Raw genomic sequence first — 113,213 nt, forward strand, 5'->3', positions numbered from 1 at the left:
GGTCGCTCGCGACCCTCCGGGTCAGGTCGGCGACCGCGATCGGCAGGTCCGAGGCGACCAGGATCGCGTTGCCGAAGCGGCGGCCGCGCCAGACGGTCGGATCGGCGGCCAGGGCCAGCTCGGGGAAGAGCGAGGCGGCCGTGGCGATCTGGCCGCGCAGGTGGGCGAGCGGAGGGCCGTCGGCGAGGTTGGCCGCGTACTGGCCGCCGGGCTTCAGCACCCGGCGCACCTCGGTGAGGAATTCTGCGGAGGTGAGATGCGCGGGGGTACGGGCTCCGCCGAAGACGTCGGCGATCACGAGGTCCGCCCAGCCGTCCTGGATCTTCCCGAGTCCCTCACGGGCGTCCACCGAGCGGACGCGTATCCGGGCCTGCGGGTCCAGGGGCAGCTCCCGGCGCACCAGTTGGACGAGGGGAGCGTCGATCTCCACTACCTGCTGGGTGGAGCGGGGGCGGCTCGCGGCGACGTACCGGGCGAGCGTGAAGGCTCCGCCGCCGAGGTGCACCACCTGGAGGGGTCTGCCGGGCGGCGCGGCGAGATCGATGACATGACCGAGTCGGCGCTGGTATTCGAACGAGAGGTATGAGGGGTCGTCCAGGTCCACGTGGGACTGCGGGGCTCCGTCCAGCAGCAGTGTCCAGGCGCGCGGGCGCTCACGGTCGGGCACGAGCTCGGCCAGGCCGCCGTCCACCGTCGCGGAGACGGGCTCCTGCCGTCGCTCGGACCGCTTCCGGTCGCTCGCGCCCCGGTCCGCTCCTCGACGTGCCACGCGCGCTCGTCCCCCCACTCACCGGTTCGGCCGGCGCCTGGGAAGGACCGGGCGGGCACTCCGCCCACCTGGCCATTATGGCCTCAGCGGCAGTTGTCGGCCGCCTCGATGAGCCGGGCCGCCTGGTCGAGGGCGGCGCGGAGAACGGCCGGGTCGGTGACCGGGGTCTCGTCGGCGGGCGGCAGGAGCCAGCCCCCTCCGGTGACGGGCGGCTCGGCGGGGACGCGCAGCCCCCTGCCGTCCGTCCGCGTACAGGCACTGCCGGGTACGTCCCACGCCTCCGCCGTACCGGACGGCACCAGGAAGCCGAGGACGGCGCAGGCTCCGTCGTGCAGCACCGGGCCGACCGGCTCGTCGTCCGATCCCCTGCGCAGGATGTCCACGGCCTCCAGTCCCTGACGCGCCGGGACGGTCACCAGATCGCACGGTGTGGTCTCCGGGCCCCTGTCCATATGAGGCAAGGGAACCCCTCCTCTCGTCTCGACGGGACGGCGCCGCGCCCCGTCTCCTCATGGACCAACGCGCCGACGGCGTCAAGGGCTACGGCGGCACGCCGCCGCAAAGGATGGCAGTTCATGGCGGATCACGGGCGAGATGTCCGCTTTATAGGTAAACGCTGCGTGTGCGGACCGTCACAGCAGGTACGTTCTTGCTCCGCCGGGGCACCGGAAGCAGGAGCCCGGCTGCACCAGAGAGGGCCCCGCCATGGTGTCGACACGGGCAGTTCCCAACCTCGCCTTCCGACGGCTGCGCGGACAGCGCTCCGCCGGGGAGTTCGCGGCGGCGGTCCGCAGGGCCGCGCGCGAGATCGGTGAACAGGTCGCGTGCGACGCCCGGTACATCGGGCGCGTGGAGTCCGGCGAGATCCGCTGTCCCAACTACGCGTACGAACGGGTGTTCCTGCACATGTTCCCCGGGGCGAGCCTCGCGGACCTGGGCTTCTCGGACCGCGAGAGCGTGCGCGGCCGGGGGGCCCGCACGACGCCTCCGCCCCCGCCCACCACACCCCCCACGCTCGACAGCGACATCCACGAGGAGAGCGACGTGCTGCGTCGCGTGTTCATGACCAGCGGTACCGCCACGGTGGCGGCCGCATCCCTGGGTCTGGGCGGCCGTTCCGCCGCCGGCCCCCTCACCCTCCCCGCGCAGCGCCGGATCGGCGAGGCCGAGGTGAGCGCCGTGGAGAAGGCGGTGCGCCAGATCCGGCTGCTCGACGACCGGCACGGCGCGGACGGCCTCTACCGGCGGGCCTCCCAGCCCCTCCGCGCCGCGTACGCCCTGCTCGACGCCGGGACCACGGCGCGGCGCAGCACGGCGGACCGGCTGCACGCCGGCGCCGGTGAGCTGGCGATCTCGGTGGGCTGGCTGGCCCACGACTCCGGGCGCTTCGACGACGCGCGCTCCCATTACGCGGAGGCGCTCGCGACGGCGCGGCTGGCCGGGGACGCGGCGCTGGAGGCGCACGCGTTCTGCAACGCGTCCTTCCTGGCCCGTGACACGGGGCGGGCCCGCGAGGCCGTGCGTGCCGCGGAGGCCGGGCAGCGGGCGGCCCGGCCGCTGGGCTCGCCTCGGCTGCTGGCCCTGCTGGCGCTGCGGGAGGCGGGGGCCAGGGCGTGGCTCGGGGACCGCACGGGGTGCGAGCAGGCGATCGGGCGGGCGCAGACCGCGTTCGAGCGCGGGCCGGCCGACGCGGACCCGGAGTGGATGACCTTCTTCCGGGAGGCGGAGCTGGAACTGCTGGAGGCGCAGTGCTGGTCGGCGCTGGGTGACTGGCCCCGGGCGGCGCGGCATGCCCGGCGGGCGACCCGGCTGCAGGATCCGCACTTCACCCGGAACCTCGCGCTGTACCGTGCGCAGCTCGCCGGTGACCTGGCGCGGGCGGGCACGGCCGACGAGGCCGCGGCCGCCGGCCACCAGGTGCTGGACCTGCTGGACCGGGTCCAGTCCTCGCGGATCCGCGGGATGCTGTCGAGCGCGGTGCGGGTGCTCCGGCCGCGGGGTGGCCCGGAGGTGACGGCCCTCCTGGCCCGCTACGAGGAGCTGCCCCCGGACGCGTGACGCCGCGGCGCCCCCCAGCTCGGGCCGGGCGCGTCCAGCCCGTCCGGTACCTTCCGGCCCTGGCCGGCCATATCGAGTCTGGGCCAGGCAATCCAGCCCGTCCGGCGTTCGAGGACGGAACCCTGATGTCGCGCAGGTGCCGGCTGCCCATGTGAGCCTGCGAGGGAGAGCGCCTCCAGGACCACGCGCACCGGTTCCGTCCTCAATCGCCGGACGGGCTTGAACCGGCCAGGCTGGACATGCCTGCCCGGAGCGCGGCAGCGGAACAACCGGACGGGCTTGGACTGGCCGGCCAGAACTGGGTTTGCCCACCGGGGCAGGGCAGCGGCCGCCCGGGCCGAGATTCGCCGGCCCGGGCGGCAAAGGCGAGCTCGGGCACCCCGGGTCAGCGGTCCAGGTGGCCCGTGTCGTTCCAGCGTTCCAGCGCCGGAAGCCCGTACGCCCAGCCCAGCACCGACAGCGACGTGGGCTCCAGACGGATCCGCGCCGCGAAGGACACGTCCTCGTCCAGCCACCGCGCCCCCAGCGCCCGCAGGATGTGGCCGTGGGCGAAGACCAGCACATCGCGGTCGGCGGAACGCGCCCACTCGACGACCTCGTCCGCCCGGGCCGTGAGCGCGGCGAGGCTCTCGCCCCCGGGGACCCCGTCGCGCCAGATGAGCCAGTCCGGCCGGTCCGCCTTGATCTGCGCCGGAGTCAGGCCCTCGTAATCCCCGTAGTCCCACTCCATCAGCGCGTCCCACGGCTGTGCCCGCTCCCCGAACCCGGCGAGCGCGCAGGTCTCGGACGCCCGGACGAGCGGGCTGGTCCGCACCTCGACGCCGGGCAGGCCACCCCAGGGCTCCCGGCACAGCCGTTCGCCCAGCAGCCTGGCGCCCTCGCGGCCGGTGTCGAGGAGGGGAATGTCGGTCCTGCCGGTGTGATTGCCCTGGACGGACCACTGTGTCTGGCCGTGCCGGGCGAGCAGGATTCGCGGTGCCATGACGGCTCTCCCTGAAAATTACTGAGATCCGAAGATCCGGGGACCCTAGGATCTGGTGGGTCCGGGACAGCGGTGTCCGGGACGGCGACGGGGCGGCTGACGCGGCCGGCCTGCCGGCAGGCCGGTGCGGGCAAAGGCCCCGCTCCATCATCTCCCACATGCTTCACGGGCAACCCGCGGGGCGGTGTGCGCGTCCCTCTTCACACATGACCAGGGGCGACCGCATGGGACGGCCCCCAAGGGGAATCAGGGCAGACGACCGCCGTACGGTTGAACGCCCGCCATCTACCGCATGAACGTTGGGGAGAGCTACCGGATGCCGCACGCCACCGCCGCGACACCGAACTCCGGGCACCGGCCTCGCTGGTGGACGGAGCTTCCGCTGATCGCGGTGGTGTACGGGCTGTACTCGGTGGGCCGGCTGCTGGTCCACGAGAACATACCGGCGGCCGTGGAGAACGGTCTCGCGATCCTCCGCCTGGAGAAGGCGCTGCATCTCAACGCCGAGCACCCCCTCAACCGGCTGCTGACCGGCCACCCCGCCCTCGGAATACCCGCCGACTTCGCGTACGCCTCCCTGCACTACGTGGTCACCCCGGCCGTCCTGGTCTGGATCTTCCGGCGCCGTACCGCCGCCTACCGGGCGGCCCGTACCTGGCTGATGACGTCCACCCTCCTCGGACTCGTCGGCTTCACGCTGATGCCGACCTGCCCGCCCCGGCTGCTCGACGTCCACCACGGTTTCGTCGACACGATGGCGCAGTACAGCGCGTACGGCTGGTGGGGCGCGGGCGCGAGCGCCCCGCGCGGGCTCAGCGGGATGACCAATCAGTACGCGGCGATGCCGAGCCTGCACGTCGGGTGGGCGGTGTGGTGCGGCGTCCTGCTGTGGCGCCACGGCCGGCATCCGCTCGTCCGGGCGGCGGGGGTCGGCTACCCGCTGGTCATCGTGTTCGTCGTGATGGGCACGGCGAACCACTATTTCCTGGACGCCGTGGCCGGCGCCGCCGTGATGGCCGTCGGCGCGCTGCTGACCAGGCCGTTCATGCGGCTCGCGGACCGCGTCAAGGACCGGGTGAGGGCGGTTTTCGTACAGGTGCCCGCATCTGTCGCCCCCACGGAATCCACGATTGTCAGTGGCGGATGCAAGACTTCCGCGGGTGAGCGAATACCCGGCCGGCGGACCGCCTCCGCAGATTCCAGCGACGCGCGCACCCGCTCCGCGGCCGAAGCCAGCGACGACGCTCCGGCAGCGGCTCGCTGAGCTGCGCGGTCCGGCCGTCGCGCCGCATCCGCTCGACGCACGCGCGCTGGCCGCGCTCGCCGCGAACCCCGGCTGCAAGCGGCGCGCCCTGCTCGACGGCGCGGGCGTCGACAAGGCCGGGCTGGCCACCGCGCTCGGCTCCCCCGCCGCGTTCGGCCAGTCGCAGTTCGCGTTCGTGCGGGGCAACGCCTTCGAGGCGAAGGTCAAGGCCGACGGCGGGACGGAGCTGCTGCGTCTCCTCGTCGAGCGGCTCGGCGGCGGCGCCGAAGCGCCGGCCTCGGCCGTGGTGCCCGATCTGACGGCCGCCGGCCCCGAGGGCCGCGCCGCGCGTACGGCGCTGGCGCTGCGCGAGGCGACGGCGGCCGGCGGCTGGGCGCTGCTCGACCATCCGATGCTGGCCCTGGAGGTCGCGGGCTCACCCGCCTATCTGGAGCCCGACGCCGTGGTGGTGCACCCCGACGGCACCTGGACGGTCGTCGAGATCAAGTCCTTCCCCATGATCGACAGCTCGGCGGACGCCGCGAAGGTCGGTGCGGCGGCCCGCCAGTCCGCGGTCTACGTCCTGGCGCTGGAGCGGGTCGCCGCGAAGACGGAGGGCGCCGAGGTCGGGCACCAGGTCCTGCTGGTCTGCCCGAAGGACTTCTCCAACCTGCCGACCGCCTCGGTCGTGGACGTGCGCAAGCAGCGCGCCGTCACCAGTCGCCAGCTGACCAGGCTGACCCGTGTCGAGGACATCGCGGCCGCCCTGCCCGAGGGCACGACCTTCGACCCTGGCTGCTCCCCCGATGAGCTGGGCACCGCCGTCGAGGCGGTCCCCGCGGCGTACGCCCCCGAGTGCCTGGCGGCGTGCGAGCTGGCTTTCCACTGCCGGGCCAAGGCCCGCGCCGAGGGCGCGGTGGAGTCCCTGGGCCGGAGCGTGCGCGGCGAGCTCGGCGGCCTGACGACGGTCGCCGGAGTCCTGGCCGCGGCGGCAGGCAAGGAGGGCGACCCGGCCGACCCGACGGTGGCGGCCCTGCGCCGGGCCGCCGCGCTGCGGGCCGAGGCCCTGGCCGGTGCGGACGGCGGCGTCCCATGTCGCTGATCAGCACCCTCGCCCGGCTGGAGGCCGTCGACAGCGGGCGGGCCCAGCCGCTGGCCACCGTCCGCCACCGCCATCTGACCCACGGGCCGCTCGTGCTGGTACCGCTGACGACCGCCGGTGAGGCGGGCGCCCCGCTCGGCGCGCTCGTGGGCACGGACCGCGCGGCGCCCCGGCTGCTGGTGGTGGCCCAGCCGCGCGACCGCGATCTGCGGTTCGCGTTCCTCGCCGAGCTGGCCGAGGCGGTGCTGCCGCACATCGAGGCGTACGCCGATGTCGTCGAGCCGGCCGAGCGCACGGAGGCCGATCCCGAGACCGGCAAGAAGGTCAAGGTCGAGGTCGAGCTGTGCGCGGACGCGGCTCAGCTGATCGTGCCCAGCAGGGCCGGCCTCGACTTCGTACGGCTGCTCGGGCGGTCCATGCGGTTCCGGCGTACGGCCGAGGACGACCCGGACACGCCTTACCCGGCCCCCGCCCGTGTGCCGCTGCTCGGCCGCTGGCTGACGCACTACGCGGAGCGGGCCAGGGTGCCGGGCTCCTCGCTGCTGCTGGCCACGACGGATCTGCTGAACCTCCACTGGGCGACGGGGCAGAGCAGCCTGGAGGACCAGCATCTCGGCGCGCTGCTCGCCTGGGTCGATCCGCCGGACGGCGAGTCCGGCGCGGCGGCCGCGCTCCGGGCGGAGCTGGAGCGGGACCGCGCCGGTCAGCTGCTCTGCCCGCCGGCGGGTCCTGCGACGGACCCGGCGTTCGACAACAGGCTGCTGGCGCCCGCGATCGAGCGGTACGACCGGGCGCGCACGGCGCTGGCCGCCGCGGAGGACGGCCTCGACGCCGACACCCGGCTCGGGGAGCTGAGCGGCGCCGAGCGGGAGATCAGGTCGCTGCTCGCGGGGGTGATGCTGCCCACCTGGGACGCCGTGTGGCGGGGTCTCGACCTGCTGCGGGAGCTGCCCGAGGGAACCAGGGCCCAGGACCGCTGGACCAGGGACCGCTGGTCGTTCACCGCGCACCGGGACCGGGTGCGGGCGGGCGAGCCCCCGCAGCCGCGCCGGGACGACGCGGTGACGGCGGCGCAGAAGCTGGCCTCCCGGGAGACCGCCCAGGCGCAGCTGGACGCCCAGGAGGCGCTCGACGATCCGCTGGTGCTGGCGGGGCGCAGGCTGGCGGGCGAGGCGTTCGTCGGGGAGGTGACGGAGGTCGAGATGGCGTACAGCGAGTCGAAGCGGCCCTCGCCGCGCCCCCTGGTCACCATGAGGACCGCCGAGCGCGCGCATCTCGGTGAGCGGACCAAGGTGTACCGCTCGCTGGACGGCAAGCCGCAGACGGCGGAGTTCGTGGGGTACGCCGCCGAGTCCACCGGGGGTCCCGACGCCGGCACGGTCGGTCTCGTCCTGCGGATCACGGACCGGATGGGCCGGAGCAAGGAGCCCGCCCCGGGTTCGGTGCCCGAGCCCGGTGACCGGATCGTCTGGACCCTGTTCGAGCACGACCAGCGCGGCGGTCCGAAGCTGCCCGACCCCGAGGACACCCCGTGGACCCACGGCGGTCCGCCGGGCGCCGACCGCTCCACCGGACCAGCCGAGCAGCCCGACCCCGTGACCGCGGAGGACCTCCGGTGACAGCCGTTCCCGACCCGGGTGCCGCGGCGGCGCGGGCGACCGACGCGATCCTCGGCGACACCCTGCGCGGCACGGCGCGCGGCATCGTGGTGGACTCCCCGCCGGGCGCGGGGAAGTCGACGCTGGTGGTGCGCGCGGCGCTGGAGCTGGCGGCGGCCGGCCGGCCGCTGATGGTGGTCGCGCAGACCAACGCCCAGGTGGACGACCTGGTGGTGCGGCTGGCCGAGAAGGCACCCGAACTCCCGGTGGGCCGGCTGCACAGCAGCGACTCCGATCCGTACGACAAGGTCCTGGACGGCCTGGACAACGTACGCAAGTCGGCGAAGGCGGCGGATCTGGCGGGCCTGGACATCGTCATCTCCACGGCGGCCAAGTGGGCGCACGTGAAGAACGTGGAGCCGTGGGGGCACGCGATCGTCGACGAGGCGTACCAGATGCGGTCGGACGCGCTGCTGGCCGTGGCCGGGCTGTTCGAGCGGGCGCTGTTCGTCGGGGACCCGGGCCAGCTCGACCCGTTCTCGATCGTGGGCGCCGACCAGTGGGCGGGTCTTTCGTACGACCCGTCGGCGAGCGCCGTCTCGACTCTGCTGGCGCACAATCCTGAGCTGCCGCAGCACCGGCTGCCGGTGTCGTGGCGGCTGCCCGCGTCGGCGGCGCCGCTGGTGTCGGACGCGTTCTACCCGTACACACCGTTCCGCAGCGGTACGGACCACGGGGACCGGCGGCTGTCGTTCGGCGTGCCCTCGGACGGGTCGGGCCCGGACCGGGTGCTGGACGAGGCGGCGGAGTCCGGCTGGGGGCTGCTGGAGCTCCCGGCCCGCCACACCCCGCGCACGGACCCCGAGGCGGTCCGGGCGGTGGCCCTGGTGGTGCGCAGGCTGCTGGACCGGGGCGGCGCCGCGACGAGCGAGCGTGGACCGGATCCGGTCCCGGTGACGGCGGAGCGGGTCGCGGTCGGCACGGCCCACCGCGACCAGGCCGCCGCGGTGCGGGCGGCGCTCGCGGAGCTGGGGGTGTCGGGTGTGGCGGTGGACACGGCGAACCGGCTCCAGGGCCGCGAGTTCGATGTGACCGTGGTCCTGCACCCGCTGTCGGGCCGCCCGGACGCCACGGCGTTCCATCTGGAGACGGGCCGCCTGTGCGTCCTGGCCTCACGGCACCGGCACGCGTGCGTCGTGGTGTGCCGTGCCGGGGTGGCCGACCTGCTGGACGAGCATCCGTCGACGGAGCCGGTCCAGCTGGGCGTGACCGTGAAGTTCCCCGACGGCTGGGAGGCGAACCACGCGGTCCTGGCCCACCTCGCCGAGCATCGCGTGCATTGGGCGCCCTGATTCTGGGCATCGCTCTTGCGCTGGGCTGGACAATGGAAGGTGGCCGTCCGGCCGTCCGAGGAAGGAACACCACATGGCACAACCCGAGCGGAACGAGCGGCAGAGGCTGCGTCCGGCGCCGCTGCTCTTCGAGCCGTCGGAGGCGGCAGCCGATCCGGAGCACTTCTTCGACCTGGAGTCGATGGACGACCCGAAGGAACTGCTGGCCCGCGCGACGGAGCTGACGCTCGCCTTCCGGGCGGCGACCGACCGGGCCGTGGAGTTCCAGGCCCTGGCCGCCGCACAGCTCGCGGATCCGCGCCGCTTCGACCGGCTCACGGCCGCGGACATAGCCGAGCGCGCGGAGTGGACCGAGGACTACGCCAAGAAGATGATCGAGTTCGGCCGGTCCCTGCTGAACGACCCCGCGCCCTGATCCTCGGACCCCACTGCGACCCCTGAGACCGCACGACCGTCCGTCACCGCGGGTACACCTGTGGCATATGCCGTCGGGCAAGATACTCCGCCGGGGTCCACCCTGTCCGGCTTTCGGCAACTCTGGGGAACAGTAGCGTCACAGCCGGTAGACATGACGTCATGAGCGCATGGCTGAATGACGAAACGACCCTGCGGACCGCTGCCGCCCCGCACCACGGTCTCGACATCTTCGCCCTGCTGCGGGACCGCGCCGACCACCGGACCGACGACAGGGCCGCCCAGGTCACGGCGTCCGGTGCCGCGTGGCTGGCGGGCGCCGCCCCCTACCCCCGCAGCACGCTCTCCCAGTGGGAGGCCCGCCCCTCTTCGCCCGGCGTGCTGCCGTGCGGCTCCTTGTTCGACGTCGTGAGTGTGCCCGCGCTGTTCGGCAGGCGCATGCTGGAGCGGCTCTGGGCGGAGGGGCCGGGCTCGGGCCCGGTCGCCACGCACCGGGGGCGGATGCTGCTGTTCGCCTCCCCAGGCACGGCCCAGCGACTGCCGTCCCTGCTGGCGTGGGAGGAGTGGGGCACGGGTTCCGCCGACAGCCCCCGGGGCCACCGGGGCGCACTGCCTCCGGTGCTCTGCCACGGCACGGGGGACGCGGTCACCGTCCCGCCCCTGACCGGTGGTGCGAGCGCCGGCGGGCCCCGCTGGGTGGTCGCCCCCGACACCCGTAACCCCTGGCTTCCGGGACCGGACGTGCTGCTGTGGGCCTGCGTGAGGGTGGGCAGGTCGGCGGCCCCGTCGACCACCGGGAATTCGATTTTTCCTCCCGCCGATCCGGGTGCTAATGTCTACGACGTCAGCAGGCGCCGTTAGCTCAGTTGGTTAGAGCAGCTGACTCTTAATCAGCGGGTCCGGGGTTCGAGTCCCTGACGGCGCACCGACGGAAGAAGCCCCCTCGCGGAAGCGGGGGGGCTTCTTCGTGCGCGTCCGCACAGCTCAGGTGCCGGTGGTGACCCGGACCGTCCAGGCGCCGGAGGGGGTCCGGCCGGCGACGTCGATGCGGATGCGCTCGTCCGGCACGGTGAAGCGCTCGCCCTCCCGGAGCGGGGCGTCCGCGAGCGGCGGGTAGACCGACCGGTCCCAGCAGGCGTCGGAGTCGGGGTGGGTGTCCAGCACCTCGACCGGGCCGCCGCCGGACGGGGTCGCGTTGCGGATCCGGTAGACGAGCACACCCTCGGTGCATGTCGTCCGGTCGTTGCCCGTGGCGCTGCGGGCCTCGATGGCCAGCGCGCTGTCCGGGCCGGTCCTGACGACCGCGAGCCGGGTCCCGACGGACGCGCCGCGCACGGGCACCTCGGCCATGGGCTCCAGGGTGAGGTCGGCGGCGCCCTGCACACACACGACCTCCTTGCCGCCCAGCCAGCCGAGCTTCCACTTGTGCCAGCCGAACAGGTCCGGGGACAGTCCGAACTGGCTGCCCATCACGTCCCAGTCGCCGACATAGGTGTCCCAGTCGCCCTTCCCGTCCTCCGGGCGGTGGTAGAGGTCCGCCAGGTCGAAGACGTGTCCGGTCTCGTGCGCGAGGACGTTCCGGTCCGGCGGGTGCTCCTCGAAGACGGTGACCACACGCCTGATGTCCGTGCCGTCGGCGCGTACCGGGCGGTCGAAGTTGACGACCTTGGTGGCGTCGGAGTCGACACCGGGGGCGTCCGGGTCGGCGACGAGGTAGACGATGTCGTACGCCGAGAAGTCGGTCTGCTCGTCAGCCGCCTCGATGGCGTCGCGCAGATAGGCGCTGCGGCGTTCGGAGCCCCAGTCGCGCTGTATGCCGTACCAGGTGGAGGGGTGGGGCATGGCGGTCCACTGCCGCTGCGGGTGGGCGCGCAGGGTGAATTTCCCGTACGAGGCGCGCTGGAAGAAGCGGGTGGTGGAGGGGAAGTAGTCGGCGGCGAGCACCTCGGGGGGCACGACGGGCTCGGAGTCGGGGAACGAGAGGAAGACCATGACCGCGTCGAGGCCGCGTTCGGGGCGCGGGTAGGCACCGTTCCACGTGTCGAGGCCGAGGGAGTGGTGTGCGCCGGTCCTGGGCAGGGCGCAGGGTCCCGCGTCCCGCGTCGCCGCCACGGCGGGCCCGGCGACGAGTCCGGTGGCGGCGACCGCCAGGAGGGACGTGAGAGCAGCCGCCGCACTGCGCAGCCTCGGCCTCTCCGACCCCCCGGGTCTGCGCTGACGCGGCACATCTACCTCCGGGTGGCGAACGCGGGACTTCCCACTCACCCTGTGCCGATTCGATGGCGTACGCCCTGTTGTGCTGCCCCACACGGGTCAGCGGAGACCGGGGGCGATCATCCGGAGACATGCGCCACCCCTTACGGAGGGTCACATTCGTTCACTCTGAAATTCGAAACAACCAGATCAGCACAAAAATGATCATCTGCGGCCAATGTGCATGCGGGTGCCGCGCGCGGGACAGGCGTCGGACAGACGTGGGCCATGCGCGTGCCCCCTGTCCGAAACGGCGGGCGCGTTGGAACGGCCGGCGCGCCACCCTCTATGCTTCACCTCGTTTTCCTGCGTGGTTCCCGCCTCCGGCGCGGCGCTCCACTCCACGCACCTGCCCGGCCACACCTGTTCACGACAATCTGCACAGCGGGAGCGAGCGGTGAGCGGAACCTCCGAAGGGCCGACGCCCCGGGCGGGCACGGTCCCCGGCGCCGGGCCACCAGAGGTCACAGAGGGTGATCACCAGCGGCCGGACCTCTCCGAGCTGCGCGACTACCGTGCCGCGTTCGCGGCCTCCGCCCTCCCGATGGCCGTCGTCGACCACCTCGGCCGGATCGTCAGCCCGAACGACGCACTGGGCGGGCTGCTCGGCGCCGACCCCTCGTCCCTGGCCGGGCGGTGCGCCGCCGACCTCGTCGGCCTCGCCTCCGACAGCCCCGTCCGGGAGCAGTACACCGAGGTCCTGCGCGGCGCCCGGCCCCGGCTCCGGTGCACCCGGCGGCTCAAGCACGCCGACGGCAGGCCGCTGTGGGCCGAGATCACCGTCGTGCCGATGGGCGACCCGGCCACCGGCGCGGGCCGTGTGCTGCTGTCGATCGCCGACGTCAGTGACCGGCGCGAGCTGCGGGAGCGGGTGCGCCATCTGCGGATACACGACCCGGTGACCCGGCTGCCCAACCGCACGCTGTTCTTCGAACGGCTCGCGGGCGCACTGGACATCCCGCCGCACCAGGACGGTTCATCGCCCCCGCACCGCCGGATCGGCCTCTGCTACCTGGACATCGACGGCTTCAAGGCGGTCAACGACACCCTGGGGCACGGCACCGGCGACCGGCTGCTCGCCGCCGTCGCCGCACGTCTCACCGACTGCGCCGAGGCCGACGGTCACCGCACCGGCGGTCATCTGGTGGCACGCCTCGGCGGTGACGAGTTCGCGATCCTGGTCGAGGACTCGGCTGGTACCCATCAGCTCACCGAACTCGCCCGCTCGGTTCTCTCCGCCCTCCAGCGGCCGTTCGAGGTGTCCGGGCACCGGCTGTCGGTCTCCGCGTCGATCGGGGTGGTGGAGCGGTCGTCGGCCGGCACGTCGGCCACCGCCCTGATGCAGGCCGCGGACACCACGCTGTACTGGGCGAAGGCCGACGGCCGGGCCCGCTGGACCCTCTTCGACCCCGAGCGCAACGCACACCGGATGACCCGGCAGGCGCTCTCCTCGACCCTCCGCCCGGCCGTCGAGCGCGGGGAGTTCACGCTGGAGTACCAGCCGCTGGTAGGCATGGCGGACGAGGTCGTACGGGGCGTGGAGGCCCTGGTCCGGTGGAACCACCCGCGGTTCGGGCTGCTGGCGCCGAGCCGGTTCGTCCCCATCGCCGAGGAGGACGGCACGATCGTCCAGCTGGGCAGGTGGGTGCTGCGCACGGCCTGCCGCCAGGCCCGCCGCTGGCAGCTGGAGCACCCGGACGACCCCCCGCTGTTCATCAGCGTCAACGTCGCCGTGCGCCAGGTCCGGGACTCCGACCTGGTGGCCGAGGTGGCGGAGATCCTCACCGAGACCGGCCTCGAACCCGGGCTGCTGCAGCTGGAGCTGACCGAGTCCGCGGTGATGGGCTCGTCGGGCAGGCCGCTGCGAGTGCTCCAGGCGCTCAGCGACATGGGCGTCCGAATCGCGATCGACGACTTCGGCACCGGCTACTCCAACCTCGCGTATCTCAGCCGGCTGCCCGTGTCCGTACTGAAGCTGGACGGCTCCTTCGTACGCGGTTTCCGTTACGAGGGCGGCGCGCACCCCAGCCCCGCCGACGAGACGATCGTCGAGGCCATGGTGCAGCTGGCGCACCGCCTGGGCCTGACGGTCACCGCGGAGTGCGTGGAGACCTCGGGCCAGGCGGAGCGGCTGCGCCGGATCGGCTGCGACACCGGGCAGGGGTGGCTGTACTCACGTGCGGTGGCCCCGGAGCGGATCGCCGAGCTGATCGGCACCAGGTCGCCCTGACCGCAGCGCTCAGACGGCCTTCGGCAGCCCGTACGCGTCGGCGATGAGCTCGTACGAGCGCAGCCGGGCCTCGCCGCCGTGTGCGTTGGCCGTGATCATCAGCTCGTCCGCGCCGGTGCGCTTGGCCAGGTCGTCCAGGCCGCTGCGGACCTCGTCCGCCGTGCCGTGGACGATGTCCTTCAGCCAGCCGTCGACGAACTCGCGCTCCATGGGGCTGAAGTCGTGCGCCTCCGCCTCTTCGGGGCTCGGCACGAGGCCCGGGCGCCCGGTGCGCAGCCGGACCATGGACAGGGCACCGGTGAGCACCTGGCGCCTGGCCTCACGCTCGTCGTCGGCGGCCAGCGCCGCGACCCCGATCAGGGCGTAGGGGGCGTCGAGCACCGCGGAGGGCTTGAAGGACTCCCGGTACAGGTCCAGGGCCGGCACGGTGTTCCGGGACGAGAAGTGGTGGGCGAAGGCGAAGGGCAGGCCGAGGACGCCGGCCAGCCGGGCGCTGAAGCCGGAGGAGCCCAGCAGCCAGACGGGCGGGCGGCCGGGTGACTGGACGCCACCGGGCGAGGTGGCCTGCACGGGCCCGGGGACGGCGTGGATACGCGCGTAGGGGTGGCCGTCCGGGAAGTCGTCGTCCAGGAAGCGGGTCAGCTCGGCCAGCTGCTGCGGGAAGTCGTCGGCACCCTCGTTGAGCCGGTCCGTGCGGCGCAGGGCCGCCGCGGTTGCACCGTCCGTGCCGGGGGCGCGGCCGAGGCCGAGGTCGACACGGCCGGGGGCCATCGCCTCCAGGGTGCCGAACTGCTCGGCGATCACCAGGGGTGCGTGGTTCGGCAGCATCACGCCGCCGGAGCCGAGCCTGATGCGCTCGGTGTGGGCGGCCAGGTGCGCGAGGATCACGGCCGGGGACGAGGAGGCCACGCCGGGCATGGAGTGGTGCTCCGCGACCCAGAAGCGGTGGAAACCGCGGCTCTCGGCGAGCTTGGCGATGTCGACACTGGTGCGCAGCGCCTGGGTCGCCGTGCGGCCCTGGCCCACGGTCACCAGGTCGAGCACGGAGAGGGGCACGGAGGCCGTCCCGCCCGCTGTGCCGCGGATCCCGCTGCCTCGGTTCTCGCCGTCTCGGTTCTCGTCGCCTCGGTTCTCGTCCACGTGTTTCGGCCTCTCCGGTGCTACGTCTGTGTATCGGAGGGTGCCAACAGGAGGATGTCTCCGCTTATTCCCGCCCGTTCCCCCGGGGAGGTCCGGAGCACCTACTCCCGGACCTCGATGCCCCGGGGCTCGGAGGCGCCCGGCGGGGGCTCGCGGGTGGCGAACAGGGTGCCGAGTGCGGGGGCCCAGATGTGCCGCTCGGCCAGCCGGAGGCCTTCCCAGACCGCCACCTGGTTGGCGGTGAGGACCGGCTTGCCGAGGAGTTCCTCCAGCTCGGGGACGTACGCGGCGGTGTGCAGGGCGTTGTCGGGGAGCAGGACCACCTCGGCGTCGGGGTGGTCCCCGGCCACGGCCAGCTCCTTCACGAGCTCCACGTCCGCCTCGGCCGCCGCGGACGCCATGACGATCCCGCCGCCCCGGACGGAGGTCACCTCGACGCCTCCGGATCCCAGGAAGCCCCCGAAGAGCGCGGCGACGTCCTCGGAGTAGGTCGCGGCGACCGCGACCCGGGTGGCCCCTAGCTCGCGTATCGCCTGGACGAACGCGATCGACGTACTGGAGGCGGGGAGCCCGGCGGCCCTGGCCAGGTCCGCGGCCTGCTCGTGCGCCCCGGCCCAGCCGTAGGCGAAGCTGCCGCCCGAGCAGGCCCAGACCAACGATTCGGCGCCCGCCATGCGCAGTTCCTCGACACCGGCGCCCAGGCGTTCGGCCGCGCCCGCCTCGCGGAGGTGGTCGGCCCTGCGGACGTCCTCGTCGATGTCGGTGTGAAAGAGCGGCACTCTGATGTCGCTGTCGAGCATGACCTCGATCCGCGGGAAGTCGTCCTCCGCGGCGTGGCCCGGGTAGAGAAGTCCTACGGTCGTCATGTCCACCCTTCCCATGCGTCCGGATGTCCTGTCGGCACTCGTTACCACCGCTGCCCGTGCTTGGGACAAGTATTCCCCTTTTCGTCGCATACCGCCGCCCGCACCAGGGGTGACCTGCGGTTTCTCCCCCTGCACAGAGGCCCTGTTGACGGGTGTGACCCCTGGTGCGAGCGTGGTCATTCCCGATGACCGCTCCCGTGATCCTCGTCCTGGACACCGACCCGTCGCCGCGCCTCGGCCGGCTGACCGGCCGGGCCGTCGTCCGTTACGCCGACGGGAGAACACTGGCCGGCCGGCTCCCCGAGGCGGACGTGCTGCTCGTCTGGGACTTCACCTCGGACGCCGTCCGCGAGGCGTGGCCGGGCGACGGACCACGTCCCCGGTGGGTGCACACGGCGAGCGCCGGGGTGGACCGGCTGCTCTGCCCCGAGCTGGCCGCCTCCCCCACCGTCGTCACCAACGCCCGGGGCGTCTTCGAGCTGCCGATCGCCGAGTACGTCGCGGGGCTTGTGCTCGCCTTCGCGAAGGACCTCCCCCGCACGCTGGAGCTCCAGCGTCAGCGCCGGTGGCGCCACCGGGAGACCCGGGCGCTCGCCGGCAGCCGCGCCGTCGTCGTCGGCGCGGGGCCCGTCGGCCGGGAGATCATGCGGCTGCTGCACGGCCTCGGCGTCCAGGTGGCGCTGGTCGGCCGTACGGCGCGGCGCACGATCCACGGCACCGAGGACCTGGACCGGCTGGCGGCGGGCGCGGACTGGGTGATCTGCGCGGCCCCGCTGACGGACGCGACGCGCGGGATGTTCGACGCCCGCTTCTTCGGGCTGCTCCAGCCTTCCGCCCACTTCGTCAACGTGGGGCGCGGCCCGCTGGTCATCGAGGAGGATCTGGCCGACGCGCTGCGCAGCCACTGGATCGCGGGTGCGGCGCTCGACGTGTTCCAGGAGGAGCCGCTGGGTCCGGGCAGCCCGCTGTGGGACGTACCCGGCCTGCTGGTCTCCCCGCACATGAGCGGGGACACGGCCGGCTGGCGTGACCGGCTGGGCGAGCAGTTCGTCTCGATGTACGAGAGCTGGGCGGCCGGTGAGCCGCTGCCCAACGTGGTGGACATACAGCGCGGTTACGTACCTTCTGCGGACATCCCGAACTGAAGGTCCGGAATGACGGGCGCTCATGAACACACGTACGGCGGGGAATACGCCCCGCACACCCGTCGTCGCCCTCCGCCCATGGCGAGACACGGGAAGGTCACCCTCCGGCCACTGTTCGGTTACATGGCATCGCTTCCTGCATAGACGTCCTGGATAGGGAAGGTGCACACCCTGTCCGGACTGTTCGACACCCCGATTTCTCCAGGAGATTGCGAACCATGGCTGACTTCCCTCACCTGTCCCGTCGGGGCTTCCTCAATCGAACGGCTGCTGTGGGAGGTCTGCTCGTCGTCCCCGGCGTGCTCTCCGCGTGCAGCAAGACCGACGCCGGTTCCACGGACGGTGAGGGCGCGCTCGACAAGCTCCGCAAGCAGGGCTTCGTCCGGGTCGCCTACGCCAACGAGGCCCCGTACGGCTACATGGAGGGCAAGCAGCTCAAGGGCGAGGCCCCCACCCTGCACAAGGAGATCTTCACGGCGCTCGGCGTGAAGGAGCTGAAGCCCACCCTCTCGGAGTGGGACGGCCTGATCCCCGGCCTCCAGGCGGGCAAGTACGACGTCGTGAGCGCCGGCATGGCCATCACTCCCGAGCGCTGCGCCAACGCCGTCTTCTCCGAGCCGGAGTTCATCTCCCCCACCGCGCTGATGGTGAAGAAGGGCAATCCGAAGAAGCTCACCGACCTGGCGTCCGCGAAGGCGGCCGGGGTGACCATCGGCGTGATGTCCGGTGCGGTGGAGGCCTCGTACGCCGAGGGCGCGGGCATCGCCGAGGGGAAGATCAAGACCCTGCAGAAGCCGCAGGACGGCGCGGACGCCGTCAAGGGCGGCCGGGTCGACGCCTTCCTGCTCACCGGTATCTCGCTGCGCTGGCTCGCCAAGACCAACCCGGACACCGAGGTCACCGAGGCCTTCGTCCCCGAGCTGGACGGCGCGAAGCAGTACTCCCCGGGCGGCGCGGTGTTCCGCCAGGGCAACGAGGACCTGCGGGACTCCTTCAACCGCGAACTGAAGAAGATCGTCTCGGACAAGTCGCGCTACGTGGAACTGCTCCAGGCATACGGCTTCGGCGCCACGGAGATTCCGCCGGCCACGCTCAAGACGGCCGACCTGTGCAAGGGCTGACCGGAACGGACCACACCGTATGAGTGACTTCTTCTCCACCTTCGCCGACGAGTTCCCCCAGATCAGATCGGGCTTCCTGGTCACGCTGGAAGCGACCGTCCTGGGTTCCCTCCTGGCGCTGGCGCTGTCCTTCCTCCTCGGCCTGATGGCAGGCAGCAGGCTCCTGCCGGTGCGCGGGGTCTCGCGGACCGTCGTGGAGTTCTTCCGCGGCACCTCGCTCTACGTCCAGCTGTTCTGGTTCTACTACGCCATGCCGCAGCTGACGGGCTACGAACTGACACCCCTGCTCTGCGGGGTGGTGGCCCTCGGCCTGAACTTCGGGGCGTACGGCTCCGAGATCGTGCGCGGTGCGATCAACTCCGTGCCCCGCGCGCAGTACGAGGCGGCCGTGGCGCTGAACATGACGCCCTTCCACCGCATGCGGAAGGTGATCATGCCGCAGGCCTGGGTGCAGATGATCCCGTCCTTCACCAACCTGCTGATCCAGCTGCTCAAGGCCACCCCGCTGCTGTGGCTGCTCTCCGCGGCGGACCTGATGACAGCGATCGAGCACGTCCGCAGCCTGACCGGTGAGAGCCTCAGCTCGTATCTGCTGCTGCTCGCCGTCTACTTCGTTCTCGCCTACGCGCTGACGCTGCTGATGAACCTGCTGGAGCGGACCGCCAAGCGGCGCCTCGGCCTGCACACCGGCGCCCGGGGCGTGTTCAAGACCCGCAGCGCCGAACCCGTCACGACGGCCGGAGGCGCCCGGTGAATCAGACATTCGACTGGGATGCCGCCGGCGAGGCCCTTCCCCTGCTGCTCGAGGGATTCCGGGTCACCCTGCTGGCGACCGTGCTCGGCACGCTCGTCGCGGCGGTGCTCGGGCTGGCGATCGCCGTGGCCGGACGGGCACCGTCCCGCTTCGTGACCATGCCGGTGAAGGCCGTCATGGAGTTCGTCCGCTCCACCCCCCTGCTGGTCCAGCTGGTGGGCGCGGTGGCCGTGTTCCCCACCGTGGAGCCGCTGACCACCGGCATCGTGGTCCTCGGCATCCACTACGCCACGTACACCTCCGAGGTGTACCGGGCCGGCATCGACGGTGTGCCCAAGGGCCAGTGGGAGGCCTGCCGCGCCCTCTCGCTGCCGCCCCGGCGGACCTGGCAGGCGGTGATCCTGCCCCAAGCGGTGCGCAACGTACTGCCGGCCCTTGGCAACTACGCCATCTCGATGTTCAAGGAGACCCCGTTCCTGGCCGTCATCACGGTGCAGGAAATGGTCTTCGAGGCCCGGAAGTACGGGGCCGACCACTTCGCGTACACGGAGGCGTGGACGCTCGCCGGGCTGATCTTCCTGGTCGCGAGCTACCCGACCTCGCTGCTGATGAGAAAGCTGGAGAAGCGCCTTGGCCACTGAACCCGCACCCCTCAAGAAGGATCCCGCGGACGCGGCTCCGGAACCTCAGGTGACAGGTGTCGAGCCGCTGGTCCGTTTCGACAAGGTCGTCAAGCGGTACGGCGACCATGTGGTCCTGGACGAGCTGGACTTCACCGTGCGGCGGGGCGAGCACGTCACGCTGATCGGGCCGAGCGGCTCGGGCAAGACGACGATCCTGCGGCTGCTGATGACCCTGGAGAAGGTCAGCGACGGTGTGATCTGGGTGGACGGCTCTCCCCTCTCACACGTGCGGACGCCGTCCGGCTCGCTGAAGCCGGCGGGCGAGAAGCAGCTGCGGGAGTCCCGGAAGAAGATCGGGATGGTCTTCCAGCAGTTCAACCTCTTCCCGAACATGAAGGTCCTCCAGAACATCACCGAGGCTCCCGTCAACGTCCTCGGCATGGACAAGGACGAGGCGGAGGCCCGGGCCCGGGAGCTGCTCGACCTGGTCGGGCTCTCCGGCAAGATCGACGCCCACCCCTCCCAGCTCTCCGGCGGCCAGCAGCAGCGCGTGGCCATCGCCCGCGCGCTGGCGATGCGGCCGGAGATCCTGCTGCTCGACGAGGTGACGTCGGCTCTGGACCCGGAGCTGGTCGCGGGCGTGCTGGACCTCCTCTGCGACATCGCGCGGAACACCAACATCACGATGCTCTGCGTGACCCACGAGATGAATTTCGCCCGGGACGTGTCCGAAAAGGTCCTGATGTTCGACTCGGGGCGGGTCGTGGAGTCCGGCACACCGGAAAAAATATTCACGGATCCCGAACACGAACGCACGCGCGAATTTCTCAACGCGGTGCTGTGACCTTGCCTTTGGCATGCCGCCCGTGACCCCGGCATATGCCCGGCGGGTGCGCCCCAGCTGACGGAGCCGGGGCGCACCACCAACTCCCCGACAGCCCCTCCCCAGTGGCCTGTTGGCGACTATCGTGGGTCGTGAGCTTGCGGTCACAACCTGACAGATGCCCTGAGGGGGGAACCGTGGCGTTGAAGCCCGAGCCGAAGGCGCCGTTCCATTCGGTGCAGTACGCCCTGCGGGTCCTCGAGTCCGTGTCCACCCACGGCGGCGGGGTGACCGAGGCGCGGATATCCCAGGAGACGGGGCTGCCGACGGGGCATCTCGCACCCCTCCTGCTGACACTGCGCCGCGAGGGTTACGTCGAGCAGGTCGCCGACGGCGCGTACATCATCGGTTCCTCGCTCATCGAGCTCGGCTCCGGATCCGCCCGCAGGCGGGCCCTGGAGGCGAAGCTCCAGCAGACGCTGGTGCAGCTCCGGGACTCGGTCGGTGCGGCCGTCTACGTCAGCCGCTACGTCGACGGGGAGATCCGCGTCACGCAGATGGCCGACGGGCCCCGTACGCCCGCCGTCAACGAGTGGGTGGACTTCCGCTCGGCGGCGCACGCCAGCGCGATCGGGAAGTGCCTGCTGACGCAGCTCGACCAGAACGGCCGGCGTGACCATCTGGCCCGGCACCGGATCGCACGGCTGACGTCCCGGACGATCACCAACGAGAAGGTGCTCTTCTCGAAGCTGGACAGCCAGCCGGCGACGGTGCCGATGCTCGACCTCCAGGAGTACGCCGTGGGCACGGTGTGCGCGGCCGTCCCGCTGACGGCGGGCTCGTCGGCCGGATGCCTGGCGCTGTCCCTCCCGATCGAGCACGCCCACCGGTTGCGGGCCGCCGCCGCCACGCTGAACCGCCGCGCGGCACCCGTCCTCCTGTCGCTGGCCCTGTGAGCCACGCCCCATGGGCGCCGCGTGTGGGATACACCACGCACGGATGGCGAGGCGGAGCCCTCACTCGGTATATGTGTACGGGTGCGGACCCGCAGGTCAGGGGCGGGTCCGCACGATCCGGCGGGTCTTCCCGGGGTGCGGCTGACGCGTGTCGTCAGCACCCCTGAGGACCGGGTATTATTTTCGAGTCACCAGGCGCCGTTAGCTCAGTTGGTTAGAGCAGCTGACTCTTAATCAGCGGGTCCGGGGTTCGAGTCCCTGACGGCGCACAGACACCACGGTGGGCGGCCTCCTTGCGAGGAGACCGCCCACCGTGCGTTGCGCCGAGCTGAATCAGAACTTCACGTCGGAGCACGCGTAGAACGCGTTGCCGGTGTCGGCGACGTTCCAGACGGCCAGGATGACGTGCTTCCCGGACTTCTGGGTGGGCATCGTGCCCTGGTGGGTCAGGGTCGCCGGCGGCTGCTGGTTGCCGTACGGCACCGTCATGAAGGGCTGCGACTCCAGAGCCGCCCTGGTCAGCGGCTTGGTGGAGTCCCAGCCGTTCTTGGTGATGTAGTAGCGGAAGTCGCTCGTGGAGTGCCGGGCGGTGAACTGCCAGCGGAAGCTGTAGCCCTGCCCCGCGGTGACCTGGGTGGCGGGCCAGTTGCCGCCGCGCGGGTCGTCGAGCTGAGCGAAACCGCCGTTCCCGCCGGAGCAGATCTTGCCGTCCGCCGGTCCTGCCGCCGGGAAGCCCTTCGGGCCCTCGACGCTCTGCGGTTCCCACTGGATGTTGCCGCAGCCGGTCACGGTGCCTTCGGCGCAGAGCTTCTGCCGGCTGATGGGGGAATCCGTGTAGCCGTGACTGCTGGCACTGCTGGTCGCGAACATCGAGACGCCCGCTATCGCCAGGCCGATGACGGCCGCACTTGCTCTTTTCCGCATGCTGTGTCGCTCCTCGAGAACGTGGGGATGTTCTGGGGATGATCCGAGCCGTGCTGCGCGCATCGTTCGTGCGGTCTAGACCAAGTCCAGATTATTGACACGGCATGAACATGTCCAGACCAATGTGGGCCGGGTTTCAGCGCACGTTCCTTTGCGAGCGGAGACGGTCAGGCGCCTTCCCCGCTGCTGCGGCCGGTGTAGAAGGCCACCGTCAGATCCCTGACCAGCGCCTTGTGCTCGTAGTCGTCGAGCTCGACGATGCCGCGCGCGGTCAGCCGGCCGACCGTGTCGTCCACCGCGTCGACCACCGAGGTCAGCACCTCGTCGCGGTGGATCGCGTCGATGGCCGCCACCCGGCACCGGTGCATCGCGGCAGCGACCTCGGGGGCGTACTCGATCCCGGTCGGCTGCGCGGAGTAGACCTCGATGCCCACGGGCACGCAGTCCGCCTTCACCATGCGGGTCAGCGCGTCGCCCACGGCCTCCGCGTCGCGCAGGGTGCGGGTGGGCTCATGGAAGGCGTCGGCGGGCAGCTGCGAGAGGACCCGGGCCAGCGCGGACTCCACCTGGTCGCGGAGGTAGCGCTCGTGGTCCGCGACACCGAACGTCGCGCGAGCGGTGTCCCTCACCCGCCAGACGACGAGGACCACGGCCCGCAGCGCCGTGCCGCTCGCGTCCGCCGCGGCCAGCGGCTCGCTGCGCCAGTGCCGCAGGCGTACGTCGATCCGGCGGCGCCGCAGGAGCGGGGAGATCCAGAGGAGGCCGGTGCGCCGGGCGCTGCCCCGGTAGTCGCCGAAGAGCGTCAGCACCGAGGCGTGTCCGGACCGGCCCCGTCCGAGACCGCAGAGCGCGAACAGCGCCACCGCCACCACCAGGGCGAGCAACGCCCAGGCACCGGTGCCGATGCCGTCGTACGGTCGGGCCCCGAGTCCGAGCCGGCCGGTCACGGCGGTGGGCAGCGCGCCGTGCCACCACAGCACGGTGAGTCCGGCGACGGCACCCGTCGCCGCGGTGAACAGGGCGGCCCAGCCGGGCAGTACGGGGCCGGGCCGCTCGGCGAGCCGGGGGTCGGCGTGGGGTGCGGGCCGGGTGGGCCCCTGCGTCCGGCGGGACCGCGGCAGGGGCGGACGGCGCTCGTCGGGCCGCCGCGCGGTGCCGGCCCCCGCTCCAGGGGACCTGCTGTCCTGGCCGTCGTCGTCCCGGAAGAGCAGGTGTACGGGGATGGGCGCCGTGGCCTCGGTGGCGATGACGGGCTTCCGCCGGTCCGCCCCCCACCAGGCGACCGGGTCCGCGGTGCCGACGGTGAGCGTCACCGGGGCGCGCTCCTCGTCGCCGTCCGGCCGGGCACCACCGGGCTCGGGCTTCCGGAGATCCGGCGGCCCGTCTCCCGGCCCGTCACCACCCGGCCGGTCCCCCGGCCCGGCCGGGGCGGGCCCCTGGTCGGCCGGGGCGGGCCCCTGGCCCACCGGGACCGGCCCCGTCTCCGAGTCCGCACCGGCTCCCGCTCCGGAAACCGGCCACGGACCGGGCTCACGCTCCGACTCCGGCACCGGCACCGGATCCATCAGCTCCGGGCCACCCAGCGGCTCGGGCTCCAGGCCCAGGCCCAGGCCCCTCGGGCCGGGCTCAGGCTCGGACGCCGGCCCAGGCTCGGACAGAGGCTCCGTGCCCGGGTCCGGGTCCGGGTCCAGGCCCGGGTCCGGGTCCGGGTCCAGGTCCGCCGGGCCGGGCGCCACCTCCAGCTCCGGCTTCTCCAGGTCCGGGCCACGCACCGGCTCCGGATCCATGCCCAGGTCCAGGTCCGTCAGCCCCGGCCCGGGCGCAGGCTCCGGCACCGCACCCAGGCCGGGCCCCAGATCCAGGTCCGGGCCACGCCCGCCGTCCACCGGAGTGGCCCGGCCCACCCCGGCCACGGCGTCCAGGGCCGGGCCCAGATCCGCCGGGATGTCGTCCTCCACCGCCGGTGGCACGTCCACCACAGCGGGCACGTCCACCTCCGCCGGCGCGCCCGCCACAGGGGGCGCCTCCACCGCAGGAGCCGTGTCACCCGCACCGGGACCGGGTACGATCACCCGCGCGTCCCGCTCGCCCAGCTCGTCCCACTCGCCCCGTACGTTCTCCGTCGAGCGCATTCCCGCCTCCGTCATGTCCGTTCCGTCGCTTCACTCGTCACGCGAAGAGCCGTCGCCATGTCTCCGGCCCCGGGTATCCGTCGGCCGCGGTCCCGCTCCAGCCCTGGGCGCGCTGGAACGCCCGGACGTTGCGGCGGTCCGCCTCCGTCCAGCGCGGACCTGGGCCCGTCACGTAGTGCGTGCCGTATCCCTTCTTCACCAGCCGGTCGCCGAGCCGCTGGATGTGGCTGCCGGACTGCCCCGGCCCGAAGGAGCTCTTCCCCGGGTAGGCCGAGGTCCCGGTGCCGCCGGAACCGGCGGCGGGGATCGCGCGCCCGGCGCCCTTGACCAGCAGGCTCCAGGTGCCGGGGCCGGGGACGCCGTCGGCGTCCTTGCCCTTCCACCCCTGCGCCAGCTGGAACGCCCGCGTCGCACGCTTGTCCGCGTCGCTCCAGCGCGGCCCCGCGCCCTCCTTGTAGAAGCGCTTGCCGCCCCGCGCGACGAGCAGTTGCCCGAGCCGGGTGACGTGCGCGTTGTCGGCACCGGGGCCGAACTTCCCGGCACCGGGGAACGCGGTGGCCGAGCCGCTGCCGCTCGCTCCGCTGACGATGCCCTTGTAGCGGTAGGCCACGTACTTCGAGGAGTTGCTCCAGTACGCCATCGGCGTCGTCGCCGCCCGCGCGTTGGGGCGGGTCTGCTCGTACGCGAGGTAGTGACTGTGCGTGTGGTCGGTCCAGCCGCCGAAGACCGTGACGTGCGACCCCACCGCGGGGTCGGCCAGGTTGTGGAAGAGGAGGATGTCGCCGGGCTCCAGGTCGGCCCGGGCGATCTTCGTCCCGAAGGTGGCGAGGCTGCCGGTCCACTCGTTGCTGCCGAGGTTCCAGGCCATCGACACGAAGCCGGAGCAGTCCTGCCGGTAGCCGTCCGACCAGTACGCCGCCATGTTGTACGGGACCTTCGCCGTCACCCATTTCTTGGCACGGTTGATGATGTCGGTCCGGGTCGTCGTACGTGACGCCGTGTCAGGTACGGAGGGCGGCCCGGAGGATCCGCCGCTGTCCAGGGGGCCAACCGTGCCCTGCGGGGTGACCGGCTGGGGATCGGCCACCGTGCCGCCGCCGGTGTCCCGCCCGGCGGCTGTGGCGGCGGCCTGGCCCGCGCCGCAGGACAGGACCACCCCCGCGGCGGTGACCAGCACCAGCGCCCGCCGCGCACCGTGCGCGGCCGGATGCCCGCCGTGGCGCACGGGCAGCGCGGCGGTCGTACGACGACGTTGCGCGCAGCCCGTACAACCGCAGTCGGCGGCGGGTTCGTACTCCTCGAAGACCGGCACAGTCATGCGACTCCTCTTCCCCTCGGCAGTCGTCCAGATCTTCCGCATCTCAACTTTCCCGGCATATCTCATGGTGACGGATTAAAGAGACAAAACGACCATCCGACAGGCCGTACCGGAGAGGAATTGGTCAGGAGCACTCCCGCAGATCGGGTAAAGTTCTCCAGGTCAGCAGGCGCCGTTAGCTCAGTTGGTTAGAGCAGCTGACTCTTAATCAGCGGGTCCGGGGTTCGAGTCCCTGACGGCGCACGCAACAGCGAGGCCCCTTCACCGAGCGTGAAGGGGCCTCGTTCGTGTCTCCTCGGCCCGGAAGCGCCCCCGAGGCGCCTTCGGCCACCCCCGCGCGCCTCCTTCACGGTATTCCCTCAAATCGCACGTATGACGGGTAAACAGCCTGTTTCGCCCTTGCGTTCACGGCGCGTATCGGACAACCTGACCTGGTGTCGTCCGAGGGATCCATGGATCTCCCGGCCGGGGGAACAGGGTTCGGCTTTCGCGCGGGGTGGGGGCTCCGCCGTCGTACGCACGGAGAGAATGCACGCAGAGTTGCTGCGTGCGGGGGGATGACCATGACGTCGACGCCGTCAGGCGACCGGCAGCAGCACGACCCTTCCCACACGGTCCAGCTGCGGCTGCCTCCGCAGCCGCGCGCCGGGAGACCGGGACGCCAGGCCAAGAAGGCGCTGCCTCGCTACGACTACGAGCACTACAGCCGGCTCGCCGGGCCGCTGACCCAGCCCGACCCCGACCGTCCGTATACGGTGCGCTACCGCTCGCTGCTCTCACAGGAGACCCACCGGATACGCGCGGCCCTGCTGCTGGGCGCCGCGCCGCTCGTCTCGCTGGGCCTCTTCGCCTGGCTCATACAGCCCGAGCACTGGACGGAACGCGACCCGAACCTCCAGAACGACACGCTGCTCGTCCTCGACATCGTGATGCTGGTGTCGATCGGCCTCATCGAGCTCTTCCGCACGATGAACGTCCTCTCCAACGCGCACGCCACGCTGGTCGCCCGCGACCCGGTGCCCGTCATACCGGAGAGCGGCACCAAGGTCGCCTTCCTCACCTCCTTCGTCCCGGGCAAGGAGCCCCTGGAGATGGTGACGAAGACGCTGGAGGCCGCCGTCCGGATCCGGCACCGGGGACAGATGCACGTCTGGCTGCTCGACGAGGGCGACGACCCCGCCGTGAAGGAGGTCTGCCTCCGGCTCGGCGTGCACCACTTCTCCCGCAAGGGCGTCGCCCGCTGGAACCAGGCCAAGGGCCCCCACCGGGCGAAGACGAAGCACGGCAACTACAACGCCTGGCTCGACGCGCACGGCGACGCCTACGACTACTTCGCCTCGGTCGACACCGACCACGTCCCGCTCCCCAACTACCTGGAGCGGATGCTCGGTTACTTCCGCGACCCGGACATCGGCTTCGTCATCGGCCCTCAGGTCTACGGCAACTACGACTCGTTCGTCACGAAGGCCGCCGAGTCCCAGCAGTTCCTCTTCCACGCACTGATCCAGCGCGCGGGCAACCGCTACGGCTCCCCGATGTTCGTCGGCACGAGCAACGCCGTGCGCATCTCAACCCTCAAGCAGATCGGCGGCCTCTACGACTCGATCACCGAGGACATGGCCACCGGCTTCGAGATCCACCGCCACCGCAACCCGCTCACCGGAAAGAAGTGGCGCTCGGTCTACACCCCCGACGTCCTCGCCGTCGGCGAGGGACCGAGCGCCTGGACCGACTTCTTCACCCAGCAGCTGCGCTGGTCCCGGGGCACGTACGAGACGATCCTCAAGCAGTACTGGAAGGGCTGGTTCTCCCTCCCGGCGGGCAAGCTCTTCAACTACACGATGATGATCATCTTCTATCCGATGTCGGCCATGAACTGGATCCTCGCGGCCCTGAGCTGCGCCCTGTTCCTCGGCATGGGCGCCTCCGGCGTCCAGATCGACCCCGTCATCTGGATGATGCTGTACGGCAACGCCTCGGCGCTCCAGATCGGCCTCTACGTCTGGAACCGCCGCCACAACGTCTCGCCGCACGAGCCCGAGGGCTCCGGCGGACTCGCCGGCATGGTGATGTCCGCGCTCTCCGCGCCGATCTACGCACGCTCCCTGATGGACGCGGTCCTGCGCCGCAAGAGCTCGTTCGTGGTGACGCCCAAGGGCGACTCGTCCAGCCCGGACACCCTCTTCGGCACCTTCCGCATCCACCTCTTCTTCATCCTGGTCTTCGGCGGCTCCATCGCCGCTTCCTTCGTCTTCGGGCACAGCCACCCGGCGATGCTCACCTGGGCCTGCCTGGCACTGCTGATCACCGCCGCGCCGATCTTCGGCTGGCGGTACACGGTCCGCGCCGAACGGAAGAAGCGCCGCGGCGGACCGCCCGCGCCGGCAACCGAGCCCGCGCCGCAGCCCGAACCCACCTGGGCGGGCAACGAGGACACCATGCAGATCGCCCTTGGGGGACGTAACCAATGAAGTACCGTCCGAGCCGCCGTACCCGCCGCCTGGCGATCGGTACGGCGGTGGTTCTGGCGCTCGCGGGGACGAACGGGCCGTGGCTGTACCGTTTCGGCACCGAGCGCTACCACACGTACGCGATCAACCAGCAGGACTACAAGGCGGAGAACGGCCACTGGGACTTCCTGGACGTCCCCTCCGAATTCCGGATCAACACGATCCACGCCGCGCTGCTGCACACCGGCAAGGTGCTGCTCGTCGCGGGCTCCGGCAACAACCAGGAGAACTTCGACGCGAAGAGCTTCCGTTCGGTGCTGTGGGACCCGGAGGAGAACACCTTCAAGAACATCCCCACGCCGAAGGACATGTTCTGCGCCGGGCACACCCAGCTGCCCGACGGGAAGCTCCTCATAGCCGGCGGCACCAAGCAGTACGAGAAGCTCGAGGGCGATGTCACCAAGGCCGGCGGCCTGATGATCGTCCACAACGAGAACCCGGACGAGCCCATCACCCTGCCGGCCGGCACCCGCTTCACCGGCAAGGGCCACGGCAAGTCGTTCGTCACCAAGGATCCGGTGCTGGTGGAGAAGGCGACCAAGGTCTTCGACAAGGAGACCGGCGAGTTCCTGCGCAACGATCCGGGCCTTGGCCGGATCTACGTCGAGGCGCAGAAGTCCGGGGCGAAGTACGAGACGGGCACCGAGGACAACTACCGGATCTCGGGGCTCTCGGGCTCCGACGCCCGCAACGTCTACGGGATCGCACAGAAGCTGGCCCTCGACAAGAAGGACTTCCAGGGCATCAAGGAAGCCTACGAGTTCGACCCGGTGGCCGAGAAGTACATCAGCGTCGACCCGATGAACGAGGCCCGCTGGTATCCGACGCTCACCACCCTGGAGGACGGCAAGGTCCTCTCCCTCTCCGGGCTGGACGAGATCGGGCAGATCGTGCCGGGCAAGGACGAGATCTACGACCCGGAGACCAAGAAGTGGGAGTACACCGGCATCGTCCGGAAGTTCCCCACCTATCCCGCCGTCTTCCTCATGAACAACGGCAAGCTCTTCTACTCCGGCTCCAACGCGGGCTACGGGCCCGCCGACGTGGGCCGCGACCCGGGCATCTGGGACCTGGACTCCAACAGGTTCGAGAAGATCCCCGGTCTCAGCGACCCGGACAAGATGGAGACCTCGGCGACCGTGCGGCTGCCTCCCGCCCAGGACGAGAAGTTCATGGTGATCGGCGGGGGCGGGGTCGGTGAGTCCGACAAGTCCAGCGAGAAGTCACGGCTGGTCGACCTGACGAAGGACGCCCCCCGCTTCACGGACGGCGCCGCCCTCTCCGAAGGCACCCGCTACCCGAGCGCCTCCCTCCTCCCGGACGACTCGCTGCTGGTCACAGGCGGCTCCGACGACTACCGGGGACGCGGTGGTTCGAACGTCCTGCAAGCCCGGCTGTACGACGCGAAGTCGGACACCTACACCCGGGTCGCGGACCCGGCGGTGGGCCGCAACTACCACTCGGGGTCCGTGCTCCTCCCCGACGGCCGGGTCATGATCTTCGGCTCGGACTCGCTGTACTCGGACGACGCGAACACGAGACCCGGCACCTTCGAGCAGCGCATCGAGATCTACACGCCGCCGTATCTGTACCGCGACGGGCGTCCGGAGCTGACCGCGGGCCCCGAGCGCATCTCCCGGGGCGGCAAGGGCCTGTTCACGACCCAGCACGCCTCGTCGATCACCTCGGCGAAGCTGATGCGCCCCAGCGCGGTCACCCATGTCACGGACACGGACCAGCGGTCGATCGCCCTGGACCTGAAGAAGTCCGACGACAGCATCACCGTGACCGTCCCGGAGAACCGGGCGCTGGTCCCGTCCGGCTGGTACATGCTCTTCGTCACCGATGCCGACGGCACACCGTCGGAGGGCACCTGGGTGGAGATCCCCTGAAGGACCTGGGCCTCCACCCCTGGGGCCGGCCCGGCTACTTCGTGGCGCGGGCCAGCCCCAGTGCGTACTCCGGCCACCAGTCGCCGGCCTTCGGCCCGCCCTTGCAGTCGCCGTCGGACTCGCCCGGACGCTTGACCCACACGTACGCGTCCACGAGCTCGTCGCCCGTCTCCGTCGACGGAGGCTCACCGAGGGCACGGCCCGGCGGGTTGCACCAGTTCTCCGCGGGGTCGCCCCCGTCGTACGGGCCGTTGCCGTTACGGCTGGTGTCGATCACGAACGGCTTGCCGCCGACCTTCGCCGACAACTGCTTGCCGAACTCCGTGCTGGCCGCCGTGGTCTGGAAGTTGGACACGTTCACCGCGAAGCCGTCCGCCTCCGCGACTCCGGCCCGTTGCAGAGGCTCGAAGAGCGCGTCGGGCGACTGCCATCCCGCGTTGCCCGCGTCCACGTAGACCTTGGTGGCCGGCTGCTGCTTCAGGCGCTCGACGGCGCCCTTCAGCAGGTCGTACCGCTCCTCGTGGAACTCCTGCGGCGTGCACCCGTCCACCAGGTGCAGCAGGGCGTCCGGCTCCAGGATCACCGTGGCCCGGCGGTCGCCGATGCCCTGGGCGACGCCGTCCAGCCACGCCCGGTACGCGTCACCGTCGGCCGCCCCGCCCTTCGAGAACTGGCCGCAGTCCCGGTGCGGGACGTTGTACAGGACGAACAGGGCTTCCCGGTCTGCCTTCTCGGCGGCCTCGGTGAATCCCTTCGCCGCCTCCTGCGGATTGTCCGGGCCGATCCACTCCCCCACGGGCTGCTCCGCGATCTTCCGGATCAGCTCGGCGTCGTCCTTCTCGCCGTCCTTCGTGTAGGACGCGACCTGCCGCGCGGCGTTCCCGTCGGGATTGACCCAGTACGGGTCGTCGCCCTTGGGCTGCTGGCGGACCGGGGCAGAGTCGCCCTTCGCCCCGTCGTCGGACGAGGAACACCCGGCCAGCAGCAGAACCGCGACCGCACCGGCCGCCCCACCCACCTTCAGTCCGGTGTAACTGCCGTACATCCACTCCCCCTTGTACCGATGCACTGCCGGTCGCGTCCATCCTGGCACAGCGATCCGGACCCCGGACGCTCCCGCCCGGATCCGGACATCCTGCCAAAATCTCTCCGAGGGCCACGCCTCTTCCGCCTACAGTGTCGTCTCAGTAGGAACGCTCCGACCTCCCATGTCGTGCCCGGGTCACTCCCGCGGCCCGGACACCGTGGTGGAGGACCGGCCCGGCCGGCGGCTCCCGGAGGGAGCGGGCGCCGACCGGGCCAGGTTTCCCTCAGACGCGGCTCCGCGCCCCGCTCTTCTCCGCGGTCAGGTACGCGGAGACGACGACGTTGGCCGTGTACGCACGGGACTTGTGGTCGTACGTACCGCCGCAGGTGATCAGCCGGAGCTCGGCCCGCCCGTCCTCGCGTGGCCCGTACGCCTTCTTGGCGTCGAAGCGTTCCCGGGTGAAGACCTGGACGTCGTCGATGGTGAATTCGGCGACCTTCCCGTCGGACCTGCTCACCCGGACCTTCTCGCCCGGTCTCGCGGCGCTGAGCCCGTAGAACACGGCGGGCTTCGTCTCGGTGTCGACATGGCCGACGAAGAGCGCGGCGCCCTCCGTGCCGGGCTCGGTGCCATCCGCGTACCAGCCGACGGCGCCCGGCGTCTCGAACGGCGGGGGCTCGATCGCCCCTTCGTCGTCCAGCCCGCGCCGTACGAGGGACGCGTCGATCCCGATGGAGGGGATCTCGACCCGCTGCGGTGCGGCGCTGTCCAGCGGGTCGTGCGCCGGGGGCAGCGGTACGCCCAGCGGGCGGCCGACCGCCGCGACGTCACCGGTCGTCGGGGCGGAGTTCCCCGCGGTGGCCGCACGGCCCCACAGCCACAGTCCCAGCAGGAGAACGACCCACACGACTCCGGTCAGCAGGCGTCCGGTTCCCGCGGGACGGTCAGGGGCGGACATGTCAGTGCAGCCCCGAGCGGCGTCGTCGCGCGCTGCGGAACGCGACGGCGACGGCCGCGACGGCGCCCAGTCCGAGGCCGATCAGTTCGTGCCGGGTACCGGGGCCCTCGTCGGCCACGGCCTCCTCGGCGAGCACAGCGGTGCCTCCGCCGCCGGCCCGTACGGGGGCGACGGGCGAGGGGCGGCTGTGATGGACGACGGTGACCGTGCCGGTGGCCTTGCCGTGGCCGTCCTTGCAGGTCACCCAGACCTCGTAGTCGTCGGGTGCGGCGTCGGAGCGGATCCGGGCCTCGGCGAAGAGGCCTTTGCCGTCGGACGGCTCGAAGCGCGCTTCGGAAGCGAACGCCTCGGAGTTGCCCCGGGCCGACTTGCCTTTGCCGCAGACGTCGGTCCGGAGCTCCACCTCCCCGCCGGGGGAGACACGGGACGGGCTGACCGAGACCGTTCCGGTCCGGTCGTCGCCCGCTGTGGCGGCCAGGGCCGCGGAAGCGGGAAGGGATATCGCCCCGGCCGCGAGTGCGGCACAGAACGTGAGGTGCAGTGAACGCATCGTAAACCTCCTGAGGGAAGGTTCACGCGCGGGGCGGCGTCCCGCATCCGCTGTAGCCCGGTCGGGTTACGGCATGGGCAGGTCGACCAGGTCCACGAGGTCCGCGATCGACTCGACCACCGTGGAGGGCCGGAAGGGGTAGCGGTCCATGTCGGCCTCCGTGGTCAGGCCGGTGAGGACCAGGAAGGTCTGCATCCCCGCCTCCAGGCCGGCGAGCACGTCGGTGTCCATCCGGTCGCCGATCATCGCGGAGGTCTCGGAGTGGGCGCCGATGGCGTTGAGCCCGGTCCGCATCATCAGCGGGTTGGGCTTGCCCGCGAAGTACGGCGCCTTGCCCGTGGCCTTGGTGATCAGCGCGGCGACCGAACCGGTCGCGGGCAGCGGGCCCTCGGCGGACGGGCCGGTCTCGTCGGGGTTGGTGCAGATGAAGCGGGCGCCGCCGTTGATGAGCCGGATCGCCTTGGTGAGCGCTTCGAAACTGTAAGTCCGGGTTTCTCCCAGAACCACGTAGTCGGGCTCGTGGTCCGTGAGGACGTAGCCGATGTCGTGCAGCGCGGTGGTGAGCCCGGCCTCGCCGATGACGTACGCCGTGCCGCGCGGTCGCTGGTCGTCCAGGAACTGGGCGGTGGCGAGGGCGGAGGTCCAGATGTTCTCCACGGGCACGTCGAGGCCCATGCGCTTGAGGCGCGCGTGGAGGTCACGGGCGGTGTAGATGGAGTTGTTGGTGAGGACGAGGAACGGCAGCCCCGACTCCCGCAGCCGCTTGATGAAGGCGTCGGCACCGGGGATCGGCGTGCCCTCGTGGATGAGGACACCGTCCATGTCCGTCAGCCAGGATTCGATCGCCTTGCGCTCTGCCATGTGACGGGCTCCTGCCTTACGCGCTGTGCACCCGAGGTGCCGGCCGCCGGCGGCACCGCGTTGTGCAGCGCCGACGTGCCGATTTTAGGGTGCTGGGCAGGCGGGGCGGAACCTGTTGATCACAGAGGCCGGCCGCGCAGGCGCCTGGCCAGGAGCAGGGAGAGGGCTCCGGCGAGGACGAGCGTGCCGGACGCGAGGCCGGCCCGGAGGGCTCGGGCCTGGCCGGTTCGGGCGAGTTCGGGCACCGGGTTGCCCTCGGCGTCCATCGTGCTTCCGGTGTCCTCGGGTGCGTCGAGGCCGCCTTCGACGATGACGAAGGGGTAGGCGGCCGACTCCCCCACCCAGTCCCCGTCGGAGGCCTTGCCCGCCTGCTCGGCCTCGTCCTGGGCGCCGCGCCGCTGGACGATGGCGGCGTGGGCCGTGACCTTGCCCGCCCGGGTGTCGGAGGTGAAGGCCATCCGCACCTCGACGGTGACGGTCTTCTTCGCGGGGACGGTGAAACCGGGGAAGTCGTCGCCCTGCTCCCCGCTGCCGAAGACGCCGATCTGCTCGTCGCGGTCGGTGGACTCCCAGCTCACCCGGTGTTCCTCGTCGGGGTGGGCCCGCTCGGTGAACTCCAGCTGGATCTGTTCGGCGGTCAGCGTCCGGTCCTCGTCGGTGAGCACCAGGACGGGGTGGATGGAGTGGCAGGACTCGGAGGTGGTGTTGGTGAGGTCCAGGTACCAGGTCCCGTAGCCGCCGCCGGAGGCGTAGGTGTCGGGGCCGCCGTGGATCCGTGTCTCGATCGGGAAGTCCTCGGCGTCCGGATCTCCGCAGGCGGGGAGCTCCTGGCCCGCGACGGCCACGGTTCCGGCCGGGGCGGTGACCGGGATGGCGATGGCGGCCGGGACACCGAGGAGGCCGGCCGGGACGACCAGTCCGGCGGCCAGTCCGAGGCGGGTCAGAGCACGGCCGTCGCGCAGCCGTGCGGGGGGTCGGGTCGGCATGGGGGTCACCCTTCGCTGCTCGCGAACGACCGGGGCGGAGGGCCACCGGCTGTAGCGGCGACGCTGCCACGCGCGGCCGGACGTACGGCCATCGGCAATGCGGTCTCAGTGGGCGACGCTGCCACGCGCGCGCGTGGGATCGCCACCTGCCGGCGGCGTACACCGCCCGTTCGGGCGCCGTAATCCGCTCGATCGGCCCCGCCACGGCGGCCGGGGCGGCGGTCAGACGCGTTCGCCGCCGTCCTCGCCCGCCCGGCCGAAGAGCGGAGCGAGGACCAGCTGGGCCGCCCCCTCGGCGACGGGGCGGTCGCCGCCGCCGGCCACGGTGACGGGTACGGCGGCGGTGACGCCCTCGCGCCGGGCGCGCTCCTCGATGACGGCGCGGACCCCGCTCACATAGGTGTCCTCGTGGGCCGCGACGGTACGGCCGCCGAGGACGACCCGGTCGATGTCGAGCAGCCCCACGAGGTTGGCGGCGCCCGCCCCGAGGACCCTGGCCGCCTCGGCGATGTCACCGCGGGCGGCGGCGGTCAGGCAGAGCGCCTCGACGCAGCCGCGCCCGCCGCAGTCGCACGGGGGGCCGTCCAGCTGCAGGGTCTGGTGGCCGAACTCCCCGGCGCCGGTACGGGCTCCGCGGTGCAGCTCACCTCCGAGGACGAGGCCGGCGCCGAGGCCGGTGCCCAGGTGGAGGTAGGCGAAGTCGGCCTCGGCGGGTTCGCGCAGCGCGAGACCGAGGGCGGCGGCGTTGGTGTCCTTGTCGACGACGACGGGCAGTCCTGTCCGGGCGGCGAGGGCGTCGCGCAGCGGGTAGCCGTCCCACTGAGGGAAGCCGGTGACCCGGTGCAGCACCCCGCCGCGGTGGTCCAGGGGTCCGGGCAGGGCGGCGCCCACGCCGAAGACCGGCCGGTCCTCAGCCCGGGGGGCCTCTGCCCGTACCGTCTGCACCGCGTGGGCGGCCGTGGCGAGGACGCCGTCGGCCGGGGCTCCGAGGTCGAGCGGGAAGGTGCGGGTGGCGACCGTGGTGCCGGCGAGGTCGGCCAGGACGGCGGTGAGCTCGTCGCGGTCCAGGTGGAGCCCGACGGCGTATCCGGCGTCGGGGACCAGCCGCAGGACGGTGCGGGGTTTGCCGCCGGTGGAGGCGAGGCGGCCGGCTTCGGCGGCGAGGCCCTCCGCTCGGAGCCTGGCGGTGATCTTGCTGACGGCCTGCGGGGTGAGTCCGGTGCGCTCGGCGATGTCCAGCCGGCTGATGCCCTGCTCACCGGCCACGCGCAGCAGGTCGAGGACGAGCGACGCGTTGTGGTGGCGCAGGGCCGGAAGATTCGCCCCGCCGCTCCTGCTGCTGCTCCTGTTCACCGCCCCATTGTCTCCATCGCTTGCACTTTGGCAACAGCGTTGCTTAAGTGGTTCGCATGACTGCCAACGCTCCTCTCCGCGTCGGGCTCGTCGGCTACGGCCTGGCGGGTTCCGTCTTCCACGCCCCGCTGGTCTCCGCGACCGAGGGCCTTGTCCTCGACACGGTCGTCACGTCGAACGAGGAGCGGCAGGCTCAGGCCCGCGCCGAGTTCCCCGGTGTGCGGTTCGCGGCCTCGCCCGAGGAGCTGTGGACGCGCGCGGACGAGCTGGACCTGATCGTGATCGCCTCGCCGAACAAGACGCATGTCCCTCTCGCGAGGACGGCGCTGGAGGCTGGGCTGCCGGTGGTCGTGGACAAGCCGCTCGCCGGCACGGCCGCCGAGGCCCGGGAGCTGGCCTCGCTGGCCGGTGAGCGGGGGCTGCTGCTCTCGGTCTTCCAGAACCGCCGCTGGGACAACGACTTCCTCACGCTGGCCGGCCTGATCGAGGACGGCGAGCTCGGTGAGGTGCAGCGCTTCGAGTCCCGCTTCGAGCGGTGGCGTCCGCAGCTGAAGGGCGGCTGGCGCGAGTCGGGCGACCCGGAGGAGATCGGCGGGCTGCTCTACGACCTGGGCAGCCATGTCGTCGACCAGGCGCTCACGCTGTTCGGGCCCGCGGTGCAGGTGTACGCCGAGTCGGACGTACGCCGCCCGGGTGCGGCGGCCGACGACGACACCTTCATCGCGATCACGCACGCCGACGGGGTGCGCACCCATCTCTACGCGAGCGCCACCACGGCGCAGCTCGGCCCGCGTTTCCGGGTGCTCGGCTCGAAGGCGGGCTATGTGAAGTACGGCCTGGACCCGCAGGAGGCCGCGCTGCGTGAGGGCGCGCGTCCGAAGGCCGGTGTGCCGTGGGGCGAGGAGCCGGAGGAGCTGTGGGGCCGGGTCGGTTCCGGTGAGTCCCCGCTGACCGGCGGCGGCGATCCGGTCCGGACGCTGCCGGGCGACTATCCCGCGTTCTACGCCGCTGTGGCCTCGGCCCTGCGCGGCGAGGGCGAGAACCCGGTGACGGCGTTGCAGGCCGCCGCCGCACTGGATGTCCTGGAGGCGGCGAAGCGCTCGGCCCGTGAGGGCGTGTCCGTGACCCTCCTTCCCCACCACGACGAGGAGAAGCACGCATGAGCACCGGCGCTCCGACCATCTCCGAGCTGATCGCGCAGGAGCGGCGTCTGACGCAGCCGCGTTTCGGCTACGACGACGCGTACGCGCTGGGCGGTCTGCTGGTCGCGCTGGCCCGTGAGCGGCACGCCCCGGTCGCCATCGACATCCGGCGCGGCAGCCAGCAGCTGTTCCACGCCGCGCTGCCTGGTTCGAGCGCGGACAACGACGCCTGGATCGAGCGTAAGCGGAAGGTGGTTGAGCGGTACGGGGAGAGCTCCTACCTGGTCGGTACGCGGTTCCGGGCGAAGGGCACCACGTTCGAGGAGTCCTCGCGGCTGGATCCGGACACCTATGCCGCGCACGGTGGGTCGTTCCCGATCGCCGTGGAGGGTGCCGGCGTGATCGGCTCGGTCACGGTGTCGGGTCTGCCGCAGGCCGAGGACCACGCGCTGGTGGTGGAGGCCCTGGAGCAGTTCACGGCGCGCCCGCAGGCCTGACGACGGAGCGGCGGCCTCCCGGCCGCCGCTCCCCGCCTGCTGTCACGCGTCCTTGAGCTCCTGGCGCTGGCGTCCCAGCCCCTCGATCTCGAGCTCCACCACGTCGCCCGCGCGGAGATACGGCTTCGGGTCGGGCCGGCCCATGGCCACGCCCGCCGGGGTGCCGGTGTTGATGACGTCGCCCGGGTAGAGCGTCATGAAGTGGCTCAGATAGCGCACGACCTCGCCGACCGGGAAGATCTGCTCGGCCGTGGAGCCGTCCTGCTTCACTTCCCCGTTGACCCACAGCTTCAGCGCCAGCGCCTGCGGGTCGGGCACCTCGTCCGCCGTGACGAGCCAGGGGCCCAGCGGGTTGAAGGTCTCGCAGTTCTTGCCCTTGTCCCAGGTGCCGCCGCGCTCGATCTGGAACTCGCGCTCGGAGACGTCGTGCGAGACGGCGTATCCGGCGACGTGCCCGAGCGCTTCCTCGGCGGAGTCCAGATAGCGGGCGGTGCGGCCGATCACGACGGCGAGTTCGACCTCCCAGTCGGTCTTGTGGCTGCCGCGCGGCACCAGCACCGTGTCCTCGGGGCCGACGACGGTGTCGGGGGCCTTGAAGAAGAGGATCGGCTCGCCCGGGATCGCCGCCCCGGTCTCGGCGGCGTGGTCGTGGTAGTTCAGCCCGATGCACACGATCTTGCCGATCCGCCCGAGGGGCGGTCCCACCCGGAGGCCGTCCGCGTCGAGCGGGGGCAGGACGTCGGGCGTCTGCGCCGCTTCCCGCACCCGGGCCAACGCCGACGCGTCGGCGAGGAGCTCGCCGTCGATGTCGGTGACGAGGCCCGAAAGGTCACGCAAAGTACCGTTCCGGTCAAGCAGTGCGGGGCGTTCGGAGCCCGCCGTACCCACTCGAAGAAGCTTCAACGGTCCATCTCCCCTTGGTCGCGATCGAGCCTGTCGGTGGGTTGCGGCCAGCGAAAGGCTCGGTTGATCCTCCAAGACATCGGATCACTCCGCAAGACCCTGTTCACACACTGGACCCGGACCTCCTACACAGCGGGAGCGACGGCGGCCTCGGTCGCCGGGATCTCCCGGTAGAGGTAGGCGCGCTCGATGGCGGTCCAGGTGGTGCTCGTGACGATGTACAGGGCCGCGGCGAGCGGCACGTAGGCCACGGAGACGAGGGTCAGGAAGGACATCAGCGGCATGACCTTCGTCATCGCGCCCATGCCGGGCACGGGCTGTCCGTCCGGGCCGGTGGCCGGCGTCACCGGGTTCGCGGCCATCTGGCGCTTGGTGCGTCCGTAGTTGAAGGTCGCGACGACGGCGACGATCACGAAGAGCCCGAGGTAGACCAGTCCCTGCTCACCGAAGAACCCGCCGTCGGCGAGCGCGCTGTGCCAGCGTTCGCCGAGCGGGGCTCCGAAGAGCTCGTGGCCGAGCAGCGAGTTGGGGTCGCCGCCGATCCTCTGGCTGGAGAAGAGGTGGTAGAGCAGGAAGAAGGCGGGCATCTGGAGCAGGCTCGGCAGGCAGCCGGAGAGCGGTGAGACCTTCTCCTTCGCGTGGAGCTCCATGAGCGCCTTCTGCATCCGGTCGGGGTTCTTGGCGTGCTTCTTGCGCAGCTCGGCGATCTGCGGCTGGAGCTTGGTGCGGGCCTTCTGGCCACGCGCCGCCGCCCGGGAGAGGGGGTGGACGGCGAGCCGTACGAGGGCGGTGAAGAGGACGATCGCGGCGGCGGTCGACGCGTTCTGGAAGAGGGGCTGGAGCAGATCGGCGAAGGCGCCGACCAGGCTCGCGAAAGCGGACATGAAGGCGGACATGGATGAGCCCTCCGGGGGTCTCGTCGTGCCGGGAGTAGATGACTCGGCAGGACGAACCGCGCGAAGGGCTGTGAGGAAAAAGGCGCGCCCTCTACGCGGCCGTCAGGAGGACGGTCCCGGGCGCTCGGGGCCTGGTGCGGCCTCGTGCGTCGGGGTCCCGCTGCGGGAGGAACGCGGTGCGCTTCTCGCGGTCGCGGATGGCCGTGCGCACTCTCGTACGGGGTACGGGGCAGGCGCAGCGGGCGCTGATGACGGAGCAGACGAGGAGCGCCGAGCCGGCGGCCGCGGTGGCGGCGAGCGCGACGGCGGCGGAGAGGCTGCCGCCTTCGGCGAGGAGGACCTCGGTGAGGAACAGGACGAGGAAGGCGGCGGGGCGGAGGAGGCGGGCGACCGCACGGCGCACACGGTTCATGTCGTCGTCCATCGGCCCTCCCCTGTCGCTTCGTACCCGTTCGTGTCCTTCAGCCGTTATACACGATCGGCGTCCAGCGGCTGACGGGGTCGGCGGGGCCGGTGTCGAGTCCGGAGACACCAGGCGTTCTTCCCGGCGTCCTCGGGCCTTCGTCAGCACTGTGGCACGCACCCTCTCACCTCACGCCCGACCCGCAGTACCGTGTGGTCCATGCGCCCCGACACGCCTGCAGACCACATCACCGAAGCCGAGCGCCTGCTCCGCACCGCGGCGCAGTACCCCGAGGACCACGAACCCCTGTTCCTCCAGGCCGCGGCCCATCTGGAGCTCGCCGGTGAGCGCGCCCGCGCAAGCACCCTCTACGACGAGCTGCTCGCCCCCACCGGCCCCGCCGTCGACCACCCGCACCTGGTCAAGGCGCTCAAGGCGGCCAACCTGTGGGAGTACGGCCATGAGGCGGAGGCCCGCGCGATCATCGACGGCATCCGCTCCGCCGGCCCGCTCGACGCGGCACCGTGGGAGATCGCCGCGGAGACGCTGGAGGCGCACGACGAGCTGGAGGCGGCCCACGACTTCTTCTCGACCGCGCTGACGCTGCTCCTCGCGCCGGGCGAGGAAGTCCCGTACGCCACCCAGTCGCTGGTGACGGGGCGGCACCGCGTACGCAGGCTGATGGGCGTGGCCCACGACGCCTGGGACGAGCTGGCCGACACGCTGCACACGGCCGCCGTGCCCCTCGACGAGCTGCACGACCCGAAGCGGCTGTGGTCCCTCGGCTCCTCGGACCCGGGCGAGCTGCAGGCGGAGATCAACCGTCTCCGCGCCGAGCTGGGCACCTACCGCAGCGCGCTGTCCCGCCCGTTCCCCGTCGCGGTGCTGCACTGGCCCGAGGGTGAGCTGCGCGAGCTCCTCACCGCCTATCCGGAGCTGGCCCGGGAGTACCTCTCGCACCAGGACCATCTGGCGCGTCTGGAGGCGGCGTTGCGGGATCTTCATGCCACGGGCACACCGAATCTCGGCATCGTGACGGGCACGGTCCCCTCCTACGAGGCGTTCGCCGCGTCGGAGGCCGCGTCCCCGTCCGACCCCGACCTGCTCCCCCAGTACGCCACGACGCTGGCGGCCCGTGGCCGCGCGGTCCCGTGGCCCCCCGCGCGCAGCGCGGCGTGCTGGTGCGGCTCGGGGCGTTCGTACCGCGAGTGCCACGGGGCGGCCTGAGGGAGGTGCCCTCCAGGGCCCCGGGGCCCCCGCCTACCTGCCCGCGAACGCGTCCCGCAGCTCCTTGTCGAGCCGCTCGGCGGCCTCCGCGGTGTCGGGCCGCTCCGAGGTGAGCCGTGGCCGCGCACACGCTCGCCGAGGACAAGTAGAGCCCGCGACCGGCCCGTTCACTTCGCCTGGTCAGGGGTCTCGTCGACGGCGGGCCCGTCGCCCGGGGCCTGGCCGTACAAGGTCTGTCCGCCGGAGGCGTCCTCGCCCGGGCCGTCCTCGCCGGGAATGGCCTGCTCCGACCAGACGGTCTTGCCCTCGGCGGCGTACCGGGTGCCCCACAGCGAGGCGAGCTGGGAAATGATGAAGAGGCCCCGCCCGCCCTCGTCGACCGCTCCGGCGTACTTCATGTACGGGGCGGTGGTGCTGCCGTCCCGGATCTCGCAGGTGAGCCCACGGTCCAGGATGAGGCGCAGCTCCACCGGCGGGCTGCCGTAGCGCACGGCGTTGGTCACCAGCTCGCTGACGATCAGCTCGGTCGCGTCCCCGGTGTCGCCGTCGACGTGCCAGCCGGCCAGCGCCTCGGACGTGAGGCGGCGCGCGGTGGCCGGGGCCGTCCTGTCGTAGGGCAGCTCCCAGGTGGCGTACCGGTCCTCGGGCATCACATGGGTACGGGCCAGGAGCAGGGCCGAGCCCCTGAGCGCGGCGTCGTCGGGCAGGGCGTAGGCGACCGCGTCGCACAGCTCCCGCAGCGGCCTGTCCGGGTGCGAGAGCGCCCGGCAGAGCGCGCCCGTCCAGGGGTCGGCGTGGTCCTGCAGGGCGTTGCTGTGGAGCGCGATCAGGCTGCCCTCCCGGAGCGGGAACGAGGCGGCGGCGACGGGCCCGCGGTCCTCCGAGCCGAGTGGCGGCCCCTGGGGGACGCTGACCAGCGTGGCGGCACCGTCCGCGCCGATGACGAGGGGGGCGGAGTGCCCCGCGGACGCCGCGGTGCACGTCTCGGTGAACGGGTCGTAGACGGCGTACACGCAGGTCGCGGTCAGCGGCTCCTGGTGCAGCGGGTCGCTCTGCGGCAGCTGGGCGCGTTCCTGCGCCAGCCGATCCGCCGTGTCGTACAGCCGCGCCAGCAGCTCGTCGGGCTCCAGGTCGAGTGCGGCGAGGGCGTGGACCACGGTGCGCAGCTGCCCCATGACAGTGGCCGCCTGGATGCCACGCTCGGCCACCTCCCCGATGACGAGCGCGGTGCGCGCCCCGGGCAGCGCGATCGTGTCGAACCAGCTGCCCGCGCCCCCTTCGGGCAGGAGCAGGTGGTGCGTCTCGACAGCGGGCTGGGGGGACGGGGCCTGGGGCAGCAGGCGGCGCTGGAGGGCGCTGGCGATGGTGTACTCGTGGACGTAGCGGCGGGCGTTCTCGATGCCGAGAGCGGCACGGGACGCGATCGCCGTCGCCACGGGGATGTCCTCCTCGGTGAAGGCTTCGGAGTCGCCGCAGCGGTAGAGACTCACCAGCCCGAGGACGGCTCCGCGCAGCGTCAGCGGCGCCAGCAGGAGCGTATGGGCTCGCTGCTCCCGGATGGACAGCGCCCGCGCGGGGTCGGCCTCGGCCCAGGGCGCGTCCTCGACCGGGACGACACGGGCCCGCAGGTCGGACAGGCCCCGCTGGAACGGCGTCCCGGGCGGCACCGCCCGCACGTCGCCGACCGGGTGGGCGGGCTCGTCACCACCGCTGAACGCGGCCCGCCGCAGCGGCACGTCCCGGCCGAGCGGCCCGGGCTGGGGGTCATCACCGCGCAGGACCGCGTCGACGATCTCGACGACGCCGATGTCGGCGTAACCGGGGACCAGCGCGTCGACGAGGTCCCTGCAGATGGCCTCCACGTCCAGCGTCCGGCCCACGCTGTCGCGTACGGCGTCGAGCGCCGCGTCCCGTTCCCGGTGCCTCGCCCGTGCGGTGACGTCGGTCACGGAGACGACGGCCCCCAGGACGGTGCCGTGGCCGCCCTGCCGCTCCCCGTGGCCCTCCTGGAGCCGGAACGCCGTCACGGAGAAGGTGCGCCGCCCACCGGGCACGTCGCCGGGGCGCGCGCGGAACTGGCGCTCGACGCCGGGCACGCCCGTGCGCAGGACCTCCCGTACGAACGCCTCCACCGCTTCCGGTTCCTCGAAGGCGCACACGTCGCGCAGCGGCAGTCCGCGCAGCCGCTCGGTCTCGTCGGTGTCGGGGTCCCCGGAGTGGTCACTGATCCGCAGGAGGCGGAGCTCCGGATCGAGCACATGGAGGCGCACCCGTGCCTGCGTGAACATCACGTCCAGCAGCGCCCTGCCGACGGCACCGGGCCCGCCGTCCCCCTCGGCCGCCCAGAGGGCCCAGCCCGCCCCGGCGAGCGGCTCCAGCCGCAGCCCCGCGAGCGCCTCGTCGTCCCCGTCCGCACTCCAGGTGTCACGCGCCAGTACGTCCATCACGTGCAGGCCCAGCGCGTCGGCGGTCGCCGCCCCGAAGCGCCGCTCGGCCGCCCGGCTCCACCCGGTGACCTCTCCGGCGCCGTCCACGACCATCAGGGGCGCGTCAGCCATGAACCCAGCTCCTTCGCCCCCTCGCGGTGCCCGGGGCCGGGCTCCGCACACACGTGGACACGTACGCAACCAGCATCGGACCGGTGTCTGCCGGCCGCTACCTGAGCGGGCGGCGGGTCCGCGTGCCGGTCCGTGTGCCGGTCCGTGTGCCGGTCCGTGTGCCGGTCCGTGTGCCGGCGGGGCCCCGGGCGGCCCCGTGGATCAGCGTGCCGAGGCCGTAGGACGGCTGCGGTCCGGGGGCGGCGGCGTGGCTGCCGCCCGCCCGGCCGCGCCCCGCAGGAGGACGACCGAGAAGACGCCCGCTCCCGCCATGGCCACGGCCGCGCCGACCGCCGCGATCCCCAGCCCGTGGGTGAAGGCCTCGCGCGCGGCCGACAGCACGGTGTCCGCCGTCGCGGCCGGCAGGTCGGCCGCGACCGCCGCCGCACCGCCCAGGGTTTCGCGTACCGCGTCGGCGTGCGGCAGCCCGGCGGGCAGGGCGTCCGCCATGTCCCGGCTGTAGACCGCGGCGCCGATGGAGCCGAGGATCGCCATGCCCAGGGCGCCGCCCAGCTCCTGGCCCGACTCCAGCACGGCCGCCGCCGATCCGGCCCGCTCCGGCGGGGCGGCGCCCAGGGCGAGTTCGTTGGCGAGGGTCATGGCGGCGACCAGCCCGCCCGCGTAGACGGCCCCGCCGACGAGGGCGAACCACAGGGGCGAGTCGGTGCGCACCTGCGACAGCCAGAGGAACCCGCAGGCGGCGAGGGCGAAGCCGCCCCCCATCACGTACGCACGGTCGATCCGCTGGGCGAGCGCGGCGCCGGTCGGCGCCATGAGGGCGACACCGGCGGCCGGCACGAGGCTCCACAGCGCGGCGGTGAGGGGGCTCTGGCCGAGCACGGACTGCAGGTACTGGGTGAAGAAGACGGCCATGCCGACGGTGGCGAACATCGCGAGCAGATTGGCGAGGACCGGCCCGCCGAATGCCCGCTGACCGAGCAGGCCGAGGTCGATCATCGGGTGGGCGAGGTGCCTCTGACGGCGTACGAAGACGAGGCCGAGCACCAGCCCGGCGGCGACGCAGAGCGCGGGCAACGGCTCGTAACCGTGCCGGGCCCACTCCTTGATGCCGTAGATGACCGCGAGCAGTGCGCCGAGCGAGAGCGCGGCGCTGAGCAGGTCGAAACGGGCACGGACCCTGGTGGCGGTCTCCGGCACCAGGAAGGGCACCAGCAGGAGCAGCAGCACCATGGCGGGCAGGTTGATGAGGAACACCGAGCCCCACCAGAAGTGTTCGAGCAGCAGACCGCTGACGACGGGCCCCAGCGAGATCCCGGTGGTCATGACACCTGTCCAGATGGTCACCGCCTTCCCGCGCTGCTTCGCGTCGTGGAAGAGGTTGCGGATCAGTGCGAGGGTCGAGGGCATCAGGGCGGCCCCGCCGAGTCCCAGCAGCGCGCGTACGCCGATGAGCACCTCGGCGGAGTGCGCGTACGCCGCCGCCACCGAGGCCGCGCCGAAGACGGCCGCCCCGGCGAGGACGAGCCTGCGCCGCCCGATCCGGTCGCCGAGGGCGCCCATGACGATGAGCAGGCCGGCGAGCACGAAGCCGTACATGTCCAGGATCCACAACTGCTGCGTGGCACTGGGTTCCAGGTCCTGGCTGATGTACGGGATCGCGAAGTAGAGGACGGACACGTCCATCGAGACGAGGAGCAGGGGCAGCATCAGGACGCCGAGGGCGGTCCATTCCTTGCGGCCCGCGCGGGGGCCGGGTGTGTGCTGGGGTGCGGTCTCGGGTGTGGCCTCGGGTGCGGTCTCGGGTGTGTTCTCCATACGCAGCACGGAAGCGGGCCGCCACGTACACCGCAAACAGCTGCCTAGTGCACCAGTCCGAACCCCCAGCTGAAGGGGGTGCGAGGGCCCCAGGTGCACTAGTACGGTGCCGCCATGACCACCGAACCGCCCTACCTCCGCATCGCCGGGGACATCCGCCGCCGCATCGCCTCGGGCGAGCTCGCCCCGGGCGACCCGGTCCCCTCGACCCGCCGGATCACGCAGGAGTGGGGCGTCGCGATGGCCACCGCGACGAAGGCACTCGGCACGCTGAACCAGGAGGGGCTGGTGCGGGCGGTGCCCGGCGTCGGCACCGTGGTCGCGGACAGCGGCCGGGAACGCGCCACGACGCACGGCCGGCAGCCGCAGCTCACCCGCGAGCGCATCATCCGTACGGCGATCGCACTCGTGGACACGGAGGGCCTCCCCGCACTCTCGATGCGGCGCCTCGCGACGGAGTTCGGCACGTCCACCATGGCGCTCTACCGCCATGTCCCGAGCAAGGGCGAGCTCGTCCGCCTGATGTCGGAAGCGGTGTTCGACAGCGGCCCGCCCACCCCGGGCCCGACGGGCTGGCGCCCCCGGCTGGAGCGGGAGGCCCGCTGGCTGTGGAAGCAGTACGAGCAACACCCCTGGCTGGCCCGCGCCCTGGCCGGCCTCACCCGCCCGACGGCTTCCCCGAACGCGATGCAGTACACCGAGCGGGTCCTGTCCGCCCTGACGGGCCTCGGCCTCACGCCGGAACAGATGCTGCACATCCACCTCACGGTGCTGGGATACGCCCAGGGGATCGCGATGGCGGTGGAGTTGGAGACCCAGGCACGGCAGGACAGCGGCATGACGGCGGACGAGTGGATGACGGCGATCGAACCGCGGATGGACGCGATCCAGACGACCACGGCCTACCCGGTGCTCTCCACACTCTTCGACTCCGGCGGCTTCGACCTGGAGCTGGGCACCCTCTTCGAGTTCGGCCTGGGGCGGGTGCTGGACGGGGTGGAGGTGCTGGTGGCGGGGGCTCGGGAGGGCTGACAGCACCCCTGCGCCTCCCGGAACGTCCCCATTCGCCGGACAGTGTCCGCGAAGAAGCCTGGCGCGTTCCCCCACGATCGATTCGAGGAGGAGCAATTTCGCTGTCATTGATCGCGAAGAGGGACGGGCGTAGGAAACTGGACAGTGATGAGCACCGCAAAACCGTCCTCCCCCGGCGTCTCGGCCCGGATGAGCCGCCAGGCACGCCGCGATACGGCGCCCGAGGTGGCGGTCCGAAAGCTGTTGCATGCGTCCGGCTACCGCTACCGCCTCAACGAGCGCGTGCCACACATGTCCCGACGCACGATCGACATCGCCTTCACGCGAGCCAAGGTGGCGGTGTTCCTGGACGGATGCTTCTGGCACGGCTGCCCCGAACACGCCACGCAACCGAGGTCGAACGCCGAGTGGTGGCGCCAGAAGCTCGATCGCAACATGGCGCGGGACGTGGAGACCACCGAGCATCTGACGGCTGCGGGGTGGACGGTCCTACGTTTCTGGGAACACGAGGCTGCCGTCCTGGTAGCCGAGCAGGTGGCGGAGGTGGTCGACCGAGAACGGTTCGATCGAGGAGCGCAAGAATTGGGCGGGGACCTGTGACCGAACTCCGGTTCGTGGACGTGTGCGCGGGCGCGGGCGGGCTGGCTCTGGGCCTGGAGCAGGCCGGCTTCGATCCGGTGCTGCTGTTGGACAACAAGGCGGTGGCCTGCGAGACGCTGCACCTGAACCGTCCGGCATGGAACGTGCTGGAAATGGACCTCCTGGACTTCGTTCCGGACGAGTACCCCACGACCTACGACGTAGATCTCCTGTCGGCAGGACTGCCCCGTGTGAAGTCCAGCGCGACCGCCGCGAGAGCTGAGACCAAGGAGGAGCAGCGGCTCCTGAAAGCGGCGGTTCTTCTCACCCACTCCATCCAACCGCGGGCTCTTCTCATCGAGAACGTGCCGGGGCTCGTGGCAGCTCCGGCATTCGAACCCTTACGCACGTTCATCCGCGAGGAGCTGGAGCACCTCGGGTATCGGCTGCACTGGTTCGTCCTGAACGCGGCCGACTTCGGCGTGCCGCAGGACCGTAAGCAGGGCGTACTGGTCGCACTGAAGGAGCGGTATTTCGACCTGTTCCGGCCGCCGCCGCCGACGGTCAAGGAGCACGTGTCAGTAGGCAGGGCACTCCGCCGTTCCATGGCAACTCGCGGCTGGCTCGGCGCTGACGCGTGGGCGGATCAGGCGCTCAGTGTGGCGCCGACGCTCGTCGGTGGCTCCGACAACCGGGGCGGAGCGGATCTGGGACCGACGGGGACGAAGAAGGCCTGGGCGCGTATGGGGGTCAACGGAGGCGCCCTCGCCGATGAGGTCCCGGGGCCCGATCTCGACGGCTCCTCCGGCATGATCAAACTCACGGACTCACAGGCTGCGCTCCTGCAGGGCTTTCCGCTCGAGTGGCAGTTCGCGGGCAGGAAGACAGCGCGGTACCGGCAGATCGGACACGCTTCGCCGCCACCAGTCGGCAAAGTGCTGGGCAGCGCCATCGCGGACGCGCTGCGGACCTGATCTCACGCACACCAGCCATGGCTCGCATGGCAGTTGATCTTGATTGGCCGGCTACACTTCGCCCATGACCCATGCACTCCACCCACCCCATCTACCTGCGCATTTCCGCATCGTGGATTTGTTCGCAGGACCTGGTGGCCTCGATATAGCGGCCACGATCATGGGGCTGGAGAGCATCGGAGTCGAGTGGGACGACGCGACCCGTGCAACGCGCAAGGCGGCCGGACTGCTGACCACCCCGGAAAAGGACGTCGCCGTACTGAGCCCGTACGACGGACAGGTGAAAAGCGCGAATGTCCTCACGGGCGGGCCACCGTGTCAGTCGTTCTCCGTGGCCGGTAACCGGAAGGGCCACAAGGCCTTGGAGGATGTAAAGCGCTTGGCCACGCGCTTGGTCGGTCACAAAGACCTCTCTTCCTTCGAATCCGCTTGGAAGAAAGTCAAGGCTGAGACCGACGCGATGTCGGACGAACGTACCGGTCTCGTCCTTCAGCCACTGCGCTGGATCATGGAGGCCGAGCTCGAGCGGGAAAAGGAGCGCTACGACGTAGTCGTACTGGAGCAGGTGCCCACCGTACTGCCGGTATGGAAGCACTACGCCGAGCTTCTCAGGCAGGTCGGCTACGCCGCCGACGCTCACGTTCTGCACGCCGACGACTTCGGCGTCCCACAGACACGCCGGCGTGCCGTGCTGATCGCCCAGTGGGACCCGGAAAACGTGGGACGACGCGTGGAGTTCCCTCGCCCGACGCACCAGCGTTACAACAAGGGGGCCACCCGCCTCCGTGAGCACAGCGACCCGGTGCGTGAGCGGCAAGAACTGTTGTTCCCCGCGCCTCGCAACGGGAAGAGGCCGGTCAAGCCCTGGGTCGCCATGCAGGACGTACTCACCGAGCGTCCACGCGACTTCGAGGTGGTCTCCAACTACGGGTCAGGCGGCGATCCCAAGAATCGGGGCCGTCGGACTTCCGACCAACCCGCGGCAACAATCACCGGAAAGTTCCGGCGTAACAAGGTTTTCGTTCTCAAGGAGACCGAGGCCGGCAAGAAGGACATCGGCGAGGAGTTGGAACGCCTCACATTCGAGGAAGCCGGCCTGCTCCAATCGTTCCCGAAGCAGTATCCCTGGCGGTCCACCGATGTGGCTCAACAGATCGGGAACGCGATTCCGCCGCTCCTTTCTCTGCACATCCTCAGCAGTGCGCTCCGGCTCGGCCCTCCGAACGAAGAGTTGATCAACAGGCTGGCGACGTGGGAACCGAAGCGTCCGGACACTCCGACGGATGAGGTCCTCGCCGAGGACGCGTGAGCCGGGCGAGGCCCGCAATGCAGGCCCCGTCCGGACGCACTCGAACTTCAGTCCTGCGCAGTCCCGGAGCGAGCCCTGTCTCGCAACGGCGCCTCTGCGGCAAAGCGCTCGAACATCCGTGTAAGGACCTCGCAGGAGGAACGCCGGGCGGTGCCGTCGACCGGTCCCTCGGGGAGTCGGTCCCACGGGACGGCCGAAGCTGATTCCACGTCTTCGATCCAGTCGGCGAGTGCGAAGTGATCGGGTACGTCGTCCGGAGCTATCACCTCGTACATGAGCGTGCTACCGGCCACGTTGACTGCCGTGCACAGCGCATTGACCCGATCCCCGAGTCGCGTGGCTCCCTCTCGCAAAAGGTTCTCGAGGACCCGCACCAGGGCCAGGGCGGTGGGTTTGTGATCGATGGTGGAGAGCCGGAGAGCGGTGTTGATCATGTCCTGGTTCCCGCAGGCGAGCTCCGCGGAGGCGTAATCGGACCCGTCTCTGAACATCTCGGCGGCCCACCACAGCCGAGCGAAGGCCTGACTGTAGTGAGGTCCCACGAACCTGACACCGCTGACCTTCTTGGGATCGTCGTCGGTTCCTCCGAGCGGCAGGTGCCGCCACAGCACGTAGTCCGGGGCGACAGCCAGGGCCAGGAAGTTCCACAGACCGGGGTTCGCCGCCTCGCCACGGGTCATGCGCAAGGTCGCGTGCAGCCGGGGCGCCAGCCAGGCATCGGCATCGGTTCTCGCCGCATCGAACCGACTCATGGCCTCTTCGACAAGCTCTCGCACCGGTTCGACACTCCAGCGGACGGAGTCGCTCTCGATCGGCGTGCTCGCACGAAGTATCGCCACCTGCGGCAAGCTGTCCCTGCCGGCGCGTGCACCGTGGGTGAGAAAGGCCGTAGCTGCATTGCCCGTCAGCAGAGCGAGCCGTTCGGGAGGCTCGACGTGGTGTCGACTCATCGACGTAGGCCTTCCTGGGCACGGTTCACGGCCCGGATGTTCGTCGTCAGATTCTTGGGCACCTGCCCTCGTCTCCCTGCTGCGTAGTGGACCCGCGACTGGATCTCCGCCCACCCCCGGCCGTCGCCCCGGCGGCTGTGTGCCTCTGCCAATGCTTCGGGGAGGGGGAGCCCTGGAAACACCTCAGGGAGCATCGAGCGCAGTACCGACTCCCGCCATCCCCCAGGAAAGTGCGGAGTGCCGTCCTCATCGAACTCGAGGTCGCTCAATGCCGCGTGGAACATGGTCGCCCAGGCCTCGCCCGCGATCTGCGCGGCCACCATCCCGGCGGTCGCCTTCTCCAACGGACCGCGAGCACCGGACAACAGCTCGCGAAGTCCCTCGAAGGACGTATTGATCAGGATCGCCGGCAGGTCTCCACTGGTGTCGATCAGCCAAGGCGCGTCCACGAAGCGGCGCAGCCATTCCTGCGGCCCGTCGCGGAAATCCATTTCCAGGATCTCCAGATCGCGTCGCCTGGTCGGCGTGCGAGCAAGCAGGTCCACCACCCAGGGCGTGTCCGTCCTGCCGATGACGCGCCCGTCGATTCCACCGTGGCTGCCGACGACGTTCACGTCGAGGAGCACGCGCGCCGCGTGGGTGGAGCGACGCACTCGGGCCTCACCTCGCCAGTACATGGCACCACGGCGACGTTCCAACCGGGTCACGACGCGAGTATTGGTGGCTCCCTCGGTCAGCACCGCGACGCAGCTGACCCCGGACCACGGGCCCTCGTCCAATTCATCGGTGGGGAGGGAGACTTCCAGGTCCAGGACGCCCTCGGTCCAGTCGTCCCGCCCGATCTGATGAAGGGCGACGACCTGATCGCGTTGAGAGATCAACGAGAGCTGAAGGGGCTTCCCGTCCATGGTCGCCCCTCGAACGGCGACATCGATCTTCCCGACCAGGGTCGGGTACGCGTACACAGTGCTCACGCCGAAGTCTCCCGTGCCTGCTGGATGTCCACGATCACACCGGCCATGGCGGCGGCGACGGGGTGGCTGCGGACTGCCGTGACGCCCCCGAAGCGCGCCGATCGCACATCCGGATCGATGAGCAGTCGGCCGTCGACGACCTGACAGTTTTCCTTCGCGGTCAACTCCGCCCACTCCAAAGAGGGACGGCCCCCTGATCGCACATCGAACTTGACCACCGGCAGCAGCTGCCAGCGACTGTCGCGCTGCGGGACAGTCAGCGACACATCCAGGGTCCAGGCCCCGTCCCCGTCCACCTTCCCGACGACCCGGTCCACGAGTGGGTGCCCTGTGCCGCGACGAACGCTCGCTGTCGCAGGCGCGTCGATACGCAGAAGCTTTCGAAGGAGCTCCGGTCCGGTCGAGTCCTGCCCGGCGGTCCGCCGACCGATCACGCTGCGCAGCGCGGCGTCCATGGCTGCGTTGAATTCGGTCAGGCGCCGTGGCGCGTTGGCGTAGGCGGCGGTGAGTTCCTCAGTCGTCCCCCATCTGTCGTGCTCCGGCGGCTCCGCTGCCCGAAGGAATGCTTCGGCCGCGTGCGTCGCCGAGCCGCTATCACCTGTGGCGAACCCGGCGAGCAGGACGGCTTGGAAGGGGTCCGCTCCCGCTCCGAGGCTCCGAGGGGTGCGGGCTGTGACAGACATGCGGGTGCCACGCATACAGATGATGCGGCTGTGCTTCTCGTCATTGTCCGCAGCGGGAGTGACCAGGAGCACGGCACGGTGGTCATGCCCTCCGGCTCCGCGCCCGGCGACCCGCAACGGCGGGACAGTAAAGGTCACGTTCCTGACTGCAACCTGTTCAGGGGCCGTGAGTTCTTCGACCGTTTCACCGTCGAGGTAAGCCCGGAGAGCGTGGACCAGCGCCGGGTGCCGTTCGAGGGGGTCGACTCGCTGCTCCGGGACCACGAATTCACCGTTGCGAAGTGCGCGGACCGAGGCTTCCAGCATGGCCGGTGTCGAACGGCCCGAGGTCATGGCGGCCCAGAAGTTGTCGGACAGCGCCCGACCGAGGGCCGCGTGCAGATCCTCCAGGCTGTGGTTGCTCCCGGCGGCGTCGTGAGCACCGACGACGAGGAAGGACGTTCCCGGATCATCACTGTCCCGATCGAGACGTAGATCGGAGACCACCCGTTCGTCGGCCCACCAGGAGCGGGCCACACCTTCGTGTTCCTTCTCCGTGTCCGGCTCACCGAGCCAGGCGGGCCCTGCGTAGGCGACTCCGTCGACCTCCCGCCAGGGAAGGTCCAGACGACCGACCACCCTACGAACCGTCCGACCCTCATGGGTTTCCGACAGGGTGCTGTTGATCAGCACCAGGCCCAACCGGCTGGCCGCCCACAAGGTGGCCTTACCCAAGCCGTACGAGCCACCGGCTCGGTCGTTGCTTTTGTGACTGTCGAGCTGCCGGCGCACCACAGCGGCGTATCGACCGTCTCCGTACTCGGGTCCGGTCAGACCCGAGGCGTTGTAGTCGTCGACCCGGAGGAGCAGGAGGGAGGAGTTTTCGCGCAGAGCCCGCAGCCCTTCGGCGAGGGCCCTGCCGACCTTGTGCCGGGACTGTGCCGCCGCCGCGTAATGGGGCTCGAGCTGATCCCACTTCAGTGCGGACAGGAAGGAGTGCAGGTGTTCACCGGTGAGCTCGTGCAGGGTGAACCGCACCCGCACCGGGCGCGCCGTATCCAGTCGTTCGTCCAGGGAGTTCTGCGTGACCTCCCTGGCCAGCACAGCGAGGTTCGCGTCGAAGGCGAAGACAGCCGCATTGCCGTACTCGCGACCACCGTCCTGGTGCGCGACCCGGTGGTACCAGCCGATCGGCCGGTCCGATCCGGCGTCGGCGTCCCTGGTGATCAGGGTGGCGACGTCCGTCTCCAGGATCTTGGCGATCTCGACCAGCACCTCCGCCCTCGGACGCGCTCTGCCGGTGACCCATGCCGACACGGCCGCACGCGTCAGCTTCAGCTCCTGGGCGAGATCCGCCTGCGACATGCCGTTGCGACGCAGCTGGCGTCCGAGCCAGACGCCGAAATCCTCGATGTCCTCCACCGAACCCACTTCCCCTCGGTTCCGAGCGGGTTCACCGTAGCACCTTGTTTGACGTGCGCGTTATGTCAAATGTTACTTGACGTCCACACTCGATCTGAGCGCCAGCAGTAGTCGCCTATTTTCCTTCACTTTCTGATCGACAGACCTCCACAGCCTGCTCTAGAGTCGGTCTTGGCAACTCCCAACTCGGCCAGAGTCGTTGAGGGATGCGCCTCCTGAAGGCGGGAGAGCTCTGCCCTCATGTTCGATCACAAAGCGGTCTTTACGCACACCAACCGGTCAAGAGCACTCGTTGGCGTGCCTATAGGGAGGGGAACCCCACATGATCGATGACGACGACGCCTGGATGTCCTGGTTCATCCGGAAGTACGACGAGCTGGAGGACCCGGAGCTCCAGGCCGAACTCCTGGCATCTCACCGCATCCACCCCCAGGTCCTGGCAGCGGAACGGCGGCGCCTCGCCCGCCCCTCGCGCACCACTGCGCCCACGGAGCAGGTCGCCACCCCTTCCGACCCTCCCGTGCGCCGCACCTCTCGGGCCACCCGGCGCCCCACCACCCCTCGGCGCGCCGGTCGCCCTCGCACCTACCAGGTCACCCGCACCCGCCGGGTCCAGACGAATGGGCGGACGGTGACCGTCGTGACCACGACCGTCACCGTCAGGACCGTTACCACGGTCACGACCACCGACACCTGAGCCCTTAGCTGCACCTCCACTCAGCAGCTCCACGTTGTTCCGCGGGGTGTGCCGGCATACGCGCCGGCACACCCGCTCCCCCCGCGCGTCCTGGTTCGTTCACCCTTTGAGACAGGTGACTCATGACCGACCGGCAGCTCGCCGACTCCTCGCTCCCGCCCGTGATCGAGACCGTGATCCGGCAGTCCGCGACCGTCCTGAAGACCTACCAGGTCGATCCCGGGTTGATACAGGAGCACGCCAACGGCGAGCGTCGCATCACCCAAGGCGGTTACGGGGAGCGTCAGTTGTACGAACTCGTCCAGAACGCGGCGGACGAGATCGCGGCCGCACCCGGCGGCAAGCTGCACGTGGTCCTCACCGATAGCCACCTGTACTGCGCGAACGTGGGCAGCCCTGTCACGCCGGAGGGAGCCGAGACGATCCTGCGGATGGGCGTCTCCCGGAAGCGCGGCGGGCAGATCGGCCGGTTCGGTGTCGGCGTCAAGTCCGTTCTCTCGGTGAGCGACTCCCCCCAGTTCTTCAGCGGGAACGGCGCGTTCGGTTTCGGCTTCGACAAGGACTGGTCCGCCGCCGAGATCGCGCAGGCTCTCGGTCACCAGGGTGAGCTCCACATGGACACCCCGGTGCTCCGCATGGCCCGTCCTCTCGACGTCGAGCAGGAACGCGCCGACGACGACACCTTGGACAAGCTGCTGCGCTGGGCCACCACCGTTGTCCGCCTGCCCCTGACGAAGGGCGCCGCTGAACGCCTCGCCCGCGACATCGTCGGCCACAGGGGTCGCAACGGACGCGAGACCGACGCCTTCCCCGCCCACTTCCAGTTGTTCTCCCCTCATGTCGGCGAACTGTTCCTGCACGACCGCCGCTCGATGCCACCGGTCCGCCGGGAGATCTCGATCGAACACAAGGGCAACTACCGGACGCTCAAGGAGGTGGCGAGCGGCGCCAAGCAGACGACGGAACAGTGGAAGGTGTTCTCGGCCTCCTACTCCCCTACCGGCGAGGCCGAGGAGAGCGCGGGCGAACTTCACGGCCGGCCCGTGCTGGAGGTCTCCTGGGCGATGCCCGAGTACACCGTGCGTAACGGCCTGCACACCGTTCCTGTCGGCAAGGGCTCCTTCTGGGCGTTCTTCCCCACCAAGTACGAGGTGTCGTTGACCGGCATCCTCAACGCGCCGTGGAAGACGAACGAGGATCGCCAGCACCTTCTCGACGGAAGCCCCTTCAACCGTGAACTCCTGCAGGTTGCGGCACGGTTGGTGATCGACACCCTGCCCTCGCTCGTGCCCGCCGAAGATCCCGCCGCCTACCTCCCCCTGCTGCCGGGACGCACCAAGGAGAAGCTCAACTGGGCCGACGAGTACTTCCTGCGCCGCGTGTGGGAGTACGCCGCCGAAAGCCCCTCCCTGCCCGACCAGAACGGCGTGCTCCAACGGCCTCGCGAGCTCTTCATCACGCCGCCCGGCCTCGACAAGGAATGGGTCCAGATCTGGGCCGAGTACAGCGGTCGCCCGGCCGGCTGGCTCCATCCGTCCGTCGACGCGTCCGACACCACTGTCCGACGCGGCAAGATGAACCACATCTTGGATCAGGCGGGGAAGACGCCCGAGAGCGTCAAGGACTGGCTCGAAGCTCTCGTCTCCGACGGCTCCGCGGAAGCATCGACCCACGCCATCGAGATCTTCTCCCTGATGGTGCTCAAGGACCAGGCCGGACGGCTGCGCGAGGATTCGGCGATCACCGCCGCAGCTCGCCGGGCGAAGATCGTCCTGACCGAAGGCCATGGGATGGTCGCACCCGTCGCCGGAGAGATCTACCACCGGACCACCGCCGACACCCTTCGTGACGACATGGTCTACGTGCACCCGGCGATCTCGGATCGTCCCGAGATGGCCAGGCACCTGCACAACATCGGCATCAGGGTCGCCGACGCGCAGGGACGGTTCGAAGGCGTCCTCGACCAGGGTTTCGCCACCTACGACACCGATGCCTGGTCCAACTTCTGGGTTCTGCTCCGGAGCGCCGGGGGCAGCGCGCAGACCGAACGCATCCGCGCGAAGGTGCCGAAGCCCTCGCACACGCTGCGCGTCCGGACGCTGGACGGCCGCTTCCGACCGATGCGCGACTGTCTCCTGCCCGGACCGGTGGTACCCGTCGACGGGAGCCGGGACAAGGGCATCACCGTCGACATGGACTTCCACGACAGCGACAGGCCCGTGTTCCGCGATTTCGGGCTGTCCGACCGCCCGACCGGCGGACATCGGCCACAGGGTGAGACCTGGTTCGAGGAGTATCGACAGGCTGTGCACGAGAAGCACCTTCGCGGCCTGCCGAGCACGTCACCGCGCCCCAACATCTCCCGTCTCGTCGTGGAGGGTGCCGCGACCCTGGGCCCGCTGCACCTGCTGCCGGTTCTGTCCGACGAAGGCCGCGGCGCCTTCGTGTCCGCCCTGCCTGCGTCCGACATCTCGCAGCACTGGCAGATGGGGTACGGAACCAACGGCAACACGCGCAGGCCTGTGGTGTCTCCGCTGCGCTGGATGATCTCCAGGCACGGCCTCGTACGCACCTCCATGGGTCTGACCCGCGTGTCCGAGGCCGTCGGTCCCCAGCTCAAGACGTTTCATTCCGTGCTGCCGGTCGCCGAGATCTCGGAGGAGGCAGCGCGCCGGCTGGGCATGCCCACGACCACCGATGAGGTCCCCGCCGGTCGCTGGGGCAAGCTGCTGGACCTTCTCCTGCAGAGCGAGGACGACGTCTTCATCGGGCATGCCTATGCCCTGCTGCACCGCGTCGAGTTCGAGTTCCCGGACGATGTGCTCACCCGGTGCCGAGTGGGGAATTCCTGGGAAGGACGCCCGGACAACGAGATCGCCGTGGCGACGGGGACCCAGGAATTCAAGGAACTCGTTCGCGAGGGGCTCCCTGCGCTGCTGGTCGCCGACAAGGGCGACGCCGCCTCCGCCAAGGCGATGATCGAGGACTGGGGCATGCTCAAGGTCTCCGACGTCATCAGCCGGGAGATCGACGCGGTGAAGATCGGGCGGGCCTCCTCCCTCATCGAGGAGTTCCCCACGGTCAAGGCCCGCCTCGGCCAGGCAGGAAGCAACTACAAGATCCAGCGCTGCTCCGAGCTCACCCATATCATGCGTACGCCCATGGGGAGCAAACGGAAGCCCCTCACGTTCGCCAGGAAGGGGCAGACCCTCTTCGTCCTGGACTCCCTCGACCGCCTCCAGGTGCTCCAGGCCGCGGACGAGGAGTTCAAATGGGGTTTCGGGCCTGCGGGTTGCAGCCAGGCCCTCGCCCTCCAGGAGAGGCAGGAGCACGATCAGTCCCTCCAGAAGCGGCTGCGCGAGGTCCGGGAGGCCGAGAGCGTCATCGACAAGATCGCTCTCCTCCTCGGCGAGGAAGCCCTGCGTGGCGGGCTTCCGCCCGGGCTCATGGAGAGCGAGCTCCACGAGCACGGGAGCGAGCCGAGCCTTCGGCGCGTCGCCGAGATGGCGTTCAACGCCCATGGCGAGGCGATCCTGCGGATTCACTCCCACGATCTCACGCTGAACTTCCCCACCCGGGCGCCCGCGTCCTTCAGCGGGGGCCAGAAGGCCCTGCTCTTCGTCACCGATCTCGGGTTCCCCGACTCCTTCGCCGGCGCCCAGGTGCCCTCCTTGGAAGCACGCCTGGAGGTCGAGGGTCCGATCGAGTTCCCGGCCCTGCACCCGTATCAGGAAGACCTCGCCCAAGCGCTTCTGGGGCTGCTGGAGAGCCCGATGCCGCAGCGCGGCATGCTCAGTCTGCCGACCGGAGCCGGCAAGACGCGTGTCACGGCGGAAGGCGTGATCCGCTGGATCCGTGACCGCGAGAGTCTCCCGGGCCCGGTCCTGTGGATCGCTCAGACCGAGGAGCTGTGCGAGCAGGCCGTGCAGAGTTGGAGTTTCGTGTGGTCGAAGGTGGGCCCTGAGCACCCCCTGGTCATCAGCCGACTGTGGGCGTCGAACGAGGCCACCCCGGTGGACGCACGACCCCATCTGGTCGTCGCGACGGACGCCAAGCTGGACCGCTGCCTGACGGAGGAGAACTACACCTGGTTGCGGGAGACAGCCTCGCTCGTCATCGTTGACGAGGCACACACCGCGATGTCCAAGCGCTACACACGTCTCCTCGAACAGCTCGGCCTCACCCATCACCGGACCAGCCGGCACCTGGTCGGCCTGACCGCGACCCCATACAAGAACAACGCGGAACTGACCCGACTTCTGGTTCAGCGCTTCGGCAACAGGTTGGACACGGGGGTCTTCGACGGCGATCTGTCCGTCGCCATCAAGTCCTTGCAGCACATCGGAGTACTGGCCCAGGTGAGACACCGAGAGTTGAAGGGCGCCGCCATCGCCCTGACAGCTGACGAGCGTGCCCAGTCCGACACGTTCGCCACCTTGCCCAAGGGCGCGGAACAGCGGCTCGCCGAGGACCACGACCGCAGTCAACGCATCGTCGACGAGATCGCCGCCATGCCGTCCGACTGGCCGGTGCTGGTGTTCGCCACCTCCGTCGCCCATGCCAAGTTGCTCGCGGCCAAGCTGGGCGACAGGGACATCAAGGCCGCGGCGATCGACTCGAGCACGCCCACGAACGAACGCCGCCAGCGGATCAGCGACTTCCGCAAGGGCAGGACCCAGGTGCTCACGAACTACGGTGTGCTCACCCAGGGCTTCGACGCACCGGCCACCCGTGCGGTGGTCGTCGCGCGTCCGACCTACAGCCCAAACATCTACCAGCAGATGATCGGACGTGGTCTGCGCGGTCCGAAGAACGGTGGCAAGGAGAGCTGCCTGATACTGAACGTACGTGACAACATCACCAACTACGGTGAAGAGCTCGCGTTCACCGAGTTCGAGTACCTGTGGGACGAGGCCCAGTGACTCCTGTTCTCCCCGCAGAGCACCCGCTCACCCCCGCGCAGCGGGCCGTGGTGGAGCAGCCCTGGGATGCCCGGGTTCTCGTCACGGCCGGAGCCGGCGCCGGCAAGACGCACACCCTTGTGCGACGACTCGACGTGTTGGTGAAGCGCGAGGAGCTGGAGGCCGGGGAGATCCTGGTACTCAGCTTTTCCCGAGCCGCCGTACGCGAGCTCACGGAGCGGATCGAGCGGCACGCTGCCGCCGCACAGCGCATCCGTGTCCAGACCTTCGACGGCTGGGCCTCCGCCCTGCTCAACCGCGCCTATCCGGACGTGGACTGGGGGACGTACACCTTCGACGGCCGCATAGAGGCGGCCACCGAGGCGATCGACAAGGGTGCGGTCGAGGGCGGCGAGTACGTGCCCGCGCATGTGGTGATCGATGAGGTCCAGGACCTCGTCGGCGTACGTCGGGAGATGGTCGAGGCGTTGCTGGACCGCTTTCAGGAGAACAGCGGTTTCACCGTGGTGGGGGATTCGGCTCAGGCTGTGTACGGCTTTCAGGTGTCCGATCCGGAACGGCGCGCCGAGGAGACCGACCGCTTCCTGGAGTGGGTGCGAGCCACATTCGGCGTGGAGCTCGTGGAGCTCCACCTGGGCGACAACTTCAGGGCCCGTGGCGAGACGGCTCGGATGGCTCTGCCCTACGGCACCCCGTTGCAGCGGCTGCCCCGCGATCCGGCTGCGGCCGGTGGCGAGGCGGAGCGTATCCACGGTGATCTCCGTGCGCTGCTGTTGTCGACGCCGAACTTCGGGAGCCTGGAAGACGAGTTCGTACTGGCGGCTCTCCGGGACTATCCCGACACCACTGCCATCCTGTGCCGCGACAACGGTCAGGCATTGACGTTGTCCGGCATCCTGGCCGCAGCCGACGTGCCGCACACACTGCAGCGTTCGGCCCGCGAGCGCTCCACCTCTGTCTGGATCGCCGAGCTCCTCGCCGCGACCGGCACGACCGCCCTCACTCGGGAACGCTTCGAGGAACTGCTGGCAGACCTGCCCATCCCTGCCGGCAGCGTGCCGGAAGCGGTGTGGCGATCCGTACGGAAGGTGGCGCGCGGCCGTGGTCGGGGAACCCTAGATGTCGTCGCACTGCACCGTGCGGTCGCCGAAGGTCGGCTGCCGGATGAGCTCACCGCGGCGCCGCCTTCCTCGCTCGTGATATCGACGATGCACCGAGCCAAGGGGTTGGAGTTCGATCGGGTCCTGATCGTCGAACCACGAACACTGAAGGAGCCGGCTCCGGTCAGGAAGAAGAAGTACGACTACGATCCGGCTGCCGAGGCCCGGCTGCTGTATGTGGCCATGACGCGGGCCCGGGACGATCTCTACGTCCTGGACGCACCCAACTCGTGGCTCGTCCGGAAGGACAAGAGGATCGACCGCTGGTACCTGGGCGGTCGTAGTACCTGGGCCCGTAACGGGATCGAGCTGATCGGTTCGGACGTCTCCCACGAACAGCCCCCCGGAACGGAGGGATTCCAACAGGACGCAGAGGAGCTCCGGCGTCATCTGGTGACCGATGTCGCCGCCGGTGCCGAGGCAGAGCTGGTTCTGTTGCACGACATCCCTGTCGACTCGGACCAGTCACCTCCGTACGCGGTGGTGGCCGGCGGGCGACAGGTCGCCATGGTGTCCGAACGCTTCCGAACCGACCTGACCCGGTTGCTGCGCCGCACCTCCCGCTCCGAGGTCGATCGATGGCCACCGTTGATCACCGGCCTGAGGATCGACTGCGTGGAGGGCGTCGCGGGCAGCCCCGCCGCCACCGAAGCTGCGGGTCTGGGATCGCACGGCGCCTGGGTCGCACCCCGTTTGTGCGGCCTGGGACGCTTCCACTGGTACGCGAACGACTCCGAGGAGAACGAAGAATGAGCGGGTCGACCCACCAGGCGCACTACGAGATGCGCGACTCGCTCGTCGAAGCCCTCCGTCAGGACCTCCTCGGCCCCGTGAGTGGGGTGGACGAGGTGCTCACGGATGACGCACCGATCACCATGTACCCGGTCGGTGTGCTCTTCCCGCGCTCCCGTCCGGACGGGGCCGGCAGCTCCGCCCAGGCCGGAACGACCGAACAGGGCGAGCTGGAGTCCGAGCGGGACGGGCTGGACACCTTGCCGCTCGGCGTCCGTCGGGACATCGAGGAAGGACCGGGTGATCTGGGCGTCTCGCTGGCGAACGTGCGGATGCCGTCGTCCATCGGCCTCACTTTTGCCGTCGACCCGGCTGTCTCGGAACGGATCCGGTTGACCGTGAACACAGCCGTCTACCTTCCCGAGGATGCCGAGGGGAAGCCAGTGGCCGCGAAGCGGACCGAGGCGCGGAGCACGAAGGCCCAGCGGGAGCACTGGCGGCGTTCCACCCTGCGGATCGAGCCCGTCGATGTGGACGTCACTCGGCCGGGGCTGCTCGACGCCTTCGTTCTTCACCCGGGGTTGGAACTGCGTGTGCTGGTCCGCCCCCGATCCACGGACGGGACCGTGACCGTGACGGCCACGGTCGTCAACAGTCTCGAGGTCGGTCGGTACGACCTCCGTGACGCGCATTGCTTCTACCAGCCGGTGCTGAGCGTCACCGCGGAGGACGGCACCAGCCCGATGTTCGTGGTGCGGCCCGCCACTCTCGGAGCGGTCGACCCTGAGCAGGCGCTGAGCAGGCTCCTGCACCGCCATGTGCCGAGCTTCGCCATCGGCCATGGATGCGCGGCATATTGGGATTGGACGCCACCTCCCGTGGGCGCCGTATCGACGGAACGTCCTACGGTTACCGCCCTGCGGACCGAGTTCGTCCCTTCCCACGAGGTGCTGCTGACCGATTCCAATCCTGGGATCGACGACAAGCCACTGACCATGTATGGGTTGGGAACAGACCCGACGCATGAGGTCGTGTCGGCGCTGCGCGCCCTGCTGGCAGGGTACGAGCGTTGGATCCTGACCCAGGAGGAACAGGCCCGCCTGCTGAGCGGCACGGAGGACGGCACCGCTGCGGCGGATCAGATCCTGCTGTGCCGCCGAGCTCTGCGCCGGATGCGTGAGGGCGTGGATCTGCTGGAGGACGCCGAGCGACCGGACATCATGCGCGCGTTCCGGCTTGCGAACCTCGCCATGGCCGACCAGCGAGCACGTACCGTGTGGATCAAGGGGGGCAGGTCCGGCCGCCCGGACGAACAGGCCGGACGGTGGCGGCCCTTCCAACTCTCCTTCATGCTGCTCTGCCTGGCTGGGATCGTCGATCCCGAACACAAGGACCGGGAGGTCTCCGACCTGCTGTGGTTTCCCACAGGCGGCGGTAAGACGGAGGCGTATCTCGGGCTGATCGCTTTCACCACCTTCTTCCGAAGGCTGCGGGACGGGTCCGCAGGGGCAGGTGTCACCGTTCTCATGCGGTACACGCTCCGGCTGCTCACGCTCCAGCAGTTCGAGAGAGCCGCAGCGCTGATCTGCGCCATGGACCTGCTGCGGGCCGCCGACCCGGAGCGGCTGGGACACGAGGAGATCTCCATCGGCATGTGGGTGGGCCGCTCGGCCACTCCCAACACACTGACGGCCGCCGAGAGCAAGCTGGCCGACCTCGTACGCCACGAGAACCTCCAGTTGCAGACGGAGAACCCGGTCCAACTGCGCAACTGCCCGTGGTGCGGTGAGCCGATGCGCCCCCGTGACTACGCGGTCGACCGGAACGCCGTACGCATGACGGTGAACTGCCCCTCAGGGAGCTGTGCCTTCCGCCGAGGGCTGCCGGTGCATCTCGTCGACGAGGCCGTCTACGCCCATCGTCCGACCTTGGTCATCGCGACGGTGGACAAGTTCGCGTCGATGCCCTGGCGCCCCGCCTCAGCGGCTCTGTTCAACCGGGACATCGACGGGGTCAGGCCGCCCGAACTCATCGTGCAGGACGAGCTGCACCTCATCTCCGGCCCACTCGGCACGCTCACCGGCCTGTACGAAACAGCCGTCGATGCGTTGGCCGAGCGCCCCAAGGTCATCGCATCGACCGCGACCATCCGACGCGCCGGCGAGCAGGGCACCCGCCTGTTCGACCGTAGGGTGGAGCAGTTCCCGCCCGGCGGCCTCGACGCGAGGGACTCCTGGTTCGCCGTCGAGACGCCTCGCGAACGTAAGGCGGCCCGCTGCTACGTCGGCCTCCTGACCTCCAGCACCAGCCAGGCCACCTTGCTGATCCGGGTGTACGCGGCGCTGCTTCACCGGGCGCATGCCCATGATGCTCCTCCCGAGGTGAAGGACGCGTACTGGACCTTGGTCGGCTACTTCAACAGCTTGCGCCTGCTGTCGGCGGCGGAGCTCCAGGTTCTCGACGACGTGCAGGAACGGCTTGGTCACCTCGCGGCGCGGGACGGCATCGATGCGCGCCGCGCAGACGCCGTTACGGAATTGAGCAGCCGAGCGAACGCCAGTGACATCTCCCGCAGGCTCAAGGACATCGAGCGACGACACCCCAGCTCGGACGCGCTGGACGTACTGCTCGCCACCAACATGATCTCCGTCGGTGTCGACGTCGATCGACTCGGGCTGATGGCTGTGATGGGACAGCCGCAGACCACTGCCGAATACATCCAGGCGACGAGTCGGGTCGGCCGACAGCACCCCGGACTCGTCGCGATCATGCTCAATTCGACCAGGTCCAGGGACCGTTCCCACTACGAGGACTTCCAGAGCTTCCACTCCGCCCTGTACCGCGAGGTGGAGTCCACGAGCGTCACCCCCTTCTCGGCACGGGCCCGTGACCGAGGCCTGCACGCCGTGGTGGTGGCCCTGGCTCGGCTGATGCTGCCTGCCGCACGTGCCAACGAAGCGGCCGCACGCGTGGAGGACTTTCTTACCGATCTCCACGACGAAGTCGGAAGGGTTCTCCTCTCCCGGGTTGCAACGGTCGAGGAGGCCGAGCTCGAAGCCACCGCCGCGGCCTTCGAGCAGTTCATCGAATGGTGGAGGAGCGAGGCACACGACCACCCGAACCTCGTCTACGAGGCAACACGTGCCTCGCGTGGCCCCGCACTGCTGGCCAATTACGACGACGAGTCGGCCACCGTTTCGCCCTGGAAAACACTCTGGAGTCTGCGAGACGTAGACGCCTCGTCCACCTTCTTCGAGGAGCGCTAACCATGGGTCCCGTACCGCCTCGTACCCGTCGCCGCGGCCTCCCCTCGACAGCGGCACGAAGCGCTCGCAAGCTCGGGGAGATCCGTCGCGCCCAGCTCATTACGACGTACGGCGTCGGAGCCATGATCGCTGTGGAGAACGAATCCTTCCTCATCCGCGGTATCGACTCGTGGGACATCTCCCAGGCACCTTTCATCTCGGAGCCCCGTTTGGCTCAGCAGCTGGGAGTCTCCGGATTCCGGATGCCCCCCGCTCCCGATGCAGACTCGGCCCGGGACGGGGTACGGGCGGTGCGCTTCCCGGAGATGTACTCGTGCCCTCACTGTCATCAGTTGCAGTCCTTCCGAAAGTTCAACTCTCCGGCCGGACGGGCCGAGTGCTCAACGTGCCTGGAGAGCCTGGTCCCGTCCCGCTTCGTGATGGCGTGCACCCACGGCCATCTGGAGGATTTCCCCTACTGGAAGTGGCTCCACCGAGGTAACCGGACGGGTACCGGCAACTGCGGGGGGCAACTGACCTTCCAGGCCGACGGCTCGACCGCATCCCTGCGGGCCGTGCAGATCGGTTGCAGCTGCGGCGTGGAGATGGTCTCCATGGAGGGGTCGTTCCGGCGCCAGGCGCTGCGGGACCTCGGCATCCGGTGCAGTGGCCGTCGCCCCTGGCTCAAGGATGCTCCGGCCGAAAGCTGCCAGGAGCCACCCCGCACCCTCCAGCGTGGTTCCTCCTCGGTCTGGTTCCCAGTCATGTACTCGGCCCTGTCCATCCCCCCGCACAGTGAGGGAATCGCCAAGCTCGTGGCCCCCTTCTACGACGGTTTGAAGGAAGAGGACCCCACCTCTATCAAGACGTTCGTACGCGTCATGAAACTGCTGCTCCACCACCCGAAATACACTGACGACGACGTGGTGGCAGAGGTGCTGCGGAGGCGAGCGGCCAAGATCGCCGCCGACGAGCAGGTAGATGAAACGGAAGCCGCCAAGCGTGTCGGCGACTACCGGCGGAAGCTCTACGAGGGCGAGTACCGAAGCCTCTCCACGCCTCACCCCGAAGATGCCACGGAGGAACAGGAGTTCGTCTGCGAACCTCCTGTCGCCCCCCTCGACACCTTGCGCTCTTCACACGGGCTGGCCCAGGTGATGCTGGTCAAGCGACTGCGCGAGGTACGGGCGCTGCAGTCGTTCCGACGTGTGGAGGAGCCGAGTCCGGCCGACTCCCAGCTGCGCCAGGCAGCGATCTCGTTGGCGAAGCCGAGTTGGCTTCCGGCTTTCGAAGTAAGCGGTGAGGGTGTGTTCCTTCGCCTCGATCAGGAGCGGCTGCGGGCATGGGAGGAGCAACCGGCTCAGGTCGCTCGCGCCGCCCGCATCCGTGAAAATCACGAGAGACTGCTGTCGGCGCGGGCAGGCGACTCGGACAAGCCGATTCCTCCCTCACCCGCCACGCCTCGCTTCCTCCTTCTCCATGCCTTGGCCCACATGCTGATCAACGAATGGAGCCTGGACGGCGGCTATCCGGCCGCGTCCCTGCGAGAGCGGCTCTACAGCGACGAAGACATGGCAGGCGTGCTGATCTACACAGCCACCAGCGACTCCGCCGGCAGTCTCGGCGGCGTCGTCGCGCAGGGTGAACCGGGCCGTCTCGACTCCTCCCTCCGGGCCGCTCTGCACAGGGCGAGTTGGTGCTCGAACGACCCTCTGTGCATGGAGGCGGAGGCGAGCGGCGCGGACAGCCTGAACCTTGCCGCCTGCCACGCCTGTCTGCTCCTCCCGGAGACGAGCTGCGAGAACAACAACATATTGCTCGACCGCGCCGCCTTGGTGGGAACGCCGGATGGTCGGGTGCCGGGCTTCTTCACCCTTTGACCCCAGAACGCAGGCGGTCGGGAGCAGGCAGACACCCCGACCGCCGGATCAGGTCATCTCGCCGGTCCAGTACGCCAGAATGGTGCGATGTCCTCCACCGATGCTCCGCTGGCCGAACTGGGCGGCCGCATGGGCGCAATGGCCTCGGACTGGCGCGCGCATGTCCGGGTCGGCCGATTCGTCATAGGTCAGGACTCGAGGTGGTGGACAAACCACGACTCCGACTGCGGCGCAACCAACTCGGCCACGCCGGTCTTCGACAGCCTGATCGCCGGAACAAACGGAGACGTGTTCGCGATAATGATTCGGTAGGAGACGATTGACCGGCCCCGGGATGGCTCGGGCCGGTGGGAGCGGGCCTTGGTGCTCAGATCGGTGCCTGCGGCCAGGGCGGCTGGTCGTGTGAGGCAGGGGGATGCAAATCCGAGCGTTGTACCCGACTGCCCCTCTCCACCGAAATGTCAGAGGGGGGAATCGGCAGCCAGCAACGTGAACGCAGACCATGCGTGAGGCGACACAGCCACCGCTTGCCTCTGCGTGTCCTTCGAATCCCGAACCAGCACCGCATCCGGACGTACGGCGATCTCGACGCAGTTGCCGCCACCACCACCGCTGTAGCTGCTCTTGAACCAGGCAAGTTCATTGATGCTCATAGCGCTCCTCGCATCTGCTCCAGCAGACCCGTGGTGGCTTGGTGGCTCAGGGCCTGCGAGCGCATCTTGCCATAGCGCTGAAGCATCGCGCTCACGGCTTTCGTGTCAGTGATCAGCATGCTGCTGTCGTGGGCCTCGATGTATCCCACCCACCGGTTCCCTGCCGTCTCGGCCAAGGCGAGTGGGCCTTCGAAGCCTGAGTGGTCCTCTTGGATCAGAGGCATGGCCTGGATCTCCACGTTCCGTAGACGACTCACCCTGAGCAGGTGGTCGAAGAGGACCCGTGTGACCTCGCTGCCTCCCATGCGGCGTTCCAGCAGAGCCTGTTCGATGATGAAGCTGAACGTGGTGTTCGGCCGCGCCGCCAGGAGAAGCTGCCGCTCCAGTCGCGCGGCGACCTGATGCTCGAACTGTTCCTCAGCGAGGGGCGGCAGGCGGCGCTCGAAAAGCGCTCTGATGTACGGCTCGGGTTGCAGCAGACCTGGAATCACGCTGGGCTCGTAGGAGTAGAGCGAAATCGCGTCCTCCTCCATGGCCGCCCACTGCAGGAACCACGACGCCAGCCCCACCTTCCGCGTCAGGCTCTTGGCCGCCGCCGCCAGCACCCGCGCCGCCGCCGCTCCCAGCACCTCCTCCGAGCGCTCCAGCAAGTCCCTAGGCGGGAACCGCTTCCCCTGCTCGATCTTGGCGATGTACGCCGCCGAGTACCGCACCCGAGGCGCGAACTGCTCCTGTGTCAGCCGCGCTTCGTCACGCAGCGCCTTGAGCACGGCCCCGAACGTCTTGAGGCTGTCCGACAGCTCCGGCTCGCCACACTGTCCCCCGCCGCCGTTGTCCGAAGCCATGCCCGGCCACCTCTCCTCTGCACTGCGCCCGCCCGCGGGGCCACCCGCACCGCATGCCATCAAGGGTTACGTACAGTGACTCCCCCGGTCCAGCGCGTGAACCAGTACAAGCCGATCTGTATCGGCGCCGTCCCTGCCCCACGGCCCCACCTCCACACCGGATCGGGGCGCCTACGCGAGCCCCTCACACGAGGCACCTCTCTCATGGCCCGTACCGTGCCGGCCCTCGCCCGCTGCGAGCGCCCGCCGCGGAATGAGCTGCGGGCATGCTCTGGCTCATTCCGCCAGGGGTTCCGAAGGTGTTCGCTACAGCGTTCCCATCCCGAGGTCCTCCTCGAAGTAACTGTCGTGCCGCACACGGAACTCCTTGAGTTCTGCGCTGCTCCGCTGAGACATCTCCGCGACCCTTTCGAAGTACTCCTCGCGCGGGGCGCCCGGGGAGAAGAGCATGAGCATCGACATGGGCTCGTCCGTCACGTTCTTGAACGCGTGCAGGCCGCCCACCGGTACGTACAGGAAGTCACCGGTGCGGCCCGTCACCCACTTTTCGCCGTTGTAGAGCTCCAGTTCCCCGGAGAGGACGTAGAAGGACTCCGACATCGCCTTGTGGAAGTGGGTCTTGGCGCCGGCGGACCGTGCTGCCAGATCCACCTTGTACAGGCCGAATTCACCGCCGGTCGACTCGTGCGTGGCGAGGTAGTGGGTGGCCCCGCCGCCGGTCGAGGTGAGGTCCGGCGGGGTGTCAGCGGTGCGGAAGGACGCGTTCACCTCGCCCCTGTCCCCCTGGTAGCGGGGCTCGGGGTACTGCAGGTGCTCCTGGTACGACATCGTGCGCTCCCTGTCGTTGAGGTACACCTGCATCGTGGCCTTCACCGATGCGCCCGGCATCGGACGCAAGCATGATTGTGGGTAGCCCTTCGTCCGGGACCTTGGGCCTAGTACTCCAGCCGGACCGGCTGGAGTACTAGGCCGGGGTGGCGCGGCCGACGGCGCCGAAGTTCATCGCGCCGAGCGCGAGAGAGCTGACCCGCACGCCGGTGTGGCCAAAGTGCGGTGCCGCATGACGGTGTCCCTTCGTTGCGGGCAGGGCCTGTGGGGGCAGCTCATGGCCTGGCCACGGGCCCCTGCTCTGACATCACGAGCAAGCGGAACATTGCTCCGCTCACGATACAGAGCACTGTTCCGCTTGCTGAAGCCCGGCACTGGGATTGGCGCGGTGAACGACAGCGACGGAAACCAGAGGCACCCGGCCCAGCCCAGGCGCAAGGACACCCAGCGCGGTCAGCGGGCCCTGCTGGACGCGACCGCCGCGGTCTTCGTCGCCTCGGGCGTGAAAACGCCGGCACGCGACATCGCGGACCGGGCCGGCGTCGGGATGGGCGCGATCCACACGCCCACGAGGTGCAGCCCGCCGCCTCGCCGGCATCGCGGTGGAGCACGGGGGCCGGCTCATCGTGCTGAGCGCCCAGCAGGCCCCGTACGACGGACTGGCCGAGGAAACCGTCCGCAACCCCATCGGAACTGGGGGCGCGCTGGTCCACGGCGGCGACCAGCGCGTCACGGCTGGTGTGACATCAGGTCGCGGACATGCCCGCGTCGATCTTGTGCTCTGCGCCCGTGATGTAGGAGGACTCGTCGGACGCCAGGAACAGCACCAGAGACGACACCTCATCCGCGTCCGCGAGTCGGCCGAGAGAGATCTGCGCCAGCGCGTCACCGCCCCCCTCGTCGGTCGCCTCCACCATCATCGGGGTGTTGATGAAGCCCGGGTGTACGGAGTTCACGCGAATGTTGTCGCGCCCGTACTCCTGCGCGGTCGCCTTCGTCATCCCTCGGCTGGCGAACTTGCTGGCGACGTAGGCGAGGCTCGGGAATCCGTAGTTCGCACGCAGCCCTGCGAGCGACGAAATATTGACGATCGATCCGATGCCCGCGCGCTGCATCGACGGGATGACCGCCTTCATCCCCAGGAACTGGGAGTGCTGGTTGATGGCGCACACCCTGAGGTAGTCGTCCTCTTCGAGGTCCGCCGTCTTGGCGATCGGCCCCAGAGTGCCCGCGTTGTTCACGAGCACGGTGACATCGCCGAACGCCGCCTCGGTCTCCTCTACGGCACGCTTCCAATCGTCGGACTTCGTGACGTCCTGCACCGTGTACCGCGCGTTGTCGCCGAGCTCGTCGGCGAGCTCACGGATGGCGGCCTCGTTGACGTCTGTGAGGGTGACTTTCGCCCCCTCCTTGATGAAGCGGCGGGCGTGCGAAGCGCCCATACCGCGGCCCGCTCCAGTGATGATCGCGACCTTGTCGTCCAGACGGCCCATGAGAGGACTCCTTCGTCCCTACGGGGAATCCGCATTTCGGAACCCAGTCCCAAAAATACACCTCGCCCCTCCGCGCCTCGAGTCAGCCCCGCGGCAGGCCGTCGAGCACCGCCTGGAAGGCGTCGGTGACCGGACCCAGCGCTCGATCCAGCTCGTCGATGTCGACCGCCTCGTCCCCCACGGCCCAGCCCCTGAGTACCGCGACATACGCCGCCTGTACGGCGCCGCCGATCGCGGCCGGGACGGGAGCGCCCACATCGAGTCCGGTGCGCTCCGCGGCATACCGGCTCACCGTTTCGGCCCATACGCGCCAGTGCGCGGCAGCTTCCGCGACAAGCGCGGCGTCCCGGTCCAGCACGCGGAAACGGTCGAGCCACGAGTCCGGCGCCGCCGCCTGGGAAAGGCGCGTCGACTGGACGACCGCCGATCGCACGGCCGCCATGACGGGCACGTCATCGGCGTCACGGAGGGCCGAGCGCAGTCGCTCGACGGCGCGATCGAACTCGCCCCACACGATCCCCGCCTTCGAACCGAAGTAGCGGAACAGTGTCGAGCGCCCCACACCGCTGGCGGTCATGATGGCCTGGAGTGTCGTCGCCTCGTACCCGTCGCGAAGCAGCAGGTCGAAGGCGATCTCCTCAAGCGCTTCGCGGGTCGAGGCCGGCGGTCGCCCGCGGCGAGTAGGGGAAGTGGTCATCGTCCGAGCGTAGAGGAGTATTTTTGGGACGAGGTACCAATATGGATCCGGGTGGCCACTCGCACTGCAACCGGTCACCCACCAGGAGAAAAGCGTCCAAGGAGCAGACAATGCGCGCATGGCAGTTCACCGAAGTCGGGAAGCCCCTCACCCTGAGCGAGGTGCCGAAACCGGTACCGGACGCGGACGAACTCGTCGTGCACGTGCGCGCCGCGGGGCTCTGCCACAGCGACGTCGGGTTCCTCGACGGCACGCTGACGCCGCTGCTCCCGTTCCGCCCGATCACGCTGGGCCACGAGATCGCGGGCGTCGTCTCCGCTGTGGGGACGGGCGTGACTCAGTTCGCCGTGGGCCAGAAGGTCGTCATCCCCGCGGCCATCGAGGGACCGGGAACATCGAAGAACGGCGGGTTCGCGGACGAGGTCGTCGTCCTTGAGCGACTCGTCGTCGCGCTGCCCGACGGGGTGCCGTTCGACCAGGCGGCAGCCGCCACCGACGCAGGTCTCACCTCCTACCACGCGGTCTCGGTGCAGGGGAACGTCTCTGCCGGCTCCCGAGTCGGGATCATCGGCCTCGGTGGGCTCGGCTCGCTCGGCGCGCAGACCGCACTCGCACTCGGCGCGACGCTGTTCGTCGCCGAGAAGAACGAGCGCGTGCACGATTTCGCGCGCTCGCTCGGCGCCGAAAGGGTCGCAAGCGACATCACCGACTTCGCCGGCGAAAACCTCGACGTGGTCATCGACTTCGCCGGGTTCGGTACAACCACCGACGGTGCGATCCATTCCGTCCGCCGGGGCGGACGTGTCGTCCAGGTCGGCCTCGGCCGCGCGCGCGGCGAGATCGACCTTCAGGCACTCACCCTCAACGAGGTCGAGCTCGTCGGCTCGCAGGCCGGGTCGAAGGAGGACTGCGCAGCGGTGCTGGACCTCGTCGCCGAAGGGAAGCTGTCCTCGCGCATCACCGAGATCGGATTCGAGGAGATCGCCGACGCCATCGGCCGGCTGGAGCGCGGCGAAGTCATCGGACGGTTGGTCGCCACGTTCGGATGATCTCCCGTCCGGTCGCGGTCCCTACTGGCGTGATCGCGTTGGGGTTTGGCGTGGAGCGTGAGCGGGGTTCTTGAAGGTTCACACTCTTTCGTCGACGCACGGCTCGCGCGGTTGATCTCCGGTTCGCAGGCCATCTGGTGCCAGGACAGCAAGCAGAGCTGGCCGGGGAAGGTGCTGCTGGACGGGTTCAGGTACGGCTCCATCCGATGCGGAGACGAGTCATCCGCGGCAGGCGAAGGCGGAACGCTCACGAGGGAGGACGTTGCCCGTCGCCTGGCGTGGATCGCTCGAAATCCCGCCTATTCTCCTCAGCCATACGGGTTACGTACAGTGACTCCCCCGGTCCAGCGCGTGAACCAGTACAAGCCGATCTGTATCGGCTCCGTGCCTGCCGTGAGGGCAGACGCCCGACCAGGCTGGCTCCCATGCCAACCCCTCGCAGCCAACCCGTCGTCGGGGCCCGTGTGTTCACCCAGCGTTTCTCCGCCACCCGACGCGGAGCCCGCCTCGCGCGCCTGCTTGCCGCGCTTCAGCTCGTCGAGTGGGGGCACCCTCGCGGAACGGGTGACCACGACGCGGTGACGCTCGTCGTGGCCGAGCTCGCCGCGAATGCCGCGCTGCACGGCCGAGTGGCCGGTCGGGACTTCGCCCTGCTTCTTTCGTACGACACATACCGGGGCGTCATCCGTATCGAGGTGTCCGACACTCACCCCGCGCAGCCGGCCCATGTCGCGGCTGCCCTCGACGAGGACCACGGTCGTGGCCTGGTACTCGTCGATGCCCTCACCACCCGCTGGGGCGTACGCGACCGCGTCGGCCCAGGGAAGACGGTCTGGGCGGAGTACGTACTGCCCACGGAACCCTGCACTCCCGCGTGCGGGCAAGCCGCCGCAGAGAACGGGCCTCGCTGCCACGCCGCGCACATGTGAGCCGAGATCCCGGCTCACGGCACCAGCATCCTCCCTGGTCGCAGATGCAGTCGACCACGACACCACTACCCACGATCGGACCGGCATCGGAAACGACGGCCAAAGCGATGCCGTCTGGCGGGAAAGGGCCCTGAACGCCGAGGACGCCCTCAAGGCGGCCCACGGCGAGATCCGCACTCAACGAACCCGGACCGCCCAGCTCATGGGCCAGATCCGGGACCTGGAAACGCAATGGACCGACGAATCCATCGAGCGCATCACCACCGAGAACGCCAGTCTCAAACAGCGGGTCCGCCAACTCGCACAGGACAAGCGAACCCTCGAAGAACGCCTCCAGGCAGCCCGCTCCAACACCCGCTTCCAGGACCGGCGCATCTCACAGCTCGAAGCCCAGCTCCGCGACGCCGGACAGAAACCATGAGCCGACATGACGAACATGCACGCCATGCGAAGTCGCAGGTCAAAGCAGGATAGTCCGTCGAAGCGGTCGGAAAACTGGAGTGCAACCCGAACGGGCGGTGGGCCTGGCTCGAGGCCGCCACCGGCCTGCCCCTCACCCATGCCATCGCCGACCTGCTCGAACAAGGGGAAGAACGACGGTGAACGATTACACCTCTTCCATCCACCACCGGGCCGCCCTCGCCCGCAGGCTCATCGAGGCCGGGGTGCTGCGCAGCGCCCGGTGGGAGGCGGCTGTCCGGGCCGTGCCACGTGAGGCGTTCCTCGGTGGAGGCTGGTTCGAATACGAGGAAGGCGGCTGGTATCGGCCCGCGTTCCTCGACGGAACGGGTGGCGGCCTGGACCGCGTCTACGAGGACGACACGCTCGTGACCCAGGTCGCGGCAGCCGTCGTACCTCGCGAGGTCGAGGGCAGGATCGCCCAGCGCCCCACGTCTTCCTCGACCCTGCCGAGCCTGGTGGTGCGGATGCTGGAGGATCTGGAGGTGACCGAACGGACGAGTGTCCTGGAGATCGGCACCGGAACCGGGTACTCCACCGCCCTGCTGAGCCAGGCGCTCGGCGACGAACGAGTCACCTCGGTCGAGATGGACGCCGACGTATCCTCCCGCGCCGCGGTGGCCCTCGAGAGCCTGGGCCTGCGGCCGGACCTGATCGTCGGCGACGGGCTCGCCGGTCACCATGCCGGAGGAGGCCCGTACGACCGAATCATCGCGACCTGTGGCGTGCACACCGTGCCCGGCGCATGGATCGCCGCGAGCCGGCCGGGCGGAATGATCCTCGCGACGGTGTCGGGGTGGATGGGCGCCTCCGAGCTGGTGCGGCTCACCGTCGGAGCGGACGGGACGGCGAGCGGACCGGTCCTGGGAGGACAGGTCTCGTTCATGCTCGCCCGACCTCACCAGGCGCCTCCGCCAGGGCTGCTACCCGACCTGGACGGCGCCGAGCCGGAGCCGACGGACATCGGAGGGGACATGCTGGACGCGTGGACGCCCCGATTCGTCGCCCAGTTCGCGGCGCCGCGCGCCCAGCGGCTCTGGCTGCCGAGCAACGGGCCAAACGAACAGGTGATCGTGGACATGAAAACGGGCGCCTGGGCGGCGGTGTACGAGGAGTGCGACCGGTGGCTGGTCCGCCAGGGCGGCCATCGGCGGCTGTGGGACACCATCACTGAGGAGTACACCCGCTGGCACGAAGCAGGGCGGCCGTCGGCCGAGCGGATGCGCCTGCATGTCGGACCAGAGGGCCAGCGTCTGGCATGGGCCTGACACCCGCAGGCGTGCTCATGTTCCCGGCGCGGGGCAGCAACCTTGCCCCAGTCGCCGGCTTGGGGCGGGCCTGCAAGACCCGACGCCCTCGAGTTCGGAACGACAGCAGCGCCTGAGGCGCGCGCTTGGCGGATCTCAGCTGTGCGGAGGGGAGGACTTCACTCGATGAAGACCTTCACGGAGTCGGCGCTCCCGCCGTTTCGGTTGACGCCGATGAAGAAGTCGCTCCCAATGTGGGTAACATCTTCGATCTCGTCGGTCAGGTTGTTCCCCGGAATTCCGATATCGCTCTCCACGTCAGCTCCGGACCAGTTGTACTGGTACACTCAGTTCCACCCGGTATCGGGCGTTGAACTGTTGATGGACTTGGTGTTCCAGATGTAGTTCTCGGAGCAGTCAATGCCTTGGTCGGAACGATTGTCGTGACTCGTCAGGTTGCTCTTCACCAGCGTCCATCCGCTCGTCAGCGAACCGGCACCGGGATGGGTCCACAGGTTACCCAAGCGGCGGGCAGCATATTTGCCGGCTCCGTCGGCCGCCGTCGCGCTGTAGCAGAGGCCGCTGATATTGCCGATGGGCAGATGGGCAACCTCGCTTGTGCCAACGGATCCCGATGAGTCCAGGTGGATGATCGTCACATCGGCGCTCGGGTAAGCCGATTGACTCCCCTGGGTGGCAATCAAGGCAGCACCCTGGCCCCGATAGTCCGGATGGTAGGCGAGGTCGTTGCCGTGACCGAGTGCGGGTATGGAGGTCGGCGCCCCAGCGCAGGTCCAGCTGGCACCGTCCCAGGTTGAGCCGTCGCGCAACCATCTGGACAGGACCGGCTCCTCCCCGCCCCCCTTGGTGAAAATAATGTAGAGCTGACCACCCGACCCCGCGACCATGCCTTGCATGACGGTGCGGCCTGCCCTGCATTCACTGCTGTTCGGGATGTTCAGCCGTTCCACCCCGCTCCTGTCCGTAGCGGCGTAGGCGGACGTTGTCGAGACAATGGCGATTCCGGTCAAGAGTGCCAGTACGGACGCGAAACTCAGTAGTTTCTTCACTTGGTGCCTCTCCTTTGTGAATAAGGGGAGGAGGGTAGCATTTGACGTGTACCTTGCATCCGATAAGGCAGCAACCTGCTGCAATCGCATCGGCCCAGATTGCCAGTCAACCTCGCACGCCGGGATCAGCGTTCAAGTTTGAGGGGCCGTCTCCATCGGGAACATGACCCGCTGCCTCACCACGCCGAGCCCGGCCTGGCGCGTCACCCTCGATGCCGTTCTGCACCGCCAGGACGGGACTTCGCCTTGCTCCTGCGCAGATGCGCCGTCGGCCCCGCTGCCCACGCCCGTCCCGGAGTGGGCAGCAGCGCCCTGACCGTGCGGAGGCTCAGTTGGCCGGCAGGGAGATCGTGCCGTAGAGCGTCCAGTGGTCCGAGTGGCCGGAGGTGGCGGAGACCGTGCAACCGGCGAACGGCGCGTTCCGCGGGGCGAAGATGTGGTCGATCTTCATCGTGGGCTCGCCGTCCTTGGCCGGGACAGCCGTCGCACGGCCCGTGCGTGGCCTGTTCACGTCACCGAGCTGTTCGCACTCACGGTACGAGGAGTAGGCGCCCTCAAGAATCGTGTGGCCACCGCTGTCAGCGACCTCCGAGTCCGGTCCCGTCGAGTTGAGGTCGCCACCGAACACGGGCCGGTAGCCCGCGGCCGCCTCCTCGGCGATGCCGATGAGCTGTGCGGCCTGCTTCGTACGGAACTCACCCGACGGGTCGTCGTATCCCTGGCCGGCGCTGAAGTGGGACGTGCAGATGTGAAGTGCCCGCGAGGGCAGATCCGCGCAGAGAGCCGGGCGCTGCTCGGCCTTCTTCGCCTCGCCGGTCCCGCTCCCGCTCCCGGGGATCGAGACGGGGGAATCAAGGGTGTATCCCTTGTAGTAGGTGTTCGATTCGGGTACCGCCAACGCGACCCCGAAGGCCCCCCGGTCGAGCCCGTCCGCCATGGCACATTCCTTCTGGGCCTGGACGCCGTACTGCGCGAGGACTGGCTGCCCGAGTTCCCCCAGGGCGTACGTCGTGGGGGCGAACCGCACGTCCCAGCCGGCTCCGGTCGCGGCTTCCAGAACCTCTTCCACCGGCTTGGCGTGCTTCTCGCAGAACTCCTGGAAGAAGATCACGTCCGGCTTCCTGCCGTCCCCGTCGCCGCCGGGCTGGGGCAGTCGCGCCGCGATCTCCGCGCTCACCTGGTCCTTGCCGGCCAGGTTCTCGTCCCAGCAGTGCGGGTTGTTGTTGGCGCAGACGTTCCAGGTCATGACATGCAGAGACGATGAAGAGACGGAGGCGGGGGCGGGGCTGCCTCCGCTCGTGCCCTGCTGGCCCAACGGGACCAGGGTGAACCGCTCCCAGCTGCCGACCGACGCCGACCGGGCCCTCAGCATGTCCTTGTCGTCACCCTCGGAAGCATGCTCGACGCTGACGTACTGGCCGGTCTCCACCGTCCTCAGCGCGATCTGCATCGGCCCGTCGGATTCCCGGGACACCACCTCGAACTGCTGCCAGCTCCCCAGTACCCCACCCCGGGCCTGCATCATGCCCGTGTAGTTGCCGGTCGCACCGAACTCGGCCGTGGCGAAGAAGCCGGTCACCGCGGAACGCAGCCCGATGTTCTTGCCGGCGTGGTTCGTGTGCAGCGTGAACCGCTCCCACAAGCCCACGTTCTCGGCCTTGGCCGTCATGCGACCGTTGTTGTTCGGATCGGCCGAGACATACAGGCCGTTGCCCTCGGCCCTCAACGCATAGCGCTCACCGGCGGACTTGACCACGCTTCCCGCGTCCGCCGAGATGGTTGCCGCCTGAGCCGTCGCTGCGGGCAACAGCGTGAGTCCCAGGGCCAGTACGGCGGCGGAAACAAGAGTTGACAGTGCTCTTCGCACTTACCCTTCCCCCTCATGTGAGATCAACGTGTACACACCATCAGCATGGGACGAGTTCATCGCACCGAAGGTTGCAGGGAAGGGCCTCCGCATCCCGCATCCGCTACGCCTGGCCGCCGCTGGGTGCGTGGCTCAGGTCCACCACGCAGAAGATGTTGCCGTCCGGGTCGGCGAGTACGACGAAGTCGGGTTCGGGCGGGTACATGTCCCAGGCGACGGTCTGTGCGCCGAGACCGATCAGGCGGCGGACCTCGGTCCGTTGCTCCTCGGCCGTGTCCACGTAGAGGTCCAGGTGGATACGGGGGCGCGGCTCGGGCATGGACGTGCTGAGCATCAGGCCGAGGGCCCGGCCGGAGCCGTAGGTGTGGTGGAGCGTCCGCCATGTCTCGCTCGCCCACTCCTCAGCGGCGACCAGTCTCAACGCCTCGGTCCAGAAAGCGACTGCGCGGGGCATGTCCGTGACACCGATGACAGGAGTTCCGAGTCTCAGCATGGGTGTGAGCTTAGAAGCTCGTGACAGGGTCCTGGGCAGGTCCTGGTCGGACGTGACCGGAGTAGTGGACGACGACTCGTGGGCGCCGCTGATCGAGCCGCTACTGCGATCCCCCTCCAGGGGGGACAGCCGAACAGGCTCGGGGGCTCCGGAAGCAACCCTCACCGGTGCGCGGTGGTCCTACCGGGCGTCGCATTCGGAGGATCAGCCTCTGTCGACGCGTACCGTTAACCGACTGGAAAGAAGTGCAGCCGCATGGAGATCGACCCCGACCTCTGCCTGGACGTTCCGGAGGGCTTCGACGACACCGACGCCGAATCCCAAGTGCACCCCATGGCCCGGAAGCTGTTCTTCGCCACAACTGCTGCCGGGGCCTTCGGGAAGGCTCAGGAGTGGGTGGGGGAACACGACGTCCGCCTGGCGGATGTTTCATGGGATTACATGTTCGACGAGGATGAGCCCTACACGCTGGGCATCTATTTCACGTTCGAGCTGGACGCCGAGGACGCCGAGGACGCCGAGGACGCCTGACAGCGGATGGGGGACCGGTGCTGTCACAGAGCCTTTCGGCCCGGCAGTGGCTGGCCGAGCACGGGGTCAGCGAGGCGGGCGACGGGCAGTGGTCCGATGCCGGGCAGCCCGGCTCGCTGCTGACTCCCGACGAGGTCGCGCACTCCTGGGCCGAGGAGGCGTTCACCGACGGGCGCCTCGACCGTGCTGACCAGACACGGCTGGCCTTCGGCCTGCTGGACCTTCTCGACGAGTACTGGGTCACCTGCGAGATCCGGTTCGCGGACAAGGGGCGAGCAGGGACCGCTGCCTGCTGACGTCCTGTGGGGCGGCTACCGGCCACGGCTGGAGGCGGAAGCGGACGCCCAGGCCGTCACGTACTCCCTGTGGGTCGACTGGTTCGAGGACCGCAGGACCGTCGCGACGGCCTTCGCCGGCGACGGGTCACAAGCCCTGCTCCGCCGGGCCGACCGGGTGCTGGCCTGTTCGCGCCCTGTGCCGTGGGCGGTGAAGGAGCCCGCGTACGCCGCCGCTGTCCGCCTGCCCGGCCTGCACCGCGCACTCTTCCAAGGCCCGCTGGGCAGCTATCACGACGTCTACGGCGATCTCGACCGCAGCTCGGCACTGGCCTTCCTTGACACGGCTTGACCTCCCTGGGGACACCACCCACCTGACGGAGCGTGGATTCGTGAGGCCGTTCGCGAACGTCTGACGCTCTGCGTTCGTCCACTCCTTCGCCCCGCTGACCCACGAATTGGGTGCGGCAGCCGAGGACATCGCCGCCGTCGCCGTCTCTGCCTGAGGTGTCAGGAGTCGGGATGCCCATCCGTCTGGAGCGTCCACGGCCCCTGGGCAGCCTGCCGGGAGGGAGAAGCGGTGCCCTCTCACGTCGGTGGTCCAGTGGTGGCCCGTGCTCGTCGTGAACTCTCGGCTCGCAGGGCCGCGACTTCGACCCGTAGTTCGGTCAACTCCCGGTGCAGTGCCTGGATGGCGACGATGGCCACTCCGTTGGCATCGGTGCAGCAGATCGTCCGGTCGTTCTCACCGACCCCGAACGCTTCCCACCAGTCCTGCGCCATGGGCCCCAGGTGACGTACGTGCGGCGGGTCCCAGTGATACCGCCACGTGCTGACCGGCAGCTGCACCACCTGCTCCAGCACCCGGTAACCGTTGACCGGATCGCTAGCGCGCACCGCACCCGACACGGCATCGGAAGCCAGACCAGCCGCAGAAACACCCTGCCTCAGGCGCATCCTGACCAGGGTCGGCATCAGCATCCTGGCCAAGGACTCTTTCCACCACCGGCAACTCATCGCTCCCAGACCACCGCAGTGACCTCAGTCTTCAACTCACGATCCGAAAAGAGCAGACTGCCCCCACCACCACGGTTCTCAGGGCTGCTCACCGGCAGCTGGACCAGACCGCTGCCCACCCCGCTGCTGTAAGTCGTCACGCCGACCGCCGTGACCTCACGCTCCATATTGATCATCGCGGTGTCGTAAGCGGCGTTACCGGCCGCCAGAATGTTCGTGCTCGCGGCGGCCGGAGCGCACAACACACCCGTACCGGTAGCCGCCGTGGCTGTCAGCACCAGCAAACGGCGGGCAACGCGCTTCGGGGACATCAAGCATCCTTCCGGCCGGAACGCCGAGTGCGCCCGCGACACCCCTAACGGCCTATTGCCCGAAAAGGCACGTAGGTATCCAGACCTCTTCCGCCCCCACGCGAACGCGTCAGAGGCGTCCAACTGCCAGCCGGCGGCCGGGGCGTTCGCGTACGCCGACTTGGAGCCCCGCGTCGGGCCGGTGCCGTCCACGGCCGCCCGTATCCGCGCTCCGGCTCGGGCCGCGCCGGCCTCCACGGCGCACACGGAGATGGTCCAAGTGCCGCTCATGGACGACCTGGCTTCGTGCAGCGGCGACTTCGCCCTGGCTGTCGACCGCGCACGGGCCGTCCTACACGACTTCATTCAGGCGGGCTCGCCCAGCGAGCTGGGTGAATGACGCGAGCTGTGATCACGGCCCGATCACGTCTTGGCTGCTGGTGGCTGGCGGGCCGCCACCCCCTCCCGTCTACTGAGCGCGTTCCCGGCGAGGCCCGCGCTCAGCCCGCCGGTGAGTTGGCAGACTGACGCGCTCCCAGCCGAAGGAGTCTCCATGGCCAAGCTCATCTACTCGATGATCACCTCGCTCGACGGTTACGCCGAGGCGGAGGAGGGCGACCTCGGCACCGGGGCCGAGGATCAGGAGGTGCATACCTTCGTCGGCGACCTCTTCCGCCCCGTCGGCACCTACCTCTACGGACGGCGGATGTACGAGACGATGGTCTATTGGGAGACCGCGCACACCGAGCCCGGCCATCTGCCGCACATCGTGCAGTACGCCCGCGACTGGCAGGCCGCGGAGAAGGTCGTGTACTCCACGACGCTCGATTCGGTGTCCAGCGCGAAGACCAGGATCGAGCGGACCTTCGACCCGGAGGCGGTGCGCAGGCTCAAGGCCGAGGCGGATCACGACCTCACCGTCGACGGCCCGAACCTCGCGGCCCAGGCCATCGCGGCCGGACTGGTGGACGAGTACCACCTGTTCATCACCACGAGCGTGGTCGGCGGCGGCAAGCGGTTCTTCCCCGACGGCGTACGCCTCGATCTCGAACTGGTCGAGGAGCGTGCCTTCGACAGCGGACTGATCTACGCGCGCTACCGGACCCGTCACTCCCCTTCCGGGCCCGTGACCACCTGACGAACCCCCGTCCAAGTGGCGTCGCGGGACCCGCCGTTCACCCCCACGGGCCGGGAGACGAGTTGCTGCCTGTTGCGCAACGGCAGGCCACCACGTGGGTATCTCTGGAAGACTCTGGTGCGGCATCGTCCGGCGTGGGAGTGCCTGGAGAGCAGGGGGACGCACGTGGAGGCGCAAAGCACCGATTCCTGGAGCACCGTGGGGCTGATCGTCCTCATCGTCGTGGGGCTTCTCGTCCTCGTCCTCCTCGTGAAATCGGTCCGCGTCATCCCGCAGGCCAGCGCCGCCATCGTGGAGCGCTTCGGCCGCTACACCCGCACCCTCGGCGCCGGGCCGCACTTCGTCGTCCCGTTCATCGACTCCATCCGCAACCGGATCGATCTCCGCGAGCAGGTCGTCCCCTTCCCGCCCCAGGCCGTGATCACCCAGGAGAACCTGGTCGTCAGCATCGACACGGTCATCTACTACCGGGTGACCGATCCCCGCTCCGCGACGTACGAGGTCGCCAGCTACATCCAGGCGATCGAGCAGCTCACCGTCACCACGCTGCGCGGACTCGTCAGCGGCATGGACCTGGAGCGCACTCTGGGATCCCGCGAAGCGATCAGCACGACCCTGCGCGAAGTGCTTGAGGGTGCCTCCGGCAAGTGGGGGATTCTCGTCAACCGTGTCGAGGTCAAGTCCATCGACCCGCCCGCCTCCGTCCAGGAAGCGGTGGAGATGGAGATGCGCGCCGGCCGGGACAAGCGCGCCACGATTCTCGCCGCCGAAGGCAGCAGGCAGTCGGCCATCCTCATCGCGGAGGGCGTCAGAAGGGCCGCGCTGACGGATGCGGAGACGCAGCGGGACGTGGCCGCGATCCTCGCCCCCGGGAACGCGTCGGACCCCGGGGACGCGCCGGCCCCCGCCGCACCACCGGTGGCTCCCGTCGTGGTGCCCCGGCAGCTGCGGCACGAGTCGCTGCGGAAGGACGACCCGCGCCGTATCGGCCGGTACCACCTGACGGCGCGGCTGGGCCAGGGAGGCATGGGGACGGTGTTCCTCGGCCGCTCCCCCGGGGAGCGCATGGTCGCCGTCAAGGTCGTCCACAACGAGTTCGCCGCCGATCCGACGTTCCGGCAGCGGTTCGCCCGCGAGATCGAGGCCGCGCGCCGCGTCGGCGGATTCCACACGGCTGCCGTGGTCGACGCCGACGCCGACAGCGAGCACCCGTGGCTGGTGACCGAGTACATCCCCGGCCCGTCTCTCCACGACGTCCTCAGGCAGCACGGCGCGATGCCCCCGAGGACCCTGCACACCCTTGCCCTCGGTATCGCCGAGGCACTGGAGGGGATCCACTCCTGCGGCATCATCCATCGCGACCTGAAGCCCGGCAACATCATCATCTCCGGAACAGGACCGCGCGTCATCGACTTCGGTATCGCCCGGGCCTTCGACAGCACCGCGCTCACCCGCACCAACATGGTCGTCGGCACACAGGGTTTTCTGGCGCCGGAACAGATCGCGGGCTCGCCCGGCACCCCCGCAGGCGATCTCTACGCCTACGGCATGGTGCTCTGCCACGCCGCCGGGGCCGTGCCCTTCCCGGCCGGTCAGACGCTCGAGTCGGCCCTGGAACTGCTGCCGTCAACTCTCGTCTCCGTCATCACCCGCTGTCTCACCCACGATCCGGCGCTCCGCCCGACCAGCACCGAGGTCCTCGAACAGCTCACCCAGATCCACCAGGAATCCGCCGACTGGCTGCCGCCCCCCATCCGCACGATGGTCGACCTCCACAACGCCCCCACGGTCTGACGCGCGGTCGGGCGCACGGTCGCCGGGAGGTCCCGGACGCGTACGGCGCCCGGTCCGGGGAGTGCTGCATCCGTGTTCCCCCGGTGACGCTCACGCTTCCCGCGCCCGCCCGGTGCGAGACTGCCGTCATGACCGCTCACCTCATCTCCGTCATCGGGAGCAGCCCCGGCGTCGGCAAGTCCACCCTGTGCCGTTCCGTGGTCGAGTGGCTCACCGATACCGGCGTATCGGTCGACCACTTCGAGGAGGCCGACATCCTGACGCGGCCCGCCTTCCGGCCCGTCGCGGACGAGTTCGCCGACGGCGCCAGATCGGTCCGGCCCTCGATCCTCGTCTCGTGCACGCGCGCCTACGTCGCCGAGTCGCTCCGGGCGGGCAGGGACCATCTGGTGACGGACTCCCTCCTGCCCTTCATCCCGTCCCTCGTGGCCTGGGGCCACGAGGAGGGGACCCTCGTCCGCGTCATGAGCGAGCTGACCCGCGCCGTGGATCCCGCCCAGGTCACCGTCGTGTACGTCCATGGCGACCCGGAGGCGGCGCTGCGGCGTGCCGTCGAGCGGGAGGGGGAGGCGTGGGGCGACTGGTACGTGCGGAAGCTCGCGGGCTCCCCCGGCACCCGGGGCGTCCACGACCTCGCGTCGGCCGCCGAACACCTGCGCTACGAGGCGGAGCTGACCCGCCGTCTTCTGGCGCAGTCGTCCTGGCAGCTCCTGACCGTGGACGTCGGGACGCTCGACGCCCAGGAAGCGGCCTTCCGCACCCGGCGCCGGCTGGCGGACGTCCTGGGTCTGCCGGAGGTCGTGGCCGCCGAGCGGTAGCCCCCGGGTGTCCTCCCTCAGAACGTGGGCCGGACCGAGCCCACCGCCTTGCCGTGGCCGAGGACCGGTGCGGTGGCGAGGGCGGTGAGGGTCTCGTCTCCGTCCACGTCCACCCCGAGACGGCGCAGCGCGGCGATCATCACCACGGGGCGGGAACGCTGGGAGCCGTCGGCGATCTTGAGGGCGACCGCTGATCCGTCGGGCAGGCCGAGCGCGTAGACGCCTTCGGCTCCGTCCTTGGCGACGGCTCCCGGCAGGGCGCCCATGAGGCGTGTCACGTCCCGGCCGGTGCCGCCGACGTAGCGCGGGTGGGTGTTCATCGCCCGGGCCACGCGGTGTTCGAGGCTTCCCTCCGGTGCCGAGGCCAGGCGGCCGAAGGCCCTGGCCAGGCCCCGCAGGGTGATGGCGAACAGCGGTGCGCCGCAGCCGTCGATGCCGGTGGCGGTGACCTTCTCGCCCGCCGTCTCCTCCAGCGTCTCGCGCAGCAGCACCTGGAGCGGGTGCCGGGGGTCGAGGTAGGTGGCGGTGTCCCAGCCGTTGGTGACGCAGGTCGCGAGCATCGCGGCGTGCTTGCCCGAGCAGTTCATCGTCAGCGGCGAGGGCTGCCCACCGCCCGCGAGATACGCGCGCAGCGCGTCCTCGCCGATCGGCAGGGCCGCCGTGCAGCGCAGCGCGTCCGTGCCGAGGTCCGCCGATGCCAGGATCGCCCGTACGCCCTCCAGGTGGATGTCCTCCCCGGAGTGGCTGGCGCAGCCCAGCGCCAGGAGGGGGCCGTCCAGGGCGAGCCCGGCGCGCAGCATGCCGAGCGCCTGGAGGGGCTTGTTCGACGAGCGCGGGTACATCGGGGCGTCCACGTCCCCGATCCGTACGCTCTCGGAGCCGTCAGGGCCGGTCGCGAGGACCGTCCCGTGGTGTACGGACTCCAGGAAGTCGCCCCGCCATACCTCGGCCAGCACGGTGTGCATCAGTTGTGTCCGCCTCTCCGTTTTCAGTCAACTGTTGACAGTTATCACTTGCCCTCGAACCCTGTCGAATGTGGGAGCGATTTTTTGGACACCCCTTGACAGCTGCGGAAACGTGGTTGTCAACTGGCGACTGTCAACACTTTCCCGGTCGAAGGAGGCAGTGCCCGTGAGCGAGACCCTGCAACGCGGCCTAGCCGTCCAGATCGCGGAGCTGTTGCGCGAGCGGCTGCTCAGCGGCAGCATCCGCCCCGGCACCCGTATCAACGAGGTGGTGCTCGCCCGGGAGCTCGGCACCAGCCGGGGTCCCCTGCGCGAGGCGGTGCGGCAGCTCGTCAGTGAGGGCCTGCTCGTGCACACCCCCAACCGGGGTGCCACGGTCTTCTCTGCCGACGCCGACGACGTGGCGGCCCTGTTCGAGCTCCGCATGGCTCTGGAGGCGGCCTCCGCGCGGCTCGCTGCCGAGCGCCGCGACGACAGGGACGTCACGGCGCTGCACTCGGCCTGCGCGCGGGCCCGGAAGACCATCCAGGGCGGCCGGCGCCTCGTGCACCGGCTGGATCTGGACTTCCACCGGACCCTGACCGACACCGCGCGCAGTCCTCGGATCGCGGAGCAGTTGTGGCGTGTGCAGCAGCAGATCATCCTGCTCCGCAGTCCGCTGGATGTTCCGCCGGCCCACACGGCCCGGTCCCTCGACGATCACGAGGAGATCGCCGCCGCCGTGGCGGAGGGCGAAGGCGAGCGCGCCGCCGCCCTCATGAACCTCCATCTCGACCGCGTACGGGTCCAGATGACGGCCTCGGCGGGTACGCCCGCCGTCGGCTGACCCCTCACCCCGCCGGCGGCTGACTCCTCACCAGGGAAGTCCCGCCCCCGTTCGCGCCGGGTGTCCGTACTCCGTGACGCCCCGGCACGCCCCCGCATGCCCTGTGCCGTAGCCCTGGCCCCCTCCGGGCGCCTCGGCACCCCCGGCCGGCACCGCTGCCCCCTCAGCCGCCGGCCGCTCCCCTCCTCCCCCACCGACCCGACCCCGTCCTCCCCCACCGACCCGACCCCGCCCGGCTCCCGCCGGCCACTGGAGTGCCCCGATGACCGACCCCTCCTCCGTGGTGGCGCCCCCGCGCGAACGCCGTACCCCCGGACTGTTTCTGGCCGCACTGCCCGTCGTGCTGATGCTCACCGTGATGATCACGGGCACCGTCTGGCTCGGCCTCGACCCCGTGGTCCTCCTCGTCGCGGCCTGCGCCGTCACCGGCTCCATCGCGCTGTGGATCGGCGTCACCTGGGACGAGATGCTCGTCGGCATACGGTCGAAGATCGACGCCGCGATGCCCGCGCTGCTGATCCTGATCGCCATCGGCATGCTCATCGGCACCTGGACGCTGAGCGGCACGATCCCGATGATCGTCGACTGGGGTCTCCGGTCCATCCAGCCGTCGTGGATCGTGGTCCTGGCGTTCCTGATCACCATGGTCGTCTCGACGGTGACCGGCACCTCCTGGGGTGCCGTCGGAACCGTCGGTGTCGCACTGATCGGGGTGGCCGGCGGCCTCGGCGTGTCCCTGCCGATGACGGCGGGCGCCATCATCTCCGGCGCCTACTTCGGCGACAAGATGTCCCCGATGTCGGACACCACCAACCTGGCCCCCGCGGTGGCCGGTTCGACGCTCTTCGAGCACATCAGGCACCTCCTCTACACGACGGGCCCCGCCGCGGTGCTGGCCTGCGTCCTGTATCTGGTCCTGGGCCGCACCCAGCACGCCGACGGGCAGGCCGCCCAGCGCACCGAGGCCCTTCGGGACGTGCTGGAGCAGGGGTTCCACTTCAACCTGCTGCTCCTGCTGCCGCCGGCCGTCGTGCTCCTGGGCGCGGTCATGAAGAAGCCGCCGCTGCCGACCATCATCGCCTCCTCGGCGGTCGCCGGTGCCCTGGGCGGGATCTTCCAGGGCTTCTCCCTCCAGCAGATCTGCTCCTCCGCCGCGACCGGCTTCACCACGTCGATGCTGAGCGGCCACGGCTCCATCGACCCCCAGCACCTGTCCGAGGCCGCCGACACGCTCCTCAACCGCGGCGGTATGTCGTCGATGGCGACGACCATGCTGATCGGTCTCGCCGGCTTCGCCTTCGCGGGCATCCTGACCGTGACCGGCTGCCTGGACGTCCTGATGCACCGGCTGCTCGGCAAGGTCCGCAGGACGGGCGGGATCATCCTCGCCACCGCGCTGAGCTCGATCGGCACGGCGCTCTCCATGGGCGTCTCGTACCTGACGATCATCGTGCCCGGTCAGGCGTTCCGGGACATCTACCCGGAGCGGGGACTCGCCCCGAAGAACCTCTCGCGCACCCTGGAGGACTCCGGCACGGTCTTCGTCCCGCTGATCCCGTGGACGGAGGCCGCCACCTACATGTCCGGGACCCTGGGTGTCGCGACCATGGCGTACGCCCCGTACGCGTTCCTGAACTACTTCGGGGTGATCATCGCGGTGATCTGCGGTTACACCGGATTCGGCATAGCCCGCCAGGAGCCGGTCCCCCGGCCGGCCTGAGGTCCGTGGGAAGTTACGGACAGGAATGGGGCCGGATGAGGGGCTCCAGCTGTCCGTAACTTCCCAATGGCCTTCAGCGGACCCGCGCGGGCGCCGGGTCGGGGGTCTTCGCATGGCGGGGGGCGATGGCCGGGGCGAGGAAGACGGCCACGGCGACGAACCCGAGGACGACGATCATGGCGGTCCGCAGCCCGTAGTGGTCGCCGAGGAAGCCGAGCACGGGAGGCCCGACGAGGAACGCGACGTAGCCGATCATCGCCACCAGGCTGACGCGGGCCGCCGGGTCGGGGCCCGAGTCACCGGCCGCCGAGAGCGCGACGGGGAAGCCGAGCGAGGCTCCCAGGCCCCAGAAGAGGACCGCCGCGCCGGCGAGGACGGGCGAGTCGGCGAAGATGACGAGGGCGAGTCCGAGGGCCGCGGACAGCGCGCTGGCCCGGACGACGGGGGCGCGCCCGAAGCGGTCGATGAAGAAGCCGCCGCAGAAGCGGCCGAGCGTCATGGCTGCGGCGAAGCCCGCGTAGACGCCCGATCCCAGGGCGGGGTCCATGCCGTGGCCGTCGACCATGAGCAGCGGCAGCCAGTCGTTGGCGGCGCCCTCGGCCAGTGCCATCGCGAGGATGATGCCGCCGATCAGCAGCAGGCGCCGGTCCTTCCGGACCGCGGGGCGGGCCGGTGCGGTGCCGTCCTCGGCGGGCCGGGCGCCCCTGGTCCTGCCGACGCCGGCGGGGACGGAGCGGAAGGCGTACGCGAACATTCCGAGCGCGGCCACGGCCACGGCGGTCAGGTGCCACGCCACCGGGAACCCGACGGCGGTGCACAGGATGCCGAGCGCGGCTCCCAGGACGGTGCCGAGGCTGAAGAAACCGTGCAGGGTGGGCAGTACCGTGCGGCGGGTGATCTGCTCGACGTCCGCGCCGTCGATGTTGACGGCCACCTCCGCGCCGCCCATCCCGGCGCCGGAGAGGAACAGCCCGGCCGTGACAACGGGGGCGGAGGAGAACAGGGCCCCGCAGCCGATGACCGCCAGGCCGGCGATGACCAGCACCGTGCCCATGCCCATGACCGGCCGGGTGCCGAACCGTGCGACCAGCGGCCCGGAGCTGAGGATGCCGAGCATGGAGCCGATGGACAGGCCGAAGAGGACGAGCCCCATCTGCGCGGTCGACGCCCCCAGTTGGTCCCTGATGTCGGGCGTCCGCGTCACCCACGAGGAGATCGACAGGCCGGGTATGAGGAAGAAGAAGAACAGTGCCGCTCGGCGGCGACGTGTGGCCAGGTCCATCGGTGACGCGCTCTTTCAGGAGTGCACGGCCGGGCGGACGCCGCCCCCGGATGAGTATGTACAAACGTACACTCTACGGTGGAAGCCCTCTAGAGCCAGCCGTGATCGCGGGCGATACGGGCCGCGACGTGGCGGTTCTCCGCGCCGAGCTTCATCGCGGCGGCCGAGAGGTGGTTGCGGACGGTCCCGCTGGACAGCGAGGCGCGGGAGGCGATGTCCGTGACCGGGGCCCCGTCCTCGGCGTACGACAGGAGTTCCGCCTCCCGGGGTGTCAGGGGTGAGTCGCCGGCGGCGATGGCGTCGGCCGCGAGTTCCTGGTCGACGTAGCGGCCGCCGGTGTGGACGGTGCGGATGATCTGCGCCAGTTGCTGCGCGGAGACCGTCTTGGGTACGAAGCCGCGCACCCCGACGCTCAGCGCGCGCTTCAGGGCTCCGGCCCTGGCGTGGCTGGTGACGATCATCGCGGCGCATCCGGGCACCGTGTCGCGCAGCCGGCCGGCGACCGCCACGCCGTCGAGGCCGGGCATCTGGAGGTCGAGGACGGCGACGTCGGGGCGGTGAGCCACCGCCATGGCCAGCGCCTCGTCGCCGGTTCCTGCCTGTGCGACGACGGTGATGTCGTCCTCCAGGGTGAGGAGGGAGGCGAGCGCGCCCCGGATGAGGTGCTCGTCGTCCGCCAACAGGACCCTGATCATTCGGCTTCCTCCCAGGGGATGCGTGCGGTGAGGCGGAAGACTCCGCCGGAGTGCTGCTCGAAGGCCAGCGTGCCGCTCAGTGCGGTCAGGCGCTCCTTCAGGCCGGACAGGCCTGTGCCGGTGCCGGGTTCCGCTCCGGACGCGCCGTCGTTCTCCATCACGAGCAGGGCCGTGGACGGACCCGCCGTACGGAGTGACATGGTGCAGCGGGACGCGCCCTGTGCGTGGCGGAGCACGTTCGTCGTCGCCTCGCGCACCACCCAGCCGAGGGCCGACTGCACGTCGGAGGGCAGGCGGTCGGCAGGTCCGTATTCGATGCGGCAGTCGATGCCCGCGGCGTCCAGGACGGAGCGTGCTCCGGCTAGTTCGGTGTGGAGGTCGGCGGTGCGGTAGCCACGGACCACCGAGCGGATCTCCCGCTGGGACTCCCGCGCGATGCTCTGCACCTCCTCCATGTGGTCGACCGCCTCGGGCCGGCCGCGCCGCGCCAGTTGTGCCGCGAGTTCGCTCTTGAGCGCCACGACCGCGAGGTTGCGGCCCAGTACGTCGTGCAGGTCGCGGCCGAAGCGGAGGCGTTCCTCGGCGACGGCCAGGCGTGCCTGCGTCTCGCGGGCGGCGGCCAGTTGCTGGATCAGCAGGACGCTCCATCCGGAGGCCCTGGCCGCGACGGCCATGAACGGCACCATGAGCAGGGAGCCGCTGACGACGAAGCCGAGGGCCGAGCCTGCCAGGCCCGCCGCGAAGCCCCCTGCCAGGAACGCGAGTGTCACGGCTGCCACGAGGACCCATCCCACCCGGAGCGGCAGGGCCAGCACGGGCGGTCCGGCGTAGAACATCAGCACCCACACCGTGTAGGAGGTCATGGCGCTGTCGTCGATGCGGCCCGACGACAGCAGCACGCATCCCAGGGCGGCCATGGCCACGGTCAGGGCGGTGTACGCCGCCACGAGCCCGCCGGGCCGTGGGCCCACGGCGACGTAGTGGCTGAGGGCGGCACGCCAGAGCAGGAACTGGACGGCCGCGTGGACCGCGCCCAGTACGGCCACGGATGCCGGCACATGCCCGGCGGTGTCCGCCTGGACGGCCCAGGTCGCCCACAGGCCCACCTCGCAGACGGCGAGGAAGCCGAAGCTGCCCAGTGCGTACCTGCGGTACCGCTCGGGGCCGTCCGGGCCGCCGAGCCGTTCCACCCAGTGCTCCACGCTCGTGCTCATGATCCTCGACTTCCCCGGTTTCCCCGTCCGGTATCCGCCGTACTCACTGGCGGGGGCTCCAGCGGAACCACTTCCGTACGCCGAGGGCCGCCGCCGCGATCCAGGCCAGGGCGATGAGCACCAGGCGGCCCTGGTCCATGCCCCCGAGGTCACCGGTCCAGCCGCCGCGCAGGAGGTCCATCGCCGGCGAGAAGGGCAGCCACGCGCTGATGTCGGCCGCCATGCCGGGCAGCACCTCACGCGGCATGAAGAGCCCGGATCCGGCCATGGTCACCAGCATGAACGGCAGGAACGTCAGCTGCGCGCTCTCCGCCGTGCGGGTGACGGCGGCCGTCAGCGCCGCCCCGGCGACGAGCAGCACCACACCCAGCAGCAGGCCGAGGACCGTGAGGTGCGGGGCCGCCGGCGCGGGGGCGTCCAGGACCGCCGTCAGTCCGACGGACAGCAGCAGGCACTGCACGAGCGCCAGCACCACGGCGGGGAGCGCGCCGCCGGCGAGGATCTCCCAGTCGCGCACCTCCCCCGTGCGCAGCCGCTTGAGTACCAGGCTCTCGCGGCGCGTGACGTAGACGCCGACCAGGTTCGTGTAGATGGAGAAGAACAGGGCCATGGCCAGGGTCCCCGGCAGGAGGACGGTCGCGATCGACAGGCCGGTGCCGCCCAGGTCGAGGCTCTTGACCAGGCCGCGCATCGAGAAGGCCATGGTGGCGGGCAGCACGAGGGCGGTGAAGAGCGCCGCCCTGCTGCGCAGCATGAGGGCCATCTCCGCGCGGCCGAGGGCCGCCATGCGGGAGGCGGGGCCGCGCCGTGCGGGCGGGGCGGTGGTCAACGGCCGGGCGGGGGCGGTCGTCGTCATCGTGACTCCTCGTTCTCGAAACCCTTGGCGATCTCCATGAAGGCCTCTTCCAGCGATGCGGAACGGGCGTCGAGCGCGTGCAGGGCGACGCCGGTGCGGTGGGCCCAGGTGAGCAGTTCGGTGGTCGTGCGCTGCAGGTCCCTGGTCTCCAGGCGGACGGTCCCTCCCTCGTCGGAGTGCCTGGTCACGCCCATCGGTGCGAGCGGCGGCAGTTCACCGAGGAAGCGGTCCTGGGGCAGCTGGAAGCTGATCCGGGAGGGCCGCTCGGCCACCACGTCGGCCACCCGCCCGGTGGTGGCGATCAGCCCCTTGTGCATGATCGCCAGCCGGTCGGCGAGCTGTTCGGCCTCCTCCAGGTAGTGCGTGGTGAGGAGCACCGTCGTGCCCTGGAGCTTGAGTTCGCGGATCAGCTCCCAGGTGTCCCGGCGCGACTGGGCGTCCAGGCCGGTGGTCGGCTCGTCGAGGAACAGCACCTCGGGCCGTCCGAGCAGGGCCAGCGCGAGGTCGAGGCGGCGGCGTTCGCCGCCGGAGAGCTGCTTGACCCTCACCGTGCGCCGGTCGGACAGCTTGGTCATTTCGAGGGCCTCGTCGGCGGGGCGTGCGCCGGTCGTGCAGCCGGCCCACATCCGTACGGTCTCCAGGACCGTCAGCTCCGGCGGGAAGCCGCCCTCCTGGAGCATCACCCCGATGCGGTGCCGTACGGCCGTCCGGTCGTGGAACGGGTCGTGGCCCAGCACCCGGACGCTCCCGCCGGTGGGGGTGTCCTGGCCCTCCAGGAGTTCGAGGGTGGAGGTCTTGCCTGCGCCGTTGGTTCCCAGCAGGGCGAAGAGCTCTCCCCGGGCGACCGTGAAGTCGATGCCGCGTACGGCCTCGAACCCCCGATAGCTTCGTTTCAGTCCGATGGTTTCGATGACTGCGTTCATGTCCTCCACACTCCCGGCGAGGCGAGGTGGAGGGCAGTGCGGTGTGTCATCGGGTCCCCATGACGCCTGTCATGGGGACGCATGACAGGCGTCATACCGCCGAACACAGGAAATCCCCGCTCCGGAATTGCGGAGCGGGGATTTCCTCACGTATATTCAGTGGTTCTGTGTGCCCACAGAAAAGGCCCCACATCGGGGGCCACTAGAGACACCATATCCGGCAGGGAGCGATTTTGTCAACTCGCGAAAACGTCGAATTGCAGAAGGAGCAGGAATTCATCGACCGGCTCTACGACCGTGTCGACGTGCTGCGCGGGGTCACCGCACAGCGCGTCGAGGACGCGTTGACGCCGGTGGGGAACAACCTGCAGGCCCGGCTCGAACGGGATGTGCTCGTCTCCGAGCGTTCCGGCATGCTGGCCGCCCTGAATTCGGTGGACGGTTCGCTGTGCTTCGGCCGTATCGATCTTCGCGACGGCGCCGCGCACCATATCGGCCGTATCGGAATTCGTGAGGACGACACCGAGCACACGCCCCTTCTGGTCGACTGGAGGGCACCGGTCGCCCGGCCCTTCTATCTCGCCACCGGGCATACGCCGATGGGTCTGCGCCGGCGCAGACACCTCACCACCGAGGGGCGCACGGTCACCGAGCTGCACGACGAGATCCTCGACCTGGGGGACGACGAGCGCACCGGCTTCGAGGACCCGAGCGGTGACGCCGTGCTGCTCGCCGCGCTGAGCTCGGCGCGCACCGGCCGCATGGGCGACATCGTGCGGACCATCCAGGCGGAACAGGACCGCATCATCCGCGCGCCGCACCGTGGCGTCCTCGTCGTCGAGGGCGGCCCCGGCACGGGCAAGACGGCGGTCGCGCTGCACCGCGCGGCCTTCCTGCTGTACGAGCACCGTGAGCTCCTGGCCAAGCGCGCGGTCCTGGTCGTGGGCCCCAACCCGGCCTTCCTGCGCTACATCGGCGAGGTACTGCCCGCGCTCGGCGAGACCGGCGTCATGCTCGCCACCCAGGCCGAGCTCTTCCCCGGCGTCCACGCCCGTGGCACCGACACCCCCCGCGCGGCAGCCGTGAAGGGCGGCGCGGGGATGGCCGAGGCCCTCGCCCTCGCCGTACGCGACCGGCAGGGGCTGCCCGAGCCGGGCGCGCCCATGGTCATCCCGCACGACGACGGTGACCTGGTCCTGGACTGGGAGATCGCCTACGAGGCACGGCAGTCGGCCCGCGAGACCCGGCTGCCGCACAACCTCGCCCGCCCGTACTTCGCGTTCCAGGTGATCGACGCCCTGACCAGGCAGCTCACCGAGCGCATCGGCGCGGACCCGTACGGCGGCCCCAACTTCCTGGGCCCGGACGACGTCGCCCAGCTGAGCAAGAGCGTCGCCGCCAGCGACGAGGTGCACGCGGCCGTCGGGGAGCTGTGGCCGCTGCTCACCGCCGAGGACTTCCTCGCCGACTACCTGACCGAGCCGGTGTACGTGACCGACGAGGACGCGGAGGCCATCCGGCGCGCTCCCGGCGACAGGGGGTGGACGTCGGCCGATGTGCCCCTCCTCGACGAGGCGGCCGAGCTCCTCGGGTCCGACGACAGTGCCGAGCGGGCCGCCGCCGAGGCGGAGCGCCAGGAGCGCGTCGCCTACGCGCAGGGTGTGCTGGAGCTGTCCCGGGGCTCGGAGACGTACGAGTTCGAGGACGAGGAGGAGTCGGAGATACTGGCCGCCCACGACATCATCGACGCCGAGCGGATGGCGGAGCGGCAGGAGGAGGCCGACCACCGCAGCGCCGCCGAGCGGGCCGCCGCCGACCGGACCTGGGCGTTCGGGCACATCATCGTCGACGAGGCGCAGGAGCTGTCGCCGATGGCCTGGCGGCTGCTGATGCGCCGGTCGCCGACCCGCTCGCTGACCCTGGTCGGTGACCCGGCGCAGACGTCGGAGGAGGCGGGCATCGGCTCGTGGGAGACGATCCTGGAGCCGTACGTCGGCGACCGCTTCGACCATGTGCGGCTGGGGGTCAACTACCGTACGCCCGCCGAGATCATGGAGCTGGCCGCCAGGGTCGTACGCGCCCAGGACCCGTCGTTCGAGCCGCCCGGGTCGGTGCGTTCGACCGGCGAGACGCCGTGGACGCGGGAGACCGGCGCGGATCTGGCGGGCGCCGTGGCGCGGGCCGTCACGGAGCTGACGCCCGAGGAGGGCCGCCTCGCGGTGATCGCCCCGCGCGAGCTGCACGAGGAGATCGCGGCGCCGCTGGACGGGATCACACCGGGCGCCGAACCCGACCTCACCCAGCCCGTGGTGCTGCTGGGGCCGCGTGAGGCCAAGGGGCTCGAATTCGACCACGTCCTGGTGGTGGAGCCCGGAAGGTTCGGGACGAGCGACCTGTACGTGGCGCTGACGCGCGCCACGCAGCGCCTGGGCATCGTCCACCGGGAGGAGCTGCCCGAGTCGCTGCGCTGACGGCGCTCCGGCAAGGGGCAGGGCTCCGCGAGGCCCGTCACCAGCCCTGTCCTGGCCCCGTCCCGTCCCGGCCGCCGGGAGCAGCATCCCGGAGGCGGCGTTCCGGCCGTCCTGTGTGACCACACCGGCCGGGACCGGGCTCCGGACAGCTCCTGAGGGCGGTTCCGGCAGATCTGCCGACGGGAAGCCGGGCCGCCCCCGCCTACGTCCACCCGCCGCTTGAGCTTCGGGATCCGGGCGCCGGGATCCGAGGGCGGAGTGCCTTCCCGAGATCGTGGACGGCCCGCGGTTTGCACCACGGAGCCATAGCCTGGGCCATCGCCCGGTCGAGACCGGTCCTGCGAACAAGCGCGAGGTCAGGCCTGCCGCCTGACGAAGGTCACGAACTCAGTCCACGCGGCCGGACGGATCCCAATCTTCGCCCGGCCGCGGTCCTTCGAGTCGCGCACCATCACCTCTGCGGGGTCGTTGTCGGCGACCTCCACGCAGGTGTCAGACTTCGTGTAGCTGCTGGTACGCCAGTTGGGCTGAGTTATCAAGTTGACCTCTCCTAGTCGGTTGTCATGCCGTCGAAGTGGCGGATCGCAGTCAGTATCAGGTCCCTGGCCGCTTGTCCGTAGACGGCGGACTGCCGATGCAGCTCAAATGCCTTGCGGTAAAGCTCGATCTCTCGTGGCTGTGTGACAGACATTTCCGCGGAGTACGTCTCCACCATGACTAGCTGGTCATCAAACATGGAAAAGGCGTGCCCGATCCAGAGGGCGAGGCGCGTCGACCGTGGGACGATGCCCAGACTCAGCCTGGGAAGCGCCATCACAGCCATCAGCCGGTCGAGCTGCCCCCTCATAGCTTCCGGGCCCCCGTGGTTCGAGTAGAGGGCCTGCTCGCCAAGCAGGACGTTGAAGATGCGGTCGCCCTTGTACAGGTAGGACTGCCGTTCGAGACGCTTCGCCACAGCGGCGTCCATGTCGGCCGGCGTCTCGTAGTAGCTGGACACCTGCTGAAAGATGTCCTCCGCATACTCGACAGTCTGGATGGTTCCCCAGATGGTGGCTGGGTCCCAGATTCGGAAGACCTTGGTCTTTCTGTAGAGGGGCAAGGACTGCTTCTGGCGGTTCTCGGTACCAGCCGCGAGTACGCGTCGCCACTCCAGCCACAGCTCATCGATGTGGCGGACTGTGGCGATCAGGTCAGACAGGTCGGCTTCGTGCCCAGTCTTCGCACACCAGAGACGTATGTCGTCTTCGCTGGCGTTCTGTTTGCCGTTCTCGATCCGAGAGACCTTGGATTCCTGCCACCCTGTCGCAGCAGCGAAAGCCCGGCCACTGCCGAATCCCGCGTCCTTACGGAATCCGCGCAGCCGGGCACCCAACGCCTCTCGTGTCTCTTGTGCCTTCTGCTCGCTCACGGAACGGTCAGGGCTTGTACTCGTTGTGCGGGACGGACGTGCCCCAGAGAAGGTCCCGGACTCGTACGCACTCGGCGACAACCGAGGGGTCCGTGATGATCTCAGAGCCCAGGACGCGCCCTGACTCGTCGAAGTGCCCCACGGCCAAAGTCTCGTCGTCGAAGAGCCACCAGTCGTTGCCCGCGACGGGGAGCACCAGGCCCTCGGGCATCTCGTGGCGCGGCAGCCAACGAATGGACTCGCCCGCCTCCTCATTGACGTGGGTTGAGATGTACTCCCACCGAATGTACGGCGCGTGCGGCTCGGTGACGACGCGCACGCGGCGCACGGTCTTCCCCGCGTCGGTAACGCCCTTCATGAGCTGCAACCACGGCGCCATGTACGAGTCGTCTTCCTCGGCCCCGTCGAGCCACGCCCGGAACGGGCCGTCCTCGTTCGGGATTGAGTAGTCATCCCTCAGCTCCAAGTGGAAGGCGTCGTGCGCGAAGCTCTCAAAGAGCTGGTTGCGCTCGTCGCTGGAGATCAGCTCCACGCGGTTCCTCCAGTAGCGCCGTGATCGCGGCCTTTGGGACCTCGACCACGGTTTCATAGTCCGGAATTTCCATCTGCGCCAGAGCTTCGGTGTCAGTCACCTCCTGGCCTTGCACAACGTACGTACCTTCAGGAGTGAGGACCATCAGGGGGTCCTCTCGACCCCGAGGACAAGAAGCAACAGGCCGTCCTCAACCGGTACCGCGAAGCTGCCGCCGAGTTCCAGACGGGCAACGTGCCGCCCACGATGACCGGCCATTGGCTGATGAAGAAAACCCAAGTCTCGGCTGGCCGAACCTGGGCCGATCTTGGAATCGCGCTCGCCTGGCTGACGAAGGAGTACGAGGAAAACCCGCCCTTCGTTCGGGCGGACGGGCTCCAGGCGTACAGCAGCCTCGAAAGCAAGCTGGAGTACGCCACGGACGTTCTTCCTCGTGGCGTCGATGTGAGTTGGGCGTACTACACGCCGTCAAAGAGCCTGACCGCGTTCTCGGTCGTGTGCTGCCCAAACCGATTCCATCCGAACATTCCTTGCCCACTCCCACCGTCGTAAGGGGAGACGCCATGTCGCTCAGCCTCTTACTTCCCGACGAGGGTGTAACCGCCCTTCTGACCTCCTGGCCGGATGAGCCCCTGGTCTTCGAGCGCGGCGTGACCGAGCTGGACCGCACGGTCACGCCGGAGTTCCTCGACCGATACATCGACACCGCGTGTGTGCCGGCGGACGACATCGCTCTCGTAATGTCGGGGCCCTCGCTGCACCCCGACTGCCACCGAACGGAGGGGCGAACCGATCCCTCCAAGCTCCGCAAGCTCCACCGCGACGGCTACACCGTTCGACTGGGGAACCTCCAGCGCGTGATTCCGTTCCTGGCGGAGGCGTCCCGAGCGATCCAGGAGGAGACCGGCTACAGCAATTACGTCTCCGCCTTCCTGACCCCACCTCGGAATCAAGGGCTGCTCCATCACTGGGATCAGCAGATGGGGGTTATCGCTCAGGTCGAGGGCGTGAAGCGCTGGCAACTCTGGCGTCCGGAGTACCCCGCGCCGATGCGCGAGTATCAGGAGTCCTTTCGCGTGTGGAACCCAGACTTCATCCCGAAGTGGGAGACGCTCGGCCCTGACGTGGAAATCGACCTGGAGCCGGGACAGTCCCTCGTTCTCCCGCGTGGATGGGTCCACAACCCTCATGCCCTGGACTCCGACGAGGGGACGGTTCATCTCACGTTCGCGATACGGGAGCGAACACCCCTCTGGCTGGCAGAGAAGCTCGTCGCATCAGCGATCGATAACCCGGAGTTCCGTCGCGTGGTCCTGCCCGGCAATCTCCTCGGGGAGCCGGCACTGGCGGACACCCTGCGGGAGACGCGACGGGCGCTCGTGGAGCACCTCGAAACGCTGGACGTGAACGGCCTGGCCCGCGCCGTGCGCCTGGCCTCCGTGACTGAGATGGAACCGGCAAGATAGAACTCCAGCTCACCCGCGAGCCCCGGCTCGTCCGCACCCCCGTGGCGGATGGGCCGGGGCTCCTCGCCGTCAGAGCTGTACCGCGCCTTCGGTGTCATCCCTTCCGGTGGCGAGGGTTCTGTGACGCCGAGATGGGCTCCGGTGCGCGGGCCGGTCCCGGGACTCGGAGCTCGGGGTGCGAGCGTCGGGGTGGGTGGTTCACACCTTCGGGGGACGGAATCAGAGCTTCCGCCCGACGCTTGAGCTTCGGGATCCGGGCGCCGGGATCCGGGCGCCGGGATCCGAGGGCCGGGATTCGAGCGGTGCCTTTAACCGGTAGGGAAAGAAGGGGGTTTGGGAAAACCTCCCCGACCTCCCTGACCCGTCACGGCCAGCAAGTATGACTAATCGTGACTGACTTGCGGCGGAGCGTGGTGGCTGCTTACGGTGCGAAGACCAAACGACCCCGACGCGGTGTTAGTCGCACCAGGCCGGGGTCTGACCGCAAGATCGGACGAAAGCGATCCCGTGGCTATCCAGCACAGTAACTCCGCCCTGCGCGCCCCCGCATCCTCGCGCCCGTACCCGATGGCCAACCCCGGTTACGGCAAGCGCTCGATGCCGGATCAACTCCCTCGCACCGCTGAGGACTTCGCCCTGCTGCCCGCCCGCGAGCGGTACGTCGCCGGGTTCATCGACCAGCTCCCCGACGGCGCGTCGATGGACGTCAAGAGCCTCGCCAGGCAGCTGCCGCTGTACGGCCAGCAGGCCGTCGGCTCGGCGCTGAAGGCGCTGGCCACCGCCGGATATCTACGCCGCGTACGGTGCCTCGTCGGCGAGCAGGGGCAGGTCCGCTGGGTCTCCCGGACGTTCTGGTCGCGCACGGCCCGCGACAACGAGTGGTGGGCTGCCACCGAGGTCACCCCGGCGACGGCCCAGCTCACCCCGGCTATCGCCGAGTTCGCCCCGGGGCCCGTCGAGTTCACCCCGGCAGCCACGGCCGCACAGCCCTGCGACCCTGCGGCCACCCCCGCCGCACCGCCGCAGCCCGCCCCTCCCGTGCCCGTGGTGCCCCCGCAGCGTGTCGCGGCCACCGCCGAGCCCTCCCCCGCCTACCTCGCACTGGCGCGCCTGGGCCGCGTCGACTCCCGCCTGCCTCTGTCCGCCGCCGACTGCACGGTCCTGGAGGCCCTGGCCGCCGCATGGTTCGCGCGCGGTGTGGATGCCGACTACCTCACGCAGGCCCTCACCGCCGGGCTCCCGCCGCAGGTCGACTCCCCGGTCGGCTTCGTACGCCGCCGCCTCACCGACAAGATCCCGGCGCACGTGCCCGCCGCCCCGGCGCCGCCCGCACCGGGAACGCCCGTGCACCGCGTGATGCTGGAGTGCGCCAAGTGCGGCACCCCGGGCCGCCCCGAAGCCCTGCCCGACGGCCTGTGCCGCCCGTGCCGCGCGCCGGGGCAGGACGCCGCGCCCGAGGTGCCGGTGGACCGGCCCAGCGAGGAGGACGTGCGTACGCTCGCCGCCGGACTCAGGGACCTGCTGAAGTCTCCCTGAGCCACCTGCGGCTGCACGCCGGCTCAGCCCACCAGCAGGTCCCGCTTCAGCTCGCGGATGTCCTTGGCGTCGAGGCCGAGCGCCTTCCTCTCGTACGCGCCGAACGAGCCGAACTCCGACCGCACCTCGTCGAATCCGGAGTTGAGGTATTCGGGGCGCACGTCCAGCAGCGGCTTGTACACCGCCGCCTGATCGGCCGGCATCGAGGCGAGCGCGGCGGCGTTGGCCTCGGCCCGGTAGTCGTTGGAGGCCAGGTAGTCCTCCATGACGGTGGAACGCGGGACGCCGAGCGCCGTGAGCAGGGCCGCGTTCGCCCAGCCCGTGCGGTCCTTGCCGGCCGTGCAGTGGAAGGCCACGGCGCGCGAGTCCTCGTCCGCGATCCCGCCGAACACCGAGCGGTAGGCGGCCTTTGCGGTGTCGCCGCTGACCATGAACTTCTCGCCCTCGACCATCATCGCGACGCCCTCCTCCGGGGTCGTCGGCATCTCGGTGTAGGTCGGCGATCCCGCCAGCACGTCCGCCACGACGTGCGTCGTGCCTGCCGGGACGCGGTCGGGCGCGGCCGAGCGCTCGGACTCCATGCGCAGGTCGTAGACCGTACGGACCGACAGCCGCCGCAGCTTCGCCAGATCGGCGTCGGTGAGCTTGTCCAGGGCGTCGGAGCGGTAGACCTCGCCCATCTTCACCCAGTGGCCGTCGGCGGTGCGGTAGCCGCCCGCGTCACGGAAGTTGACGGATCCTTCGAGCGCGATGAGCCGGTCGGCGAGGTGCAGGGAGCCGCCCCGCTCGGGCGCCAGGTCGAACCACTGACGGTCGGCGGCGGGCAGCCCCCGCACGGTGACCTTGCCGGACGCTCCGCCGGAGGCCACCGTGCGCCCGTTCGCCTTGATGGCAACGCGGCGTACACCGGGCGCCTTCCACTCCACCGTGTACGAACCGTCGTCCGACGCCGTGACCTCGGCCTGAGTGAACGGAATGCGTGCGTGCGAGCCCTGCGCATGGCCGGCGGGGGCGCCGTGCGCCGAGACGGCGGGGGCGGTGATTCCTACGAGGAGCGCGGCGGCCAGGGCGCAGGTGGAGGCCTTTACACGAGTCATGTGCGTCATGCATGGATCGTCGGGGGGTCTGACGATTGCCGCCGTAACGCCTGGTGAACGCAGCCGGAAGACGGGCCGAACAACCCGCCGCGCACCCCACCGCATCGGGCACAGGATGTCGGGTCCGGCAGGGTGGGTCCTTCCTAACGTGAGAGACGAAAGGAAGGAGTCCGGGATGCTGGACCGGCTGAACCAGGCCATGGAGCACATCGAGTCCCACCTCGACCAGCCGGTCGAGGTGGCCGACCTCGCACGTATCGCGACGACGTCGGAATACCACTTCCGGCGGATGTTCTCGGCACTGGCGGGCCTGCCGCTGTCGGAGTACATCCGGCGCAGACGGCTGACCGTGGCGGGCGCCGAGGTGCTCGCCGATGACCGGACGCTGCTGGACATCGCGACGCGGTACGGCTACGGCTCGGGCGAGTCCTTCGCGCGGGCGTTCCGGGCCATGCACGGCGTGGGTCCGGGCGAGGCCCGGCGCACGGGTGCGGTTCTGCACTCCCAGCCCCGGATGTCCTTCCGCCTCATCATCGAAGGGAGCAGCAGCATGCGATACAGGATCGTGGACAAGGCCGAGTTCCGTGTGGTCGGCAAGAAGGCCCGCGTACCGCTCGTCCATGAGGGGGCCAATCCGGCCATCGCCGAGTTCATCCGGGGCATCGACCGGGGCATGGTGCGGCGCATCGCCGCACTCGCCGATCAGGAGCCGGACGGGATCGTCGGGGTCAGCGACCAGCTCGACCCGAGCCGGGCCGAGGGGACCGAACTCGACTACTACCACGGGGTGGTGACGGGCGCCGAGGTCCCCGAGGACATGGATGCCCTGGCCGTCCCAGCGGGCCTGTGGGCCGTCTTCGAGCACTCCGGCCAGTTCCCTGAGGCGCTCCAGTACCTCTGGCGGGACGTGTTCACGCAGTGGTTCCCGTCGAACCCGTACGCCAGCAGGCCGGGGCCCGAGATCCTCGGCGTGCGGCTGTCGGAGGACGGGGCGACGGCGGACGCCGAGCTGTGGATTCCCGTGGAACGGTCCGCCGCCTGAGCGGGTTCACTGCCGGGTGGCGGACAGCTTCTCCTCGATCCAGGCGAGTCCGAAGTCCAGGACCTCACCGGCCTCGAAGAGGTGGCTGTCCGCCGCCCCGGCCCTGCCCCGGCAGCCGGTTCCGGCGGGACCGTCGGCGCGCGCGAGCAGGGAGGCCTGATCGGGGGCGGTTGTCCATGAAAGCGCACGCCTGGGCGTCCCCACCGGCTCCCCGGCCGCGGACGGCGGGCATGAGCAGATGTGTGGGACGGGTCGCCGGGGCAAGGTGGGAAGCATGACGACAACGCTCGGCGGCTTCGTTCTCGGTACTCCCGATCCTCCCGCGCTGGCCGACTTCTACCGGGCCCTGCTGGGCTGGGAGGAAGCCGAGCGCGATCCGGAGTGGACCCGCCTGAAGGATCCCGGACAGGAACGGCCCGGCCTCAGCTTCCAGCTGGAACCCGATCACATCGCTCCGGAGTGGCCGCAGCGCCGGGGCGCCCAGCAGATGCAGGCGCACCTGGACATCCGGGTCGACGACCTGGAGGCGGAGACGGAGCGGGCCTGTGCCCTGGGCGCGACGCTGGAGGAGCACCAGCCTCAGGACGACGTGCGGGTCCTGCGAGACCCTCACGGTCATCCGTTCTGCCTCTTCCTCCCGGGCGCCTGAAGGACCCGAACAGCACACCTATCCCGGGGAGTGGACGCCCACGAGTTCCTCGGAGATCCGCCAGACACGCTGTGCCTCCTCGGCGCTGCGCAGACGGCTGTACAGCTTCTGCTCCGCAGAACGGCCGCCCAGGTGCCCGATCCCGCTCGGACCGTAGAACCCGCCGCCCGTCGCCTCGGGGGAAGTGGCGGCGTAGAGGGCGGGCAGCTGCGCCGTGCGCACCGTTCCGACGATGACACCGCGGGCCGACAGGGTGCGGATCAGGCGCACCCCCAGCGTGTCCTTGGCGCGGCCCACCTCGGGGCGGGCGGCGAGCAGGCTCGTCGGTGCGACTCCCGGGTGGGAGAGGTTGCTCGTGATGCCCCAGCCCGCCGCTCTGCTGCGCCGGTCGAGTTCGAGGCCGAAGAGACCGAAGGCGATCTTCGACTGGCTGTAGGCGCGCATGCCGTTGTAGGAACGCTCCCAGTTCAGGTCGTCCCAGTTGATGGCGTTGCTGTTCGCCGCGATGCTGACCTGCGACGTCACACGGGCCCGGCCGGCCCGCAGCAGCGGCAGCAGATGGCTGACCAGGGCGAAGTGACCCAGATGGTTGGTGCCGAACTGCAACTCGAAGCCGTCGGCCGTCGTCTGCCGGTCGGGCGGGGTCATGACTCCGGCGTTGTTGACGAGGAGGTGAATGGGGCGGTCCTCGTCCAGCAGGGACTCGCCGAGCTCCGCGACGGAGGCCAGCGAGGAGAGGTCGAGGGCGCGCAGCGACACGTTCGCGCCGGGGGTCCGCTCGCGGATCCTGGCGACCGCCCCCTCACCCTTACGCGGATTGCGGACCGGCATGACGACCTCCGCGCCTGCGGCGGCCAGACGCATGGCGATGCCCAGCCCGATCCCGTCACTCGCCCCGGTGACGACAGCGCGCCGCCCGGTCAGATCGGGAACATCGATGTCGATGACTTGGCGTGACATGTGTGCACTCCTGATTCCCTGAGGATGTCGTCGTCCCCCACCGTGACCCCGGCGGCCGGACCTATCCAGGGACTCCCGATCCACTGATACGCGACCGGAGGGGGATCGGCGATCCGTGGATAAGCGCGGGTGCGCGCGCTAGAAAGGATCAGTACGAGAAGGAGAAGCACATGGAGATCGACCGAGCCGGGCTCGCGGCGTTCCTGCGGCGCCGCCGGGAGCTGCTGCAACCCGAGGATGTCGGACTCCCGCGCGGACAGCGGCGCAGAACCAGCGGGCTGCGCCGCGAGGAGGTCGCCGAGCTCTGCCACATGTCGACCGACTACTACGCCAGGCTGGAGCGCGAGCGCGGCCCGCATCCGTCCCTGCCGATGATCGCCTCGATAGCGCAGGGGCTGCACCTCTCCCTCGACGAGCGGGACCACCTGTGCCGTCTCGCCGGCCACACCCCGCCCGTCCGGGGCACGGGCACGGGCACCCTCGGTGAGCACATCAGCCCCGGTCTGCTGCGCATCCTCGACCGGCTGGACGACACGCCCGCGGAGGTCGTCACCGAGCTCGGGGAGACGCTGCGCCAGACCCCGCTCGGCAGGGCCCTCAGCGGCGACACGACCCGCTACACCGGACCGGCGCGCAGCATCGGCTACCGCTGGTTCACCGACCCGGCCACCCGCGAGCTCTACGCGCCGACGGAGCACGCGTTCCTCTCCCGGATGTTCACGTCCGGCCTGCGTGAAGTGGCGGCGCTGCGAGGCCCCGGCTCCCGCGCCGCTCACTACGCCGAGCTCCTCCTCACGCGGAGCGACGAATTCCGCGGCCTGTGGGACAAGCACGAGATCGGCATCCGCCCCGATCACGTCAAGCGCTTCATCCACCCGGAGGTCGGCGCCCTCGAACTGAACTGCCAGAACCTCCTCGACCCCGAACAGTCACACCGCCTGCTCGTCTACACCGCGGTTCCGGGCAGCGAGAGCCACGAGAGACTGCGCCTCCTCGCGGTCATCGGCTCGCAGGCGCTGCGCTGACCCGCTTCGCCGGGGACCGCCCCGCCGAGCGGGCGCGCTCCCGCCTGTCTGTGAAAAGCCTGTGCGGGAGCACAGTGCTCCACGCCCCCGGGAACCGTCCGGCGTGATTCCGCCGTCCTCAGGCCCGAACTGCCGCGCGGTCACAGCGGGTACCGCGCGGGACACGCCACGTATACGAGGAGCAGCATGACCGCCCACGGCAGTACGAGACCCCGGAACACCCGTCCGGGGAGCACCGGTTCCCTGTCGACGCGCAGCACGCGCACGGTCTTCCAGGACTGCGCGAAGGGCGTTCTGATGCTCACACTCGTGCTCGGAGCCACCACGGCCTGCGGCCCGTTCTCGGACAGCGGCAGCGGGTCGTCGAAGGGTGACAGCCAGAAGTCCAGGGACTGGAAGGTCGGCGACTGCGCGGGACCGGACACCAGCCAGTCGAAGGACGGCTTCCAGGGACTCGACTGCGACGACCCCAAGGCGACGATCAAGGCGCTGGAGGTCAAGGACGGCGAGATCTTCGCCGGGGCCGTCGAGTGTCCGGCCGGGACCGACGAGATCATCTCCGTGAAGGTCTCCTTCGGCGGGGACGCGTCCACCGGCGGCATCCCCAGCAAGACCATCTGCGGCCGGAACCTCTCCGGCGAGCATCCCGGAGACGCCGGCGCGGGCGGCGGCCAGCTCGTGGTGGGCGACTGCGTGAGCGACGAGGCGAAGGAAGTGGCCTGCGCGAGCGGCGGGAACAAGGTCCTCGCCCTGGCCAAGACCGCCGAGGAGTGCCCGGCGGAGGCGGACAACCCCATCGAGCTCTTCCCGAGCCCGGGCCGCCCGTACAACGCGATCTGCACCAGCAAGGCCTGACGCGACAGCGGCCGGTCCCGCGCCCGGGCGTGGGGCCGGGCGCAGGGGGCGCTGCGCGGCCGGGGTGCCGAAGTGTGCGCGAAGCCTTGACGTGCCCCTGCCCAGATGGCTTCATGGGAGCGCTCCCATAAGGCCATCCGATGTTTGCGTCCCGGCACCCCACTCTCTGGAGTCGCAGTGAGATCAGCAACGAGTACGGCACGGAAGAGCCCCCTGACCCTCCTGTCGAAGGGCCTGGCGGCCCTTCTCGGCGTCGTCCTGCTGGGCGCGCTCGGCCCGGCCGCGGCGCAGGCCAGGCCCGCGGAAGCCGCGGCGACCGGCCTGCACATCAGCGACGGCCGTCTGCTGGAAGGCAACGGCAACGACTTCGTCATGCGCGGCGTCAACCACGCGCACACCTGGTACCCGGGCGAGACCCAGTCGCTCGCCGACATCAAGGCCTTCGGCGCCAACACCGTCCGCGTCGTCCTCTCCGACGGCTACCGCTGGACGGAGAACGGCCCCGAGGAGGTCGCGGGCATCGTCGACGACTGCAAGGCCAACCGGCTGATCTGCGTCCTGGAGGTGCACGACACCACCGGTTACGGCGAGGACACCGCGGCGGGCACCCTCGACCACGCGGCCGACTACTGGCTCACCCTCAAGGACGTACTCGCGGGCCAGGAGGACTACGTCATCATCAACATCGGCAACGAGCCCTGGGGCAACACGGACCCCGAGGGCTGGACCGCCCCCACGACCGCCGCCGTCCAGAAGCTGCGCGACGCGGGATTCGCCCACACGATCATGGTGGACGCGCCCAACTGGGGCCAGGACTGGCAGGGCGTCATGCGCGCCGACGCCCAGGCCGTGTACGACGCCGACACCACGGGCAACCTGATCTTCTCGATCCACATGTACAGCGTCTACAACACGGCCCAGGCGGTCACGGACTACCTGAACGCCTTCGTCGACGCCGGACTTCCGCTCGTCATCGGTGAGTTCGGCGGACCCGCCGACCAGTACGGGGACCCGGACGAGGACACCATGGTGGCCACCGCCGAGCAGCTCGGCCTCGGTTACCTGGCCTGGTCCTGGAGCGGCAACACCGACCCGGTCCTCGACCTGGCCATCGACTTCGACCCGAGCCGGCTGAGCTCCTGGGGCGAGCGCATCTTCAACGGTGCGAACGGCATCACCCAGACCTCCCAGGAGGCCACCGTCTTCGGCACGACAGCCTGACCCGAGCCGGGTTCATCGGCCGGCCGGGATCCCCACCCCCTGCCGGCCGGTGAACCCTCCCTTCCCCGACAGGACTACGAGCGCGTCATCGAGGCCCCGCGTGGTGAAGTCGCCGCCCCCTGACACGGGTTCACCCTGCTTCCCCCACCCAGCCAGAGGGAGCACCACCGTGATCCGGAGATCGTCCATCCTCAGGCGCGCGCGATGGAGGCGGGGACCACACGGCCCGTGACCTTCCAGGGCCGCCCCTCGGTCTCAGTCCCGATGGGCGCGCAGGCGGTCTCCGGCCCACTGGACTTCGAGGGCGCGAGGGAGGGAAGGCGGCTTCCGGTCACCCGTCGAGTCTGCTGACGACGCGCCGGAGCTCGCGGGCCGCACGCGGCGACACCGCTGCCATCACTGTGCCGAGGAGCTCCCGCGCCTCATGCGGATCGCCGCAGCAGTCCCAGTGGGTGCTGCCCAGCTCGTCCTCGCGCCACAGGACCTTCTGCGGCTGCCGCCTGTGCTGCTTCCAGGTGCGTACGGCAGCACTGACCTCGCCCGGCGCGAGGTAGTTGCGGCTCAGTTCGAGACGGGTGATCTCCGCGAGCGTGCGCGCGGACAGGCCGTCGATGACCGTACTCGTGCCGTCCGGCCGGCGATGGTGCGCCGGGCCGCGGCGGTGTCCTGCGCGGTTACGCGGCATGGACCTTTCGGTTCGTCGTCATGCGGCACATGGTGCCATGTCGGCGCACGCCCGTCCTGTGCGTTTCCGCGTGCCTCAACTCATGTGCGGAGAACACCGATTACTTTCGGGATGTGCGTCAGTCTTCATAGCCGTACATCCGGACCGGAAAGAGGAGCGAAGCCGTGCGCATCGTCATCAGCGAGTTCATCAGTCTCGACGGAGTCGTGCAGGCGCCCGGAGGCGCCGAGGAGGACACCGACGGCGGCTTCACGCACGGCGGCTGGACGCACCCGTTCTTCGACGAGGTGGTGGGCGGCGCCTTCGACGCCGCGCTGAAGGGCGCCGACGCGCTGCTCTTCGGGCGCCGTACGTGGCAGAACATGGCCGCGGCGTGGCCGGAGCGGGCGGGCGACCCCTTCGCCGACCGGATGAACTCCATCCCGAAGCACGTCGTCTCCAGCACTCTGGGGGATGACAAGCTGACCTGGTCCAACACCACCCGCATCCCCGGCGACACGGCCGTCGCCCGCATCCGGGAGCTGCGCGCGGCCGAGGGCCGCGACCTGCTGGTGATGGGGAGCCCCACGCTCGCACGGACCCTGCTGCACGAGGGCCTGGCCGATGAGCTGCGGCTCATGATCATGCCGGTGATCGTCGGCGGCGGTAAGACGATCTTCCCCGGCGACGGTGCGCTGCGCCCGCTCGAACTGGTGTCGACGGAGGTCAGCGGCACGGGCGTGCATGTGTGCACCTACCGGGCGGCCGACCAGGAAGCGTAGGGGGTGTCCGCGCGCCCGGAGGCGTCACGGCTGAGAGGGTGCCGCCATGGCCTCTCTGCCCCGGATCGCTCCCATGCTCGCCACCCCCGGCCGCCTGCCACCCTCCGCCACCGACGAGCAGTGGGCGTACGAGGTGAAGCAGGACGGCCAGCGCGCCATGGCCTATCTGCCGGGGGACGGCTCGCTCCAGCTGCTGGCCAGGTCCGGGGCCGACATCACCCCGGCCTATCCGGATCTGGCGGCGCTCGGGCCGGCGCTCGGCGGCGTACCGGCGGTGCTGGACGGCGAGATCGTCGCGCTGGACGACCAGGGGCGCAGCGACTTCGAGCGGCTGCAGTCGCGGATGGGGCTCTCCGGATCGCCCGCGAAGGCCGCCCGCATGGCGCAGCGGGTCCCGGCCCGCCTGGTGCTGTTCGACGCCGTGTTCCTGCGTGAGAGCAGCCTCGTACCGCTGCCCTACGTCGAGCGGCGGGCGGCGCTGGAGGGGCTCGGGCTGAACGGGCCGCACTGGTCGACGCCCGCGGTGGTCGTGGGACACGACGAGGAGGCCCTGGCCATGACGCGGGAGGCGGGGCTGGAGGGCGTGATCGCGAAGCGGCTGAGCTCGGTGTACGAGCCCGGGGTCCGCGCCCGTACGTGGATCAAGATCCGCCATGCCCGCACGGTGGACGTGGTCGTCGGCGGCTGGGTGCCGGGACGCGGGCGGCTGGGCGGCCTGCCCGGTGCACTGCTGGTCGGCGAGCGGCTCCCGGGCGGCGGCCTGCGCTATGCGGGCAGCGTCGGTACGGGGTGGAGCGACGCCGAGCGGACCGGGCTCGCCGAACTGCTCCACGTCGCCGCGGTCGACACCTGCCCCTTCGACGAGACGCCTCCGGTCGCCGGCGCCCGCTGGGTGCTGCCACGGCTGGTCGGCGAGGTGCGGTACGCGACGCGGACGAAGGCGGGGCGGCTGCGTCATCCCTCCTGGCACCGGCTGCGTCCGGACCTGGCACCGGACGACCTGGCGCCGGACGACCTGGAGTGACCGGCCCGGGCACCGGTCAGGAAGCGGTCCGCTTCTTCGCCGCCGCCTTCCTCGCCGGCTGCTTCTTGGCCGTCGCCGACTTGGAGTCCGTCCTCTTCGCGGCCGTCTTCTTCGCGGCCGTCTTCTTCCCCGCCGGGGCGGCCTTCTTCCGGGCGCGGCGCTTGCCCGGTGTCATCTCGTGCACGGTCGCGTCCTCGCCCCGCGTCTCCTTGGCCGCCTTCACGGACTCGTTCAGCGCGGCCATCAGGTCCATGACCTTGCCCGGCTCCTCCTCCTCGGCCCCCGCCGCCGCCGGAAGCGCCTTGCCCTCGGACTTGGCCGCGAGCAGCTCCTCCAGGGCCTCCCGGTAGCGGTCACGGAAGCCGGAGATGCCGTCCAGGGCCATACTGTCGGTGAGCTGCACGGCGCGTTCGATCTCGTCCTCGTCCAGCTCCGTCTCCCGGGGGGCGAGGGACTCCGGGCTGCGGATCTCGTCCGGCCAGCGCATCGAGTGCAGCACGATCGCGTCGTCCCGCACCCGCAGCAGGCCGAGCCGCTCACGGTTGTGCCAGGCGAACTTCGCCACGGCGACCTTGTCGCTGCGCTCCAGGGCCTTCCGCAGCAGGGCGTACGGCTTCGCCGCGACCTGGCCGTCGACCGCGAGGTAGTAGCTGTCGCTGATCCGTACGGGATCGATGGTGCCGGCTTCGACGAACGCGATGATCTCGATGGCCTTCGCCGTCGGCAGCGGCATCCGGTCGAGTTCCTCGTCGGTGACGGGCACGGTCCGGTCCTTGGCGACCTCGTACCCCTTGCCGATCTCGTCCTGCGAGAGGACCTTGCCGTCGATCTCGCACACCTTGCGGGTGCGGATCCGGCCCATGTCCTCCTGGTGGTACTGGTGGAAGGAGATCGAGTGGTTCTCGGTGGCGGAGACCACCTTGATCGGGATCGTGACCAGTCCGAAGCTGATCGCTCCTGTCCACAGGGGCCGCGGCATCCAGTACCTCCAGACCCCCCTGGTGGCTGAGCCGGGAGGCGGACCGGAGCGCCTGGAAGGGAGACCGGCCCGAGAGGGCCGAGGCGCGGCCGGACCGCCGCCCGTATCCCGATCCTCGCGCTCCCGGCCCCGGACCGCATGTGGATCACCGGGGAGCGGGGACGGTCACGTGCGCGGCAGGTCCATCTCGCCGACCACCTCGTCCTCGCTCATCTCCCCGGTCCGCCGGAAACCGAGCCTGAGATAGAACTCCTCCGGGCCGCCCTCCCCCGGCGTCCAGGTCACGGTCACCCGCTTCTGCCCACGCCGCAGGATCTCCTCGCACACGGCGTGCACGGCGAAGCGCCCGTATCCCTTGCCCTGCTCGTCCGCGGCGACGGCCAGCCGCCAGAGACCGGAGCGGAGCCGGTCCTCAGGGTTCGCGGGATCGAACCGTACGTCGAAGAAGGCCATCACGAAGCCGACCAGCCGGTCGCCGTCGTGGACCAGCCGGGGCCAGGCCGTCTCAGGATCGGCGTACGCCTCGGCCAGGGACCGTGCGACCGGGGCGACGAACCGTTCCTGGCCAGGGGCGACCTTCAGCCGGCACGCGTCGAGGACGTTGTCCGGGGTCACCTTCTCCAGGCGGAGCTGCGCGGTCATGCGCGTACCGTACGGGCGGGTCCGGACGCCGGGCCATCGAATATGCCGCCCGGCGCGGGGCTCACCAGGCGGCGGGGCCGGCCTCGTCGAAGAAGCCGCCGGTCGGGCCGTCGGCGCCGATGAGGGCCATACGCACGATGATGTCCGCGCCCTCCTCCACCGTGTTGGGGCCGGTGTGAGCGTTGAGGTCGGTGGCGGTGTAGCCCGGGTCGACGGCGTTGAACCTGATGCCCGGGTAGGCCTTCGCGTACTGCGAATTGATCATGACCAGCGCGGTCTTGGACGAGTTGTAGTCGAGCGCCGCCACGGTGAACTCGACACGGCTCGGGTCGTTCGTCGCGGCCAGCGAGCCGAGGCCACTGGCCACGTTCACGACGACCGGGTCCTTCCCGGCCTCCAACAGCGGCAGGAAGGCCCTGGTCACGCGTACGGCGCCGAAGACATTGGTCTCGTAGGTGCTCCGCATGTCCGCCCCGGTCACCTCGCCCACCGGCTTGCGGGCACCGGCGATCCCGGCGTTGTTGACCAGGACGTCCAGCCGGCCCGCGTCCTTCCGTACGAGCGCCGCGGCGGCCTCGACGGAGTCCTCGTCGGTGATGTCGAGCTGGACGAAGCGCGCCCCGAGCCGCGCCGCGGCCTCCTCGCCGCGCCGGGTGTCGCGCGCCCCGGCGTAGACGGTGTGACCGGCCGCGACGAGACGGCGGGCGGTCTCGAAGCCGAGGCCCTTGTTCGCTCCGGTGATGAGGGTGGTGGTCATGGTGGTGCTCCCGTGTTCGGCAGACGATGGGGTCATGCCTTCACCCTGCTCGCAGCGGCGGCGGACAGGGAGTGCCCGCCTCAGCGGGTGGACCGGCAGTACCAGGCTGTGCGGCGGCCCTGCCCGGATACTGGAGAGGTGAGCGCATCCAAGGACGCACCGTCGAAGGCCCGGCCCGGGCACCCGGGCACCAACGACCTGGGCAAGGCCCTGCACGGCTGGCGGGACCGAATCTCCCCGGACACGGTCGGGCTGCCCGCCGGCGGGGTACGGCGGGCGGCGGGGCTCCGGCGCGAGGAACTGGCCCAGCTCGCAGCCCTCTCCGTCGACTACATCACCCGCCTCGAACAGGGCCGGGCCATCTCCCCGTCCCCGCAGGTCCTCGCCTCCCTGGCCCGCGCGCTGCGCCTCTCGGAGGCCGAACGCACCTACCTGTACCTGCTCGCGGGACAGCCCGAACCAGGGCCCGGTCACATCTCGGACCACATCCCGCCGGGACTCCGCAGGCTGCTCGACCAGATGAACGGCGCCCCGCTGAGCGTCCATGACGCGGCGTGGAACCTCGTCGAGTGGAACCGGTCCTGGGCGGCCCTGATCGGCGACCCGTCCGCGCTGCGCGGGCGTGAACGCAACTTGGTCTGGCGGCACTTCACCGTCCTGCCCGGCCGGGTGCGCCAGACGCCGGAGCAGAAAGCCGCCTTCGAGGCGACGACGGTCGCCGACCTCAGGGCGGCCACCGCCCGCTACCCGGCCGACCTGGGGCTGCGTTCCCTGGTCAAGGACCTGCGCGAGAGCAGCGCCGACTTCGCCGGGCTGTGGGACTCGGGCATCGTGGGCACCCACCAGGCCGGTGCCAAGACCATCGTCCATCCCGAGATCGGCACGCTCACCCTGGACTGCGACGTCCTGGTCGCCGCGGGCAGCGACCTGCGGGTCGTCGCGTACACCGCGGCCCCCGGGAGCGACGACGCCGCCCGGCTCGGCCTGCTCGACGTGATCGGTATCCAGGCCATGGCCTGATCCGGCGTCTGATCCGGGGTCTTGTCCGGGGTCTTGTCCGGGGTCTTGTCCGAGTGAGAGGCCCCAGGGCTTCTGCCTCAGGCCTCGTAGTCCTCGACGAGCCGGCTGATGACCCTGTGCAGGACCTCCGCGCGGTCCCGGTCGTCCTGCTGTTCACGCAGGGCCTGTTCGGCTGCCCGGAGCCTGCGCCAGGCAGCCGCGTCCTTGTCCATCACCTCGTCGACGAGCGGGGAGGAGACCAGCTCCAGGCACTCGGCCAGCAGGAGCCTGGTGGCGGGGGCCGGCGGTGTGGGCGGGGGCTCGGCGAACCCGTCCGTCAGATAGCGCGCGGGGTCGCGGAGGCTCCAGCCGATCACTGCCCCGTCCTGGACGAGGAGGGCCACGTCGGGGGCGATACCGAGCCGTGCGTCCACTTTCCGGCCGAGCGCTTCGACGTCCCGGAGGCACCGCAGTTCGGTGCCCCCGGGGTCGCAGTGGAAGACCCCGGTCTGAGGCATGGCGAAATCCCGGGCCTCGTCCGCGCGCAGTCCCCCCGGGCGCGTGGGCGGATCGTCGTGCGCGGTGTGTCCCTGCGGCACGGCGACGGACTCAGGTGGCACGGACTCAGGGGGCACGAAGAGCGTGAGGCTGCACAGCTCCCGGCTGCCCCGGTCGAAACGGAGATGCTCGTCCTCCGACCAGAGCCACTGCATGCTGCCGAAGGTGTCCGGCAGCTGCCGCTCGCGTCCGGCCGGGTCCGCGTACCCCGCGACGACCAACTCGAGATCGCTGAAGCCGAATCGGGGGGTGAACGCGAGGGGTGTGTCCGTCGTCTCGGCGGTCATGGTGTCGCCGACCGTGATCCTCACCGTGATCGCCTCCTCAGCGGATCCGTACGGCGGGTGCCAGGAAGCCGTTCTTGCCGGGGACCTTTCCGTTCACGATGTCTTCGTGGGTCACCGGGGGCCCCGGGTCGTCAGGTGATCCGCCATGCGCCCTGACTCCGCTCTCCAGTTTCTTCCCGGAAGGCCCGTAACCCGTGATGACGTCGCCCGCACCCGCTCCGGGCCCCTTCGTGACCACGATGTCCTCACCCTGCCGGTAGATGAGGTTCCCACGGTTCCCCTGGGAGAGGTACACCGCGTCCGGGTTCTTGAGGATCTCCCTCACCCGCTCCTCACCGAAGTGGGGATGGTAGTTGCCGGCCTTGC

Annotated in this window: 103 protein-coding genes, 3 tRNA genes and 3 pseudogenes (2 of these 109 running past the window's edge); 56 read left to right on the plus strand and 53 right to left on the minus strand. The window is 70.2% G+C overall.

Translation table 11 applies throughout. The features are described 5' to 3' along the window. Both ACIREO_RS28300 and ACIREO_RS28305 read right to left on the minus strand, forming a co-directional pair. Window positions 1–769, minus strand: the 5' portion of a protein-coding gene (locus tag ACIREO_RS28300) for a spermidine synthase (RefSeq protein WP_404115212.1). 119 nt of this gene lie to the left of the window's left edge; only the first 769 of its 888 coding nucleotides appear in the window; it begins with the start codon at window positions 767–769; its stop codon lies off the left edge, out of view. A gap of 83 nt (window positions 770–852) precedes the next feature. After that, a complete protein-coding gene (locus ACIREO_RS28305; RefSeq protein ID WP_404115214.1) occupies window positions 853–1,221 on the minus strand; it encodes a hypothetical protein in 369 nt (122 codons plus the stop codon). Between the two features lie 253 nt (window positions 1,222–1,474). Here ACIREO_RS28305 and ACIREO_RS28310 point away from each other — a divergent pair, with 253 nt between their 5' ends. Further along, window positions 1,475–2,827, plus strand: coding sequence for a tetratricopeptide repeat protein (locus tag ACIREO_RS28310; RefSeq protein WP_404115216.1), 1,353 nt, complete (start codon window positions 1,475–1,477; stop codon window positions 2,825–2,827). Between the two features lie 385 nt (window positions 2,828–3,212). Here ACIREO_RS28310 and ACIREO_RS28315 read toward each other — a convergent pair whose 3' ends face one another. Further along, a complete protein-coding gene (locus ACIREO_RS28315; protein ID WP_404115218.1) occupies window positions 3,213–3,809 on the minus strand; it encodes a histidine phosphatase family protein in 597 nt (198 codons plus the stop codon). Window positions 3,810–4,125: 316 nt separating this feature from the next. Between ACIREO_RS28315 and ACIREO_RS28320 the strand changes: the two genes are divergently transcribed. From ACIREO_RS28320 to ACIREO_RS28350, 7 genes are all read left to right on the plus strand, one after another. Next, window positions 4,126–5,073 (plus strand): phosphatase PAP2 family protein, encoded by a 948-nt coding sequence (locus tag ACIREO_RS28320; protein WP_404115617.1) that lies wholly within the window; start codon window positions 4,126–4,128, stop codon window positions 5,071–5,073. Further along, a complete protein-coding gene (locus tag ACIREO_RS28325; RefSeq protein ID WP_404115220.1) occupies window positions 4,970–6,154 on the plus strand; it encodes a hypothetical protein in 1,185 nt (394 codons plus the stop codon). Before ACIREO_RS28320 ends, ACIREO_RS28325 begins: the two co-directional genes overlap by 104 nt. Then, entirely contained in the window at window positions 6,145–7,773 is a 1,629-nt protein-coding gene (locus ACIREO_RS28330; RefSeq protein ID WP_404115222.1) for a hypothetical protein, read from the plus strand. Before ACIREO_RS28325 ends, ACIREO_RS28330 begins: the two co-directional genes overlap by 10 nt. Next, window positions 7,770–9,104 (plus strand): AAA domain-containing protein, encoded by a 1,335-nt coding sequence (locus tag ACIREO_RS28335; protein ID WP_404115224.1) that lies wholly within the window; start codon window positions 7,770–7,772, stop codon window positions 9,102–9,104. Before ACIREO_RS28330 ends, ACIREO_RS28335 begins: the two co-directional genes overlap by 4 nt. A gap of 73 nt (window positions 9,105–9,177) precedes the next feature. Beyond that, on the plus strand, window positions 9,178–9,519 hold the full coding sequence (locus tag ACIREO_RS28340) for a hypothetical protein (protein WP_404115226.1): 342 nt from the start codon (window positions 9,178–9,180) through the stop codon (window positions 9,517–9,519). A 161-nt stretch (window positions 9,520–9,680) separates the two neighbouring features. After that, window positions 9,681–10,379, plus strand: a complete 699-nt coding sequence (locus ACIREO_RS28345) for a hypothetical protein (RefSeq protein WP_404115228.1) — start codon at window positions 9,681–9,683, stop codon at window positions 10,377–10,379. Further along, window positions 10,370–10,443, plus strand: a tRNA-Lys gene (locus ACIREO_RS28350). Before ACIREO_RS28345 ends, ACIREO_RS28350 begins: the two co-directional genes overlap by 10 nt. A 59-nt stretch (window positions 10,444–10,502) precedes the next feature. Here ACIREO_RS28350 and ACIREO_RS28355 read toward each other — a convergent pair. Then, window positions 10,503–11,744, minus strand: coding sequence for a M6 family metalloprotease domain-containing protein (locus tag ACIREO_RS28355; protein WP_404115230.1), 1,242 nt, complete (start codon window positions 11,742–11,744; stop codon window positions 10,503–10,505). 424 nt (window positions 11,745–12,168) lie between these two features. Here ACIREO_RS28355 and ACIREO_RS28360 point away from each other — a divergent pair, with 424 nt between their 5' ends. Next, window positions 12,169–14,001, plus strand: coding sequence for a putative bifunctional diguanylate cyclase/phosphodiesterase (locus ACIREO_RS28360; RefSeq protein ID WP_404115232.1), 1,833 nt, complete (start codon window positions 12,169–12,171; stop codon window positions 13,999–14,001). Window positions 14,002–14,010: 9 nt separating this feature from the next. Here the strand turns inward: ACIREO_RS28360 and ACIREO_RS28365 are convergent, their stop codons facing one another. After that, window positions 14,011–15,141: an LLM class flavin-dependent oxidoreductase gene (locus tag ACIREO_RS28365; protein WP_404115234.1), complete on the minus strand. Its 1,131-nt coding sequence runs from the start codon at window positions 15,139–15,141 to the stop codon at window positions 14,011–14,013. A 101-nt stretch (window positions 15,142–15,242) separates the two neighbouring features. Beyond that, complete coding sequence (locus tag ACIREO_RS28370) at window positions 15,243–16,007, minus strand: decarboxylase (RefSeq protein WP_404115236.1); 765 nt, start codon at window positions 16,005–16,007, stop codon at window positions 15,243–15,245. Between the two features lie 185 nt (window positions 16,008–16,192). Between ACIREO_RS28370 and ACIREO_RS28375 the strand changes: the two genes are divergently transcribed. From ACIREO_RS28375 to ACIREO_RS28405, 7 genes are all read left to right on the plus strand, one after another. Then, window positions 16,193–17,152, plus strand: coding sequence for a D-2-hydroxyacid dehydrogenase (locus ACIREO_RS28375; protein ID WP_404115238.1), 960 nt, complete (start codon window positions 16,193–16,195; stop codon window positions 17,150–17,152). A gap of 218 nt (window positions 17,153–17,370) precedes the next feature. Further along, window positions 17,371–18,273 (plus strand): ectoine/hydroxyectoine ABC transporter substrate-binding protein EhuB, encoded by a 903-nt coding sequence (gene ehuB, locus ACIREO_RS28380; RefSeq protein WP_404115240.1) that lies wholly within the window; start codon window positions 17,371–17,373, stop codon window positions 18,271–18,273. 19 nt (window positions 18,274–18,292) lie between these two features. Further along, window positions 18,293–19,027, plus strand: coding sequence for an ectoine/hydroxyectoine ABC transporter permease subunit EhuC (gene ehuC / locus ACIREO_RS28385; protein WP_404115242.1), 735 nt, complete (start codon window positions 18,293–18,295; stop codon window positions 19,025–19,027). Then, a complete protein-coding gene (ehuD, locus tag ACIREO_RS28390) occupies window positions 19,024–19,668 on the plus strand; it encodes an ectoine/hydroxyectoine ABC transporter permease subunit EhuD (protein WP_404115244.1) in 645 nt (214 codons plus the stop codon). The genes ehuC and ehuD overlap by 4 nt, the downstream gene beginning before the upstream one ends. Beyond that, on the plus strand, window positions 19,658–20,494 hold the full coding sequence (gene ehuA / locus ACIREO_RS28395) for an ectoine/hydroxyectoine ABC transporter ATP-binding protein EhuA (RefSeq protein WP_404115246.1): 837 nt from the start codon (window positions 19,658–19,660) through the stop codon (window positions 20,492–20,494). The genes ehuD and ehuA overlap by 11 nt, the downstream gene beginning before the upstream one ends. Window positions 20,495–20,670: 176 nt before the next feature. Continuing rightward, a complete protein-coding gene (locus tag ACIREO_RS28400) occupies window positions 20,671–21,429 on the plus strand; it encodes an IclR family transcriptional regulator (RefSeq protein ID WP_404115248.1) in 759 nt (252 codons plus the stop codon). A gap of 195 nt (window positions 21,430–21,624) precedes the next feature. Continuing rightward, window positions 21,625–21,698: transfer RNA gene (locus tag ACIREO_RS28405), tRNA-Lys, on the plus strand. 64 nt (window positions 21,699–21,762) lie between these two features. Here the strand turns inward: ACIREO_RS28405 and ACIREO_RS28410 are convergent. The 3 genes from ACIREO_RS28410 to ACIREO_RS28420 form a co-directional block, all read right to left on the minus strand. Next, window positions 21,763–22,353: a lytic polysaccharide monooxygenase gene (locus ACIREO_RS28410; RefSeq protein WP_404115250.1), complete on the minus strand. Its 591-nt coding sequence runs from the start codon at window positions 22,351–22,353 to the stop codon at window positions 21,763–21,765. A gap of 167 nt (window positions 22,354–22,520) precedes the next feature. Next, window positions 22,521–24,485, minus strand: a complete 1,965-nt coding sequence (locus tag ACIREO_RS28415; RefSeq protein WP_404115619.1) for an SPFH domain-containing protein — start codon at window positions 24,483–24,485, stop codon at window positions 22,521–22,523. 37 nt (window positions 24,486–24,522) lie between these two features. Continuing rightward, the gene (locus ACIREO_RS28420) at window positions 24,523–25,803 is read right to left on the minus strand and encodes a peptidoglycan-binding protein (protein ID WP_404115252.1); all 1,281 of its coding nucleotides are present in this window, start codon (window positions 25,801–25,803) and stop codon (window positions 24,523–24,525) included. A gap of 169 nt (window positions 25,804–25,972) precedes the next feature. Here ACIREO_RS28420 and ACIREO_RS28425 point away from each other — a divergent pair. The 3 genes from ACIREO_RS28425 to ACIREO_RS28435 all read left to right on the plus strand — a co-directional run bounded on the left by ACIREO_RS28425 (window position 25,973) and on the right by ACIREO_RS28435 (window position 30,205). Continuing rightward, window positions 25,973–26,046: transfer RNA gene (locus tag ACIREO_RS28425), tRNA-Lys, on the plus strand. A 320-nt stretch (window positions 26,047–26,366) separates the two neighbouring features. Next, a complete protein-coding gene (locus ACIREO_RS28430) occupies window positions 26,367–28,274 on the plus strand; it encodes a glycosyltransferase family 2 protein (protein ID WP_404115254.1) in 1,908 nt (635 codons plus the stop codon). Continuing rightward, complete coding sequence (locus ACIREO_RS28435) at window positions 28,271–30,205, plus strand: galactose oxidase-like domain-containing protein (RefSeq protein ID WP_404115256.1); 1,935 nt, start codon at window positions 28,271–28,273, stop codon at window positions 30,203–30,205. Before ACIREO_RS28430 ends, ACIREO_RS28435 begins: the two co-directional genes overlap by 4 nt. A gap of 34 nt (window positions 30,206–30,239) precedes the next feature. On the opposite strand, the gene ACIREO_RS28440 is transcribed toward ACIREO_RS28435, so the two are convergent. The 6 genes from ACIREO_RS28440 to ACIREO_RS28465 form a co-directional block, all read right to left on the minus strand. Beyond that, a complete protein-coding gene (locus tag ACIREO_RS28440; protein ID WP_404115258.1) occupies window positions 30,240–31,250 on the minus strand; it encodes a glycoside hydrolase family 6 protein in 1,011 nt (336 codons plus the stop codon). Window positions 31,251–31,515: 265 nt separating this feature from the next. Beyond that, complete coding sequence (locus ACIREO_RS28445; protein ID WP_404115260.1) at window positions 31,516–32,190, minus strand: class F sortase; 675 nt, start codon at window positions 32,188–32,190, stop codon at window positions 31,516–31,518. Window position 32,191: 1 nt separating this feature from the next. Next, complete coding sequence (locus ACIREO_RS28450) at window positions 32,192–32,740, minus strand: hypothetical protein (RefSeq protein WP_404115262.1); 549 nt, start codon at window positions 32,738–32,740, stop codon at window positions 32,192–32,194. 66 nt (window positions 32,741–32,806) lie between these two features. Beyond that, entirely contained in the window at window positions 32,807–33,601 is a 795-nt protein-coding gene (locus ACIREO_RS28455) for an HAD-IIA family hydrolase (protein WP_404115264.1), read from the minus strand. Window positions 33,602–33,720: 119 nt separating this feature from the next. Next, window positions 33,721–34,587 (minus strand): hypothetical protein, encoded by an 867-nt coding sequence (locus ACIREO_RS28460; RefSeq protein ID WP_404115266.1) that lies wholly within the window; start codon window positions 34,585–34,587, stop codon window positions 33,721–33,723. Window positions 34,588–34,809: 222 nt separating this feature from the next. Beyond that, a complete protein-coding gene (locus ACIREO_RS28465) occupies window positions 34,810–35,940 on the minus strand; it encodes an ROK family protein (protein ID WP_404115267.1) in 1,131 nt (376 codons plus the stop codon). Window positions 35,941–35,996: 56 nt separating this feature from the next. Here ACIREO_RS28465 and ACIREO_RS28470 point away from each other — a divergent pair, with 56 nt between their 5' ends. Both ACIREO_RS28470 and ACIREO_RS28475 read left to right on the plus strand, forming a co-directional pair. Continuing rightward, a complete protein-coding gene (locus tag ACIREO_RS28470) occupies window positions 35,997–37,103 on the plus strand; it encodes a Gfo/Idh/MocA family oxidoreductase (protein WP_404115269.1) in 1,107 nt (368 codons plus the stop codon). Continuing rightward, window positions 37,100–37,579 (plus strand): heme-degrading domain-containing protein, encoded by a 480-nt coding sequence (locus ACIREO_RS28475; protein ID WP_404115271.1) that lies wholly within the window; start codon window positions 37,100–37,102, stop codon window positions 37,577–37,579. The genes ACIREO_RS28470 and ACIREO_RS28475 overlap by 4 nt, the downstream gene beginning before the upstream one ends. A 42-nt stretch (window positions 37,580–37,621) precedes the next feature. On the opposite strand, the gene ACIREO_RS28480 is transcribed toward ACIREO_RS28475, so the two are convergent. From ACIREO_RS28480 to ACIREO_RS28490, 3 genes are all read right to left on the minus strand, one after another. Beyond that, the gene (locus ACIREO_RS28480; RefSeq protein WP_404115273.1) at window positions 37,622–38,482 is read right to left on the minus strand and encodes a fumarylacetoacetate hydrolase family protein; all 861 of its coding nucleotides are present in this window, start codon (window positions 38,480–38,482) and stop codon (window positions 37,622–37,624) included. Window positions 38,483–38,607: 125 nt separating this feature from the next. Then, window positions 38,608–39,378, minus strand: a complete 771-nt coding sequence (locus ACIREO_RS28485) for a YidC/Oxa1 family membrane protein insertase (protein WP_404115275.1) — start codon at window positions 39,376–39,378, stop codon at window positions 38,608–38,610. 91 nt (window positions 39,379–39,469) lie between these two features. Beyond that, entirely contained in the window at window positions 39,470–39,802 is a 333-nt protein-coding gene (locus ACIREO_RS28490) for a DUF6412 domain-containing protein (protein ID WP_404115277.1), read from the minus strand. A 198-nt stretch (window positions 39,803–40,000) separates the two neighbouring features. On the opposite strand from ACIREO_RS28490, the gene ACIREO_RS28495 reads away from it, so the two are divergent. Beyond that, the gene (locus ACIREO_RS28495; RefSeq protein WP_404115279.1) at window positions 40,001–41,008 is read left to right on the plus strand and encodes an SEC-C domain-containing protein; all 1,008 of its coding nucleotides are present in this window, start codon (window positions 40,001–40,003) and stop codon (window positions 41,006–41,008) included. A 167-nt stretch (window positions 41,009–41,175) separates the two neighbouring features. Here ACIREO_RS28495 and ACIREO_RS28500 read toward each other — a convergent pair whose 3' ends face one another. Both ACIREO_RS28500 and ACIREO_RS28505 read right to left on the minus strand, forming a co-directional pair. Continuing rightward, window positions 41,176–43,566: a SpoIIE family protein phosphatase gene (locus ACIREO_RS28500; RefSeq protein WP_404115281.1), complete on the minus strand. Its 2,391-nt coding sequence runs from the start codon at window positions 43,564–43,566 to the stop codon at window positions 41,176–41,178. 201 nt (window positions 43,567–43,767) lie between these two features. After that, window positions 43,768–45,381 carry an MFS transporter gene (locus ACIREO_RS28505; protein ID WP_404115283.1) on the minus strand — a complete coding sequence of 538 codons (1,614 nt, stop codon included), beginning with the start codon at window positions 45,379–45,381 and terminating at the stop codon, window positions 43,768–43,770. 114 nt (window positions 45,382–45,495) lie between these two features. Here ACIREO_RS28505 and ACIREO_RS28510 point away from each other — a divergent pair, with 114 nt between their 5' ends. The 4 genes from ACIREO_RS28510 (at window position 45,496) to ACIREO_RS28525 (ending at window position 49,275) form a co-directional block, all read left to right on the plus strand. Next, window positions 45,496–46,413, plus strand: a complete 918-nt coding sequence (locus tag ACIREO_RS28510; protein ID WP_404115285.1) for a TetR/AcrR family transcriptional regulator C-terminal domain-containing protein — start codon at window positions 45,496–45,498, stop codon at window positions 46,411–46,413. A gap of 147 nt (window positions 46,414–46,560) precedes the next feature. Next, window positions 46,561–47,013: a very short patch repair endonuclease gene (locus tag ACIREO_RS28515; RefSeq protein WP_404115621.1), complete on the plus strand. Its 453-nt coding sequence runs from the start codon at window positions 46,561–46,563 to the stop codon at window positions 47,011–47,013. Beyond that, window positions 47,010–47,966 carry a DNA cytosine methyltransferase gene (locus tag ACIREO_RS28520; RefSeq protein WP_404115287.1) on the plus strand — a complete coding sequence of 319 codons (957 nt, stop codon included), beginning with the start codon at window positions 47,010–47,012 and terminating at the stop codon, window positions 47,964–47,966. Before ACIREO_RS28515 ends, ACIREO_RS28520 begins: the two co-directional genes overlap by 4 nt. Before the next feature lie 64 nt (window positions 47,967–48,030). Next, a complete protein-coding gene (locus tag ACIREO_RS28525) occupies window positions 48,031–49,275 on the plus strand; it encodes a DNA cytosine methyltransferase (protein WP_404115289.1) in 1,245 nt (414 codons plus the stop codon). A gap of 47 nt (window positions 49,276–49,322) precedes the next feature. On the opposite strand, the gene ACIREO_RS28530 is transcribed toward ACIREO_RS28525, so the two are convergent. The 3 genes from ACIREO_RS28530 to ACIREO_RS28540 are packed head-to-tail and all read right to left on the minus strand — an operon-like array spanning window position 49,323 to window position 53,283. Further along, window positions 49,323–50,225, minus strand: a complete 903-nt coding sequence (locus tag ACIREO_RS28530) for a DUF6339 family protein (protein WP_404115291.1) — start codon at window positions 50,223–50,225, stop codon at window positions 49,323–49,325. Continuing rightward, entirely contained in the window at window positions 50,222–51,199 is a 978-nt protein-coding gene (locus tag ACIREO_RS28535) for a hypothetical protein (protein WP_404115293.1), read from the minus strand. Before ACIREO_RS28535 ends, ACIREO_RS28530 begins: the two co-directional genes overlap by 4 nt. Continuing rightward, entirely contained in the window at window positions 51,196–53,283 is a 2,088-nt protein-coding gene (locus tag ACIREO_RS28540; RefSeq protein WP_404115623.1) for a helix-turn-helix domain-containing protein, read from the minus strand. Before ACIREO_RS28540 ends, ACIREO_RS28535 begins: the two co-directional genes overlap by 4 nt. A gap of 322 nt (window positions 53,284–53,605) precedes the next feature. Here ACIREO_RS28540 and ACIREO_RS28545 point away from each other — a divergent pair, with 322 nt between their 5' ends. The 6 genes from ACIREO_RS28545 (at window position 53,606) to ACIREO_RS28570 (ending at window position 66,231) form a co-directional block, all read left to right on the plus strand. Then, window positions 53,606–53,980 carry a hypothetical protein gene (locus tag ACIREO_RS28545; RefSeq protein ID WP_404115295.1) on the plus strand — a complete coding sequence of 125 codons (375 nt, stop codon included), beginning with the start codon at window positions 53,606–53,608 and terminating at the stop codon, window positions 53,978–53,980. Window positions 53,981–54,102: 122 nt separating this feature from the next. Further along, entirely contained in the window at window positions 54,103–58,902 is a 4,800-nt protein-coding gene (locus ACIREO_RS28550; RefSeq protein WP_404115297.1) for a DEAD/DEAH box helicase, read from the plus strand. Then, the gene (locus ACIREO_RS28555) at window positions 58,899–60,815 is read left to right on the plus strand and encodes a UvrD-helicase domain-containing protein (RefSeq protein ID WP_404115299.1); all 1,917 of its coding nucleotides are present in this window, start codon (window positions 58,899–58,901) and stop codon (window positions 60,813–60,815) included. Before ACIREO_RS28550 ends, ACIREO_RS28555 begins: the two co-directional genes overlap by 4 nt. Then, the gene (locus ACIREO_RS28560; protein WP_404115301.1) at window positions 60,812–64,060 is read left to right on the plus strand and encodes a helicase-related protein; all 3,249 of its coding nucleotides are present in this window, start codon (window positions 60,812–60,814) and stop codon (window positions 64,058–64,060) included. The genes ACIREO_RS28555 and ACIREO_RS28560 overlap by 4 nt, the downstream gene beginning before the upstream one ends. A gap of 2 nt (window positions 64,061–64,062) precedes the next feature. Further along, entirely contained in the window at window positions 64,063–65,919 is a 1,857-nt protein-coding gene (gene drmB / locus ACIREO_RS28565) for a DrmB family protein (protein WP_404115303.1), read from the plus strand. Between the two features lie 87 nt (window positions 65,920–66,006). Then, window positions 66,007–66,231, plus strand: a complete 225-nt coding sequence (locus ACIREO_RS28570; protein WP_404115305.1) for a hypothetical protein — start codon at window positions 66,007–66,009, stop codon at window positions 66,229–66,231. 149 nt (window positions 66,232–66,380) lie between these two features. On the opposite strand, the gene ACIREO_RS28575 is transcribed toward ACIREO_RS28570, so the two are convergent. The 5 genes from ACIREO_RS28575 to ACIREO_RS28595 all read right to left on the minus strand — a co-directional run bounded on the left by ACIREO_RS28575 (window position 66,381) and on the right by ACIREO_RS28595 (window position 70,435). Beyond that, complete coding sequence (locus tag ACIREO_RS28575) at window positions 66,381–66,572, minus strand: DUF397 domain-containing protein (RefSeq protein WP_404115307.1); 192 nt, start codon at window positions 66,570–66,572, stop codon at window positions 66,381–66,383. Then, window positions 66,569–67,417, minus strand: a complete 849-nt coding sequence (locus ACIREO_RS28580; RefSeq protein ID WP_404115309.1) for a helix-turn-helix domain-containing protein — start codon at window positions 67,415–67,417, stop codon at window positions 66,569–66,571. Before ACIREO_RS28580 ends, ACIREO_RS28575 begins: the two co-directional genes overlap by 4 nt. A gap of 306 nt (window positions 67,418–67,723) precedes the next feature. Then, window positions 67,724–68,245: a cupin domain-containing protein gene (locus ACIREO_RS28585; protein ID WP_404115625.1), complete on the minus strand. Its 522-nt coding sequence runs from the start codon at window positions 68,243–68,245 to the stop codon at window positions 67,724–67,726. 746 nt (window positions 68,246–68,991) lie between these two features. Then, complete coding sequence (locus ACIREO_RS28590; protein ID WP_404115311.1) at window positions 68,992–69,738, minus strand: SDR family NAD(P)-dependent oxidoreductase; 747 nt, start codon at window positions 69,736–69,738, stop codon at window positions 68,992–68,994. A gap of 82 nt (window positions 69,739–69,820) precedes the next feature. Next, complete coding sequence (locus ACIREO_RS28595) at window positions 69,821–70,435, minus strand: TetR family transcriptional regulator (protein WP_404115313.1); 615 nt, start codon at window positions 70,433–70,435, stop codon at window positions 69,821–69,823. Window positions 70,436–70,545: 110 nt separating this feature from the next. Here ACIREO_RS28595 and ACIREO_RS28600 point away from each other — a divergent pair, with 110 nt between their 5' ends. The 4 genes from ACIREO_RS28600 (at window position 70,546) to tgmC (ending at window position 74,140) form a co-directional block, all read left to right on the plus strand. Next, window positions 70,546–71,484 (plus strand): zinc-binding dehydrogenase, encoded by a 939-nt coding sequence (locus ACIREO_RS28600; protein WP_404115315.1) that lies wholly within the window; start codon window positions 70,546–70,548, stop codon window positions 71,482–71,484. A 425-nt stretch (window positions 71,485–71,909) separates the two neighbouring features. Continuing rightward, window positions 71,910–72,413 carry an ATP-binding protein gene (locus ACIREO_RS28605; protein WP_404115317.1) on the plus strand — a complete coding sequence of 168 codons (504 nt, stop codon included), beginning with the start codon at window positions 71,910–71,912 and terminating at the stop codon, window positions 72,411–72,413. 202 nt (window positions 72,414–72,615) lie between these two features. Then, window positions 72,616–72,834, plus strand: coding sequence for a hypothetical protein (locus ACIREO_RS28610; protein WP_404115319.1), 219 nt, complete (start codon window positions 72,616–72,618; stop codon window positions 72,832–72,834). A 178-nt stretch (window positions 72,835–73,012) separates the two neighbouring features. Next, the gene (gene tgmC / locus ACIREO_RS28615; protein WP_404115321.1) at window positions 73,013–74,140 is read left to right on the plus strand and encodes an ATP-grasp peptide maturase system methyltransferase; all 1,128 of its coding nucleotides are present in this window, start codon (window positions 73,013–73,015) and stop codon (window positions 74,138–74,140) included. 158 nt (window positions 74,141–74,298) lie between these two features. On the opposite strand, the gene ACIREO_RS28620 is transcribed toward tgmC, so the two are convergent. The 4 genes from ACIREO_RS28620 to ACIREO_RS28635 all read right to left on the minus strand — a co-directional run bounded on the left by ACIREO_RS28620 (window position 74,299) and on the right by ACIREO_RS28635 (window position 77,549). Then, entirely contained in the window at window positions 74,299–74,466 is a 168-nt protein-coding gene (locus tag ACIREO_RS28620; protein WP_404115322.1) for a hypothetical protein, read from the minus strand. Next, window positions 74,467–75,189, minus strand: coding sequence for a hypothetical protein (locus ACIREO_RS28625; protein WP_404115324.1), 723 nt, complete (start codon window positions 75,187–75,189; stop codon window positions 74,467–74,469). 328 nt (window positions 75,190–75,517) lie between these two features. Next, window positions 75,518–77,056 (minus strand): endonuclease/exonuclease/phosphatase family protein, encoded by a 1,539-nt coding sequence (locus ACIREO_RS28630; RefSeq protein WP_404115326.1) that lies wholly within the window; start codon window positions 77,054–77,056, stop codon window positions 75,518–75,520. Window positions 77,057–77,159: 103 nt separating this feature from the next. After that, the gene (locus ACIREO_RS28635; RefSeq protein ID WP_404115328.1) at window positions 77,160–77,549 is read right to left on the minus strand and encodes a VOC family protein; all 390 of its coding nucleotides are present in this window, start codon (window positions 77,547–77,549) and stop codon (window positions 77,160–77,162) included. A 255-nt stretch (window positions 77,550–77,804) separates the two neighbouring features. On the opposite strand from ACIREO_RS28635, the gene ACIREO_RS28640 reads away from it, so the two are divergent. From ACIREO_RS28640 to ACIREO_RS28650, 3 genes are all read left to right on the plus strand, one after another. Further along, window positions 77,805–78,080, plus strand: a complete 276-nt coding sequence (locus ACIREO_RS28640; protein ID WP_404115330.1) for a hypothetical protein — start codon at window positions 77,805–77,807, stop codon at window positions 78,078–78,080. Window positions 78,081–78,097: 17 nt separating this feature from the next. Next, window positions 78,098–78,376, plus strand: coding sequence for a hypothetical protein (locus ACIREO_RS28645; protein ID WP_404115332.1), 279 nt, complete (start codon window positions 78,098–78,100; stop codon window positions 78,374–78,376). A gap of 190 nt (window positions 78,377–78,566) precedes the next feature. Further along, entirely contained in the window at window positions 78,567–78,707 is a 141-nt protein-coding gene (locus tag ACIREO_RS28650) for a hypothetical protein (protein WP_404115334.1), read from the plus strand. Window positions 78,708–78,943: 236 nt separating this feature from the next. Here the strand turns inward: ACIREO_RS28650 and ACIREO_RS28655 are convergent, their stop codons facing one another. Both ACIREO_RS28655 and ACIREO_RS28660 read right to left on the minus strand, forming a co-directional pair. Then, window positions 78,944–79,336, minus strand: a complete 393-nt coding sequence (locus ACIREO_RS28655) for a tail fiber domain-containing protein (protein WP_404115336.1) — start codon at window positions 79,334–79,336, stop codon at window positions 78,944–78,946. A gap of 32 nt (window positions 79,337–79,368) precedes the next feature. Continuing rightward, on the minus strand, window positions 79,369–79,683 hold the full coding sequence (locus tag ACIREO_RS28660) for a hypothetical protein (RefSeq protein ID WP_404115338.1): 315 nt from the start codon (window positions 79,681–79,683) through the stop codon (window positions 79,369–79,371). Window positions 79,684–80,215: 532 nt separating this feature from the next. On the opposite strand from ACIREO_RS28660, the gene ACIREO_RS28665 reads away from it, so the two are divergent. From ACIREO_RS28665 to ACIREO_RS28680, 4 genes and pseudogenes are all read left to right on the plus strand, one after another. After that, window positions 80,216–80,800 carry a dihydrofolate reductase family protein gene (locus tag ACIREO_RS28665; RefSeq protein WP_404115340.1) on the plus strand — a complete coding sequence of 195 codons (585 nt, stop codon included), beginning with the start codon at window positions 80,216–80,218 and terminating at the stop codon, window positions 80,798–80,800. Window positions 80,801–80,998: 198 nt separating this feature from the next. Further along, window positions 80,999–81,679: pseudogene (locus ACIREO_RS28670) on the plus strand (SPFH domain-containing protein); the annotation flags it as partial. A gap of 126 nt (window positions 81,680–81,805) precedes the next feature. Then, window positions 81,806–82,594: pseudogene (locus tag ACIREO_RS28675) on the plus strand (serine/threonine-protein kinase); the annotation flags it as partial. 128 nt (window positions 82,595–82,722) lie between these two features. After that, a complete protein-coding gene (locus tag ACIREO_RS28680) occupies window positions 82,723–83,412 on the plus strand; it encodes a hypothetical protein (protein ID WP_404115342.1) in 690 nt (229 codons plus the stop codon). Window positions 83,413–83,429: 17 nt separating this feature from the next. Here the strand turns inward: ACIREO_RS28680 and ACIREO_RS28685 are convergent, their stop codons facing one another. Then, on the minus strand, window positions 83,430–84,377 hold the full coding sequence (locus ACIREO_RS28685) for an asparaginase (RefSeq protein WP_404115344.1): 948 nt from the start codon (window positions 84,375–84,377) through the stop codon (window positions 83,430–83,432). A 166-nt stretch (window positions 84,378–84,543) separates the two neighbouring features. Here ACIREO_RS28685 and ACIREO_RS28690 point away from each other — a divergent pair, with 166 nt between their 5' ends. Together ACIREO_RS28690 and nhaC are read left to right on the plus strand one after the other, a co-directional pair. Then, window positions 84,544–85,203 carry a GntR family transcriptional regulator gene (locus tag ACIREO_RS28690; RefSeq protein ID WP_404115346.1) on the plus strand — a complete coding sequence of 220 codons (660 nt, stop codon included), beginning with the start codon at window positions 84,544–84,546 and terminating at the stop codon, window positions 85,201–85,203. Window positions 85,204–85,465: 262 nt separating this feature from the next. Then, window positions 85,466–86,923, plus strand: a complete 1,458-nt coding sequence (gene nhaC / locus ACIREO_RS28695) for a Na+/H+ antiporter NhaC (protein WP_404115348.1) — start codon at window positions 85,466–85,468, stop codon at window positions 86,921–86,923. Between the two features lie 73 nt (window positions 86,924–86,996). Here the strand turns inward: nhaC and ACIREO_RS28700 are convergent, their stop codons facing one another. The 5 genes from ACIREO_RS28700 to ACIREO_RS28720 all read right to left on the minus strand — a co-directional run bounded on the left by ACIREO_RS28700 (window position 86,997) and on the right by ACIREO_RS28720 (window position 91,893). Beyond that, window positions 86,997–88,205, minus strand: a complete 1,209-nt coding sequence (locus tag ACIREO_RS28700; protein WP_404115350.1) for an MFS transporter — start codon at window positions 88,203–88,205, stop codon at window positions 86,997–86,999. A gap of 89 nt (window positions 88,206–88,294) precedes the next feature. Next, window positions 88,295–88,900 (minus strand): DNA-binding response regulator, encoded by a 606-nt coding sequence (locus ACIREO_RS28705; protein ID WP_404115352.1) that lies wholly within the window; start codon window positions 88,898–88,900, stop codon window positions 88,295–88,297. Continuing rightward, complete coding sequence (locus tag ACIREO_RS28710; RefSeq protein WP_404115354.1) at window positions 88,897–90,114, minus strand: sensor histidine kinase; 1,218 nt, start codon at window positions 90,112–90,114, stop codon at window positions 88,897–88,899. Before ACIREO_RS28710 ends, ACIREO_RS28705 begins: the two co-directional genes overlap by 4 nt. 43 nt (window positions 90,115–90,157) lie before the next feature. Then, entirely contained in the window at window positions 90,158–90,970 is an 813-nt protein-coding gene (locus ACIREO_RS28715; protein WP_404115356.1) for an ABC transporter permease, read from the minus strand. Then, window positions 90,967–91,893 (minus strand): ABC transporter ATP-binding protein, encoded by a 927-nt coding sequence (locus tag ACIREO_RS28720; RefSeq protein ID WP_404115358.1) that lies wholly within the window; start codon window positions 91,891–91,893, stop codon window positions 90,967–90,969. The genes ACIREO_RS28715 and ACIREO_RS28720 overlap by 4 nt, the downstream gene beginning before the upstream one ends. Window positions 91,894–92,150: 257 nt before the next feature. Here ACIREO_RS28720 and ACIREO_RS28725 point away from each other — a divergent pair, with 257 nt between their 5' ends. Further along, window positions 92,151–94,364, plus strand: coding sequence for a HelD family protein (locus tag ACIREO_RS28725; RefSeq protein ID WP_404115627.1), 2,214 nt, complete (start codon window positions 92,151–92,153; stop codon window positions 94,362–94,364). Between the two features lie 356 nt (window positions 94,365–94,720). Here ACIREO_RS28725 and ACIREO_RS28730 read toward each other — a convergent pair whose 3' ends face one another. From ACIREO_RS28730 to ACIREO_RS28740, 3 genes are read right to left on the minus strand one after another with little or no spacing between them, the layout of a single operon-like run. Continuing rightward, window positions 94,721–94,903: a DUF397 domain-containing protein gene (locus tag ACIREO_RS28730; protein WP_404115360.1), complete on the minus strand. Its 183-nt coding sequence runs from the start codon at window positions 94,901–94,903 to the stop codon at window positions 94,721–94,723. 11 nt (window positions 94,904–94,914) lie between these two features. Next, complete coding sequence (locus ACIREO_RS28735) at window positions 94,915–95,772, minus strand: helix-turn-helix domain-containing protein (protein WP_404115361.1); 858 nt, start codon at window positions 95,770–95,772, stop codon at window positions 94,915–94,917. A 7-nt stretch (window positions 95,773–95,779) separates the two neighbouring features. After that, window positions 95,780–96,304 carry a DUF6879 family protein gene (locus ACIREO_RS28740; RefSeq protein WP_404115363.1) on the minus strand — a complete coding sequence of 175 codons (525 nt, stop codon included), beginning with the start codon at window positions 96,302–96,304 and terminating at the stop codon, window positions 95,780–95,782. Between the two features lie 563 nt (window positions 96,305–96,867). Between ACIREO_RS28740 and ACIREO_RS28745 the strand changes: the two genes are divergently transcribed. Further along, window positions 96,868–97,770 (plus strand): JmjC domain-containing protein, encoded by a 903-nt coding sequence (locus ACIREO_RS28745; RefSeq protein ID WP_404115365.1) that lies wholly within the window; start codon window positions 96,868–96,870, stop codon window positions 97,768–97,770. A gap of 507 nt (window positions 97,771–98,277) precedes the next feature. Beyond that, entirely contained in the window at window positions 98,278–99,306 is a 1,029-nt protein-coding gene (locus tag ACIREO_RS28750; protein WP_404115367.1) for a MarR family transcriptional regulator, read from the plus strand. A gap of 23 nt (window positions 99,307–99,329) precedes the next feature. Here the strand turns inward: ACIREO_RS28750 and ACIREO_RS28755 are convergent, their stop codons facing one another. Then, window positions 99,330–100,412, minus strand: a complete 1,083-nt coding sequence (locus tag ACIREO_RS28755; protein WP_404115369.1) for a tyrosine-protein phosphatase — start codon at window positions 100,410–100,412, stop codon at window positions 99,330–99,332. 166 nt (window positions 100,413–100,578) lie between these two features. On the opposite strand from ACIREO_RS28755, the gene ACIREO_RS28760 reads away from it, so the two are divergent. Further along, window positions 100,579–101,445 (plus strand): GyrI-like domain-containing protein, encoded by an 867-nt coding sequence (locus ACIREO_RS28760; protein WP_404115371.1) that lies wholly within the window; start codon window positions 100,579–100,581, stop codon window positions 101,443–101,445. Window positions 101,446–101,451: 6 nt separating this feature from the next. Here the strand turns inward: ACIREO_RS28760 and ACIREO_RS28765 are convergent, their stop codons facing one another. Further along, window positions 101,452–101,649, minus strand: coding sequence for a hypothetical protein (locus tag ACIREO_RS28765; RefSeq protein WP_404115373.1), 198 nt, complete (start codon window positions 101,647–101,649; stop codon window positions 101,452–101,454). Between the two features lie 70 nt (window positions 101,650–101,719). Here ACIREO_RS28765 and ACIREO_RS28770 point away from each other — a divergent pair, with 70 nt between their 5' ends. Further along, on the plus strand, window positions 101,720–102,094 hold the full coding sequence (locus ACIREO_RS28770) for a VOC family protein (protein WP_404115375.1): 375 nt from the start codon (window positions 101,720–101,722) through the stop codon (window positions 102,092–102,094). Window positions 102,095–102,112: 18 nt separating this feature from the next. Here the strand turns inward: ACIREO_RS28770 and ACIREO_RS28775 are convergent, their stop codons facing one another. Further along, window positions 102,113–103,054: an SDR family oxidoreductase gene (locus ACIREO_RS28775; protein ID WP_404115377.1), complete on the minus strand. Its 942-nt coding sequence runs from the start codon at window positions 103,052–103,054 to the stop codon at window positions 102,113–102,115. A 170-nt stretch (window positions 103,055–103,224) separates the two neighbouring features. Between ACIREO_RS28775 and ACIREO_RS28780 the strand changes: the two genes are divergently transcribed. Next, window positions 103,225–104,079, plus strand: coding sequence for a helix-turn-helix transcriptional regulator (locus ACIREO_RS28780; protein WP_404115379.1), 855 nt, complete (start codon window positions 103,225–103,227; stop codon window positions 104,077–104,079). Between the two features lie 140 nt (window positions 104,080–104,219). Here ACIREO_RS28780 and ACIREO_RS28785 read toward each other — a convergent pair whose 3' ends face one another. After that, a complete protein-coding gene (locus tag ACIREO_RS28785) occupies window positions 104,220–104,384 on the minus strand; it encodes a hypothetical protein (RefSeq protein ID WP_404115635.1) in 165 nt (54 codons plus the stop codon). On the opposite strand from ACIREO_RS28785, the gene ACIREO_RS28790 reads away from it, so the two are divergent. After that, entirely contained in the window at window positions 104,374–104,934 is a 561-nt protein-coding gene (locus ACIREO_RS28790; protein WP_404115629.1) for a hypothetical protein, read from the plus strand. The genes ACIREO_RS28785 and ACIREO_RS28790 overlap by 11 nt on opposite strands. Window positions 104,935–105,111: 177 nt before the next feature. Then, window positions 105,112–106,143, plus strand: a pseudogene (locus ACIREO_RS28795) (glycoside hydrolase family 5 protein); the annotation flags it as partial. A gap of 343 nt (window positions 106,144–106,486) precedes the next feature. On the opposite strand, the gene ACIREO_RS28800 reads toward ACIREO_RS28795, so the two are convergent. Beyond that, complete coding sequence (locus tag ACIREO_RS28800) at window positions 106,487–106,840, minus strand: hypothetical protein (RefSeq protein WP_404115381.1); 354 nt, start codon at window positions 106,838–106,840, stop codon at window positions 106,487–106,489. Between the two features lie 164 nt (window positions 106,841–107,004). Here ACIREO_RS28800 and ACIREO_RS28805 point away from each other — a divergent pair, with 164 nt between their 5' ends. Together ACIREO_RS28805 and ACIREO_RS28810 are read left to right on the plus strand one after the other, a co-directional pair. Then, complete coding sequence (locus ACIREO_RS28805; RefSeq protein WP_404115383.1) at window positions 107,005–107,601, plus strand: dihydrofolate reductase family protein; 597 nt, start codon at window positions 107,005–107,007, stop codon at window positions 107,599–107,601. A gap of 46 nt (window positions 107,602–107,647) precedes the next feature. Then, the gene (locus ACIREO_RS28810) at window positions 107,648–108,625 is read left to right on the plus strand and encodes an ATP-dependent DNA ligase (protein WP_404115385.1); all 978 of its coding nucleotides are present in this window, start codon (window positions 107,648–107,650) and stop codon (window positions 108,623–108,625) included. Window positions 108,626–108,641: 16 nt separating this feature from the next. Here ACIREO_RS28810 and ACIREO_RS28815 read toward each other — a convergent pair whose 3' ends face one another. From ACIREO_RS28815 to ACIREO_RS28825, 3 genes are all read right to left on the minus strand, one after another. Beyond that, on the minus strand, window positions 108,642–109,604 hold the full coding sequence (locus ACIREO_RS28815; protein WP_404115387.1) for a Ku protein: 963 nt from the start codon (window positions 109,602–109,604) through the stop codon (window positions 108,642–108,644). Between the two features lie 165 nt (window positions 109,605–109,769). After that, window positions 109,770–110,246 carry a GNAT family N-acetyltransferase gene (locus tag ACIREO_RS28820; RefSeq protein ID WP_404115389.1) on the minus strand — a complete coding sequence of 159 codons (477 nt, stop codon included), beginning with the start codon at window positions 110,244–110,246 and terminating at the stop codon, window positions 109,770–109,772. A gap of 61 nt (window positions 110,247–110,307) precedes the next feature. Beyond that, on the minus strand, window positions 110,308–111,003 hold the full coding sequence (locus ACIREO_RS28825) for an SDR family NAD(P)-dependent oxidoreductase (RefSeq protein ID WP_404115391.1): 696 nt from the start codon (window positions 111,001–111,003) through the stop codon (window positions 110,308–110,310). 138 nt (window positions 111,004–111,141) lie between these two features. Here ACIREO_RS28825 and ACIREO_RS28830 point away from each other — a divergent pair, with 138 nt between their 5' ends. Continuing rightward, a complete protein-coding gene (locus tag ACIREO_RS28830; protein WP_404115393.1) occupies window positions 111,142–112,023 on the plus strand; it encodes a helix-turn-helix transcriptional regulator in 882 nt (293 codons plus the stop codon). A gap of 77 nt (window positions 112,024–112,100) precedes the next feature. Here ACIREO_RS28830 and ACIREO_RS28835 read toward each other — a convergent pair whose 3' ends face one another. Together ACIREO_RS28835 and ACIREO_RS28840 are read right to left on the minus strand one after the other, a co-directional pair. Continuing rightward, complete coding sequence (locus ACIREO_RS28835; RefSeq protein ID WP_404115395.1) at window positions 112,101–112,871, minus strand: hypothetical protein; 771 nt, start codon at window positions 112,869–112,871, stop codon at window positions 112,101–112,103. A gap of 13 nt (window positions 112,872–112,884) precedes the next feature. Beyond that, on the minus strand, window positions 112,885–113,213 hold the end of the coding sequence (locus tag ACIREO_RS28840; protein WP_404115397.1) for a hypothetical protein. 1,744 nt of this gene lie beyond the right edge of the window; only the last 329 of its 2,073 coding nucleotides appear in the window; its start codon lies off the right edge, out of view; its stop codon occupies window positions 112,885–112,887.

Origin of the sequence: Streptomyces sp. NPDC102441 (genome assembly GCF_044765585.1) — a bacterium.
Classification (GTDB): Bacteria; Actinomycetota; Actinomycetes; order Streptomycetales; family Streptomycetaceae; genus Streptomyces.

Coding starts and splice junctions, on each gene's coding strand:
- ACIREO_RS28305 (WP_404115214.1), bottom strand. CDS start 1,221: ATGGACAGGGGCCCGGAGACCACACCGTGCGATCTGGTGACCGTCCCG.
- ACIREO_RS28310 (WP_404115216.1), top strand. CDS start 1,475: ATGGTGTCGACACGGGCAGTTCCCAACCTCGCCTTCCGACGGCTGCGC.
- ACIREO_RS28315 (WP_404115218.1), bottom strand. CDS start 3,809: ATGGCACCGCGAATCCTGCTCGCCCGGCACGGCCAGACACAGTGGTCC.
- ACIREO_RS28320 (WP_404115617.1), top strand. CDS start 4,126: ATGCCGCACGCCACCGCCGCGACACCGAACTCCGGGCACCGGCCTCGC.
- ACIREO_RS28330 (WP_404115222.1), top strand. CDS start 6,145: ATGTCGCTGATCAGCACCCTCGCCCGGCTGGAGGCCGTCGACAGCGGG.
- ACIREO_RS28340 (WP_404115226.1), top strand. CDS start 9,178: ATGGCACAACCCGAGCGGAACGAGCGGCAGAGGCTGCGTCCGGCGCCG.
- ACIREO_RS28345 (WP_404115228.1), top strand. CDS start 9,681: ATGAGCGCATGGCTGAATGACGAAACGACCCTGCGGACCGCTGCCGCC.
- ACIREO_RS28370 (WP_404115236.1), bottom strand. CDS start 16,007: ATGACGACCGTAGGACTTCTCTACCCGGGCCACGCCGCGGAGGACGAC.
- ACIREO_RS28375 (WP_404115238.1), top strand. CDS start 16,193: ATGACCGCTCCCGTGATCCTCGTCCTGGACACCGACCCGTCGCCGCGC.
- ehuB (WP_404115240.1), top strand. CDS start 17,371: ATGGCTGACTTCCCTCACCTGTCCCGTCGGGGCTTCCTCAATCGAACG.
- ehuC (WP_404115242.1), top strand. CDS start 18,293: ATGAGTGACTTCTTCTCCACCTTCGCCGACGAGTTCCCCCAGATCAGA.
- ACIREO_RS28410 (WP_404115250.1), bottom strand. CDS start 22,353: ATGCGGAAAAGAGCAAGTGCGGCCGTCATCGGCCTGGCGATAGCGGGC.
- ACIREO_RS28415 (WP_404115619.1), bottom strand. CDS start 24,485: ATGCGCTCGACGGAGAACGTACGGGGCGAGTGGGACGAGCTGGGCGAG.
- ACIREO_RS28420 (WP_404115252.1), bottom strand. CDS start 25,803: ATGACTGTGCCGGTCTTCGAGGAGTACGAACCCGCCGCCGACTGCGGT.
- ACIREO_RS28430 (WP_404115254.1), top strand. CDS start 26,367: ATGACGTCGACGCCGTCAGGCGACCGGCAGCAGCACGACCCTTCCCAC.
- ACIREO_RS28435 (WP_404115256.1), top strand. CDS start 28,271: ATGAAGTACCGTCCGAGCCGCCGTACCCGCCGCCTGGCGATCGGTACG.
- ACIREO_RS28440 (WP_404115258.1), bottom strand. CDS start 31,250: ATGTACGGCAGTTACACCGGACTGAAGGTGGGTGGGGCGGCCGGTGCG.
- ACIREO_RS28445 (WP_404115260.1), bottom strand. CDS start 32,190: ATGTCCGCCCCTGACCGTCCCGCGGGAACCGGACGCCTGCTGACCGGA.
- ACIREO_RS28450 (WP_404115262.1), bottom strand. CDS start 32,740: ATGCGTTCACTGCACCTCACGTTCTGTGCCGCACTCGCGGCCGGGGCG.
- ACIREO_RS28455 (WP_404115264.1), bottom strand. CDS start 33,601: ATGGCAGAGCGCAAGGCGATCGAATCCTGGCTGACGGACATGGACGGT.
- ACIREO_RS28460 (WP_404115266.1), bottom strand. CDS start 34,587: ATGCCGACCCGACCCCCCGCACGGCTGCGCGACGGCCGTGCTCTGACC.
- ACIREO_RS28470 (WP_404115269.1), top strand. CDS start 35,997: ATGACTGCCAACGCTCCTCTCCGCGTCGGGCTCGTCGGCTACGGCCTG.
- ACIREO_RS28475 (WP_404115271.1), top strand. CDS start 37,100: ATGAGCACCGGCGCTCCGACCATCTCCGAGCTGATCGCGCAGGAGCGG.
- ACIREO_RS28485 (WP_404115275.1), bottom strand. CDS start 39,378: ATGTCCGCCTTCATGTCCGCTTTCGCGAGCCTGGTCGGCGCCTTCGCC.
- ACIREO_RS28490 (WP_404115277.1), bottom strand. CDS start 39,802: ATGGACGACGACATGAACCGTGTGCGCCGTGCGGTCGCCCGCCTCCTC.
- ACIREO_RS28495 (WP_404115279.1), top strand. CDS start 40,001: ATGCGCCCCGACACGCCTGCAGACCACATCACCGAAGCCGAGCGCCTG.
- ACIREO_RS28500 (WP_404115281.1), bottom strand. CDS start 43,566: ATGGCTGACGCGCCCCTGATGGTCGTGGACGGCGCCGGAGAGGTCACC.
- ACIREO_RS28505 (WP_404115283.1), bottom strand. CDS start 45,381: ATGGAGAACACACCCGAGACCGCACCCGAGGCCACACCCGAGACCGCA.
- ACIREO_RS28510 (WP_404115285.1), top strand. CDS start 45,496: ATGACCACCGAACCGCCCTACCTCCGCATCGCCGGGGACATCCGCCGC.
- ACIREO_RS28515 (WP_404115621.1), top strand. CDS start 46,561: ATGAGCACCGCAAAACCGTCCTCCCCCGGCGTCTCGGCCCGGATGAGC.
- ACIREO_RS28525 (WP_404115289.1), top strand. CDS start 48,031: ATGACCCATGCACTCCACCCACCCCATCTACCTGCGCATTTCCGCATC.
- ACIREO_RS28530 (WP_404115291.1), bottom strand. CDS start 50,225: ATGAGTCGACACCACGTCGAGCCTCCCGAACGGCTCGCTCTGCTGACG.
- ACIREO_RS28545 (WP_404115295.1), top strand. CDS start 53,606: ATGATCGATGACGACGACGCCTGGATGTCCTGGTTCATCCGGAAGTAC.
- ACIREO_RS28550 (WP_404115297.1), top strand. CDS start 54,103: ATGACCGACCGGCAGCTCGCCGACTCCTCGCTCCCGCCCGTGATCGAG.
- ACIREO_RS28560 (WP_404115301.1), top strand. CDS start 60,812: ATGAGCGGGTCGACCCACCAGGCGCACTACGAGATGCGCGACTCGCTC.
- drmB (WP_404115303.1), top strand. CDS start 64,063: ATGGGTCCCGTACCGCCTCGTACCCGTCGCCGCGGCCTCCCCTCGACA.
- ACIREO_RS28570 (WP_404115305.1), top strand. CDS start 66,007: ATGTCCTCCACCGATGCTCCGCTGGCCGAACTGGGCGGCCGCATGGGC.
- ACIREO_RS28575 (WP_404115307.1), bottom strand. CDS start 66,572: ATGAGCATCAATGAACTTGCCTGGTTCAAGAGCAGCTACAGCGGTGGT.
- ACIREO_RS28580 (WP_404115309.1), bottom strand. CDS start 67,417: ATGGCTTCGGACAACGGCGGCGGGGGACAGTGTGGCGAGCCGGAGCTG.
- ACIREO_RS28585 (WP_404115625.1), bottom strand. CDS start 68,245: ATGTCGTACCAGGAGCACCTGCAGTACCCCGAGCCCCGCTACCAGGGG.
- ACIREO_RS28590 (WP_404115311.1), bottom strand. CDS start 69,738: ATGGGCCGTCTGGACGACAAGGTCGCGATCATCACTGGAGCGGGCCGC.
- ACIREO_RS28595 (WP_404115313.1), bottom strand. CDS start 70,435: ATGACCACTTCCCCTACTCGCCGCGGGCGACCGCCGGCCTCGACCCGC.
- ACIREO_RS28600 (WP_404115315.1), top strand. CDS start 70,546: ATGCGCGCATGGCAGTTCACCGAAGTCGGGAAGCCCCTCACCCTGAGC.
- ACIREO_RS28605 (WP_404115317.1), top strand. CDS start 71,910: ATGCCAACCCCTCGCAGCCAACCCGTCGTCGGGGCCCGTGTGTTCACC.
- ACIREO_RS28610 (WP_404115319.1), top strand. CDS start 72,616: ATGGGCCAGATCCGGGACCTGGAAACGCAATGGACCGACGAATCCATC.
- ACIREO_RS28635 (WP_404115328.1), bottom strand. CDS start 77,549: ATGCTGAGACTCGGAACTCCTGTCATCGGTGTCACGGACATGCCCCGC.
- ACIREO_RS28640 (WP_404115330.1), top strand. CDS start 77,805: ATGGAGATCGACCCCGACCTCTGCCTGGACGTTCCGGAGGGCTTCGAC.
- ACIREO_RS28655 (WP_404115336.1), bottom strand. CDS start 79,336: ATGCTGATGCCGACCCTGGTCAGGATGCGCCTGAGGCAGGGTGTTTCT.
- ACIREO_RS28660 (WP_404115338.1), bottom strand. CDS start 79,683: ATGTCCCCGAAGCGCGTTGCCCGCCGTTTGCTGGTGCTGACAGCCACG.
- ACIREO_RS28665 (WP_404115340.1), top strand. CDS start 80,216: ATGGCCAAGCTCATCTACTCGATGATCACCTCGCTCGACGGTTACGCC.
- ACIREO_RS28680 (WP_404115342.1), top strand. CDS start 82,723: ATGACCGCTCACCTCATCTCCGTCATCGGGAGCAGCCCCGGCGTCGGC.
- ACIREO_RS28685 (WP_404115344.1), bottom strand. CDS start 84,377: ATGCACACCGTGCTGGCCGAGGTATGGCGGGGCGACTTCCTGGAGTCC.
- nhaC (WP_404115348.1), top strand. CDS start 85,466: ATGACCGACCCCTCCTCCGTGGTGGCGCCCCCGCGCGAACGCCGTACC.
- ACIREO_RS28700 (WP_404115350.1), bottom strand. CDS start 88,205: ATGGACCTGGCCACACGTCGCCGCCGAGCGGCACTGTTCTTCTTCTTC.
- ACIREO_RS28705 (WP_404115352.1), bottom strand. CDS start 88,900: ATGATCAGGGTCCTGTTGGCGGACGACGAGCACCTCATCCGGGGCGCG.
- ACIREO_RS28710 (WP_404115354.1), bottom strand. CDS start 90,114: ATGAGCACGAGCGTGGAGCACTGGGTGGAACGGCTCGGCGGCCCGGAC.
- ACIREO_RS28715 (WP_404115356.1), bottom strand. CDS start 90,970: ATGACGACGACCGCCCCCGCCCGGCCGTTGACCACCGCCCCGCCCGCA.
- ACIREO_RS28720 (WP_404115358.1), bottom strand. CDS start 91,893: ATGAACGCAGTCATCGAAACCATCGGACTGAAACGAAGCTATCGGGGG.
- ACIREO_RS28745 (WP_404115365.1), top strand. CDS start 96,868: ATGTCGCTCAGCCTCTTACTTCCCGACGAGGGTGTAACCGCCCTTCTG.
- ACIREO_RS28755 (WP_404115369.1), bottom strand. CDS start 100,412: ATGACGCACATGACTCGTGTAAAGGCCTCCACCTGCGCCCTGGCCGCC.
- ACIREO_RS28760 (WP_404115371.1), top strand. CDS start 100,579: ATGCTGGACCGGCTGAACCAGGCCATGGAGCACATCGAGTCCCACCTC.
- ACIREO_RS28770 (WP_404115375.1), top strand. CDS start 101,720: ATGACGACAACGCTCGGCGGCTTCGTTCTCGGTACTCCCGATCCTCCC.
- ACIREO_RS28775 (WP_404115377.1), bottom strand. CDS start 103,054: ATGTCACGCCAAGTCATCGACATCGATGTTCCCGATCTGACCGGGCGG.
- ACIREO_RS28780 (WP_404115379.1), top strand. CDS start 103,225: ATGGAGATCGACCGAGCCGGGCTCGCGGCGTTCCTGCGGCGCCGCCGG.
- ACIREO_RS28800 (WP_404115381.1), bottom strand. CDS start 106,840: ATGCCGCGTAACCGCGCAGGACACCGCCGCGGCCCGGCGCACCATCGC.
- ACIREO_RS28810 (WP_404115385.1), top strand. CDS start 107,648: ATGGCCTCTCTGCCCCGGATCGCTCCCATGCTCGCCACCCCCGGCCGC.
- ACIREO_RS28815 (WP_404115387.1), bottom strand. CDS start 109,604: ATGCCGCGGCCCCTGTGGACAGGAGCGATCAGCTTCGGACTGGTCACG.
- ACIREO_RS28820 (WP_404115389.1), bottom strand. CDS start 110,246: ATGACCGCGCAGCTCCGCCTGGAGAAGGTGACCCCGGACAACGTCCTC.
- ACIREO_RS28825 (WP_404115391.1), bottom strand. CDS start 111,003: ATGACCACCACCCTCATCACCGGAGCGAACAAGGGCCTCGGCTTCGAG.